This is a genomic window from Sphingobacterium paramultivorum (assembly GCF_014109745.1).
In the GTDB taxonomy this organism is placed as follows: Bacteria; Bacteroidota; Bacteroidia; order Sphingobacteriales; family Sphingobacteriaceae; genus Sphingobacterium; species Sphingobacterium paramultivorum.
Genome location: NZ_CP058555.1, coordinates 2,421,061 through 2,536,403 on the forward strand (window position 1 = coordinate 2,421,061; position 115,343 = coordinate 2,536,403).

Consider the following 115,343-nt stretch of genomic DNA (forward strand, 5'->3'; position numbering starts at 1 on the left):
TCTTCCGATGATCCCCAGGGATACCGTTTACAGCAAGCTTCTTTTGCTACAAAAGCATTATTGGTGCCTATGAACAATTCAGCTGATCCCAAAGAGATAAGAAATCTATTAAGTCAGATTACCGGTTCAGCTATAGATGAAAGTACAACTGTATTTACACCATTATATATCAACTATGGCAAGAATACAACGATAGGAAAAAATGTCTTCATCAACTTCGACTGTATTTTTTTGGATTTAGGTGGTATAATTATAGAAGATGATGTATTAATAGCTCCCAAAGTGAGTTTATTAACAGAAGGCCATCCAATTGAGGCTGAAAACAGACAATCGTTAAATGTGGCTCCGATCCATATCAAAAAGAATGCTTGGATTGGGGCAAATGCAACAATCCTGCCCGGCGTTACGATTGGAGAAAATGCGGTGGTAGCAGCTGGTTCCGTAGTCAGCAAGGACGTACCGGATAATACAGTTGTTGGTGGAATTCCGGCAAAAATTATTAAAAACATATAATAAAGAATTCGGATCATCTTTATAAAGACCAAATTGCAAACTATATGAACGGGTTATTCGTTATCCCAATTATGGCGATAAGTTTATTCGCCTGCAACACTAAAACAGATCATACAATGAACACAGCAGAAATATTTCCCAAAGGGGAACCATTGCCTAAGGAATGGTTTACTGGAGATGCATTTTTAACCCCTTTGGTAGCAAAGGATAAAAACAATGATTTCTCGGCAGGTAGCGTAACTTTTGCACCTGGTGCGAGAACAAACTGGCATACACATCCTAAAGGTCAGGTTTTACTGGTAATCGAAGGAAATGGACTCTATCAGGAAAAAGGAAAACCGGCACAAGCAATCAAAAAAGGTGATGTTGTCAATATTCCTGAGAATATAGAACACTGGCACGGCGCAACTGCTACTACGAAAATGGTACATGTTGCCATCACTAATTTTAAAGAAAATGTTCAGGTTACTTGGCTAAATCCCGTAACAGAAGAAGAATTCAGTTTGGCCAATAAATAATAAAGCCTGTACTTGTTTTGAACAGCGCTTTATTGTCAGAACTCCGCCATAGCTCGATATCGGTAGGCTCATGGTTACCTACAGTCGACTTCTAATCCTTGAAAACTAATTGGGTGACTTTAGCTTAGCGAAATTCTTGATCCATGTCAATCTTTTTTTCCGAAAAATAAAAGAACTTTAGTTTATATATAAAAAGAAATAATATAAACAGATTTAAAAGGAATAGGATGAAAAAGATAGCAATTAATGGATTTGGTCGCATCGGACGTGCTGCCTTAAAAATAATATCAGAAACTGCCGATCTTGAGGTCGTTGGAATTAATGATCTAATGAGTATTGAAAACGCCGCATATCTGCTTAAATACGATAGTAACTATGGGAAATATGAAAAAGATGTGCGTATCGAGGGAGATACAATTGTGGTCGATGGAAAGGTGGTTAAATATACAAGTATCAGGGAGATTGAAAAGTTACCTTGGAAAGATATCCAAGCGGATATCGTTATAGAGAGTACGGGTATTTTCACGAACAAAGCGGACGCTGAAAAACATTTAACCTCCGGAGCAAAATTTGTCGTCATCTCGGGTCCTACCAAAGATACGCCGACAGTGGTCCATGGGGTAAATACCGAAGATGGAAGGGTTTCTGTCTTTTCGTGCGCAAGCTGTACGACAAACAATATAAGTCCAGTAATCGAAATATTGGGCAGGAGACTGGGAATAAAAAAAGCAATACTAAATACCACACACGGTTATACAGCTTCGCAGGCATTGGTCGATGCTCCATCAAAAAAAGAGCCGCGTATGGGAAGGGCTGCAGGTATTAACCTTGCCCCCGCGGCCACGGGTGCTGCAATAGCGACGACAAAAGCACTTCCACAATACGCCGGAAAGTTTGACGGTATAGCTGTGAGAGTTCCTGTTCCAGTAGGATCCATCTCCGATATTACGTTTATTGCAGAAAGGTCCACCACAATCGAAGAGATCAACCAAATCTTGATCGAAGAATCAAAAACTGATAGCTATAAAAAGGTGCTAACGGTAACCGACGAGCCCTTGGTATCTACCGATATTATCAAAAGTCCATTTGCAGCAACAGTAGATCTAGAAATGACTCGAGTTGTCGATGGCGACTTGGTGAAAGTGATGGCTTGGTATGACAATGAATGGGGATTTACCAACCAAATGGTCAGACAAATTCAATCGATTTAGCGCGATAGCAAACGAAAAGCTGAATATACAAGGGGCTATCTAAATTTGGACTGCCCCCAAAAGATTGGACAAATTTAGTTAATTAGATTTGTAATAATGAGCTCGATATTCTGTCGAGCTCATTCCATTTAAATTTAGTTTTATCCGTTGATTATTGTAATTGGAGATATAATTACTCGGCCTTATTAAAGTCTTTCAGCTCAAAGTAACAATCTTCACAAACAAGTTTGATCTTCGCAAATTCTTCTGAGTCTTCGTTCCAACCATTATATTTCATTCTGACCCTTTCACATTCATCGCACCAGGCCGCAAAATCATCTTCTTCATCAAGTTCCATCCCTTTATAGGTATCGAAACTTTCTTCAAAACCTTTAGGATTTTTCAGATCAAGATGCTGGCATATAAATGCTGGTCTCGACAAGCCATGGATTTTGCATGTTACTTTTGCCTGGTTGAAATGGACAACTTCCCGAGAATTTTCATCCAGAACAGCAGTGATCAGGAAATAACTTTGGAGCTTTTCTGTGCTTACCCTATAAAGCCCCATGCCGTTCAACATATCCAAAGAAATCGCCGCAAACTCCCAACAATCGAATTCATCTGCCGGGAAAGTTCCTTCTGTCAATTTGGTATAATTGTTTTTGATTCCAAATTCTTTAACAGCAAGTATACTCCCCTTGTTGGGTTCGACACTATGCTCATTGAACCAGCTCCACATCCATGTTTCTGATGTAAACGAAAAAGTACCTATCGGAATATATTTTAGATAAATCTGATCTTCATCGTTATTGTATAACCTCAGAAGCGCAAGTTCAGCGTCATAATACCATTGCTGATAGTTGCCTAGCTCAAACTGCGTTCTAAATCTTTCCTGAATCTGTATAAGTTCCTGACATTTTTTGCCAGCAAACTGTTCGTAATCTGTTTTTTTCAACCTTTTACATTTTAAATTTATAGCAGTTAAGAAAATATTTCTATCACATTATTTAGGAATCGATATAAAAATGATGAAAATAAATAAGCGCAGCAATACTTGTACGATGTATTTAAGATCGTTTTACCTTATTTTAAATGTTGTCACTACAAAACCGTGATCAGAAGGGTATAAAATTTCTTTACCGTTCAGTTTGATTGGCTCATTAAAGAATACCTTATAAGACTCAGATTTTAACGCTTTTAACTTCCGGCTTTTGTAAAATATATAATCTATCCGATGGTCATCATTTTCCCCTTTCGTATGCCATGTAATACCTGGATGTGTGATGGGATTGGGGTTCAAGGTTCTATAAGTATCCACCAGTCCGATATCGGCCAATACTTTTGTTGAATACCAGGGAACCACCAGATTATTATGTATTTTCTTTGTATCCTTGCCCCAATCCAAATGAGACGGCGTATTGAGGTCTCCACCAAGAATCATTGGAATTGAATCCGCTTGTGCAGCATATTTTTTTAGATAGGGCAATACCTTTTGTATCATTTCATATTTAGCTCCCGATCTTTCCCAAATAAGAAGTTCGGCAGCTGTTTTACCCAACTTTTCGGGCTCGTTTTCCCATGGCAAATAATGAAACCAATTCGAGAATAATCTGATTTTCTGCTTGTGGATGATAACTTCTCTTCCACCTAGATAAAATGGAAATTCAGTGTCAATCCGTTCACCAAAAGGGTACCTAGATATGATGGACAAATTAACACTCTTATCATTTAAGGCTGTTCCTTCGGGAGCAATTAAATGAAAATTGTATCCTAAGGAATCGGCTATTTCTTTACCCGAACCGTAAGTTTCCACCATCAATATGACGTCCGGATTTATTTCTCTTATAATCTGTACCGCATGGGCTTTGCCATCCTCACTATCATTTGCTCCGTGCAATATATTCCATGCCATCACCTTAAAGACTTCAGGTTGCTTTTGGGCTTCGCTGTTAAAGCAAAGAAATGTTAATGTTAAAAAGAAAATAGTAAACTTCATGTCGTGTCTTTATTAATTTATAGATTTCAAATTTAGAAGATTCGTCAATGTATTGCAGGGCCAATATTAGAAAATAAATATGTACAAACGGTACCGATATCTTATTGTATCCGGCCGCTTTCGCTTTCGAGAGCCGATTTGCGATTACGTTGATCCTTAGTCGCTCCACTGCTGAACCTATAGTTGAAACTCAGACGTACCTGTCTTGATTCGTAGTAGCCATAACTTGATGAAAGCAGTCCTGGTAAATTTTGCGTGTATTTAACTTGGTTACCTTTATAGATGTCGGTGATAGCCAGTCGTATTGTTGCTTTGTCTTTTAATACAGATTTTTGGAACGCGATGTCCGCTTGACTAACCGGTCTACTGATGGTATTGGCCCCTCCGAGTCGTTTTGAATTGTAGACCACCGAAACTTCTGCCCTCATCTGAAAGGGGAGTTTGAAGGTCTGAAGGAGACTGGCTCGTCCCGCAGTCTGCCTCAAGTTGAGATTTTGGTACTGGTCAAAGGAAACGTCATTATGGATATAATACAACAGGCCATTGAAAGTCATGTCCCACCAGGACCTAGGCGAATAAGTCTGCGTCAGGGACAGGGACCAATGTTGCTGTGTCCCCACATTTTTACTGATCATCATGATTTTATCCTGTTCCAGTGTATCTGTTACTTTTGCATTCAATTGGTCTGTATAGGCATAGTTTATGCCTATTATTGTCGAATTTTTCACGGAATAAAGTAACGAAAATCTTTGGGTCAATGAAGGTACCAGGAAGGGGTTCCCTTTCCAGAATGAAAGCTCGTCAAGCATATATACAAAAGGATTGAGATCCTGATATGCTGGTCTTTCTATACGTTTGGCATAAGACAAAGACAGTGTCTGTTTAGCAGTCAATTGTGTGGCAATAGAAAAAAAGGGGAAAAAGTTAGTAAACTTTCTATTGATATGTTCGTTGAGATCTGCCCCATACTCCTGATAAAGTAGGGTACCTTTGGAGCTAGCATATTCTAGTCGCAGCCCGCCCTGTAGGGACCAGGCACCAATGGACCGTTTGTAGTCAACATACGCACTGCTGATATGCTCATCGAAGTGAAAATCATTTGAACGTCTATTGTCTAGGCTATCTTCCGATTGTTTAACATGATAAAAGTTTGCGTTATTTTTTGAGCCTACTGCGGAGTATTTGGCACCTGTTTCCAACTTCCCACCCCATAACCGCGTCGCATAGTCTATTTTTAATCCTTTTAGATCAATATCGATATCATTAAGAGTACGGTAAAGATTTTCGTCAGTAACGACATACTGATTGTCACGGTAAATATTTGACTGCAAGTTTTTGTTCCATTTACCGAAGAGACCGTAATCGGCATCAATATTTAGACTATGCCCTATTGTATCTTCGTATTTGTAGTTCAGGTTAAAATTGTAGCGTTTCGTATTCTGCCCGTAATAATCGTTAATGGCATCCAGCGTTTCCTCAACCGTGGTGGAAGGCGGTGTCGTAATGGCTGTAGCGGTATTGGTGAGACCTCCTCCAAAGATAAAATTGCCATTTGCCAAAAAACCGACCGTATTCTTTTCGTCAATAAAATAGTCGACCCCGACTTGAGCCGCCATTTTCTGACGTTTGTCCACGTCGATCGTATGGCTGTCATACGACTTTCCATTTTGCTGGCGATCCGTACCATAGAGGTAATTGTAATACCCCAATGTATGATTGTAAGTTCCATAGACATTAATCCTATTAACCCGATAGTTAAATGCAAGGTTTTCCAATTGTTTGGGACTGACACCATAGGCAAAGGCCGTGGAAATGTTACCATTTAATCCTTTTGTCTGATTTTTTTTGGTTTTGATATTGATTATACCTGCAGCTCCAGTGGCATCATATTTGGCACTTGGATTATTGATAATTTCGATGGATTTGAGGTTATTTGATGACATCGATTTCAATAGATCACTAAGTTCTTTTCCTGAAAGAAAAGTTTGTTTTCCGTCCAGGAGGATCTGTACACCACTTTTCCCATTGAGTGTAATGTCTGTATCGTTTTCTATCTGCACACCAGGGGATCTCTTCAAAGCATCGAAAGCTGATATATCCTGTGAGCCTATGCTATTCTCTACATGATAGACGACTGTACCTCCATCTACAGAAAACAACTTCTTTTTACCTTCGACTTCTGCCGCTTCCAGTGTATTCTCCTGTCGGAGAAGATGTAGTGTCCCAACGTTGCCATTGGACGGATTAAACGAACTGCTCCTCAACTCTTTATAACCAAGGTGCTTAATCAACAAATAATAGTTGCCCGTTAGTCTATGCGCAATCCGAAAACAGCCCGTGCTATCTGTCATTGAACTAGCTATCAGTTTGCTATCAATACTATATAAGCTTATTGTAGCCAGGAAAACAGGTACGTGATCAGGATTGACGACCTTACCCTGCACGATATTTTCCGTAGTCTGCCCATAAAGGGCTCCGCTCCATAAGAAGAATATCACAATTAATAAGAATTTTGGTAAAGAAGTCATTCGGTTTATAATAAAATCGGTTTTTTCACTTGGGTTAACGAGATCATATCCTGTGACCTAAAATGGATGTTCATATTCTCAAACTAATATGCTTTAAAAAAGCTATTTTATTTCAAAATGCCAATTGTAATCAATTAATGTCTTTGAGCTATTTCAAATTTCCGGATTACAGTTTGTGGAGGTTTATCCAAAATCTCTGTCTTTAGTCTTCTCTAAGTTTATATTAGATTCAGTCTCTATCAAATTGAAGTATTCCATTCCCCTCGCGAATTGACTTATAAATACTATCCCGTAGTTTTGGATCCATGTTTTGTTGTTTAATATATTTTAAAAGACCTATAACAGTGTCATCCTCATGATATGTTTTTTCAGAATTACTCTTCTTCAAAAATAATCGGTGGGTACCAAGCAGGTCAATTTCAGTTAATTCAACAGTAGAGTGTATAGGTATTGGATCAGATAAAGTCACCTTGAAAGTTGGAACAGTTGATTTTAATAATACCTGATCCACCGTCCCTATTTTTTGATCGCCGAGATAAATATCATTGGGCATAAATGCTATTTTCTGTTCTTCTCTGAATTCCAGAAAATACTGTTTTTCCCTACCGAAATCACACCCGATCAAAAGCACAGCCACAATTAGTATTATTTTTGCAGATGAATATCTCATAATGCGTCTATAAATTAACAATAACAAAATCTATAATACTTAAGATTCATTAAAGTTGCCAATTCTAAAATCTATCCAATCTTCTGCTTTCGTATGTTCAATTACAGTTTGAAACCTCATCCTTTCTCTGGCAACTGGCTTAAGCGTGTCATCGGCACCTTCCTTTTCATCTTATTGGTCCATACGATTGGTCGGTTACTGCGATGTAGCAACAGGACTGGGCTTACGATCAAACATAACCGGTTTTTCACTATCGTCCAATAGAATTCCTATACCTTGAATCTGACCGTCCACATCGCTAAAGAAGTTAAAGAGAAGATTACTTGGTTCAGTATCTGCTACCCCATTTTTATCGACAGAACGTGGGTCAAAAACATCATAATGTCGGTGGATAAGAACAACCCTCTCATAACCGAGTTCACTGTATAACTTGTTATCCTTAAGCCCTACCTCAATAATTCCATATGCAGGGTTTTCAAAAGAACCAGTATACTGTTTTAAGGAATGGGAAGGTTTCGTCGCTGTAACGGGCAACTTTTCTTCTTCTTCTTTTTTAATATGGCGCAGTGAGTCGATTTCAGCCTTTTTTTCACCATTCCAGTCGATTGGATTCAAACCAAGAAGTATATCCGCTATAGAATTTCTGACCACCGTAGGAACTTTAGATACGTTTTGATTGGTTAATACGACAATTCCGAGTGTATCTGTTGGAAAAAATGCCACATTCGCAGAAAATCCGTTAATATTTCCACCATGTTCTACTTGATAATGTCCTCTATAGGAGCCAATCATCCAGCCTAAACCATAATTGGAAAGGAAGACATCTTTATGTTTGTCTGGTAAAGCTGCATCCATCACCATTTGGGAGCTCGCAGCCTCATTTATATAATTTGCAGGAAGTATTTCTTTCCCATTGAAATAACCTCGGTTGAGCCAAACCTTGACCCAATTAGACATGTCATTAGCACTGCTATTTATGCTTCCTGCTGGCCCCATACCACTAATATTATAATAATCAATCAGTTTTATCGTGTTATCTTTGGAAAGTGTATAGGGCAAAGAAGCATCGCTGTCCCGTTGAAATGCTAAAAGATCGGTATTAGAACGGGTCATTTGTAGGGGGGTAAAAAACTTTTCTTGTATATTTTGTTCCCATGTCTTACCACTCATTCGCTCCACAATCATTCCTTGAGCAAGGTACATGAAGTTATTATAGAACCATTTCATTCGCAGGCCTGAGCTGGGTTTCATAAATCTGACCCGTGAAATCAGACTATCTCTATTTTTGCTATTGAACAGAAACCAAGATAAATCATAGCGGGACAAGCCTGTCCTATGCGCCATTAGGTCTTTAACAACGATTTGATTATCCATCTCATCATTGTAAAACCGCAACGTTGGCAGTAAAGATACCGCTCTGTCCTCAAATGTTAGTTTGCCATCTGCTCTCAACAAACCTAACAATGAAGCAGTAAAAGCTTTGGAGCTTGAACCAATTGCAAAAAGCGTATTGGGTGTGACGGGTTTTTTATTCGCGAAATCACGATAACCAAATCCCTTATTATAAATTATTTTATTGCCTTTCACAACAGCAACGGCAAAACCCGCCACATGATGATCTTTTAAAACTTGGCCGAGAACAGAATCAATTACTTCAAATTGATCTTTCTGCCTGCCTACTTTTCCAACCTGAGAAAATAGTGAAAAAGAAAACCAGGAACAAAAAATAAAGGTTAAGAGGAATTTCATATCAAGTTGGAATTTATACGAAAATACTTATTCAACTTGATTCCCGCAAACTCCTGAAGACATTAGCTTTAGCTATTTTATCCCCGGATGCTACTAGTAAAAGAAAGAAGAATACTGGCGCTGCAGAAGATTAAACTTCGTTTATTCTAGCGCTCACTCTTATCCCGCGATCTTACCAGTCAAACAATTCAGAAGTTTTAAAATGATTTTAAACTTCTGCATGACGATTTTTGTTTATTGAAGGAATTATAAATGGTTAAGGTACCAAAGAGTAACTCTTCGGTTGATGATAAGATTGTTTAATAGTCAATTTCATACGGCCTGTTCTTTTTAGCGACTAAGCTTTCTACCTATTCTAAATTATAAAAGCATTGACTTCCAATCGCACCACCACCATATTCCAGCACAAGCCTGTCATTTACCATAATGTAAGTGCAGCCGTCATTGTAACGCGCTTTTAAGCTATCGGCAATTGGTTTATCAAACAAATTAAAGGAATACCTCCCCATCCCGCTTCGTTGAAAGCTTATGTTACAAGGTTGTCCGCTTGTAATACCGATACAATTTGCATTATCTAACTTCTCTTTGAGAGTCTTTAAAGTCCCTCTTGTCCAACCAAGTTTTTGCAATAAAGAGTCTGTTGTATTCGAACTAATTTTCACATCCCAGTTACTGTCAAACCTGCCACCCACTTTCAAATGGAAAATACCTAAAGTATTGTTTTTGCTAAATTCTATTTCAACAGATTTATCTGGTGGAATTATTTTGTTTATATAATTTTTGACTTCATAAATCTCGGCTCTTTTTTCCTCAAAGTTTTCTTTAAGTTCCGTTACGGAATAATCTTTGTCAAAACCACCAAAAGCAGCCTGAATCATAACGATAAAACCCACGAAAATTGCGATCCCAATCCCACATATAACTAAAAGTATTTTTAGAATAACTTTCATTTGTCTGTTGTCCAATATTAAATTAATACCTGGTTTTTCAAACAATTATACGATAATAAATGGTCTATCGGTCTACAAAATCTAATAACCTATTCTTTCGTGTAATTCGATTTTCCGTTTACATCAACCTGCTTACCTAAATACTTTGGTTTTCTATTTCTCATTACATCCAAAACGGCTTTCGCAACCGATAGTTTTTCTCTAAATGCATAATATTTATACCCCGGGTAAGCGCCTCGATCTGCACTATAGCCGAATGATTTTATACCCAATTTATCGCCCAGATAAACACATCTATTTAGATGATATTTCTGAGATACCAAGATTGCCGTATCAACATTAAATATATATTTTGCCCGGTACATGGTCGAGTAGCTATCGAACCCAGCATAGTCAATATAAATTTTTGCGGTATCGATGCCATTTTTCTGACAGTACAACTTCATTACGCTAAGCTCATCGTACTCGTCTCGTCCGTTGTCTCCCGACAACAATATTTTATCCACTTTGTGGTTTTTGTACAACGAAATCCCGGCATCGAGTCTATCTTTCAAATACCTGCTTGGCTGATCACCATTGATACCAGCGCCAAAAATGATGGCGACCTTGGTTCTTGGCACATCTTTAAGTTCCGTGAAAATCACCGAATCTGTTTTAGCCGTTACATTGCTATTGGTTATCACCACAACAACCAGGGCTACTACACATAGAGCGACGACCACTAAAATGAACCTTTTAATCTTTTTCATTAGCTTGATTTGTTCATGATAAACTTATCATTTTAAACACAAATTTAACAGTACAACCTATTAAAAATCGAACCAATTATAATTCGCTGAAGATAAATTATCATTCGTAGGCACTTACGGTCTTTTCGGTATATTTCATATGGCTATTAATGTACTAGAATTTAAACATAACCAACATCGCTTTATGATCGGTTGGCCACACGCCTTCGGGCAGCAGGAAGTTATCTTCACTATCTTTTTCCTGCTTCTGCCCATACTTTACGGTTTCCACAGGACCGACAATGTTAGCTTTTACTGGCTTCAACGGCTTTTTACTGCGGTAATAAACGTAATCGATCCGATCCCGATCATCCGCTGTGGGTGCCCATGCCAATTTCTCAATGGAAACATCCTTGTTAAAAGCAGGGTAAGTAAAACCAGGATGACTGACCGGATTGGGATATAATTGACGGAAGCTATCTATAAATCCGGCTTTTTCTAATAAAACCGAACAGTCCCAGGGAACCACTGCCCCACGATGGTCAAAAAGATCTTTTGTTGCCAATGTCCAATCCAAATGCGAAGGCTCATTAAAATCACCTGCAATAATAAACGATTGTGATTGATCCTCTTTTTCTACATCTCTCAGGATATCCTGGATAGCTTCATCACGTTTGCTTTTCCGATTAGCCTCAATAATGGTACCTACGTCTGAAACAGGACGATCTAACTTCTTCCAGGTCACACCATCATAACCACGTGGCAAATAGCAGGCATAATTCGTGTAGTCCAAGTGTAAAGAATAACATACAAAAGAACGCTTTCCAATCTTGATCTTACTTTTTAAAACACCGCCCATAGTACTGTCTTTTTCATAAAGCGCATGCTGTGATTCAATCGGATATTTGGAAATAAAACCGACATCCAGTTTTGCGTCACTGGACTGGCCAAAATATATAGCCCCCTTAGCTTTGAGTTCCGTTAGTATACGCTGAATAAAATCTGTTCCCTTGTAATTGCGGACTTCACTAAAGAGAACGACATCTGCATGTTTGGCAATAATTTCGTCTGCAATCGCAGGAAACCCATTCGGCACGACAGTCCCCTCCTGCCAGATATTGATTTGCAGTACCTTTACCTCATTTTTTGCCTGAGCGAAGAGCATATGCCCTAAAAGGGTTATCACCAAAAGCAATATAATTTCTCTTAATTTCATTGGAGTTGTCTATTTCTATGAACAAGCATTACCACAACGTTCTTATCGAAATGCGGTTTCTACCATTATCTTATAAGCGAGTTTCTTACTTATTTCTGTAATAACCAAATAATTTTATCCACATTATCAACTCCACCCCATTGTCGTAGACTTGCTTCATCAACTTTTTCGCGATTTGTATCGAATTCAGAAGTAGGATACATCCAACGCAAAGGCATTTCCGTATTTGTAACATTTTGATCAGCTTCAATTGAATAGCATTATATTTAGCAGCATTCCAAAATTTATTAAATAGCGAATTATTTAATATCTTAGCCATACAAAGTTTTAGCATAACGGATAGCGAGCCAAAAGTGGGTGGCATATTCATAAATGGTCGTCCGAATGATGAATGGAACTATTATGCCGGTCCCTGGATAAAGGCACAAAATACCGAAATAAATATTGAGACACCACTGGTCATTAACAATTAAAAAAGCATTAGCTCCGATATCGCCTTTTCACTTAAACGCCTTTAAGCAGTGTGTGAATATGCTGCTAAAATCAGATCAGCCTGAGTCGGGAAGCCTAACAATCAAATACGATGAGTTTGAAACAAACGTTTTATAAAGTACGAAGTTCTAAAATAGTTCAGGGCATTCTAATAGCCAACATTTTTGCATTTCTAATTATTGGTATGCAATCTTCATTGCTGCCCAAGGATGTGGGTGTACTTGTCTTTTCTGAGTTTGTGATTATTCCACTGTTGATGGGTATCATTATGGCTTGGTGTTGGAAAGATACCAGCATGAGAGGAACTCTAATAACGGCATGCTCTATCTTGGGCAGTCTCATGGCTATCTTACTAAGCTTTATATTCTTAGGTGAAGGCATTATTTGCCTCTTAATTGTTTCCCCTCTTATTTTTGGTTTTGTTATCGCAGGCGCCTTTATTGGAAGGTCAATGTTTAAAAAGAGCAATCAAAAATTGAATATAAGCATTGTTAGCCTGTTACTTGGAATTTTTATTGTTGACTCCCTGAGTGATCATCATCACGAAAATATGGTCTCCGATGAGATCTTAATTCATGCGAGTCCAGCACAAGTATGGCAACACGTGGTCGCCTTCGATCCGATATCTCAGAAAGAAAACTATTGGCTCTTTAATATAGGAATGCCGAGCCCAATGGCCACAACGGTAAGTGAGCATAAACTGGGCGCAAACCGAAAATGCATTTTCAGCAACGGATATATTTTCGATGAGAAGATTGTAAAATTTGACGTCAATGAAAACTTAGTTTTTGATATCATTGATCAACCCAAAGACCCTGAAATTATGGGACATATAGATATCAAAAGAGGTCAATTTATATTGAAAGACAATGGAAATGGAACCACTACCCTTATCGGGAACAGTTGGTATAATCTCCATGTCTTCCCTACTTGGTATTATGACCTTTGGGCAGAAAGTATCACTAGGAATGTCCATTTCCGAGTAATGGAGCATATTAAACTATTAAGTGAGCGATAACCTATGTTTTCTTTTGTGGTAAGAAGACTTGGCTTTTTAAAGGATATCCCTTTATTAGCCATTCTATTTGATAGTCTTATGAGACTTTGGATGTTCATTGCGAAGCCCGAACTGCTACATTGGATCGATGACCTGGAAGAAAATGTCGAACGTATGCCCGGGACGACGGTTGGGATCCATAAATATGGCGGGACTGCGTTCAATTATTCGGGAAAGGAATTCGCACATGTACATAGCAATGGTTTAGTGGACATTTTATTAAATAAAGAGCTAAAAAAATCATTAATGATGGACGGAAAAATCAAGGACCATCATCTATTTAAAAATTCAGGATGGATCAGTTTTTACCTTTACAATAAGCAAGATGTTGCCTATGCCTGTTACCTCTTGCAAAAGGCTTACGACCGTGCTAGAGAAAAACAGAATTCTGTATTCTGTTAGACAGGCTTTGATCTTCATGAATTGTTCAGTCGCTGCAATAATTAGCGAACCTAGTTAGACAGCAACTGATTTTTCCATCAACATGGTCATTCCGAAAACGCTTTGACCATATGTAGGACCTTTCCATAATTTAGAAAGTCTTTATCTTTTATAATTAATATCTTTGCCGTATGAATATTGAACAGATCAAACAACCTTTCCTCAAAAAATTCCCTGGAGATTTTTCCAATAATCCTACACAGCGAGGCACGCCAAAAGTGTTATTTGCTACGATCGAACCTGCTGGGTTTGAACAGCCTCAACTGATTGCTTTCAACGAGGCTCTTTCTGAGGAAATAGGGCTGGGTAAATTTGAAGAAAAGGATCTTAACTTTTTGGTAGGATCTCACCTACCTAACAATATTCAGACCTACGCTACAGCTTATGCGGGACATCAATTTGGTAACTGGGCCGGACAACTGGGCGATGGTAGGGCTATTCTTGCAGGCGAAATTACCAATGCCGAAGGTAAGAAGACCGAAATTCAATGGAAAGGAGCCGGAGCAACGCCCTATTCAAGACGTGCAGACGGAAGAGCAGTATTGCGGTCTTCTGTACGTGAATACCTGATGAGTGAAGCCATGTATCACTTGGGCATACCTACTACCAGGGCCTTAAGCCTGGCCTTTTCGGGAGAAGATGTTCTTCGGGATATCATGTACAACGGCAACCCACAATACGAAAAAGGAGCCGTGGTAATCAGAACCGCCGAAAGCTTCCTTCGCTTTGGACATTTTGAACTGATGTTTGCTCAGGGGGAGCACAGCTTATTACAGGATCTGCTTGATTTTACGATTGAAAATTACTTCCCTGAAATTGTTTCATCCGATCAGCAGAAATATAAAGATTTTTTTGAAAATGTATGTAACCGCACGGCAGACTTAATGGTAGAATGGTTTAGAGTAGGTTTTGTGCATGGGGTAATGAATACAGACAATATGTCGATCTTAGGCCTAACGATCGATTATGGTCCCTATTCAATGATGGATGAATATAATTTAAATTTCACGCCCAATACGACGGATCTACCAGGAAGGAGATATGCATTTGGAAAGCAGGCACAGATTGCAAACTGGAATTTATGGAAACTTGCGAATGCCCTCCAACCTATCATCAACGATGAAAAATTCCTTGAAAACACCCTAAATAATTTTGGCGTTTATTTTTGGGAAGCTCATGACAAAATGCTTTGCAAAAAATTCGGATTTGATGGGCTAAAAAAGGAAGATGAGGTGTTTTTTAACAACTGGCAAAGTTTAATGCAAGAACTCGCATTGGATCATACCTTATTCTTCAATCAATTGGAAAAAATAACTCCAGAAACTGATTTACATGAACATTTTAGCCCAGTAGCTTACGCTGTGTTAAATGAAGAAAAGCTTAGCCGGCTTAAAGACTTCATGGAACAGTATCAATCCCGCTTGCATTCAAATTCAATTTCAAAAGCTGAGTCCCTGGATTTAATGAAAAAAACAAACCCCAAATTTATACTGCGGAACTATCTGCTTTACCAATGCATTGAAGAAATTAATGCTGGAAAAACAGCAATGTTAATGAAACTAACGCAAGCATTAGAAAATCCATACCAAGAATTATTTCCGGAATTTTCCGTCAAACGTCCTTCTAGCTATGACAACACCGCAGGATGTTCTACACTCTCATGCAGTTCATAGTACGAGATCCCCCTCTCGTTAAGCATTCAGGGGGGGAATTAAAGTTTAGGATTTGTAGATTTTCTAAAAATAATAATACTTAGTAGCCAGCCAACAAGTAAGCCTACTAAGAGATAAGACTCTAGATGCATATCTTGAAACTGAACGCTGGGTATATCACCATCCGAAGTAAACTCGGCCCTTCTTAACAGGTCTCGTATCTGAGCAACTTTAAATTTTAAATAAACCAAGCGCACCCAACACAATATAAGTCCCGAAGTACTGATAATTAGAAGGGAAAGCCGTTGATTTCTTACCGAAGATACTTTACAATAATTTTTGACTGACAGATACAGAAAAGGGAGAATTCCAAAAGAGAAAATAAAAATCAGTGTTGGTAAAACCTGGCCAGGTAGACGCCAGCTATCCTTAAACAAGGGGCTTTCACCTATAATTTCGGTTGTAAAAAACATTAAAAACCGATCTCTAATAAAAAAGGCAATTAGACACAATACGGTTGACAATCCAATAGCAATTTTGTATTCTTTCATCTTTTTCATTTCAATGAGCTAGGAGTAGGTAAAGCCGGAAACATAGGTTATCGACTTAAACCATTTTGGATATTGCTTTTACATTGTTCGATTTGCTTTTTCATTACTTTAAGTTCCCTTATCTTAGCATCTATCTGTTCCAATTTAAGATCGAGCACTTCCATTTTACTTGTCTGAGTTAGCTCTTTTTGATACCATGCATCAATAACCTGCTTAATTTCAGCTAACGTAAAACCTACAGCTTTTGCCATCTTTATGAACCTCAGTTTTTCGGTTACTTCATCATCGTAATAAACGTAGTTATTGGAAGTTATATCCTTTTTTGTCTTGCCAGAAATGAGTCCACTCTTTTCATAAAAACGTATAGTTCCAATAGGAATGTTCGCTTCCCTCGCTAGTTGACTAATTAATTTCACTTGATAATCAATAGTTTAAAAAAATATCACAAGTATAAAGTATACTTCATACTTGTTGGTTGTAAAAATACAGTTTAAATTTGTCTATAGAAAATCAATGGTCGCTATAAATATCTTTTTATCATGAAAACAGCATATTCCGACAAAGAACTTATTAAACTTGTACCCGGCTTCACAAGCAATTTTATCGTAATAAATGACATTTCAATCCATTATGTTCACGGAGGCAAAGGAGACCCCATAATTCTTATTCCGGGTTATCCAGAAACATGGTGGGCGTATCATCATGTAATGCCTATATTAGCAGAAAGCAACCAAGTATTTGTAGTTGAAATTAGAGGAATGGGTAGCTCGGATAAACCGGAAAATGGTTACGACAAAAAGAACATCGCCAAGGATATCTACAAATTAGTAAAGCATTTAGGCTTGGACAGCGTTTTTATTGCAGGTCACGATATCGGTGCACATGTTGCTTTTAGTTTTGCTTGTAATTATCCTCAAGCAACTAGTAAATTGATACTGCTAGATACACCACATCCAGACCCAAGCATGTATCAGCTTCCTATGCTACCTGTTTTGGGGGGAACTTATCTATATCCATGGTGGCTAGCTTTTAATCAAGTAAAAGAATTACCAGAAAGGTTACTTGAGGGACGCATGTCAATCGTCATCTCTTGGTTATTTGACAACCTGCTGATTAATAAAGATAGCATAAGCCAATTTGATAAATCTGTTTATAGTGAAGCTTATGACAATAAAGATGCTATTCGTTGTTCCAATGCATGGTATCAAGCCTTTCCACAGGATATTAAAGATTACGCGAGCTACAGTAAATTAGAAATGCCAGTCCTGGCGATTGGTGCAAGTGGCTATGACCTACTGCTTCATTCTTTACCGGAAATCACCAGTAATCTAACACTTAAAAAAATTGAAAACTGTGGCCATTTTATTCTTGCGGAAAAACCTATTGAAACCGCCGAATTGATCAAAGCGTTTTTATTGACAATCTAATTTCGGATGAAATCAACTTGTAATAAAAAGCGACGGTTGCAGGCCTATCCTGAAAGAATTTTTCATCTTCGAGGATATGTTCTGTCCTGGTTTCAAGATAAAAACTTAAAAGCTATAATCTACCCCAAAACTGATATAACCCGGCAAAAGTTTATATTCGGTGCTGGTATTATAAAGGTCTGTCAATTCAGCATTTCTGAAAAAGCGAGTATTAAAAATATTTTTTGCTGTCATGGTAAATCTTGTCCTATGTTGCCGCAATTCATAAGATAAGGAGAAATCCGAAAAATAATAGGTCTTGGAATCCTGCCCAAGGAAACTGCCAAAGCGATAGGATTCATTCTTTAGATTACACTGTATATTTTTTCCCATATTCAAAAATACATTCAGAAATCCGCGGCTATTATTGAGTGTAGTTTTGCTATCTGAGCGATAAGTAACCGACTGCAGGGCATAACCTGTGTAAATATTCAACCTGGATTTCCATGCACTTCTAAACGATAGTCCATAATCATATGTCTCTGTATGAATTTGACGATTGCCCACGCCCACCACCAATGTTTCGTAATCTGCCGTGTTTGCACCTAAGTCCAGACGGAAATTTCCACCTACAACTTTCAGGTAATAATTAAGATCTGCCTTGTAATTGCTGCTCTTTTTGTTTTTAAGCAATACTTGTTGCACAAGGCTAAAATTGGGGTCTAAACTGCTTTCTGTACCCACATAATCAAACAAAATCTGATGTCCGGCCGAAAGGTTCGCAAAAAAACGATCTGTCATACTGCCATAGGTGTACATCAGCGTGCCACCAGAACTACTTAAGGTCGCTAGATTATCCGTTCCTCGAATAAAGTTTCGAACCCCTGTCGTATAATAATGGGGAATTAGCTCGGTGGGTGAGGTATTCTGTTGCTGAAAATAGAGATCTGTTTCAAGTCGCCCTTTTGGGTGGATAACCCATTTCCCCGATAGTCCTGGAGAAAGCAACAGGTTATTTTTATGTTTGGGTTTCCCAAAATCTGTCAACCTGTTCTGTACAAGACCTGCCTGCAAGCGGGGTGTCAATTCCCATTTATTTCGTTTAAAGGTATACTTGGAAATAAGGTTCGTCTGAAACACGTTTAAGTCCATCGCATTGGAAAATCCCGAAGGAGAGACTGCTGTCCCACCTGACTCGTCTGGATTTGATAACAACTTCAATTCAGTGTTGAGCTGTTGCTGCTGGTAGGCCATATTGAAGGCCAACTCAAAAAAATCACCATTTTTCTTTCGGCTTACATAGTGTGTAGTAGCCCCCAGATACTGCAGATTATTTTCGATATGTTGTTTTACCGCATGGATATCTTTACCTCCAAACAAATCTTCATAATAGTATTGATTGATACTGTAGTCCAATGGCGACTGTTGCTTTATCCAACGTAGTGAGCTGACCAGTACATCCCGCTCCGAAAATTTGTAGCTATAACTCAGATTATGGTTGGTCAAATATCCTTTACTTTTGGTCAGTTCCTCACTTTGAACACCATTAAACAGTAATGCACCCAAATCATTTTTTCTCAGAGAACCTAGTGTACCTGAATAGCTCAACAGTGTACGTTTATTGGGCTCCAACTGCAGTTCCAGTTTCGTGAAGTAGTTATCGATGTTTCTGGTAAACTGATAATCTTCGGTATTGGTAAATTGAATATCCTGCAAATGATAGTTCTGCACGGTATTTCGATAAAATGATTTTTTAGTAGGATTTGCAAAACCCAGCCATTTGATCTTTAACTGTGGGGTCGGATTTAAAATGGTATTCAAGGACAACAGCTTATCGTTATTGAAATTCGTTCTTTTATAATCAAAACCGGGCAAATTTGGCGTATTATCTATCAAAGTAGGTGTTGTTATTCCGACACCAATCTGACCTGGTTCATCAGGAGAACCAGACTGGATCAGGTGGTTAATACTGCTTACGGCATCGACTCCATTATTGTTAGCAGCACCTAATAGGTAATATTTGTTCTTTTTTCCAAAATTCATCAAGTTCGCATTGGCCTGATAATATTTTGGACCTATGGGAACCACCTGCGCATCCACCGAGCCAAGCCACTGTGCCCTGCTTTCCTCCTTAAGTTGCAGATTTAGTGCAATTTTGTCCGAATTTTCGATACCTTTCAGCTGTTTATTATTAGAATACCGCTGCAATATCTGAATTTTTTCCAAGGGACGAACGGACATACTTTGTGTCAGCAGGCGATAGCCCTTTTCAAAAAAATCGTCCCCTTCCACCATCACTTTTTCTACTTCTTTATTGCCTATTTTTATACTCCCATCGGTCCCCACCTGAATGCCGGGAATCTTTCGAAGAAGATCCTCTACCGTACGCTCATCACCCTGCAAAAAGGATTTCACAGCGAGCTCAATGGTATCTCTGCCCCGGCGGTAGGGGCCTTTGGAATGGACAATCACTTCCTGCAATTGCTCCACCCCTCCAGCTAATAACTGTACATCAATCAGCGTGTCGGCCTGCGTAGGCGTAATCGAAAGGGAAGCTGGCTTAAAGCTCAGCGCCTTGAATAGCAACGTAAATGGTCCACTTTGGGCCGTTTGCACATGATATTTGCCTTGGCCGTCGCTAAACGTATAAGCCAACATTTTGTTATCGCCATCACGCCGTAAATCAATACGTACCCCTCCTAACGCTTTTCCCTCAGTACTAACGCTTCCATGGATAGCAACCTGTCCATGTACGACCATAAACAACAGACAAAAGCTGAATAAGGCCGCTATCCGCTTATTGATGTTCCCATTCATACACTTGCTCTACACTGCCTCTAACTTTTTGTTTATCAACGCTTACACCTTCCATCATTGGCATTTTGCTGTACATAATACGCATTTGTTCTTCATTGATTTGGTCGTCTTTCTTGACAAATTCTTCCAGGCTCAATTTGGGTAAAGACTGGATATATTTATCATTTACGGGAATATTTCCCGCATAGGGATAATTTACCTCTTTCAGATACCAATAGTTCGGATTGGCACTTTCGTTATACAGCATCACAATAAGGCCCGGCAAGCCACCAAATTTCGATGGTCCCACAGGTACGGGAATATCATTGGTATAATAAGCGACCAAAGTAGTTCCACGATAAGAGGCCGTTGCTTTGTGGCATACATGTTTGCCTAACGTATCCACATCGGTGTAATCGGTATTCCAGACCAATGCCGGAAATTTGTCCGTCACCAAATAGTTAACACCTTGAATGGAACGGGTTTCTAGCTGTTGGTCAGCCTTATTTTGATGGATCACGACCCTGTTATACCTCTTGCCAGATCCGATTGTTATCGAAAATGAGGAAGCTACTTCATCATCGCCATCTTTGTTGAGCTCCTGCTTGCGTATTGGCATCGAATCACGAACAGCAATCTTCACTGTTCCATCATAATAGACATCTTCTTTAAAAGTAGCCATGGCTGATGGGATGTATTCATATGTCGCATGAAGCCGCTGTGCAGAAGATAATCTGGAAAGGAATAGAAATAAAAAGAATATATAATATTTACGCATGATAATTTAGTTTAGAAAGACGGGGTCAAAGCCCCGCTTTTGTTTTTGTGTAAGAATGAATAAAAGTTTAGTTGTTTGCAACCCAGTCATGCATTGCTGCAAAGAAATTAGCACAGCCGCCAGCTGAAGAAGCATAATCTGTGTAGACAGCGCTGCCTAATAAAACACCATCACAGCTATAAATACTTACTTTAAAATTACAGCGTACGAATGCCGCATTCGTTTCAGTGGTTGCCTCGGTAACCCTAACCGTATTGTTGGCCAGGCGCTGGGAAGTTGTTTTCACAGATACATTTCCGTTGACTGTTGTTGCGGCTGTCTTGGCCGAAGCAACAGATGATAGCATCACCATTGCTACCAAACTCATCATTAATCTTTTCATTGTCTTTAAATTTACTTGTTAAACCATGGTATGTTTTGACGGCATACCCTTGTATATGGCAGTAAAAATAAAGACACATTTAATTATTTAAATGATGATTAAATATCTGTAAATGGTCACTTAGAATTCGTAGCTTATTAATTACTATTCGCAATGGGCTTATCACTGAATAACTCGAATTATGGAGCAAATCGTTTTGAGGTAACGAAGTAAAAAGCTCTCCTAAATACCTGTTGAGGGAAGCTAAATAAAATTTTCTCGATAATGACCAATGCTTGGAGCATCTGTCGTTATAATATTCTCATTTTGGTCAAAAGCATATAGCGAGGAATTCCTGTCACTAAAATACTTGCCTTAAGGCAAGTATTTTAGGCCTTTTATGCTTTAGTTTTATAAGATATATGCTTTTTAATCATGCAGAATCTATTTATAGCTATTACAATAAGTTGTTTTGTATTATTTTCGTTCGCTGTACGCCACAAACTTTCTACGCGAGTTTATATCATTTGGTCTCTCTTCATATCATTTGCCGCTGTTGCAGGGTTCTTTATACAATTTCCCCCATCTTTCGCCTTAACGCTATTGGGTACAGTTATAACAATCGTCTGTTGTTCGATACTATTGGTTAATACAAAAATAAATATGTATTTGCTTTTGGCGATCCATATCTTGCGTATTCCAGTAGAATTTATTCTCTATGCTTTATTCAAAGCTAAAATGCTGCCGCGAGAAATGACTTTTATTGGCTGCAATTATGATATAGTTTTCGGAATTACTGCCTTAATATTTTTGATAACGGGCATATTCTTTCGTAAAATTTTCAATTTCCAGATTTTCAGATTATGGAACATATTCGGTATTTGCTCAGTTCTCATTGTTGTTCTTCTAGGAATACTGTCATCCCCAATTCCTATACAATTGATCGCTTATGATCAGCCAAATATTGCTATGTTACAGTTTCCATATGCTTTATTGCCCAACCTGGTGGTACCCTTGGTAATCTTATCCCATATCCTGCTTTTGAGGAATTCAGTTACATCAACATTTAGATAATACGTCTATGGAAGAGCTTCTTTGGATTTCTATCCCTAAAGACCGCCATCTTTAGGAAGATCAGGCAATTGCGCACTATTATGTCCATCAATCTTCTGTGCCGCTGCAATTGAAACAACCAAATCATTCAGCATAGAGCTTGCTGCTGTCGGCGAGTTAGGAAGCAAAACCAAATTACTTCTGCTATTGGCGCCGATAGCATTCAGTGTATCATAATGTTGCGTAACCACGATTAACGCAGACGCTTCCTGTGCATTGATATTGGCAGCATTCAGCATTTTTACAGATTCTTCCAGTCCCTTCGCAATCTCTCTTCGCTGATCTGCGATACCCTGTCCCTGTAGTTTTTTAGATTCTGCCTCAGCTTTTGCTACAGCAACAATTCGTATTCTCTGAGCCTCAGACTCATATTCTGCGGCTGTTTTTTCGCGTTCAGCAGCGTTGATTCTGTTCATGGCATGTTTGACCTGTTCATCAGGATCAATATCTGTCACTAATGCTTTAATAATATCGTAACCGTAGCTTTGCATCGCATCCTGCAATTCACTTTTTACGGCAATGGCAATATCATCTTTTCTTACGAAAACGTCATCTAATTTTGTTTTTGGAACTTCAGCACGCACAACATCAAAAACATACGATGTGATCTGATTTTCGGGATTCTCCAAACGATAATAAGCATCTTTTACGTTGTCTCTGATTACCTGATACTGGACAGAAACTTTCATCTTGATGAAAACATTATCCAGTGTTTTGGTATCAATTATGACATCCAATTGCTTTATTCTAAGATTCAGACGTTTAGATATTTGATCCAAAAACGGAATTTTTAAATGCAAACCAGCATGACTCACTTTTAAAAATTTACCCAGCCTTTCTATCACAGCAGCAGATTCTTGTTTTACCGTATAAAATGAAGCAAATAATGTAATAAGTCCAAAAAAGACCAGAATTCCTAAATATAGCATAACCTTAAATTTAATATTGGTGATATACAAACTTACATCTTTACATTGTCATTCTTATATCAATTCCTTCATTTTTCGGTAAATATCAATCGCTAAGTTATCATCTCCAAATATCACAATGGTTCATCTGATCGTAGTAGGCATAATCAACGCTTTACCTCTGCAATCCTGGCATAAAGCTACCTCCGCTGATACTCCCATTTATAAAACGAAAGCAGCTGCTATAACAAATACGTGAGAGTATCAAGACGATATAATTCCACAAAGGATATTTCATCAATTCGGGCTCCCGCATATGCATAACACCTTGATAGATGGACAGCACTCCACCCAAACAAAATATGAAAATAGAAACCACAAAAGACAAAAAACGGAGGAGTTATTATTTGGGGCAATCAAGCTGAACTTGATCTCCTGGGTTATCGTAAGGAAGAATATTTTGATTTCCACTTAACCAGCGTTTCAAGCCAAATAGGATATAAAACTATATAGAAGAAGAACTTATGCATATTATTAATGAAAATCATGCTGATTTTATTTAACTTAGTGTCTAGATAATATGAAACCTAGATTAAACCTAATTGAAATCAATAGCGATTGTATAGTACCATGGATGAAACGTCAGCCAAACTTCCTCTGGATAATGCTGTCTATTTTACTAATAACACTCAACCAATTCGCTCAAGGAGCAATTTCAACAAATAAAAATAAACTGCTTCATACTGTTAAGGTTGTTTATTTTTATCCTGCTGACACAAAACTATCTTCCGATTGGAAAAATCGTCTCGACCGAACACTGAAAGATATCTCCTCCTATTACAAAACTGAGCTTGGAAATTCGGGATTTAAGAGTGATGGTATCTCTTTTGAGACAGACGATTCGGGTTATCGGTACCACTTGGTTCAAGGGGCGAAATCCTCAAATGATTATACAATAAATTCAGGGCGTGAAATAGAAAATGAAATCTTCGAAAAACTGGCACCTGCTATCAATCCAAACACCGAACATATTCTTGTCATTAATGCTTTAAGCCATAAAGATGAAAATGGTACCTACATCTTTCATTCGCCATACTATGGCAGGGGTTCTGCTTCCTCGGGCTTGTGCATGGTTGCAGACTGCGACCTCCTAGATCCGGCACTACTCACGGACGCAAGCACCAAAATAACTTTTACTGAGATGTTTGCCACAAATAAAGCATGTACTGTAGGAGAGTTCAACAGTTGGTACCTAGGTGGGATAGCACATGAAATGGGCCACCTTTTTGGATTACCACACGATCATGGTTTTCCAAATGAGTTCAATTCAAAAACGATTTCCTTAATGGGAGAATATGGCAGCAGGCACTACAAAGACGAAAAATGGGGAGGTTTAAAATCAGCTAAATTTTCCAAAGCTTCAGTATTTCAATTAAGTAGTCATCCCATATTTACACAGCGACCAAAACCTATCCAACAAAAAAACGAATTCCTATTACAATCATTTAAGCTATTTCAAGCTGAAAATACGACAAAATTAAAGCTCCAGTACCGTGCAGGTACAGTACCATATGGCGTTGTAGCGTTGATCCACCCTTATAATACCTCCGAGTATTTGAGCAACAGCTTTACCGCTGTAGTCAACCAGAGCAATTCTGTAGAAATTGATATTGCTCCTTTTGAAGGCAATATACCCTATGAAATTAGAATGCTGTTTTTATTTGACAACGGATCAGTTAAAGAATACCGAAAAATGGTTAGCCATAGTAACGATGGAGATTTCCTTACCATTAACAATTTTGGTCAGGCTACCGTCAATGACCTGATTAGAGTAGTAGAAAATGACAGCCTGGATAATCAAAAACAGGCCAAGTTGAGTATCTTAAATCAATTGTTGCAGGACGACCAACCCATCAACCTTAAAACCATAAAAAAGGATAGTATTTTTCTTTCTGACGCAGCATGGGAAGAAGCTTACGTAGGTTGGGAAAGCCCAGCGAGAAATTATTACACAGCAGAATCTAACGCTTTATTTTTCCTAGAAAACAGCGCTAAGGTATATCGCAAAGGATTATATGCCCATGCACCATCCCTATATAAGTACAAGCTTGCAAAAAAGTGGCGGCAATTAAAAATCATCGCAGCTTTACGTGACGGCGCTCAAAAACCAGAGGGCATTCAATTTATCATCCGTGGTAATGGGAAAATCCTTTCTTCCCATAATGTCAAGCCCAATGAACAACATCTTTTTGATCTAGATATAACAGGTGTCGATGATCTTGAGCTCCTTACGCAAGATCAAAGTGGCAACAACTTTAATGCCTGGTCAATTTGGTGCAACCCATATCTTATAAAATAAAAAAACGACGCCCCCTATTCATCCAGTTCGTAAAGGTATTTCCAGGAGCTTACATATTCCAGAGCTGGCCTGGCAATTTGATCTCACTCCTATTTTCTTTGCGGTTCAGCAGCTCATCAAAATTTTTTGCCATCACAAAAAACCGAACCTTGGCTCGGTCAATCAGGTCAAGGTAATGTGTAAATACCTTTTGTATTTCTGCTTCCGTCGGCTCAGTGCTCAGCGCCACAATGTTGTCCTTATTTGCTGCGTGCCACGTTAAAGCAATATTGGTATGGATACCTGAAAAATCGCCGTCATCATATTTTTTTGGCAGACCATACGTATACATTGCTTACTATTTGCAGCCTATGCCACCTTCCCTATTGCCGCTGTTAGGCTTCACGAAAATTAAGATAAACAGGCTTTTTATCCGCGCTGTAATTTGAGTTTGAAAATCATTTGCTTAACTACTCTTCGTTAGCAATAAAATGATGATTTTCCCTATATTTAATCAACGTTAGACGATGGACATAATCGTTGACAATTTGATTCATAGATGATGATGGGTAAGGTTATTGATGTTGCCAGTTATGGCATGGTATTGCTTTCAGATTTGGATTGGCTAATCTTAGAGAACACATACGATGTAACCTAGGAGAGAAAGAACTGGGAAATAGGGATAAACAAAACTGTGCTTAGAGAAGGATTGAATGCCTCTACTGATACGAGTAACATACGAATGATAAATAAGTCAATTTTTTGTATAAAGGATGAGTAAACTGCCTAAATCTTATTATAACAATAACGATACTTTATTCCTGGCAGAAGATCTGTTAGGAAAGGTACTCTATACGCAAAAAGACGGCCTGCTAACAGGGGGTAGAATTGTCGAAACTGAAGCTTACTTTGGTGTTATGGATAAAGCATCTCATGCATTTAACGGAAAGAGAACCTCCAGGACTGAGCCGATGTATCGTGAAGGTGGTGTGGCCTATGTATACCTATGTTATGGGATTCACCATCTGTTGAATATTGTTACCTCTGGTTCAGCGGATCCTCAATGCGTTTTAATCAGGAGTATTGAACCGCTCGTTGGCATTGACGTGATGGCTTTACGGAGACACGTGCTGCCAGAAAAACCCTCATTTTCCAACGGACCGGGTTCTGCGGCCAAAGCTTTGGGAATTGACGCGTCATTTAATGATGCGCTATTGACCGACGACCGCATTTGGATTGAAGATCAGGGATTAAAATACAATCCAGCACAAATCGGAAAAGCAGCACGAATCGGTATCGCTTATGCTCAGGAACACGCGGCTCTACCCCTACGTTTTTTTGTAAAGGAAAGTAAATATGCCAGAAAGTAACCATTCATTCGTCAGCCCCCGCAATTGGGTTTCAATTCATGTTCGTAACTCAATTTCAATTACGTTCCATATTTTTAACTTTACTATACAGATGAAATACAAAACAATAAAACCAACATGATCAATCAAATAAAAAAATTTAAAGGCAATGCACTTGCGCTGGAATTAATAGGAACATTTACAGAAACTGATGCGCTTTTGATAGAACAGCTTTTCGAAGAAAAATTGAATGAAGGTTATGCGCATGTCAACATATTGATTAAGGTTAAAGACATGTCTGTGATGAAAGACATGAAATTAAAAGCATTTTTTGAAGGGGAATTATGGGGAATTAAACATTTCGGAAAAATCGGACGCTGTGCGGTTGTATCCCATTCTGATTTCATGAAGTCAATAGTCAATATTGAAAACAAGATGCTCCATTTATTTAACTCGGCTTTAGAAGAGCGATATTTTGATGAAAATCAGTTAGAGGAAGCATTAGAATTCATCGAGAACAGCAATAAAAAAATTTGATCTGCGAATTACGCATAAATCAAATGGCTTATCCTGAAAAAATTAATATAATTTAATGATAAAAAATAGTTTTTTATTCTTTGACTTTTCGCATATTAGTCCCTGTTAAATTAACCAATTTTGAACGAGTAACAAATTATCACCATGGAAAGACCTTATGATGGTATTGCAAATATTGACCAAACGTCAAATGGATACCAAATTACCATCCCAGCAAAAAAACATATGCCTGTCATAGCATTCCTTAGTTTGTGGCTGGTCGCTTGGTTTATTGGATTAAATTTTGTTGGAGGCTCGTTCGTAAAGGACTTTTTTAATAACGGAAATAGCGGATTAGAATTTGATCGGTTGTTTCAAGTAATCTGGTTGATTGGCTGGACTCTGGGGGGCTTATTTGTGATTAAAACATTATCGTGGTACTTAATTGGAAAAGAAATCATCGTGATAGATCGTGAGCAGATCAGCATCGCCAGAAAAAATGATATATTCTTCAGAAATAAGATATTTGATCTACGGGAAGTAAAGAATTTTCATATCGAAGAGGAGCCCTTTGAATTCGTTTTTTGGGGCCGCAGGAATGATTTGTCGTTGTTTAAAAATAGAGGGACTATTCGATTTGAATATGGTTTTAAAACAATAAAATTCGCGAATGATATGGATCAAGCTGAAGCGAATTACATCTTAGAAACATTAAGATCATCGGGGTATCTGAACTCAGCCAATTTTGATTAATTTGATTAAACAAATAGTCAGACAGACGACAATGATGCAGTTTTATTGCTTAACTTTCGGAGCAGCCTGCTGTTTTTCGATTATTTTTCTGAACAGGACAAATTCTAAGACGGTGCTGGCTAGATAAACAACAGAAAACAGGAGCAGCATTTTTAACGGGTCGAGAACCATATTATATTTATAAACTCCAACCAAAATATAAATAATCAGTAAGACCAGACAAACAGCAGGTATTCCCGAAAATGTCAGAAACGATAATACTTTATTTCGGCGAATTTTTTCGATGTGATTTAGAAAAAATAGTAAAGAACATAAAATCACTACGAAAAGATAAATTGTTGAAAAACCTAAATTGACAACAATGTCCAGTATAACTATAATCGTTTCCAGAAATCCTGTAGCAGCCGTATTCGTCTCTGCGATAACAAGTCGGTATAGGATAAATAGCGCGACACTTATCAGTACATTAACCAACCAAAATCTGAATATAATTTTTCCCATATTACCCGTATTTTTATAATTACTGTTGTCTATTCATCGATACCACTTTCAAGTACGCTTACAAAGATATCAAGTTATTTTCCGGGAGTGATGTACGAATATAAATTCTGTCTACGCGAATAATAATTGTTCCGCTGTCCAATAAGCCTAACGGAGGATGAAACGATGCCAAATCCAGCTCGCCCAGAATTAATCAAAAAATAACCAACTGCTAAAATTAATCGCTTGAAACTAGCCCGTTTTTGGAGGATGTACTGATCAAGCACTGATCAGGCACAAGGGACTAGTGCTTTGAAAATGCTTTAAACGTACTTAAGAGGCACCTCCGTGTTGGATAAAACGGCTATTTTTTTTCCTTCGGAAAGCACACTTAAAATTTAACTTAAAAGAAATATAATCTTAATGTACCGCTTATATTAGAGGTCAATAGAAGGAACTATACAAGTCTTCTACGGCAAATCGTATTTGCAACCAAAATTGGTATATTGCACTACAATATAGTGTAAATTTTAAATTATCCGGATCTATTGACTGAATACCCTAAAGCAATTAAATTCAAATATTCGTGGCGCAAGTACCAACTACGGGTACTTGAAGAATTACAAGAGCATCTTAAAGATGGTCATTTACATGTGGTGGCACCGCCTGGTTCAGGTAAGACGGTTTTGGGGCTTGAAGTCGCTATACGCATCAATAAACCAACACTAATTCTCGCACCGACACGTGCAATCCGTAACCAATGGATACAACGGTTCAGTGAACTTTTTCTTCAAACGGACACCGTGCCGGACTGGATCTCCAGGGATATCCGGAATCCGAAATTTTTCACCGTAGTAACCTATCAGGGGCTGCATGCTGCCTGCAATGATCAGGATGCACCGGAGCTCGGGTCAAACCTTGAGCTTATCCTAAAGGGATTGAAATCGCAAAAAATTGGCACGATTGTCGTCGACGAAGCACACCATCTTAAAAATGAATGGTGGCATACATTAACCCATATAAAGAAAAAGCTGAAGCCGACGGTTGTTGGTCTAACAGCAACTCCACCTTACGATGTCACTCCAACAGAATGGCAGCGCTACATGGATCTCAATGGCCCCATAGATGCAGAAATTTCGGTTCCCGAACTTGTCATTGAGGGTGATCTATGTCCGCATCAGGATTATATCTATTTCACCAATCCTAGCCAAAAGGAAAGACAGTTTATTGCCGATTATAGGGATAGCATGCTTAAACTGTTTAAGGAAGTAAGCAGCGACAAAATCGTACTTCAGGCGGTCCAAAATCATCCGATATGGTTAAACCCGATGGATGATCTCGATTGGGTCTATAATAACCTGAAATATTACTCAGCATGCTTAATTTTTCTCCATGCCAACCAAATTCCAATTCCCGAGCTCCATATGGAGATCATCGGTGGCAAAGATTTTAAAATACCTCGCCTGGATTATGAATGGCTCGAAATTCTACTTGAATTTTATCTGTACCAGGAAAAGGTACATTTCAATGCGTTTGAAGAACACCGCAACATGCTAGAAAATAGATTACAAAGGCATGGTGCCACGGAAAGAAAACGGGTGAACTTTTCCCAAAATAGCCGTGTCCGACAATATTTGACATCCAGTATCAGTAAAATGGACGCTATTACAGCGATTGTGGATTTTGAATATGAAAAATTGGGTAAAAACCTACGGTTGGTAGTCCTTTCGGATTTTATCCGAAAGGAATTCTATGTAAGCACCGACCACAATACGCTTGAATTGAACAAAATAGGTGTTATACCTATTTTCGAAAAATTGAGACGGGAAAATAAGAATAATAAGAAAATCGCTGTGCTTACAGGATCCTTGATCATTATTCCGGCTAGCACTTACGCTGCATTTCAAACCACTGCTGCTAAGTATGATATTTATGACAACGCTGCGAGCCCTGTTCCTTTTGATACAAATTACCTTTTAATAAACCAAACAGAGGGACTTAAACACGATATCGTTCACATCGTCACACAGCTATTCCAGACTGGAGAAATTGAAGTCCTACTGGGGACCAAGTCATTGTTAGGTGAAGGCTGGGACGCTCCGGCAATCAATGCCCTGATTTTAGCGAGCTTTGTCGGCTCATTTGTACTTTCCAATCAGATGCGGGGTCGGGCTATCAGAGCACAACAGGGCAATAAGGACAAAACGGCAAATATCTGGCATTTGGTATGTGCAGACTCCACTTCCGCAACGGGCGGTGATGACCTTAAATTATTAAAGCGACGGTTCAAAAGTTTTGTCGGCGTCTCGCTGCGACAAGAACCTGAAATTGAAAATGGTATAGGCCGTTTTGATCTACCCGAAAACATAAACAACGTTGGGGAAATTTCACGGAAAAATGCGGAAATGTTGCTATTTGCAGCCGACCGAGAGAACCTCAGACAGCGGTGGAATGACGCGCTTACAAAAGGAGTGAATCTCGTCGAGGAGATCAAGATACCTTTTACGGAAGAACAAGATTACCAACGTGTAAAATCATTGTATCTCAACAAAACAATTAGAAATGTACTCGCGACAGTGGGCGCTGGCTGGCTTAGTTTTGGACTTGACAATGTGCAGGGATTTTTTAGAACATTAAAAAATATGCAAAGCCTAAAAGATTTTTATATTTACATGGCCAGCTTGGGGGCAGTCGGAATGCTGCTTTTCGGGAGAAATACCGTCAGGTCACTCGGACTATATTTGAAATACCGAGATATTTCCAAAGATCTCAACCAAGTGAGTTATGCGCTCTTAAATGGCTTGCTAAAAGCTCATATCATTCGGACTGATCGAAACGAAGTACGCGTAGAAATGCAAGTTGACCGCTCGGGTTCCGTTTACTGCCATTTAGAAGGGGGTACAACATACGACAAATCAATATTCATCAATGCATTACAGGAGATTATAGCGCCGATCAATAATCCGCGTTATGTGATTGTCAGGAAAAACAAATTTGCTTTTTTTGTCAAGCAGGAAGATTATCATGCTGTTCCGGAACCGCTGGCACGCAAAAAAGAGTTCGCCGAATATTTTAGCAATCAGTGGGAAGCACACGTAGGGAATTGTGATTTAATCTTTACCCGAACAATTACTGGCAGAAAATTGATCTTAAAAGCACGGGCGAAATCATTAGCGGCACAACTGGATGAAAACGTACTGCAGGTAAGTAAGTGGCGGTAAAGAAATAAGTCAAAAAAAAATCAACAATAGGCAGGAAATTTTGAATCGTAATATGCGAATTTTTATAAAAACGTTATGCTAAATAATACCTTTGATCTGCAAATAGAAGGTACACCTTCTGAATTTGGGGATCAGTCAATTCTCGAGAATTTTAGATTCCCAAATGGAAAAGCTTTTCCTAAATCATACAAATCCTTTGTAAAAAACTATGGATACGGGTTAGCATTAGGTGAATTTCATATTTATATTCCGATGGGCAACTATGGAGATTCATTAACTGTTAGATCCGATGAAATTAGAAATACCTATATTGATGATGTTAAAAATGATGATATCTGGTTTGAAATAGGTCCTGACTGCTCGCTGCCAATCGTAAAGCGATTGTTTCCCTTCGCTTCCAGCGACAATGGCTACTATCTCTTTTGGGACTATGAAATTGATGCAGCAGGCGAACTGGATATTTATATAACAGATTTTAAGGGGACAGGATTTAGAAAAGCTGGCAAATCAATCGATGAACTCATTAGTAATTTGACTGGCGGTTCTATTAAAGAATTTCTCCCATTCTGCAGCCATCCACTACCGCGGACTTTCAAATGTTTAAAGAAAGTTGAATGAGCGCTATCTAACTACTCGAGCAACGCCACAATTGCAGGATCCTCGGGATCTATTTTTGGAAGAAAATGCTTCATAAGCCTGCCATTTTCATCGATTAGATATTTCTGAAAATTCCACAAGACAGCAGAACTTTCTACGCCGTTCAAGCTTTTGTTGGTCAACCACTGATAAATAGGCGCCTGCCGTTTTCCTTTAACATCAATCTTTGCTGCCATCGGAAAAGTTACGCCGTAATTCCGTTGACAAAAAGCAGCTATTTCGGCATCCTTACCAGGTTCTTGGTCTAAAAAATCATTTGAAGGAAAACCTATAATAACCAACTTATCACTGAATCTTTTATATAAGCGTTCAAGACCCTCGTACTGAGGTGTAAACCCACATTTAGAAGCGGTGTTTACAACGAGTATCTTTTTACCTTTAAATTGCGCGAAATCAATGGACGAGCCGTCCAACCCCTTAACTTTAAATCCATATAGCGTAGCTGATTTCAAAGCCATATCTACATTAACGTTACCATTGGTGAATAAATAATAGGCAACACCTGCGGCGACTACCGCAACAATGAATAAAATTATAAAGAGCATTTTTTTTATTTTTTTTTGAAACATGACAATCGATATAAGCACGAAACCATCCCAGAATCGTCTTTACTTAGGTCGATGAACACCCTTGGACTTGCGACCAAGGACGATACATAACAACCTTGCCGATCAACGTTGTACAAGGCAAAACGTATTCTGCAAAGTCTTATAAACGATGAGTTCAGCGTTTACAATGGATTAAAGTTACTAAAGAAAGTCTGAATTGGAAATGAAAAATGCTTTTCTGATCGGATAATAAACAGTATAAAAACCGAATCTTCATGACAAAGATTCGGCTACACTATTAAACTATATAAACCAATTGTGTACGTTAAAGTTGACTTATTGAGGGGATGTTGGTCTATTTGGGCTTAGCCCTATCTGTCCCTTTAGCATCTTCCCACCATCCATTGTAATCCGGAGATAATAATCTGAAGAACAAACAGTCCCATCTTCATCCATAGATTTAATCCCCAGCCCAACAGGAACATCCTGTTGAGTTGCAGCTGTCTTCGCTATCTGATTGGATTCGTTGTACTCATCAAACATGGACACATACATACTCTTGACACCAAGCGCGGTCAAATTATAGAATTGTCGCCACATAAAATCACCATGTTTTCGTTGCCCCTCCTGCAGTGACCCCGGCAATACACAGGGCTGATAGTCTATGTTATTTAAATTGCAAAACTGTAGATCAGCATTTTGGATATGCTGCGCATAATGATCCACGTCTGCAATGGTTCCGATGCGGCCTACCATCCAAGGTGACAACATATCAAATGATTTGTAGACATCGATATAGCCTTGTCTCGAATCTCCTCCTGTTTGTGCCAACCTCCAGTGTGTTGGCGTACCGCCCATGACATAGCAGCCTTGATCGCGAAACCACTGAATAACCTCCAGACAAACGGCTGCTGACCAGGGATGGTTGTTGTCATTAAAACCGAATCCCCAAATACCGACCACAGGCTTGCCGTTCTGTTTGGCATAGGCAGTAGACTGGGTATATTGTTTCATCAGATTTAGCCAATCATTTTTTATCTCAGCCTGCATATTAACCCAAGCCGACACATCATACATGATATAGAATTTGATACCATGTTGCTCGGCGGCAGTTTTAACTTTAGCCGTAATCGCATTACGAATGGGACCTTCTATCCCTGTCGGATTAAATCGCTGCAATGCCGCCGTGTGGATACCGTAATCCTTCATCCATTTAAATTGGACATTGACTGTCTGATCGTCAAATGAAGAAAACAGAGATGCAGGCGAACCATTGCCCAATGCCGGTAAATTGGTATTGTATTTTTTTTGGTATTCGCTGTTGTCAGGCCAAGAAGGAATATGGAAATTACCTTGGGTCGGGGTCTGTTGCCAAGCCTCAGTCCAGTGCCACCAATGTGTTCCCATGGGTGAATTGTCACCCGCACAGGAAAACCAGCCCTGGTATCCCACGGTAATCTGCCCAACGACATCGCCTGTCACGGAAAGCCCATTGTTGCCATTCGCTTTTTTGGCCTCCTCTTTCGGGATAGATTCTTCAATCTTCTTTTCGCTCTTTGAACAGGACATCATCAAAGCGATCAACAAGAAGATTATACATACTTTTTTTTGCTGTTTAATACTCATAATTAAGTGATTTTTTTATAAATGGTTGAAGACTGGTTTATACATATTGGTTTATTTCAATGCTGGTCCCCATACTGCCTCGCTGTTCCGGAAGGCTAAAGTTTTACTGAGGTTATTCTTGAAATCAAAGTTATTATGTACCATTAATAAACTATTAACAAGAAATTAATAGCTTCCATAAATCTGTATAAAATGAAAAATTATTTATAAATACGTTTAATGTGCGTACAGTAATTTTGCTGTATATTGAAAATAAATGCTGCACCAGTTTATTTATAAAGAAGTAATTGAGCTGAGCGATCCGATGAGGTTTTCTTTCGAAAAAAGAAAACAATACGATCTAAATTCTGTATATTAAATAAACTCAATGGTCGATTTTTTTTCTTGACTACAACTATTTCTTCTTTAGCGGAAGACCAAAGTTCCCTTGGGTAATCGTTATTTAATTCGAATAAATTAAACTAATATAAATCTCAATCCGATTTTCTATGAAAATTACGTTAACATTAACCCTTATCATGTTTGTACAAGTCCTATTTGGACAGAAGTCTTTAACGCCTCAATGGCAATCGGACACCACCCTAAGATCTCCAGAGTCCGTTTGGGTAGATGCCAAGAACAAAGTACTCTATGTTTCAAATACGATCGCCTTCGAACCTAATACTACAGCATTCATCAGTAAACTGGATATGGACGGAAAATTTATCAAAAGAGATTGGGTTACAGGACTCAATGCTGTTTTGGGTATAGGAATCCACAAAAACCGGCTCTACGCGGCTGAAGCATTCTCTAAATCCATTGCCGTCATCGATATAGATAAAGCAAGCATCGTAAAAAGAATTACCATCGATGGTGCTGAGCTGCTCAATGACATTACTGTTGACTCAAAGGGTATCGTTTATGTAAGTGACACGCGACTTGGAAAAATCTATCGCATTGAAAACGACTCTCCTATGCTGTATGCAGAAAACCTAAAAGGTGCAAATGGGTTGCTGGCTGTCGGCAAAGACTTGTATGTGCTATCGGATGGCGCGCTTGTTAAGATAGATCAGGATAAAAAAACTACCGTAATATCGAAAGGTATGGAAGGCGGATTGGACGGTGTCGTACAAATTAAACCCAACGAATTTGTAGTTTCTGGCTGGCAAGGACTGATCTACCATGTCAAACCTGACGGCTCCAATGCTGTATTACTTGACACACGTGACAAAAAGATAAACGCTGCCGATATCGGATACGACAAATCTTCAGGTATGCTGTATGTGCCTACCGTTAGGAGTAACAGCGTTCAGGCTTACAAACTGGACTAGATGATTTAATGGATATACAGGCAGATGAAGCTTTCCACGTTTACCCCTTATACCAAGTCATTTAGAAAGGCTTTTTTGATTATTCCTTTTTTCGTTGTGATCGATGTATTTTGCGAGATTGTACAACCCCGTCTGATGTCTATCATTGTCGACGACGGAATCTTGCATAAAGATATCAACTACATTTTGAAAATTGGATTGGCCATGATCGGATTAGCCATCGTTGCTATCGTTGCCAATTTATGCAACATCTATTACTCTGCACACGCGTCGGTGGGTTTTGCGACGAATCTCCGGACGGCCTTGTTTCGAAAAATACAATCCTTTGCTTTTGCGGATACCGATTATTTCAGTTCGGCCTCGCTTACAACACGGCTCACCAACGACACCAATATGATGCAGCAAGTCATGATGATGTGCTTGCGTATGCTTCTAAGAGCACCCCTTATGATGGTTTTTGCCATTATCTTTGCAGTTTCTATTAATAAGGATCTGTCCATCGTGATGGCCATTGCATTGCCTATATTGGCCTTAAGTATTTTTATTTTATTACGCAAAGGACTCCCCTTTTTTATCAAGATGCAGCAGGCGGTTGACCGTGTCAATAGTGTTGTGCAGGAAAATCTGCTCAATGTGCGGGTGGTAAAAGCTTTTGTACGACAGGATTTTGAGAAAAAGAAATTCGACAAAGTGAATTTCGATCTGATGGATGTTGCCACCAAAGCTTCGAGCATCGTTGTCCTTATCATGCCTGTCATGCAATTGGTGATGGGTTTGTCGCTTGTTGCCGTGACTTGGTTTGGCGGACAGAAAGTAATGACCGGAACGCTTGCGCTGGGTGGATTGATGTCATTTCTAAGTTATATCACGCAAATCCTTATTTCTTTGATGCTGCTTTCATTGACTTTCATGATGATTTCAAGGGCAATCGCTTCTGGCGATAGAATTGAAGAAGTTTTAGAGAAACAACCCTCCTTAACGGATACTGCGGAAGGCCTCCAAAATAGATACGCCATCACAACGGGACGGATCGCATTTAAGCAAGTCACTTTCCGTTACAACATACAAAGTGAAAAACCCAACCTTGACAATATTAGCTTCGAAGTAAAGCCTGCGACTACCCTAGCAATCATAGGTGGCACAGGTTCGGGAAAGAGCACTTTGGTACAATTAATTCCACGACTATATGATGTGTCTGAAGGTGCCGTTTTAGTAGATGGCATCGATGTCAGAAATTACCAACTACAGGAACTGCGCAGCCAGATTGCGATTGTGTTGCAGCAGAACCAACTTTTTTCAGGAACGATTTTAGAAAATCTCAAATGGGGAAATGAGCAGGCAACAGAAGAGGATATTTATGCCGCTGCTAGGATTGCCTGTGCAGACGATTTTATACGCTCCTTTCCCAGCGGCTATCAGACACTACTGGGACAAGGAGGCGTCAATGTTTCAGGAGGACAAAAACAACGCATATGTATTGCCAGGGCTTTATTGAAGAAACCTAAAATCTTGATTATGGACGACAGTACAAGTGCTGTGGACATCGATACCGATCGAAAAATACGTGAAGGTTTAAAAAATTATCTGCAGAACACCACACTATTGATTATCGCGCAGCGTATTTCGAGCGTCATGCATGCCGACCAAATATTGGTCATGGAAGAAGGCCGCATTGTCGGTTCTGGATCACACGATGTACTTCTGCAAACAAATACCAGCTATCAGGAAATTTATCAGTCACAACACCTGCAAAAAGAAGAAGCCTAATGAGTACCTCAAACAAATCCATTCCCGTGAGTTTACCTGGCCCCGGTAGTTCAAGACGCATTAAAAATGAAAAGCCTCAACAGGGATTTAAAGCTTTATGGCGATTGATGCGCTACCTTTCTTCGCAACGGCTGATGCTCCTGCTGATTTTAATTTCACTTTTGCTGGGAACTGCGGGGACACTGGCAGGCAACTACCTTTTAAGGCCTGCGATCAACAATTATGTCCTCAAAAAAGATATTGTTGGTCTAGGCCAAATTGCCCTGGTCATGATCGGAATTTATATCGCTACAGGAATTTTCAACATGTTGCAATACCGACTGACCATAAAAGTGGCTCAGAAAACGATTTCTAACCTCCGAAATGATCTGTTCGACCGCATGCAGTACCTCCCTTTGCAATTTTACGATACCCATCAGCATGGTGATCTGATGAGTCGCTTCACCAATGACATGGATACAGTAAGCGATGCCCTGAATAATAGTATCACACAGCTTTTAATCAGCTCAATTACTTTGTTGGGGACACTCGCCCTCATGCTGTATATCAGCCCTATCCTATCGATTATTGCATTGATCATGATTCCGCTGATGTTATATCTGGCGAAACTGATCATCAACAAGAGCAAGAGTTTTTTTGTCGCCAACCAAGCTGCGCTCGGCAATGCCAATGGCTATGTGGAGGAAATGATCAGCGGACAAAAGGTAGTTAAGGTTTTTGGCCACGAAAACGCCGCCATCGAACAATTTGAGCAGCTTAATCAGGTACTGCGGGAAAAAGCAACAAAGGCCCAGTTTTATTCTGGAATGATGATGCCTTTGATGGCGAATATGAGCACCATTAACTACGCGCTGACTACCATCGCAGGTGGTATTCTAGTGATCACACGTGGATTTGATTTAGGGGGGTTAACTGCATTTTTACAGTATGCACGGCAATTTGGACGGCCTGTAAACGAGATTTCCAGCCAATATAACAGCTTACAGGCAGCTCTTGCGGGCGCAGAACGTATTTTTGCCGTTATTGACACGGCTCCTGAAAGTGAAACGATAGATTCATTGCCAATGCCGGACCCGATTCAGGGCCAAGTGACACTATCGCATGTAAATTTTGGCTATGTACCCGAAAAACAGGTTTTATTTGATATTGACATCGACGTAAAACCAGGACAAAAGATCGCTTTCGTGGGTGAGACTGGCGCCGGCAAGTCGACAATTATCAATTTGCTACCTCGCTTTTACCCTTTGCTATCCGGGGATATTCTTTTAGACAAGACATCGATTTTTAAGTTGGATCGCAATGAACTGCGTAAAAAACTGTCTATTGTATTTCAGGACACACATTTGTTTACCGATACGGTCATGGAAAACATCCGTTATGGCAGGCTCACCGCAACGGATGATGAAGTGATAGCGGCAGCAAAGCTTGCTGCCGCAGATAGCTTTATCATGCAACTGCCACAAGGGTATAAAACCGAATTGACCAATGACGGGGCCAATCTGAGTCAGGGACAGCGGCAGTTAATTAACATCGCCCGGGCAACTGTGGCCAATACGCCAGTCTTAATATTGGATGAGGCGACCAGCTCAATCGATACACGCACTGAAATTGCTATTCAGGAAGGTATTGACCGGTTAATGCAAGACAAAACAAGCTTCGTCATTGCCCATAGACTCTCGACCATAAGGAATGCCGACGTAATCTGTCTGATCGAAAAAGGGAGAATCGCCGAGTTCGGTTCGCATGCAGAACTCTTAAAGCAAAAAGGTAAATATTATCGTTTGTATATGGGACAGTTTGACTGATCATTTCGAGGCTTTAATACGATACTCCTTTCATGAAAGAAGCCTTGTTTTGAAAAATACTGCAGCTTACGAAATACAAGTTCATCGATTTTCTGAAAGATGGCTACAACATTCTGACATTTGGATACATCTGCGGGCAACTTTACACAGAACTTTGTCTCAAGAAAAAAAAGATTATGAAAGTATTTATAACTGGAGCTTCGGGCTTCATAGGTTCAGCAGTCGTTCAAGAAATGATCGATGCGGGACATCAAGTAAATGGTTTAGCACGCTCAGAAAAATCAGCAGAGATAATCGCCAATTTGCGTGCTAAGGTAATCCGTGGCGATCTTCAACACTTGGATATATTAAAACAAGCCGCTTCAAACGCCGACGCCGTCATCCATACGGGGTTTTCCCACGATCTGATGTTTGCAAATGAATATGCAAAAGCTGCCGAAATTGATATCAATGCGATCAATGCCATGGGCGAAGTGCTACTCGGTACACAAAAACCGCTTGTCGTTACAGCTGGAACCTTGGGTCTACCACTTATCAACGGGTTCGTCACAGAGGAAAGTACACTCCTAAATTCACCGAGAGGTTCAGAACCTTCGGCAATGGCCCTGGCAGCAAAAGGTGTCCATGCTTCAGTGGTTCGCTTACCACCCTCTGTTCACGGCAGCAGTGATCTTGGCTTTATGGCAGGCTTCACATCAAGTCTGATCCAATTTGCACGCGATCATGGTGTTTCGACCTATCCCTTAAATGGGGACAATCGTTGGCCAGCAGTTCATCGTTTAGACGCTGCAAAAGTTTTCTGCAAGGCGGCCGAGAAAGCCGAAATTGGGGCATTGTACAACGCTATTGGCGAAACTGGCATTAAAATCAGTGCAATTGCTGAACTGATCGGCACGAAATTACATTTGCCTGTTACTTCATTACGGGGTGAAGATATTGTCAAACATTTCCAATGGCTGAGCCATTTCATCACCTTCGATAGCCCGGCGACAAGTTTTGAGACACAGCAGCAATTAGATTGGTCGCCTACGCATATCGGTTTATTGGAAGATGTTCATCAGAATTATTTATAAATTTGTTATATGCCACAAAGTCGAACACAGCGTATAAAAACGATCAGTGAATTTCATCAATTAAGAGGTTTACCACAGCCTGAGCATCCATTGCTCAGTGTTGTGGACTATTCAAAGATGAAACGTTCTCCTTTGGATGATGCTTCTGCCTTATTGTTTGATTTTTATGTCATTTCCAATAAAAGAGGCATCACAGGCAAAATGCGCTATGGGCAGCAGCTCTTTGATTTTGACAACGGTGTACTCGGCTTTATGTCGCCCAATCAATTGCTGAAACTGGAAGAAAATGACGCTGTTGCCAACGTAAACCGAAGCGGGTGGATGTTGCTTATTCATCCGGACTTTTTATGGAATACCACATTGGCGAAAACCATTAAAGAGCATGAATTCTTCGATTATTCGGCAAATGAAGCTTTATTTCTTTCAGAAAGTGAAGAGAAAACACTAAACGATATTATTGGAAATATCAAACGGGAATATCGAGCAAATATGGACAAATTCAGCAAGAACATTATTGTATCAAACCTCGAAACATTACTGAATTATTCGGAGCGTTTTTACAACCGACAATTCCTGACGCGAGAGAAAGCCAATCATCAGGTTTTAAATCGCCTGGAAGAACTGCTGAATGCTTATTTTTCTACAGATGGTTTGATCTCAAAGGGTCTTCCATCCGTTCAATACATTGCAGATAGCTTAAATATTTCCTCTAAGTATCTCAGCAGTTTGCTTAAAGTACTAACGGGACAAAGCACCCAACAGCATATTCACGAAAAACTGATTGAAAAAGCAAAGGAGAAATTGTCAACAACGGCACTTTCTGTTAGTCAAATCGCTTATGAATTAGGCTTTGAACATTCACAGTCATTCAGCAAATTGTTTAAAACAAAAACCAAACTTTCGCCCCTGGAATTTCGAACCGGATTTCACTAAGATACTGAAAGCTAACGAAAACCATCGGATGACCATTGGATATGGGAGAAATGATCCACCTGGGCATGGACATTATAATTTAAGAGGTGAAGATCAAAAAAGAAACAGCAGACCGCACAATGTCTATTGCCAGTTCTGCTGTTTGAATCAAAAATTATTTTTCTTTTTGATCTTTAACTGCATCCTTAATCGCTTTTGTCTCTTCGGCAGTCTTAGCACTTATTTGATCTTTATACTTATCAAATTCATCAGAGACCTTATCAACCACATGGCCTGCTGTCTCGCTAATTGAGGATGACACATGATCATACTCTTCTTTCACTTTATCGGCTACTTCTTCGTATTTATGTTTTGCCTGCTCTTTGAGATCCCTTGTTTTTTCCTTGATTTTCTTTCGCGTTTTTCTTCCACTATTTGGTGCCACCAATACACCTACCAATGTACCAAGTGCCGCTCCCGCCACCATTGCCAGAAGTAATCCGGTTGAATTATTTTTTCCGCCACACATCTTTAATTTCTTTAAACAATCGTAATTAAGCATATATTTCAAAATGATTATGTTGTTAAACTCTTACAAATTCTAACAATAAAAGCAAAAGATTAGTTTGTCATATTTTAAATAATGTACAACAAACTAGATTACAGCATCACATGAATCGAAAGGCGCTAAAGATGAGCGTTCGGGAACGGCTTGGATAAAATAGATCTACTGGACACGACTTTTTAGTTCTGATCCCAATCCAGTGTTGATTTTCTTTTGTTTGAAGTATTGAAAAACGGCTGCAATAATAAAAAGCACAACAAGGACAAGAAAGGTCTGTCCAATAATTGGATCATTTATATCCTTTGCCAAGGGGTGTCCGATTGGAACTCTGGTAAAGGTCTCATTAACGGTGGGCACCAGCGACAAGAAAAAACTGAATGACCATAGAAAATTCTCAAAATACCGAGCCTTCGTACTACTTTTCTTTGTTGCGTGCAGCCAATAAGCCACCGCTACAAGAACCAAGATAAAGAGTGAAAAAATATGTCCGGCATTGAAGCCGCCCTGTTTCGAAATTCCTAATGCTGTAAGAGAAGTGATGACTGTCGCATAAAAATATAACTTCCCCGATAATACTTTAAGATTGATCTTGCCATAGCTGATAAATCCTAATACAGCACCTAAAAGTGCTGTAAGACCAATAACTGTGTGGAAAACTCCTAAACCTGATAAATTCATTTTTTCTATTTTTAACGTTGATAATTTTCAAAAAAATGTTCCTGTAATGTAAGGTCGTTGTCACGCTTTCACTGCACAATCCATGGAATAACAACCCTTTAATAGAACACTACAAAGTTGCAATAGAATAAGAAAAATGGTTTTTTGATTTCGTTCAAAGATTTGATATTTTAGTTCAAATAACAGGACTACAATCTTATTGGAGAAAACTTGGTCCCCTCGATAAAAATGGAATACCATATACAAATGACCATTGGTTTTTAGTTGCTTTTAAGCTGTCGACGATAATTTGTTGGCGATATTTGGTATTTGTCACTAAAACTCTTTGTAAATGTTGCGAGGTCGTTAAATCCACAGTTAAAGGCAATTTCGGAAACACGCTGATTGGAAACCGAAAGGAGCTCTGCCGCCTTTTCGAGCTTCTTATTTTTGATGTAGCTGGCAGGTGTATCATGATATAATTTGGCAAACTCTCTTTTAAATGAAGAAACACTCAGATTATTCTGTTCCGCAAGCTGCTCAATGGTCAATTGGGAAAAGAGATTGGCTTCGATGATCTGTTTAAACGAATAGGTACTTGAAGAAAAAAGCTGTGATAATATCACCCGTATGACCGACGCGTTTCTCGTTTGGGACAGGAGCAATATAATTTCTTTTAATTTGAGCACCAGTATATCTTCATTGATCAATGAAGGATTTTCAAAATAGAACAGCAAGCCTTCCACATATTTCTGGATCAGGAAATCATTGTCAATTTTTTCTTTTGATTGGTTTGAAATGATATTTTCGGGTTCAAGCAGCAACGAGGGTAACTCTCTATCGTAAACTTTCTTCAAGGTATCTGGATAAAAAGTGACGATTAACAGCTGACAATCTTGCGTTGGATTCACATCGTGGATTCGCTTTCCAGAATTAATACAATTCAGCAATAAGGAATAATGCTTCACAATAGTTAGCTCTTCGTCATTTGCTTGGTATTGCATCTCCCCTTCCAGCACATAGAGGAAGCAAGCCTGTTCCGCTACTGGAAATTCAAATGTAAATGGTGCCTTCAAAGCAATTTTTTGCATCATCGGTCTTCCAAATAGCTCATATTTTTTGTAATCATTTACCATTGTGCCGCTCAATTTCGCAAATTTAACGATTGAGTTCCGTATAATTAAATGACGGTTGTGCAATAGAGTCTTATTTTCTAAATTTCCGTTAAAATAGATTCATCCAATCGATGTATTTTAAATTGGTTAAAAACCTGTTGCTATTAGTCTAAATTTACGTCTATTTTGACACCAAGATTCTTGCAGCTTGCCTTTAAAACATGATCTACCCAAATGCATAACATAGGCTGTTTTCCTGGTTTGTTTTGATCCCAGTCTTCTTTCCAGACAATGTCGATCGTTTTCCCATGATAGTCTAAGTTTCCGAGGTAAAAATAATCCATTTTGCCAGCAGGTATCAGCGGCTGAAGCTGAAAGCTGTTGTGATGGGTCGCCTTAAAGCCAATGAGATCTGCTATGATCATGTCAGGATAGGTTGAATGAAAATAATCATTCTGTCCACCAAATTGCTCGCCATCACTTGGTATATACCATTCACCGATATTTGGGTGGGTATAACCGTGAAGTCGGGTAAGCTTCATAATTTGTTCGTACAGGGTCTCTTTGTCCTGCGCAGTGATTTGATTTTTATAATTCCTTAAATAGTTGCTGTATGCCTTATAGACGACCGAGTTTTGAAAAGGCCATCCTCTACCATTCCAAGCATAAGCCTGCTCATTGTAATAGGGATGTTGTCTTTCGGCCGTGGTCATTCCTTTGTGGTTATTGAAACCTTTTTCGGAAGTAAACATCGCCCAGGCTACCTCATACTTTTTATTATCCTCAGGCGGTATCATATTGAAATACCAGGGGGTATAACCAACGGATTCCCGCACCCGAGCTTCGTAATCCCGAACACCATAGGCGTTGTCACCAGCTGTTAAGGTATTAAAAAATCCATCATCTGAATTCCAAAGCGTCTGGAGAAATTTTCGGCGTATTTCCTGACTTCTGACCTTATAGTAATCTGCTTTCGCCTTATTCGTAATCGAAGGATGTTGTTGCTGTTCCAGTCTATAGAGATTGTACAATGCGTTGTTATTTCCAAAGGAATAACTTCCAACGGATGGGCGCACCAAATAAAAATCAGGGTAACCTTTGGTAAAGGCTAATGGAAAGTCCTTCGCCGCAGTCGTATTTGCCACCTTGTCTGTCGTCCCCCAACCTAAATAAAGATCTCTCCATGTACTATCGGTATAAATAGCATAGGGCCCTTTACTTTCAATTAAGCCAAGTACCGCCGAAAGGCTGAACTCCATACCATCGTACAGATCCAGAATTTTGTACATGCCGTCTGTCTTCGCATTGGTATTTTTCACAGTGAATAGGCTATCCAAAAGGTGCTGGTGGGTCTCCATTGCGGGAAGCATCTTTTGCGTCCAGGCCTGATCGGGATGAATTTTTAAAAATGATTCAATACCATCGACCATCCAGCTGGAAAAATGAACATTTTCGGGCCGGCTCAAATGGGTCAAAAAATTATCGTTTTCCCGTTGATTTAATTTGGAAGCTGATCCAAGCATAAAATATTCGGCATAAGATTGAAGGTATTTTGGATCACGAAGCCAACGTACATCGTAAAACTGATGCGCTGTTGGGCAGGTAATCGCTCCACTCAAGGATCCCCAGGCGGGATACCCGAAAAATTCTGTTATAACCCAATATTTCTTTGAATCATGTGGATCGTAATAATCCCGAAGATGCTTGCTGATCATCCACCAACGATAATTATACACGCGACTTAGGGTATCGTTGGAACTCTCAAAATACGGAATGTTATTGACCAAGAATTCTTTGTTGTTGGATTCGTCAAAAGCACCGTCCGATTTTGGCCGGTGCTCGTAAGCATTGAACTCCTTTATATTGTCTGTTAGGTTATTTTTTGCCACTTCCTTTAAACGATCAAGTTCATGGCGATATATCGACTCCTGCTTACCCGAAAATCCTCGATTACTCGAACAGGAAAAAAGAACACCTAGAACCAAAAAGGCTGTGCTACTTAAAACAATAGATTTTAGAAAAACGGAGCGATGTTGTCTTTTCATGTGGTTATATGGAATAGAACGAGTTCATAATTGATTTGCTATAACTTAAAAAATTAGCATTAATGTCCATCCAAAGGAATCAACAGGAGATTGATCGGCTTTCATCGCCGTAATTTTCTACAGGGCAATTCTTGATGAAGTTAAACACAGGATCTAATCCAAGGCTATAACAAATAAACACCTAATCAACAGAATTTTTATGACAATTCAGCATGGTGGAACAAATCGGCGTAAAATTGATACAATGTATCATATTGTACCAATTTGAGCTCATACTTTATCTTTCAAACTAGGTAGCAATATGCTTTATTGCGAACTGAAGTTCATTGTTTTTGGTCATACTCAGATCTATTAATTTGACAATGTTAAGATTTTTCCTGGATAAATTTTTCGATACTCCGGGCTTGAGCCTAAAATATTATGAAAGAGGATGGTATTTTTTTTCTGCAAAAAACCAAATATTCCCATTTTCACATAAAAAAGTATCTTTTTCATATTCTTTCTACTGCTATTCTAAGTTACATTTGTCTCATAAGTAAACTTGACTCAAGAGAAGTAATTGTTGAAATGAATGGAGATGCCTATCTCATCATTTTAAATTTCTGAATTGATTCGATAAGAATACTGTAAAAAGAATCCTACAATACTACACTGAAAAACATTTTGTGGAACGATGCTGTCGTTCCACATTTTTAATCTATTAAACTGGTCTTCACCTAAGCTTCTACCGCTACCGCTTTAGCTTTATAAAATAGACAACATGCATTTTGACACCTGTAATCGCTTTGGCTTCATGGTCCTGTCAATGATAGCATCTACTTCCGAGCGACACCTCGCGGAATAAATAATCTTTTTTACGTGTTTTAACAAAAAAAAATCCTTGTGGATAAACATGCAAATAGACAATTTAATTATATTTATAGGTGTGTAACCTATTCTAATAACCAAAATAAATTATGAAAAAAATATATTTTTTGTTTACCATTCTCATCGGATTGCTGAGTTGTAACTCAACGGTAGAGTCCAGTATCCCGGATGATGCCAAGAAGGTTGATATCTTCGCTAAAGCATTTATTGAAAAAATTATTAATGGCCAAATTGATAGTGCAATCGCTAATCTAGATCCATCTGTAGCGACTAGCGATGCTTTTTTATGATAAGTATCGTTTAAAACGGGACATTTTCCAAGGGTAAAAGTCTTGAATCCGAGATAGCTGCAATCCGATGCCCTATAATCTTCATATAAGCTGGATTTTGTTCAAATGAAAAAAAATCGGACACACTTTTCTGTTTAATCAGCATACAGATATCCCACTGTTCCTGATCGGGCCCTATCAGAAACCGGTCACCATGCCCAACAAAAAGTAGCTCACCGCCGCTTTCTTCCACAAAAGGTTTGGCTAGCTCTATATAATTCATGAAAGCATCGTATCCAGAAATTTCTTTGATTGGCGCGATCTCCGTAAAATTAGTATAGTCCGCGATTTTCCTCAACTGAATTAAATTGAGATTTACAATAGGACCTTGGATATTTTTCAATGCCAGATTCCTTCCGGCTTCATAACCGGGATACAAATACGTCTTTCTTGTCATATCAATAGATACTTGTTGTTTCACTCACTTTACTTTTCAACTCAGTTGCGGCGTGAAGTACGACTTTTTTATAATCAATGATTTTGTCGTTTTCAAATGGAATAATAACTGCATTTTCAAACAGGAAATTTCCCTCACCCAATCGGTTCCAATCCGCCTGCAAGTTTTTGTTGTCAAATTGCCCCATGTTTAACATAAATCTGATTCTGTTAGAAAGAGCCGTTAAATTCATGCTATCAGCGATATGTATTTTATTTTCGGCCCTATTGTAAATTGTTAAAACTCCCATCAATGGTTTACTTTCCAAGAATTCGGCTTTCAATTGTTTTTTATCTATTTTGTTCATGTGTTTTTTAAATTAAAATTATAAATCTCCGCCCAATGATTTCAATTGCCCAGCAAAAATAAGGAGATCTGTTACGGCCATTCCGTCCAATAGCTTATTGGCGATATGCTCAGCCGTAACAGTCGCTTCTTTAAAAATTCGATCACCAGCCGCGGTAAGCTTCACATAGCTGACCCGGGCATCTCGATCATTGTGTGCTTTTACAACAAGCCCCATCTTTTCCATAGGTGAAATAATCCGTGTAATCCCTGAGGCCGTTAAACCGGTACTTTCAGCCAGATCAATTCGCCGTAACCGGTTCCCGGAAGCCTGACTTAAAATATGTAGGATCATAAAGTCTGTCAGACTTAGTCCATGCAAGCTCAACCCATCAAACTTTTTGGTGATGACAGATTGAACTTTTATAATGTTCAAAATCGTATTAATTGCGGTCATATTATTATTTGCAAAATACTTGACTACTCAAGTATTTTGCAAATATAATAGTTTTATTTAAGTGGTTGAACAAAATAAACAAAAGATTCTGCGAACGGGGTGGTTACGCTAAAGCCCATTAATTCTATTTTCTTCGCGGGAGAAGGAGGTTTGTATAAAACCACACTTAGGTGTAGCATTGATTGACATAATCTATAATATTTTTGGACAAATTCTAATCGATAAGGAGCAAAAGCCAACGATCTACATAACAGGATAAGGATAGAATCCTCGAATATTAACAAATTTATTACCTATAGCATAGTATAAACATGACAAATTGCAAAAACTGTGGGACTGATATAACACTGAATTTCTATCCGAAATGTGGGCAGCCAGCGGTCCTTAAAAGAATTGATGCGCATTATATCGTCCACGAAATTGAACATGTCCTTCATTTCGAGCGTGGAATCTTGTACACGATTCGTGAACTTATTACCACACCAGGAAAAAATGTAAAAAAATATATTGCCGAGAACCGAAGCCGCCTGGTAAAACCCATTATTTTTATCATCATCACCTCACTGATATACTCTATAGTAAGCCATTTTTTTCATGTAAACGACAAATATGTGAGTTATTACGAATCCCAACATTCTACCACGGGTTCGATATACTTCTGGATCCAGGACCACTATGGTTACGCCAATATCATGATAGGATTGTTTATCGCTTTCTGGGCTAAATTATTTTTTAAAAAATACGGTTTTAATCTTTTTGAAATTGTCATCCTGCTGTGTTTTATTTTAGGAATGACGATGTTGATCTATACTATTTTTGCATTAGTAGAAGGTGTAACACATACAAGCGTTATGGTGCAAGCTAGCATCGTCGCTATGTTATATAGCGTCTGGGCTATTGGACAATTTTTCGATCCCTACAAAATACCCAGTTATTTAAAAGCGCTCGCAGTTTATATTTTGGGGTATCTGTCATTCACTGTCGTCGTCGTTATTATTGGCCTATCGATAGACTTAATTTTAATGAAAAGATAGTTATCCACCCTTTTTCCTTGTGAGACCTAATTAAAAACCAGATGGGTAAGTTTACGCTGTACACTTACCCATCATGTTACTAGTTGCCTGTTACAGATTATTTCTCAGATATCCCTGAAAGTTATCTTGAAACTGAAGGCCAGTCCCCAACCTATATTTACTTAATTTATTGTTGAGCGTAAGTCCCCATAATACAAATTCGGTCAGAAAATGGAGATCTTCGGGCTTCGTTTCCGGCTGGTATTGCTGAATTAAAGCATGTATAGGCTTCACTTGATCCAAAACCTGCTGATAGGTTGAATCGTTGAGTTCATCAGATAATTCGATCCCCTCTGATTCTGAAAACCAACGAATAATATCGTCGTAGGGATAACGTTCGTTTTCTCTTTCCAGTTTCTCAATTTTTGGGAATAAAATCGGAAAAAGATTTTTAATCGCGTTTTCTATCAGCTGCAATGCGACGATACCCGCTCCTTCCTGTTCGCCTTCATAAACGAGCTCAACTTTACCGGTTATCGCAGGCACAATACCCATAAAATCACTCAGTCGTACTGCAGTTGCTTGCGCCCCACTTCTGAGCATGCGCAATTCAGCGGTGCTTAATAAGTTTTGAAATGCTGTAATGCTCATACGCGCACTCACGCCGCTCTTTTCATCAACATATTCACTATTTCGTGCTTCAAAGCTTATCTGCTCAATCAGTTCCCTAGCCAGCTCAGGAATGTATATCTGCTCCTTCTGGGCCGCTTCCAAATTCGCCTCCTGCGCTGTAATTGCCTTTGCTATCTCAACCGATGCAGGGTAATGTGTGAGTATCTGCGATCCTATGCGATCTTTCAGTGGCGTCACAATACTTCCTCTATTGGTATAATCCTCCGGATTTGCAGTAAATATAAATTGTACATCTAACGGTAAGCGTAACTTAAAACCACGGATCTGAATATCTCCCTCCTGCAATATATTGAAGAGGGCTACCTGGATTCTAGCTTGAAGATCAGGCAGCTCATTAATGACAAATATAGAACGGTTTGCCCGAGGAATCATACCAAAGTGAATCACGCGATCGTCTGCATAGCTCAGTTTTAAATTTGCGGCTTTGATGGGATCTACATCACCAATCAAATCAGCGACCGTCACATCTGGCGTAGCCAGTTTCTCCGCAAAACGATCACCTCTACCTAGCCAACTTATCGGTGTATCATCGCCTTTCTCCTGCAGAAGTTCTAGCGCATAACGCGATATAGGGTTAAACGGATCATCATTAATCTCTGAACCTTGAACCACAGGCACATATTCATCCAATAAGTTGACCATGAGCCTAGCTAGACGTGTTTTCGCCTGACCGCGAAGGCCCAAGAAATTAATGTTGTGTTTGGAAAGAATTGCTCTTTCAAGTTCTGGAATAACGGTATCTTCATAACCATGTACTCCATTAAATACGGTTTCACCCGCCTTTATTTTTGTAATCAGATTCTGACGCAATTCTTCTTTTATTGTTTTAGGTTTATAACCCGAAGTTTTTAATGCACCAAATGTTGTAATCTTCGTGTAATCCATATATTCTTATCGTATTCTTTTTTTTCGATTTTCTTCGTAATCCTCAAAAATCATTTCACCTAGATCCCCAAGTCCTGTGTAATAAGCCTTCCCTTGATTTGAAGCTGTAAACTCATCGACAAATTGCTGTAGATAAGGATCCGAAGCAATCATAAAGGTTGTAATTGGTATTCCCAGCTTTCGGGCTTGAGCAGCCATACTATAGCACTTGCTAGTGATAAAAGGATCCAAACCCATAGGATTTTTATAATAAGTACCGTCCGGCATATTTAAACAGCTCGGTTTTCCATCGGTTATCATAAATATTTGCTTATTCGCATGCCGTTTTCGCCTTAGCAAGTCCATCGCTAGCTTTAAGCCTGCGACCGTATTGGTATGAAATGGTCCAACTTGCAAATAAGGCAAGTCTTTTATTGCGATAGGCCATGCATCGTTTCCGAAAACAATGACGTCAAGTGAGTCTTTCGGATATCGGGTCAAAATAAGTTCTGATAAAGCCATCGCTACTTTTTTTGCAGGAGTGATCCGATCCTCGCCGTATAAAATCATACTGTGGCTGATATCGATCATCAACACTGTACTCATCTGCGACTTAAACTGTGTATCTTCTATGACGAGATCATTTTCTGATAAGGCAAACTCGCCTATCCCATGATTGATCTGCGCGTTTTTCAAGCTCTCTGTCAAAACTATTTTCTCCAAGCCATCTCCGTACTGATAGTTTCTGAAATCGCCCATATTTTCGTCACTCCGTCCCTGGTGATTGGTTTTATGATTGCCTGATTTCCCTTTCCTCATTTTCCCAAAAATCTGGTCCAAGGCATGCTGACGCAAGGCTTTCTCCAGCTTTGAGGTAATATCTACGCCGCCTTCACCACCAAACTCCACTTTTTCTCTGATATAACCTTTATCTTTCAGATCCGCAATGAAATCATCTATCGTATAGGCTGGAGTCGTCAGTTTGAACTCTTTATCCAATTGCCTAAGCCAGTCAATGGCTTCATCAAAATCACCAGAGGTATGGGTAATCAGTTCTTTGAAAATGTCAAATAATTTATCAAAAGGCGTTTGAAACGGCTCTTCATATTGTTTGAAGAGAAAACCTTTACTTCGTTTCGTGCTTTTCATGCATTCCTTTTATTAGTATGAGGAAGCTATCCAAATAGTGTATCGGATACTTCATAGTATGAATTTACGAAATAATAATTTTTGTGAGCACCGTATGTCCATTTAACTTTAAAAACTGGCTATAGTATGACGCACGAGCGACAACTTTCTATTAGGAATTAGTTTCAGATTTTTACGCTCTCCCAGTCAAAAGCCACAAAGAATTGGTATTCCTTGCGGCTTTTTAATCCAGTTATTCTAAATACAAGATAATTACCCTGAAATAAGTACCGGTTAATAAAGCAGTTCCAACGTTGGCTTATTGGCGGTTGCTTCCCTGCTACTAAAAGACATATCATTTGTAGAAGAAGCCGCAGCTGTATTTAAAAATAGAAAGGATACTTTACGATCAGTACCGGTAAGCAATCTGTTAATGGCCGAGGTGACGTCGATGGTCTGTAAACCTATCCCTGAAACAGAAATCTTACCGACAAGTACAGTATCCATTGGTGCATTGTTCCAATTAATGCTATTTTCCAACCAAGATGTCGTGGAGGTTGTATAAATATTAATAGTCCGTTGTGGTGCTGTATTCACTCCTGCAACATACATTTTTAATTTTGCCGAACTCACTTTAGGTTTAGTAATCATCGCAATATCAAATTTAGCGTATGCTTTACGTGCGTAAGATGTAGCGTCGGATTTGATGACAAGATCAGCTGTAGTTCCATAATTTGTACTCGCATAGGTACCGTTGCGGACATAGGCATCGGCAAGAGAACTTCCGGCATTGGCTACAACAGCATGCTGAAACGCTCCAACGTCTGGATTACCCAATGGCAGCGCATTTCCAGCGAAATCCTCGCCTCCATTGTTACTTATAAATACACCAGCATTAAGGGCAGCCGAACCGGAACCGACATCATAACCTTTTGCAGCGTCAAGGCCGTTTCCACCAATTGGATTGACAAATACCGGATCTTCATAGAAATTGTTGTTCCGCACGGTAGTTCCCCAGTTCAATGACGTAAATGTACTTGACGGAAATAAACAATTATTGTTAAACTTCAGTCCGTTATCGGCCTGAGTAGACAGACTACTAATGGTCGAGGTCGTGTAAAAAATATTATTTGAAAATGTTGCATAAGGCTTTCCTGAACTCACGCCATTCATGACGTTAAACAGGCTGGCGGTTGGATTTTTGATATAGAATACATTATTATAAATCTCACGAGAATCGTATGTTGTTTTTTCGATCAAAAAGAGCTTCTTTAACCTTGTTGTACCGATATCGTTGACAGAAACGTTGTAGCGGACTTTAATATTCTTAGACTGGTTCATAAAAAGCATAAATCCGCCGTTATTATCATGCGAATAATTGTATTCGAAGATATCTCCATCGGTTACTGAATTGGTATCATAACCATCGGCATCGAACGCGACTCCATCGTTGGCCCCTCCGCCTGTCATACCGTAAACCTCATTATAAGCCACCAGCGTATTCAAGCTGCCAATTGTCCAAATACCCGCATAATTTTCAGAGCCTGTGTTCATACATGCCTTATAGACGGTATTGTGTGTAATTTTACTCCCTCCCGTCACGCCAGACATAACGATGCCGTCGCCGTAGATATATTCAATCAAATTATTATCGATAATAATATCTTTTGATCTTGCTGCCATAGCCCTATCGCCAGTGGTCCTTATCCCTTCAACGGAACAGTTGGCGACATGACAATTTTGTACCAAAGCCCCGTATATTTTACCGTCTAAGATAATCCCGCCAGAGCTTTTGTTATAATTGGTCTGTCCATCGATAGCACCATTGACGTCATGGACATAACAATTTCTAATGGAGACATTGCTGATTGCTGTTCCTGCAGAACTGCCTCCAATCACGCGGATCCCCGTGGCAGCACAACTTGTCCCGCTTGGGATTGTATTCGTCAGTTCGAGGTTATTTACTTCAAAATAAGATACTTTATTAAGGTATAGCGCATTTGATCCATTTCTCTTTCCACCGCCGTTGATAATCGGACGAACATCACCGCCATATTTATCTATGATAATGGGCGCTTCAGCCGTTCCCGAATTTTTCATATGCAAAGTGTCATTCCATACGCCACCGCTCTTGAATAAGATACGGTCGCCGGGGCCAAAAACCGAGGCATTAATTTTGGCCAATGTTCTCCATGCTGTAGTTGTGCTCATTCCTGTACTATCATCGTTTCCGCTGGGATCTATGTAGTAAGTAATGCCCACACTTGCCAGATTCGCCTTCGCTTTTGTTTTTAGGGATGTCGGAGAATCTAGTTGAACAGACTTTTGGCAGCTCAGTAGCCCAATGACTCCAATAGAAATCACCATCATAAATTTTCTCATAATGTTGTTTTTAGTTTTATAATTTGTTATAATTTTTACAGACGTATTCTAATTCCGACGAATACGAATTTTATAATTTGATTAATAACATTAAATTATAAATAACTTATCAGCCACAAGGGGTAAAATCACAAATAAAGAGGGGTAAAATTTTAAATTAGAACCTGAAATAGAAATTCGACATATTCTTTATAAAAGAATATGCCGCATAGCAAAAAGCTAAGCAGCATATTCAATAAGTATTGAAACTGGATTGATTTTTAATACTTATTTCCAGTCTGGATTTTGAACCAAATTTGGATTCTTATCTATCTCCGTTTGTGGAATTGGGAACCAATAATTCTTTGCTGTAAATATGCGCTTTTGATAAACTGAGCGTTTGAAAAATGCTTTGGGATTAGATTCATTGTCATCCTTTTCTGTACCAGAAAAATTCATTCCATAGAAATTTCCATTTAACACAGCTTCTCCAATTTTCCAGCGTCGCACATCACGGTACCGGATGCCCTCGTTATTTAGTTCTACCCGACGCTCGTCTCGGATTACTTTGCGCAGCCCCTCCTGCGAAGATGGTGCAGGTAAAGCATCTTTTCCCGCGCCATATTGTGGTACACCTGCGCGTACCCTTATCAAATTGACATACTTTAATATATCAGGATGATTAGCGTCGGACTCATTTAGTGCTTCGGCGTAGTTCAGATACACTTCGCCAAGCCGATAAAGTATTCCCGGTCTATAGGGATTTGTTCCATTGCGGGGGTCGTGATCTGGATGGACTTTCTTACGTACAAGATACCCATTTTGCGGGGCGTCATGTGTAGGTCCCCCATCCCAGTTACCACTATAAAATTCGGTTCTCCGATTTTCTCTTCTATACCAAGCACCATTATACAAGACCGAAATATAAAATCGTGGTTCACGATGGGTATACATATTATAGGTACCTTCCAAAGACACCTTTCCATTTCCCTGAGATTCAGCCCAGCGTGTATTTCGCACTTCTGCGGTCTTTGAGAATCCTTTTTCCTGGTATCCAGATAACGGGTCATCAATCTTCCGGCCATTCTCCATGAAAAAAGCATCCACTAAGGATTGTGTAATTCCCAGTCCTCCGTTTCCTCCAGTACCTCTTGGTTGTGCGTGTCTATCATATTCCCAGATATTGCAATCAGGGCGAGCAAAAAGAATCTCATCATTCCCATCTTGAGGCCGTCTAAACAACATATTTTGATAAGAGAGAAACGGATCTATAGACCCATCAGCATTATACTCAATATATAATTTATGACCAGCTGATTCTGCTTTTTCCAATAGTAATTTTGAGGCCGCTGCTGCAGTTTTCCATTTATCTACACTATAGTTTCCATTGAATATGGTTTCTCCCTTATTATTTACAAAACCGGTGTATGCGGTGTTACCATTGACTAATGGGCTTGCAGCAAATAGTAGAAGACGAGCTCTGACTGCCAAGCACATAATAGACGTCGCGCGACCATATTTCTGAGCGGCACTATATTTAGCGGGTAAAATAGCAGACAAATCCAATAGCTCCTTTTCTGCCCATTGCACGACCTGATCAAATGGTGTCTGTCCAATCATCAATTCTTCGGCCGATGCATTCGGATCGGTCAATCCAAGATGGAACGGTATAGCACCATAGGTTTCTAGCAGAAGTGTGTAATAATAAGCGATCATAAAGCGAGCCTCAGCTTTCATGAGATTTACTTCCTCTTCGGTCACCAACTGCGCAGGATTTGGTTTTACATTGTCTAGAAAAATATAAGCTGAACGAATACGTTTGGGAAGTTCTACCCAATAATTAGGATCCCATGAAGTACTGGGATTCCAATTGCCGGTCTGCATCCCTATAACTGACCAACCAAATTGCTCCCAACCCGTAGACGGTGCCATATCATCCGAAAGTGGATCCCAGCCAAGTGTTCGCGTATTTCCCCAATATGGATCTGGTACATTGCTGTATATTCCTGCCAGCCAGTCCTCTGTTCTGGTTTTATCTTTAAAAATCATATCTAAAGTAAGCTGATCATCCGGGCTCTTGTCCAAATATTTCGAACAAGAGGTCGCTGTAAAACCCAGCGCTACAAATAGTAATATACGGGTAACATTATATTTTATAGTCTTCATTGTATAGGTTATTTCTATTTAAAATTCAATTCCAATCCCATAGAAACAGATTTCATGATCGGATAGCGCATACCATTATTAACCCCAAGCTCTGGATCCCAAAGCTTAAATTCACTCATTGTCAGCAAGTTATTACCACGCAGAAATATTCTAAAATTACGGATAGCGAGATGATCAAGAATTTTTGATGGTAAGCTATAGCCCACTTCAATATTACGTAGTCTTATAAAACTCATGTCCCTAAGCCACCAAGTGGAGGCCAAATTATTATTCGCGCTTTGATAGTCAGAAAGCCGTGGATAGAAAACGTCCTGTCTAGGATTATCCAAGGTCCATCGATCGGAAACATTGTCGAAAATATTTCCCATTGCTCCATTGGCACTTCCGGGAATAAAATTTGAACCACCAATGATCCTGTAGGTACGAGAGACACCCTGGAAAAAGAAACCGAAATCAACAGCTTTGTACCTTAGGTTGGATCCGAAGCCAAATACAATCTGTGGATCTTCCGTTCCACCGATAGCAGTCCTATCGAGGGCATCTACCACACCATCACCATTCAAATCCCGATATCTGATATCACCAGGACGCACCGGGCCAAAAGTATGTCTTGGTATATCTGATCGAAGAGTACCATTAGCAATATCTGAAAAATCTGCATCCGTAAATAGGCCTTCGTCAATAAAGCCAAACAGTTGGCCGATCGGCTTTCCGGTAGAAGATCTTGAGGTACCGATCACTGCGCTGGGTTCGTCCTGTTCTAAAATCTTGTTTAGGGCATAAGTAAATGTGCTACGGACAGAAAGGAATAGGTTTGGATTTAATTGCCGGTTCAATTCAAGCGACATATCGATGCCTTTATTGTTTACGCGTCCAAAATTTGCCCAGGGCGCATTGGTAAAACCACTCGAACCGGGTATAGAACGACGTTGCATAAATATATTTTTCCGCTCCTCATTAAACAGGTCAAGCTGAAATTCCAGCGTTTTCCATAAGCCTAGTTCGAAACCGATATTGGATTTAGCAACTGTTTCCCAAGTAAGTCCACTGTTACCTTGATCACCTTCCATACGACCACTACGTTTAAAATCGTTATTTAAGCCCCATGAATATCCACCGGTCTCATTAATGGTTGTGATATAGGCAAACCGACGACCATCTAACTTATCATTTCCCACCAATCCATAAGATCCGCGCAGTTTGATTTTGGAAAATGTACTTTTTAGATGTTCCATAAAAGGCTCTTCGGAAATATACCAGCCTAATGCAAAGGAAGGAAAGAACCCATAACGTTTTCCTGGAGCAAAGTTTTCGGATCCATTATAACCAAAATTAAATTCCCCAATATATCTGTTGCTATAATTGTATGAAAATCTACCTGCGATTCCTTGATTCCGATAAGGCAAAAGATCTCCATTATCGTAATTTCGCTGATTGTATAAAAACATTCCCTCTACGTTATGGCCACCAAAAGATTGAACATAATTAATAGCTCCTTCAAGATACATGCTTTTATCGCCCCAGTCTGAATTTTTTTCATAGCCTAAGAATTCCTGTCCATAACTATCAATGACTAACTTTAATTTCCCATTTTCGTCCCTTCCGATAGCTGGATTATAGTAATCGGGGCTTTTACTCCTAACGACCGACGTATTAGAGTATCTATCAAAGGAAAAAAGCCCCCGAGCCTTTAATCCCTTCAACCAAAACGATAAGTCCTGTTCTACCGCAAATAAAGATTCGATTTTACTCGCGCTAATACGTTCATATCCGCGTTGAGTCGCCAATGCCCAGGGGTTTGTCCGCTGGGGTGTCCTAGGTATTTCACCAGAGGAATAGATGGTAGGATGTACATAGGGAGGAATAGTGAAAGCCTCCTGAAATAGTTCATCAACACTTTGGGGAGCTCTTGTTCTATCCTGGAGATATCCGCCAATATTCAATCGGAAGAGAGTGGTTGGACTAACATTGATATCTACATTGGAACGCACATTATAACGGTTTAACCGTGAAGATGAATTCCAAGCCTGTTTTTCATCGCGTTCAATCAACCCACCTTCCCGATAATATGAAGTTACTAAGGAATAACGCAAAATATCAGATCCTCCATTGACACTAACATTCGCCCGTGAATTTCCAGCTTGGTCCCGAAGTACTGCATCTAACCAATTGACATCAGGATAAAGGTCTGGATCCGTATGATTACGGATGTTTTCGATCCGCTCTTTCGAATATAAGCCTTGCTCCCCACGTTCCTCCCGAATACTATTCATTACCTCCAAATAATCAGCTGCACCAACAAATTTAGGCAGCTGTACTGGTGATGTGATCCCCTGCTCAAAACGAGCAGAAACATTGGGCTTACCCACTTTTCCTCTCTTTGTATTGATCAAAATCACTCCATTTGCCCCCCTTACACCATAAACTGCACTCGCTGCCGCGTCCTTCAATATCGAAAACGACTCGATTTCTTCGGGATCCATATTATCCAAAGACCGCTCCACACCGTCCACAAGAATCAATGGGCTTCTGCTTCCACCGAAAGTACTGATACCACGTATCCAAAAGTTTGAATTATCGTACCCCGGTTCTCCAGATCGCTGTACGGCAATAATACCTGCAAGCTGTCCTGCAAGATTGTTACTCATAGAACGAGATGTTCCTATTTGCAAGCGTTTGGGTTCTATCGTCGTGATCGCACCTACTACAGAGGCACGCCTTTGGGTACCGAAACCGACAACAACGACCTCGTCCAGTGCGCTGATACTATCAGCTAATATCACCGTATATTCTCCGTTTGTTTTGAGTGGTACACGCTGACTTACATAGCCGACAAGACTAACCATGAAATAACTGTCCTGCGGGTCTAGCTTGAGTGTAAACTGGCCTTGTTCATCTGTCGATGTGCTATTCTTGCCAAGGCCTGTCGTGACAGTAGCATTTGCCAGGGCCGTCTGTCGCTTATTAAGAACCCGGCCTGCAATGACGCGGCCTTCTTGTATTGAAGCTTGTTGAAGGCCACGCTTCACAATAATTGTATTGTCATTTAACGTGTAAGAAATCTTTAAACTTGAAAAGATCTTATCTAGAACAGTCTTTATCGGCTGCTCTCTAAATGCCATGGATATACGCTTCGAGTCGTCAATGTCATTTGGGGAATAAATAAATTTTAAACCGGTTTTACTATTTAACTCTTTAAAGACCTGCTTAACCGGAATATTATTAAAATCGATTGTTATGTTTTTCTGTACATCAAAGATTGGCTTGGCCGAACTAAATAACCAGACAAGGCTGCCAAAAAAAAGGCACAAAAAATTGCGTGCAAACTTATTTTGTTTGCGGGATGTCATAAGTAATTTATACATTTGAAAATTGATTAATAATTGATCATTACCAAAAGCCGTTAAGGCGCGATTAGGAATGTAGCAGCATTCCTAATTTTTTATGGATTTGCTTCTGTTACATATATTGTTCCTTTCCTTTCTATATAGTTTATATTATTGGTCATCTTAATGATCGCCAAAACCTCGCTGATATTTTCATATCTGCTGATCATTCCTGTAATGGGAAGTCCTGCAATTTTTGAATCTATAACAATTGGAATTCCGTACCATTGTTCAAATTCGAGAGCAACTTCAGCGAGCTTCTCATTATCAAAATAAAACAAACCTTTACGCCAGGCATTTGCTTTTTCGATATTTTCAGATTGAATAAGTAAGATTTTAGGTTTATCTTTTTCCAAAAAAGCCTGCTGTCCCGGCTTAATAAGCACCTGTGTTCCATAGCGATTATGCGTAAGACGAATACTCCCTTCTGTAAGCAATACATTTTCTTCGGAATTGCCCGATGTATTTACATTGAATTTTGTTCCCAATACCTCAATGGTCTGCAAGGCAGAGTGGACTGAAAACGGAATCCTTTTACCTGCAGAATATTGTTTATGAACATCAAAATAAACCTCCCCAGTAATATGGACAGAACGGTTATTCTTATTAAAATCAGGTTCAAGTTCAATTGTTGCCAAGTAATTAAGCCACACTTGTGTGCTATCGTTCAGTAAAACAGAAAATACATTTCTCGAAGGATTTTCTATGCGCAGTTTCCCTAAATCTGTCCCATTGGCAACCGTACTTAATGCTAGTACTTTTTCATCGTTGATGGTTGTGTAATGAGCTCCTTGTGGCAAGGTATCTAACAAATCAAACCGTTTTTCTTTCCCGATTATTAACGACGGATTATGATTAGTGACATGAAGAACTTTTTCGCTTGTTTTTGAATTATCGATGAGCCTATAGGATATAAATATCCCAAAAAGGATCATAATGCTTGCTGCAGCATACCCTATTTTGGGTATATGAAAACTTAAAGTACGCTTTTTAATACGATGATGAACCTTTTCTTTAATCTCCTCTCCGATGCGGTCCATATCATTTTGCACCTCCCCCTCCCTGTCCATTGCATCGTACAGGTATTCAACAAATTGTCGTTCTTCAGGATTGGTATCTCCCGAAATATACCGATCGAGAAGATCTTTTAAAACTGTGCGAACATGACGTTTCCTTTCAGACATATAAGATGGTTTATATTGGTTCCTTTCTTATATGTCGTTGTGACTAATGATAATTCCCAAAAAAAAATTAAAAAAACATAAAAAGAATTTTTTGGATTAGAAGTTTAAGTGTATTTGTTGTATTAAGCAATTGATTTTGAACAGTTTTTGTCGACAGGCCCAATAATTTCGCAATTTCCTTAACAGTTTTATCCTCATTGTAGCGAAGCAAGAATATTTCTCTGCGTTTTTGTGGCATACGTGCAATCCAGTTATGCAGCATAGATTCTAATTCAGTTTGAATATAGTTGCCATCGGCGGTTGATCCATCGCTTAGCTCTTCAACCATTGTTTCTAATTCTTCAAAATACCTCTTTTCCTTTCGAAATCTGTCAATCACTTTAAAACGGACGGCTTGGCAAAGGTAATGATCGACATCTTGAATTGTTTTCCGATGCCGCTTCTCCCATAAATCAATGTAAAGATCCTGAATAACTTCTTTTGCTGTGTTTTCATGTTGTAGGCGTCTGAGAGCAATTTCAAACAATTTTTTCCAAGTTCGATGATAAAGTTCGTCAAATGCATCTTCATTCGACTCTTTCACCAAAAGAAAAAGATCCTCAAGACTACTATTGCACATAACTGAAGATTTATATTGTTGAGAAATTAAATGTTGGTTTAAAATTGATAGATGCAATATATAAAATCTAAACGGAACTTCCTATAAGTGTCATAGTACAACAATAAATCCGAATCGACACAAAATATGTTCACAACATGCTATTAGGGTAGCCAACAGAATTATTCCACCGGGAGAAAATCCTGAATAATTTCTTTTAAGCAATCCTTAGCCATAAGCCGTCTAATCTTTTTATGCCGGCCTACATCGATATAAAAGAAAATTTAATATTTTTAGCGAACAACTACAGCCTTTATGGACAATAAAAAATTAATGGAAATAGATCAATATATTGATACACTTTCAGACACTGAGCAACAAATAATTCGTCAATTTCGGAAAGCAATATCAGAAAATGACAACACCGTTTCCGAAAGCTTTGGAAAATTCATGTCAAACCCTAATGCAATCAGCTTTAATGAACAAGGCATATTTAAATACGGGTTAACAGTAGCGAAGAATTATATTTCATTCCATTCCTTGGTCATCTATACTAACCCCGAATTAATGGAAGAACTAAAATTAAAAATACCAAAGGCCAAGTTTCAAAAAGGCTGTATTAATTTCAAAATTTTGGATGAATTTCCCGCCTCAGTATTGGCAGAACATATTCAGGTTTCATCCAAAATAGATTTTAGCCCCATGATAAATCGTTATTTGAAAAAGAAATAAGTACCAGGTCGATTCCCAGAATTTTATTTATTCACTTTTACGCGCAACAATAGCATAGACCATCGGAATCTTATTTCCCAAATGGGCTATTCTGAATTTTTTAGGATCTAGCTCTGTCATGTTTTTAAAAATGGGATAAGGTGAATAGTCAAATTCGTTCAGGTCTTGAATGTTCAGCCCATTATGAAGTAAAGCACCAACGACCTCACTCATACTATGATTCCAGGTGACATAGGACTGCGAAATAGCGGCATCTTTATCGGCATAGGTTCCCTGCTCTGTTTCAACAATTGGAGCATTATTAAAATAATTATAACCAATTTTATCAAAATTGTCATCGAACATCCAAACAACTGGATGAAACTCGACAAAAATAAACTTCCCTTTCGGTTTCAAGAAACGTGAAATTATTTTCGCCCATTTATCTAAATCAGGTAACCAAGTAATCGTTCCGTAACTTGTAAAGACTAGATCAAATTGTTCATCAAGATGATTCTCAAGCTCATATAGATCACAACAGATAAACTGCACATCAGCATGCGTATCTTTCGCAATTTCGCGCGCACTTTCTATAGCCTTGTCAGATAGGTCAACACCAGTAACTTTTGCGCCAAGTCTACTCAAAGAAATTGTATCCTGTCCGAAATGACATTGTAAGTGTAATATTTTTTTCCCGCTGATATCACCCAATAATGCTGACTCAATTGAATTCAGCGAAGTCTCCCCTTTTAAAAATCCTGTTAGATTGTAAAAATCTGATTTTAAATGCGTATCCGTTCTGTTATTCCACGAGTGTTTGTTTATTGCGATGTAATTCTCTTCCGGGTTCAAATCGTTCATTTTGTTTTTTAATTAAACGGTTAATTAGCTACTAAATTACAATAAAAATTAATTTCTATCGGATTCATCGTTTCCTCAATCTAAAAATAAGTGTTTTAAGAAATAAAGCTTGGTGGAAATTATCATAAAGGTTGTCTATATTTAAATCGATTATCAAATACTTCCAAGTTTAAAAGGATGAGGCAAGAACAACGCCTATTTATATGAAGAAAAGAGATGACGATAAAAATATATAGACCAGAGAGCTTACTCCTAAAAAAATATATTGAATGCTTCTATATACTTGAGAAAACTGACGAAGAAAAAGCGACGGCATATTTTACATTTCCGAGTATTTACACCATTGTGACGATAAGTGAGCAGACCGAAACTATGGTAAGCCCAAATAAGGTCATTACAAAGCATTGTCCATCCAATTCGATAGAAACAAACCTTGTATGCAATTTTAATGAACCTGTTTTAGTGAGTTACGAGGGGAAAATAAATGAAATTACCACTTACTTCAAACCTCTTGGGATAAATGCTTTTATACCCAATGATTTAAGCTATTATAACAGCGGAACATTTCCCGATTTTAACCCGCATCTGGATTATAAAAATGCTATGAGATCCATCCTTTCCATAGATGACCAGGACGAGCGAATCAAGGCATTAGAACACTATTGGATATCAAAATTTTGGCCATTTGAAAATGTGTTGCTCGAAAACATAATTACCGAAATGCAGGATAAAAGCAACCTCAATCAATCGATATCAGAATTTTCGCTAAAAACAGGAAGATCGAGAACAACCATAAATAAGCAATTTGATCAACATATCTGTAAAACACCCTCCCAATTCAAAAAAATCATCAGATTTCGAGCTGCAATTCAAAGCCACCTCGAAGATAGAAACAAAATAGGTCTGTCTTATAACCTGGATTATTTCGATCAGTCCCACATGATTAGAGATTTTAAAAAATTAACAGGATTTACACCAAAAATTTTCTTTTCCAAAACAGCTAATCTTGAACGGAGCCAGATAAAATGGATTTTTATTTAGCGGGTTTACAAAAATACAATCACACTATGTTATTAAATAGTAACATTGCTCCATAATTATTTATACAATACATTATGAAGCTTCTAATCCTACTTATGCTTTGTCCAGTTTTTCTTGTGGCCCAAGAAAAAACATCAGCCAAACTTGCAGCCTACATGCAGGCACAAGCTGATGTGAATAATTTTAGTGGAACAGTTCTTGTCATGAAAAATGGCGCAATTTTATTAAAAAAAGCTTACGGTTTAGCAGATTATGAATGGAATATAAAAAACACGTTAGACACTAAATTCCAGTTGGCATCGGTCACAAAACAATTTACCGCAGCCGCTATTTTACAGCTCGTCGACAACGGGCGATTATCCCTAAATGATAAACTCAGTAAATTTTTCCCCGATTATCCAAAAGCCGATAGTATCAGCATCCACATGTTGCTGTCACACAGCTCCGGACTTGCTATGGGTTTTAAAGAAATCGCGTTAAGCAGTATAAATCGCGATTCCGCTTATGCCGCCATCAAGAAAATTCCTTTCGAATTCTCCCCCGGAACAAAGAGCGCCTATAGTAATATCGGTTATTATTTGTTAGCAAAGATTATTGAAAAGGTCTCTGGTGAGCATTACGCTACTTTTTTAAAGAAAAACATATTTGATAAAGCTGGGATGAGCAACACCGGAGTCAGTAACAATGAATCCATCGTGACGAAAAAAGCAAAAGTATATTATCATAATGAAGAAGGTTTTATCCATAACCCCTATATCAACTGGGAGATCAACCTAGGCCACGACGGTATTTATTCAACCGTGGAAGATCTAGCCATTTGGGACAAAACGCTCTATGGAACAACGATCCTATCGGCAGCGATGAAAGAAAAAATGTTTACACCATATAACTCCGAAAATTGGGGCTATGGATTCATCATCAATCCATTTTATAATCACGGACATTATTTGATTGCACATGACGGTGGATTCTTTGGGACAATGACTTCTTTTAATCGATTTACTGACGACAAACTCTTTGTCACTGTTCTTTCTAACAACGGCTCCCCCTCCCATATCATAGGTTACGGACTTTCAGCAATTGCCTTTGGTAAAGAAGTAGAAATGCCCTACAAACATCATCGCGCCAAAATAGATACGACCATATACAGTAACTATGTGGGTGAGTATGGAAAAATACGGATATTGAAAATTGGTGGCAAACTCTATTATAATGATGCGGATATTGAACTCATTCCCGAGTCTAAAACAAAATTTTTCAGAGCAGACGACAACGATAGAACGATCGAGTTTGTTGACGACAAAACAGATGGCTACAATTCCATTATTTTAACAAAAGGTGGAGTTAAGGAAGTTTTCCCAAGATCCAATAGAAATTAATGAAACGCTATGCATGCTGCTAGAATAACGATTTTAATCTATTATTTGAAACCTTAAAGAAAAAGTTTAAATTACACCTATATCGGTCCAGCGTAAGATCGGATATAGCCTATACTAAATTATAAAATATTGCAACAGATAGATCAGGAACCGAAGAAAGCCAAAAAGAAACTGTTATTGAAGTCTTTTATATTATGCCTAATCTTTATGGCGGCATATCTCATCAGTTTTTTCGTTTTTGATCTAAGCAGCAATGAAAAGTTGAGTTATATTATTTTTTCACCTCTTATTTGCGTACTGAGCTGGGTATTTTTCCATTTCTTTTTGCTGTTAAAGGATACACGCAATTTGAAGTACTACTTACTGGGATGTGCCCTGATTGCATGCGCTATTATTTATACAAATGGTATTTTTGATATCGATATTAGGCTTCAAAACTTCTTCCACTCTTCAAAACTGCCGAATGAATACAGCAAATATGCTGACATTAATAAGCTAAAAAACCAGTTTGGGAAACATGAAATCATACTATTCAAGGCAAGTGACCACCCTATAGATCAGTTTTTGACTAAAAACAATGAATTAATCATTCATTGTTTAACCGGTGCAACCAACACCGATAGCCCATCAACAGTTATTCATACATTCTATAAACTGGATAAAGATGGCGAGCAGATTGATGAATACTTCTTTAAACAGGACAAGGATGAGGATTCAGAAATTTTATTTGAGGGCTATTTGATCAACGTTTCCAAACATTACTTTCGCAGCTGGCCATTGAATGGAGATACTACAAAAAAAACAATTGAAGTATTCAATGCAAATCTCACTTGGTCCGCAGATCAACAAGGCCAAAAACTCAATGATATTGAAAGTAAGGCCAGCTATCTGCTGTCAGAGAAAATCTATCATTCCGATCAAAGCAATTCAAAAAGCTATACGGAACGAACTTATTTTATGGACGATAAATGGTATGTGTTAAGTGAAAACATATCGGATGATAATAATTTAGACCCACAAAGCTCATCTAAAGGCCGTACCGTAAATGATCTTTTCGGTCATTGGGATAAGAATGAATGGGTAGCGAATACAACTCCCCCTAATATTAGATCAGTTTATTATCAGAAAATCAAACGTGTTCGCAATAGACATGACGTCAAAACTGGGAAATATGAAAAAGGAGACCTTTGGCAAGGCTGCCTATTCTCACAGCTTATTGTCGAAAATGACACCTTAAGATTTAAAGACAGCTTATATCTGGACGAAAAATGGCATTGGTCTCAAGTCGATATCAACAATAAAAACATCGGCACACTAACCTTTGAGAATACCGACCAATTTAATGCATATGGCTTTTATGCAAATCCAGCTTTAAATTATCAACTTTTCACCAACCAACGCAACAAACTTTATTTAATCACAAAGAAGTGATTTGTAGCTTGGTCCTGCTAAATTTCAGCAAACATGAAGTGTTCAAAATACAAACTACTTTTCGCTGTCCAAAATAATGACTATATTACAACAAATCGCTTTTTTGTGAAAATATATCCAATTTAGTAGCCATTGGATCCTAGTTAAAAATTAAATTCAGGAATAGTAGGAAATAAATCATATGAACAAAAGGTATTTTTTCTATATTATCATCGTTATCAGCTTGCTCACTTCGTGTGGCCTTATCCATAATCTTCCCGATTCGGCTACCCCCAATACCGGTGTAGATCCTAACCTATGGTACTCATTTGTGGATCAAAATGGTAATTTCTACCCCGACAATTGGAAGAAAAACTATGGCATTCCTTCCAATAGAGCGGCTCGAGATCCTTATTCGCTTATGAAAATTGCCACCGACAGAGGTGACCGCGAACAATTACTCGCTTTTGAACGCGGTAACATGCTGCGTTTGTCTAAACGTATTGCCCCCAAAAAACGTGTGTTCATTTTAGTCCATGGCTTCAATGCTGATGAAGAATCAGTTGTAAAACAATATAAATATATTTCCGATCATATCGTTACAAACCCTAAAAACGATGAAATCATTCGATTTTATTGGGATGGTCTACGATCTACCTCCCCTTTTCGTTCCGCCAAAAACTGGTTTTCAGCGGCCTCTTTTAGCCAGATGGCCGGTGAATTTGGATTAAGACGTATACTGAACAATATGGCCGATAAGGATGTCTTCATCATATCACATAGTCGTGGAGCATCTGTGGTTATGAGCGCTATTTCAAATCCTGAATACAATAGCTCATTTTCAGCTCAAGCAAAAGACGTTCACAATGTTGATATCGAGCGGGCAAAGCCATTGTTAGAAAACAAAAATAGAATTACCTGCATTATGCTGGCTCCAGCGATAGGACTTTCCGAGTTTCAATATACGGATACGGCAAGTAACACAAAAAAATTTGTGAATCTCAGCTCACAAGTCAAGAAAATACACATCACTATCAACGGAACGGACAAGATGTTGAAGAAGTTTTTTGGATTCTTATCGAACAAACTTAATCCAACTGATCTTGGATACAAAGAGGAAAGTTATAACGCCCTTAAGAAAAATTATAGCATCTTTTCTATGACCGATTTCACAGGAATGTCAAGCCATGATTTTAGTCGTTATATACGAGATCCCAAATTCAAACAGATGCTTCGGGAAGAATCAATCCAAGTGCAATAAGGTGTTTGCTCGTCTGACTAAGTTGATAAGCTATACTTAGTTCTTGGAATTTTTCGTTCAGATCTACTCCAGCTAGCTATCTTATGAATTGAAAAGTAGCTGCTGTCATCAGGCTCTCCTAGTTATGCAATACAACTAGGGGGCAGAAGGAAAAAACTCAATCGTATAATGCGCATATTCCGGAAGTGAAATCTCTTTAGCATATTCAAGATTATAATCCTGTGTATATTTTTCCAAATAGGCCTGATTAATTTTTTGATGAATAGGATGATTATCCCCAAGCTTCCTTACCGTTACATCAATTATTTCCGCACCAAATTTTATCATTCCAACTTTATTAGCTAAAAATTCATTCATCCAGCCACTTGGGTTTTTATTCCAACTTCTGGCAAAAACCCTTTCATCTACGATAACCATCCAGATTTCTGTAAATTTGGTTCTATTTTCTCCACTTTTGATCTCTACTAAAGTATTTTCTTCTAAATATTTATAGAATCCTACAGGAAACTTTTTTTTACCATTCATACTTCTTTTTTTGATTAGACTTTTAATGCAAACTAAAAAAATGTGTTTGCCAAACTTGCAGTTTTAGCACAATTCAATTTAAGAAAAATCGCCTTTAACACCGCTATTTTAAAAAACATTAAACATATAAATTGGAATAGTACAACTATATACCGACATATAGTTACATATAACATAAAGGTTAACGATACTGACTTTTTCATGTAATCGCAACTATTCTTTCAAAACGGCCATGGTTACTTACAGAAACTGGTAAGTGTGTGCCGCTATCTTTCAGAATGATGCTTGGTATCCCCTGAGCATCTTTAACAATTTCACCTTTTTCGATTTCTACAATATTGCCTAAATGAACTAATTCGTCAACTGCGATGGTATGTATAAAATCAGGGCAAACAATGGTCTTAGTGTAATACCTCTTCCCTTCGCAAATGACTTCTCCCGTTGCGTTGCAAGAAGACCGTTCAATACCTGAACATAGCAATCCTTTAGGCATATATTTCCGAATTCCTGTCTGTCTATTCCATATTTTATAGGCAGCCTCTTTCATGCTCCATAAGAGCCAAACAACAATTTCGGGATCTGGACTGTTCCCAATCAACAGTTGTTCATGCTCATTAAATAGCTTTGAAACAAAGCCTCTACGTCTCCAATTACTATCTTTTCTGGACTGAACCAGGTCGACAATGTCATTACCAATCATTTTTCTTGTAACTTGCTTTCGATTATTTCGACTGCAGCTCCGACATTAAGCATACGCTCCATATCGGAATTTTCAATAACGATCCCAAATTGATCTTCGATATCCAGGACAATATCAACCAAATTGGCTGAATTGATTTGTAGATCACGCATAAAATCAGTCTTTTCAGTAAGCTTTCCAAATGCTTCTTCGTTTGTTGTGTAAGGTGCTATAATTGGTTTTAAAGCACCGATCAATTCTTCTCTGTTCATAGGTTTAGTTATCAAATTTTTTAAAGATTAAACAGGCATTTACATCCCCAAATCCGAAACTCGCTTTGGCTATAATATGAGGTTTGACATCAACTTGATGTAATGGTACTCTTGATGGATCTATCATTGCTGCAATCTCAGGATGTAAATCAGTACAATTACTGTTTCCAAATACAAATCCATGATATAACTGCAAAACTGTAGCCACGCATTCTATGCTACCTGCCGCGCTGAGACAATGCCCAGTCATTCCTTTTAGCGAGTTTATCAATGGAAAATCGTTCCCTTTACGCCCAAGAGCCTCAGTCCAGTTTTCTATTTCAAAAGCATCTTTGGCCGTCGCCGTTAAATGACCGTTTATAGCATCCACATCCCATCCGGAGACGCCCGAATTTTTTAGGGCTTCCGCAATGCATCGGCGTACAGCTTCAGCATTTGGAGCTGTCATACTGCCCGTTCCCCGTTGCCCTCCAGAATTTACTTGACCGCCCAATAACTCGCCATATATCATGGCCTTGCGTTCTAAGGCACTTTCCAAATCCTCCAATAGCAAGGCCCCAGCTCCACTACCCGGGACGAATCCTGAGGCTGTTGCACTCATTGGGCGAGAACCTTCCGCAGGGCGGTCATTATATTGCGAACTACAGACACGCAGTGCGTCAAAACCGCCCCAAATATAAGGTCCACTATCTCCAGTACTACCTGCTAGCATGCGCTTTGCTCTTCCGGACCTAATCCGGTCATATGCCATTAGAATTGCTTCTGTCCCAGTAGCACAGGCAGAGGAATTGGTGGTCACCTGATTTCCGAGCCCTAATTTCCCACCTAAATATGCACTGACACCACTGTTCATCGTTTGGGCGACGACTGTACTGCCTAGCCTACGTGTTTGCAGCTCATCAATTTTATAAATACTCTCCCGAAACTTATCGATACCTGAGGTACCTGAACCAAAGACCGTTCCGCTATCCCAATCGGGGACCGAATTTAAGGCAATAGGAAAACCTGCATTTGTCCAAGCCTCCATTCCAGCTATGACACCGTATAATATGCCTGTACTGTTAAAACCCCTGAGCTCAAGTTCCGTGAAATATTGCCTTTTGAGATCATCCGATACTTGTGGCATTCCAGCAATCTGACAGGAAAACTGCAATTTTTCCAACTGCACATCATGTCTAACACCGGAGACACCCTCCTTTAACGCTTGTGTAAAGGCCGGTACTCCCACTCCATTGGGTGCAACGACTCCTAATCCAGTAATAACAACTCTCTTCATAGCTCCTCAGTAATCATACCTGCCAATATTCCTTTACAAACCTCCTGACCAGCTTCATTTTTCATGGTAACCGCACACTTTAACTTTCCAAACCTAAAATATATTTTTTTTGAAATTACAGTAACTTTTTCCTTTGGATACACGGGTTTTAAAAATTGTATTTCAGTAGAAGTCAATGCAATAGAAGAGCAATGTATCAAGTCTTTATTGAGCAGAAAAATTCCCAAACAAGCTAAACCTATTTGGGCCATCGTTTCGATCAGAATAACTCCTGGAGTGATCGCTTTTTCATTAAAATGTCCTCTATAAAAATCCAGATTTTCATCAAAGGTATAGGTACCTGCAACACCTTCCTCATCGACATGGGTCAACGCATCGACAAATAAAAACGGAGCACTGTAAGGCAATTTCGCTAGTATAGAATTCAGATCCATCATTCAAATTTTGTAGATTACCACTGTAGTAAAACGCGCTGCGCTGAAAATCCAGGACCGAAACTCAGCATCAGCCCTAATTCACCGACCTGAGGAGTACGTTTCATAATACGTTCGAGGACATATAACACCGTAGCGCTCGACATATTACCATACTGTGCCAGCACAGCCTTAGTATCCTCAATATCTTTATCAAATTCAGCAAAAATATCTTCGATTGTAGCTACAATCTTTTTTCCACCTGGATGAAAAATCATGTAATCAATATCTTTAAATTTAAGCTGGTTCTTCTTCAAAAATGGATGTATAACGTCGTCAAAATGAGACGCGATCACATTCGGCACTTCAACATCCAGTATCATCTGCATACCGCTGTTTGTCAGCTTAAATCCCATAATATCTTCCGCATCGTAAAAATGGTACATCTCCTGATCGAGAATCACCGGACCATTGTCTGACTCGTCGGAGGAAAGCAGACAGCAAGCTGCACCATCTCCAAATATTGCGGCACTGACCATATTTGACATGGAGAAATCTTCCAGCTGAAAAGTTGCTGTTGGCGCTTCGACGGCAATGACCGCAGCACGTTTGCCTGGATTGGCCTGAAGAAAATTTTTAGCATAAATAATACCTGAAACACCGGCAACACAGCCCATTTCGGTAACTGGTAACCGCACAATATCCTGTCTGAGTTTCATCTTATTGATGAGATACGCGTCTAGGGAGGGGATCATAATTCCAGTACAACTTACTGTAATGATATAATCCAGAGACTGCGGATCCCATCCCGTCTGTTCAAGGGCCTTACGAAGTGCTTGCTCCCCTAGGACCGTTGCCTCCCGGCAGTACACATTATTTTTTTCTTCAAAAGACGTCGCTGTGAAGACCTCTTTCGGATCCATAATAGCATATCGTCTTTCCACGGCGGAGCCTTCGAAAAGTTTCTTGATCTTCTTAATAAAGCGAGGCTCTTGTCCATGGAGCCAGATATCCAATAGCGGAAGGATATCAACGGTAGCACAAGAGTATCTAGGGAGTTGCTTAGCAACAGTTATTATTTTAACATTCATATATTGGAAATTATCCACTGGTAACGAAAGGCCCATTTCCATTGGATGCTATAATTTTCTAATTTCAGTTTATTGGAGAATTGTGTAAGTTCCTCTTTTTTAAACCCACGCAGTATAGAAACAAGCCCGTCCACTTTTGTCATTCTATTTAACCTAAAAAGAACAGCAATGGTTTGAAAAAGCCGGTAAGCCATTTTACTCCTTTGTAAATCGTTAATGACGACCCCCAATTTTGATACGTTGACCAGACTGCCTAGCAAACTAAGAATCTCTTCATCGTCAAAATGATGTATGGTAAGCGTACACAGAACAATGTCATACTTGACATCTTCAAAATTCTCTTCAAAGATATCCGCACACAAATAGGATATATTGGTATAATCTTTAGACAAATCCCCCGCATAATTTATTGTATAGGGGTTGGCATCAATACCGAGCATTGAAAGCTTAATATGATGTCTATTGCCATAATCGCTCAACATGCGAAGCATGTCACCATTGCCACAACCGATATCCACAATCGTTATTGTTTCATTCTTGCAGCTGGTTGAAAGCAATTTTTTCACACCATTTAGCGTAATGTTATTTCCGCCTAAAAAACGATTAATCTTTGCTATCCTGTCCAATGTTGTCCGAAGTTCTTCTCCTTCGAGCAGAAAATCGTCCATGATCTCATGCTCCGATGTTCTCTGTTTTGTGTTTATTCCCATTTTATTGACCTTGCATTTCCATGAGTTTGTTTAATAATCCAGCTGAGCATTTTCGGAAAAAATGAGGCAGTCTTCATTAAAACTGCGGTCCCTATTTTATAGCTTAACAGCCGCGACAGAAGTCGACCGAATAAAAGGCGTCTTTTAAACGTTTGATTCCATTGCTTGACATAAGCCTTTTCCAATTGCTTTCGTGAATGAATATGGCCCCGGTAATATTCCAGGACAAGTTCAGAAGCTATTTTTGCACTGTGTATCGCCATCGCCATCCCATTTCCGCAGAATGGATGAATAAGACCGGCTGTATCACCAATCATAAGAATATGGTTTTCTACTGTTGATTTCTTATCAAATGAAAATTGACTGATCGTGAGCGGTTTTTCAAAAAGTAGCCTATTGTGCTCAAAAAAATACTTAAGATGTCTGTTTTTGGACAAAACATACTTCTGATAATCACCTATGTTTTTGTATCTCTTGAACGTTTTTACATCGGCCAGATAACATAAATTTATCCGGTCATCTTCGACCTTGGAAATCCCACAATAGCCTCCTTCAAAATGATGCAAGGCAATTAGGTCATTCGGAAAATCGCCCGAATAGTGTGCCTTAACAGCCATCCAAGGAGAGGTTTTCGTTATAAAATCACGGGATAAGAGCTGATCGATATTGCTGCGTTTTCCATACGCGCCCAGTACAATTTTTGATCTTAATACCTGATCTTGAAACGAAACAGCAAATGTATCAGCGCTAAAGGATATACCTGTTACAGTCGCAATAACAATTGTACAGCCATTACCTTTTGCTTGCTGATATAACAGATCATCCAACGCGTAACGACTGATACCAATCCCACCCAAGGGTAACCTGACCCTATTCATCTGCCCACCTTCTGTTGTGAACTCAAGTTCCTGAATATGTGTTGGATATAGCGATTCAACATCCACTTGCAGCCAATGCAGGTAGGCCAAAATTTCATTCGAAACATATTCGCCGCAAACCTTATGACGGGGAAAATCATGTTTTTCGATTAACGTCACGTTGAATCCTTGTTTAGACAGATGCAATGCACTAGTCAGTCCAGCCAAACCACCACCTATAATAATCACATCAGGATTTATTGTCATATATCCAAGTTTGCTCTATATGAGTATCATCTACAAAAATCAACGCCATAAATCGTACTTCAGTTTCCTAAATTGGTTGCCCCTCGCTATTCAACAAACGATTCTTGATAAATCTATCCATTGTCTAGCATCTCCCTGTACAGGACAATATCGTCCATCCGCTTTCATAAAAAGTCTATCTGATAACAGCCCTTGGCAATAAATAGTTTTTATTTGACCGTAAAATAAAAAAGTACTTTAATTTACCTGATAGATTAACGACTTAACCACTGCTGTAGGTTGAATAAAGAAGGCGTCTATCTGGATTTATATTCACGGTCGACAAACAATTTATCCAGAAAAAGATATCTATTCCGAAATTCTTCAGCAGATGCTTTTACCTCGATATTCAAATTCAGAATATTCATGCGCTTATCTAGTGCTGTTGTTTTCGGCCAGGTTGACAGCCCTTTTCCATTTGGATCGCCCGTCTTGATAAAATTAACAAAGTACTCCTGACCAAGTTTTGACACCTTGTAATCATCTTCAGTCCAGGCAAAAACATCATTGCTTTGCAGATTTCCCAATAAATATTCAATATCACTTGCATGGAAAGCACCCGGCAGGGGCTCTGGGCTTTTTTCCTTGGCTTCCTGTGCAGATTTCTTGCTAATTCCTCCGGCAAGCCCGGTTTGTGCATCGCGGTATGCCGGTTGCATGGACGGCCGCGGTTTCCCGAATATATAAACGAAGACTGGCTGACCGCTATTCCGTCGTTGCAGATCAAGCCATTTCCAGGTACTATAAACGATAAAATTATCGCTGGCCAGTGCCGTTGCAGATCGAATAACTTCCGCTTCGGTTTTTCCAGGATAAAGCTTGAGCACTTCGTCAGCCTTAAGGTCATATTGTGCTCTTACTAATTTTTCATAATTCTCCGGAGATGGATACAATTTACCCATGTAGGCAGTATATGGAGCTTCCGTAGACGTCCAGCCTGCAAGTAGCGGGACTTTAGACTGTTCCCCTGCCTCAAAAATAGCCAAAGGAGATTTCGGCAGAAAATAGCCGTCAACAATCAAACGGGTCGCAAAGGCCCCTGGCTCGCTGGCTTTATCAAGGAGTTCGGCCGCAGGAATTTCACGTAGCTTATCAAGCCCCTCGGCATTTATGCGCGTTGCAAATGCGGTCCCCTGTTGCTCTTGCTCCGTAATAGAGGCAGTGCCATACCGCAAGTTAAAAACACTTCCGCTCTGACCGATAGCACGTTTAAATAGTCCCTTAGATAGCGGACTAGTCATTTGCGCAGAAACGGACATACTCCCTGCCGACTCACCGCCGATGGTGACGGCATCGGGATCCCCACCAAATGCGGCTATATTTTTTTTGACCCAAACCAAAGCTGCATGCTGATCCAGCAGTCCATAATTTCCGGAAGCATGTTTCGCCGATTCCTCGGTTAATGCTGGATGCGCAAAAAAGCCAAAGATACCAAGGCGATAGTTGACAGTAACGACAATAAGACCTTCTTTGGCAAAACTTTCACCATCATAGCGATTTTCCGATCCATCACCAGCATTGAAACCTCCGCCGTAAAAATAAACTAAAACAGGAAGTTTGCCTGAACCAAGGGTCTTTGGACGCCATACATTCAGATAGAGACAGTCTTCATTGATCCCGGGTGATCGAAATCGCATGTCCCCATAGATCGGTTTCTGCATCGGAGAATAACCAAAATGATCTGCTTTACGGATGCCAGACCAATGTTCAGCAGCTTGCGGTTCTTTCCACCTTAGGTCGCCTACTGGCGGTTTTGCAAAAGGAATCCCTCGAAAGGACTCTACCCCGCTTGACAAAGTAATTCCTTCTAATATCCCCTCTTCAACCTTTACCTGAGGCATTTGTGCGAAAACAAATGATGCAACCAAAAGCTGAACAACAGTAAAAAAAATATTTTTCATCATAACATCCATTTAAAACTCTATGGTTTTTATTCTTACAGTTAAAATACAAAATAAAACTTATACCGTCATGATATTCTGTTATTTCAGCACTTGCTTGCTTGCTTGCTTGCTTGCTTGCTTGCTTGCTTGCAGTAATCAACACATTTAGTTGGTCAGCCACACAAAAAGTAGAATAAGCCATTGCACAAGAATACATAGCCAAAATGGTTTGCTACTTGGTTCTGTTAAGATTTCGAGTACCTTCATAAACTTTGATCTTATAATAGCATAGAAGCTAGTGTTATTGTCCAAATCCAAGGCATCAAACTTCACTTTGTTCAAACCAAAAATGACAATGCGTCGCACCCAAGGATTCTCGATTTTGGTATTTTTTACGTCATTGATCAATTTAAGTTTCGCAAAAGAATAATCAGCAACATTTTGTATTACATCGGGCTGATTCGATTGAAAAATTAATAATACTTTGTCAAATGCCGGAAGAATGAGATCATCCTGCCTTTCCTCCAAAACAAGACTTGCAATCTTTGAAAACACATATTTGTTGCTAAAAATAAAAAGTAGTACAGGTAGCAGGATCAATCCAATCAGCCAAATGAATTTAGCTGCGGCTTGCGCAGGACTGACCGTCGAAAAGAAAGCTTCATGACTAGCCTTAAACTGAAAACTGCCAACCACCAAATACAGTAAAGTTGAAACAATAGCCAGCAAATAATATTTGACTAAGGTTTTCGTCCCCAATACGCTCAATTTTTTTAAATACGATAACTGTGTTTTCATCATGTTATAATTAATTACGCTAATTTAGCATTATTCGCCAAGTATTAATCCGTAAGCTTAATTCCCGATCGCTTCCACTTTAAATTCGCCAGGGAAAAATTTTTATTCGTTGATCCACGTTAGCCCCACCCCATCTATTCCGTTATAAATAATTTATAAAAAATTTGCGTAGTCAAATAACTACACTTATATTAGTAATCAAATAGATCAATATGAACTTAAGACGAGATGTTTTCCAAGCTATAGCAGACCCAACCAGAAGAGCAATTTTACTTCTTCTAGCCTCACAAGCCATGACTGCTGGTGCAATTGCAGCCAATTTCAATACAGCAAGACCGACCGTTTCAAAACATTTGCAAATATTGACGGAATGTGAATTATTAAAGTTTCAACAAAATGGACGCGAGATATATTATCAACTCAACCCATCGAAGATGAAAGAAATTGCGGATTTTATTGAACCTTTCCGTCAAATGTGGGATGACAGATTCAATAAATTGGAAGCTATTATGCAAAACTACAAAGACAAATAATATGGAGCCAAAAACTAACGTCCAGGCGGAGGATAATAAACAGGAGATTGTCATTACAAGGGAATTCGATTTACCTGTTGAACTGCTCTTCAGAGCATACGAGGATCCCGAAATTTTCGAACAGTGGATGGGAACTAAAGTCCTGAAATTGGAAAATAAAAAGCATGGCTCCTATGCATTTGAAACTTCGCACAATGGCCAGGTCATGTTCAAAGCAAATGGAACGATACATGAATTCCTCCCCAATCAACGCATCACACGGACTTTTGAAATGGAAAACAGCGCCTTTCCCGTGCAGTTGGAATATTTAACATTTGAAAAAATAAGTGCAGAACGCAGTAGGCTTCACATCCATATAATATTTCAGTCGGTCGCATTTCGGAACCAGCTGTTACAGATGCCTTTTGCGCAAGGAATCAATATGGCGCACAACAGATTACAGGAAATTCTTGCTAAACTACCTAAAGCACTACATGATGAATCTAAAAATTGAACATTTTTTTGAAAATGCGACAAGATGGAATGAAGAATTCAATCTGTTGAGAGAAATTGTCCGTGGCAATAAAACACTGCGGGAGGATTATAAATGGATGCATCCTTGTTATACATTTGAAGGTAAAAATGTCGTATTGATACACGGGTTTAAAGAATACTGTGCGCTGCTATTTCATAAAGGTGCATTATTAAAAGATCCCAAAAATATACTGATCCAGCAAACAGAAAATGTTCAGTCGGCCAGACAGCTTAGATTCACCACTATTGAGCAGATAGAATCATTGCGGGAAGTGATATCGGCATATATTCAGGAGGCCATCGAAATTGAAAAATCAGGCAAGAAAGTTGACATGCGAAAAGCTGCCGATTACCCTGTACCGGAAGAATTTAAGCGTGCCTTACTTGAAGACCCTTTACTTCAAAAAGCTTTTCAATCACTTACACCAGGTCGACAAAAAGGGTATCTATTTTACTTTAACCAGGCAAAACAAGAGAAAACACGTGCGGCGAGAATCGAAAAATATTACCAGCATATTCTAGATGGAAAAGGTATCGATGACTAACATATTTATTACAGTTTATCCGTTATATATTTGTCTATAAAGAGTAGATTTGTCTACAATCAAATAGACAGAACCAGACCAAGACGAACGATTATAACTATTATTGCAATCCGATATAGTCAATTCGTCGACTAATATATAGCTGAATTCACATGAATAAAAAATTTGTATTGCTCATCTGCGGCCTATTGCCCATTTTTTCACAAGCACAGAAAAAGAACAACGCAACACAACGCCCCAATATCGTCTTTATCCTAACGGACGATTTCACAGCCCAAGCATGGGGCGTATATGGCGGTATTTTAAAAGATTTTGTCAAAAATCCGAATATTGAAAAATTAGCCAGTCAGGGGGCGGTACTCAATAATACATTCTGTACCAATTCAATTTGCACCCCTAGCCGTGCAACCATACTGACAGGACAGTACAGTAATAAAAACCAAGTCTACACACTGGAAGATGCGTTGGATCCCGATAAGGAAAATATCGCCAAGGATCTGCACAATGCGGGCTACCAAACTGCTGTGTTTGGGAAATGGCATCTGAAAAAAAGGCCAAGTGGATTTGACGATTTTAAAGTTCTTCCTGGGCACGGTGTTTATCATAACCCGACTTACCTCTCTAAAGACAACTGGAATGATAAGGAAGAGGCCGGTACACCTTACGAAGGCTATGTAGATGATATCACCACAACGATGAGTCTGGACTGGTTAAAATCACGCAACCCCGATAAACCCTTCTTCTTAATGTGTCATTACAAAGCGACGCATGAACCCTTTGATTTTGCCGAGCGATTCAAAGATTACTACAAAGATGTGGAGTTTCCTTATCCCCCGACATTTTTGGATTCAGGAGCAATCACAACTGGCCGCTCTTTTGAAGGGCAGCCCTTGGAGGAGCTTGGCCGCCGTTATGAGCAAGCTTCGGTAGGCCCCTTTTGGACATCTTATCCCGAGCTTCCGTTTTCAACAAAAGGAATGGGCCCTTTGGAAGCCCGCAAAAAGATCTACCAAAAGTTCCTCAAAGATTATCTGCGTTGCGTCGCTGGAATCGATGACAATCTGGGGAAAATTATGCGCTATCTTACAACGGCAAATTTGGACGAAAATACCGTTGTGATCCTGGCTTCCGACCAGGGATACTTCTTAGGAGAACACAATTTTATGGATAAACGTTTGATGTACGAAGAATCACTGCGCATGCCTTTTGTGATCAGCTACCCCAAAGAAATCAAAGCTGGTAGTCGATTAGATGACATGATTCTAAATATCGATTTCGCTGCACTATTTGCAGATTATGCCGGCATCAAAAAACCTGCCTACATCCAAGGCGAAAGCTTTCGGAATAACCTCAAAGGAAATACATCCAAAGCATGGCGGTCTGCCATGTATTACCGTTACTGGCAACATGCACCAATACGCCCGGCGCATCTTGGAGTCCGTGATGAACGCTACAAACTGATCTACTTCTATGGACAGCCATTAGAAATGACAGGCAGCGACTCTAAAACAACGGCTCCAGCTTGGGAATTCTATGACCTGCAGCAAGATCCCATGGAAACACACAATGCCATTCTAGACAAAAAATATGTCAAAGAAATTGCCAGGTTGAAGAAAAAATTGGCTAAACTTAAAGCTGAAGCGGGCGATGATGATGCAACAAGAGCAGCTTTTCAGCAGGTTCTCAAACAAGAAAACTTAACCGTTAAATAATTAAATGCAAACGATGGATTTGAAGTATATATTTTCTTTTATACCATTCTTATTTACCCTTGGAGCTTCTGCAGCTTCTATTACGGATGAGAATAAACCAGCTCCACCCCCAAACATCATTATTATTTTAATGGATGATATGGGCTATGCCGACCCAGTCTGCTATGGTGGTGGCCCCTACCAAACGCCAAATATCGATAAACTCGCAGCACAAGGTTTGCGTTTTACCGATTTTTATGCCGCGCAGCCAATCTGTACAGCTTCCCGAAGTGCCCTATTAACCGGCTGCTACCCTACGCGAATTGGCATTAGCGGTGCGATTGACCATAATGCCAAATTTGCACTTAACCCCGATGAACAAACTATCGCCGAACTATTGAAAAGCAAAGGATATAAAACCGGCATGGTCGGAAAATGGCATCTTGGACATAAAGAGCCTTACCTTCCCCTTCAAAATGGCTTTGACGAGTTCTATGGACTTCCCTACTCCAATGATATGTGGGCCTACGATTATGAAGGAAAAAAATGGCAAGATTCAACTTTTTGGCGGGCCCAATACCCCCCACTTCCTTTAATCGAAGGCAACAAAACAGTTAAAATTATCGATTCTTTTGATGGTCAGGATCAATTGACCACCGATTATACAAACCGAGCGGTCTCTTTTATCAAACGTAATAAAAACAACCCTTTCTTTCTCTATTTAGCCCATGCCATGGTTCATGTCCCACTTGGCGTTTCCGAAAAATTTAAAGGCAAAAGCGGTGCCGGTATGTTTGGGGATGTCATGGAAGAAGTAGACTGGTCCGTAGGCGAAGTGATGAAGACGTTGGAACAAAATCATCTGCTCGAAAACACTATTGTTATTTTCACGAGTGACAATGGTCCATGGCTCACGTTTGGAAACCACGCCGGTTCGACAGGAGGGCTCAGAGAGGGTAAAGCAACTATATTTGATGGTGGATTAAAAGTACCTTGCATTATAAGCTGGCCAGGTCATGTCAAACCGGCAACTGTAAGTAACCAGCTTTTGACCAATATGGACTTACTACCAACGATTGTCAATATTACCCAGGCAGCCAAGCCAATAAAGAAAATCGATGGGATTGATTTTACAGAGCTTCTATTGGGTAATACCCAAAGTACTCCACGAGATGAACTCGCTTATTATCATAATAAAAACAATTTGAAAGCAATCCGAAAAGGAAAATGGAAGCTTGTTTTTCCTGCTGAAACCGAAACATACGAAGTACCTGCAACCATAGGCGGCGATCGGTATCCAGGAAAATATGCTACAGTAAAAGTCCCGTTGGCATTATATAATCTTGCAATTGATCCCGGTGAAGATAGAGACCTAAAAGATCAATATCCCGAAATTGTCAAACAACTCCAACAGGTAGCAGATAAATATCGTCGCACGTTGGGTGACGGATTAAATAACATGGAAGGGACTGAAATACGTCCAGCAGCACAGTTATAGTGCAAAAAAAGGGATCCAACACGACACACTTGGATCCCTTTTTTTTCTTAAACTGATCTGTTAAACAGCAGTATAACCACCATCAACTAAGTAATACCCACCGGTCATAAAAGACGATTTATCCGAACTTAGAAAAAGAACCAGCTCAGCGACTTCCTCTGCCTTTCCCAAACGTCCAATAGGGTGTTTACTGATTAACGCATCGATATGCTCTTTATCCAACTTAGCCAATAACGGTGTATCAATATAACCAGGTCCAACCGCATTACAACGAATATTTTTTTGACCATATTCTGCGCCGATGTTCTTTGTCAGTCCCACTACAGCATGTTTGGCTGAAGTATAAGCACTTGACATAGGCGCAGCCACGGTACCATGAATGGAAGCCATATTGACAATAACACCGCCTCCATTCCTCTCCATGGCTTCTATTTGATATTTACATCCATAAAATACGCCATTGAAATTAATATCAATTACTTTTTTCCATCCATCGAGACTGTAATCTCCCGTTAGTGCAGCCTCTCCACCAATACCAGCATTATTGCATGCAATATCAAGCCGGCCAAATGTCTTGACAGCATACCCCACCAAGGCTTCATTGTCAGCGGGAGATGAGCTATCTGCTTTGAAAAACACAGCTTCTCCTCCTAGAGATTCAATTTGTTTTACGGTTTCATTCCCCGCTTGCTCGTTGATATCCGAGACAACGACCTTAGCACCTTCTTTACCATAAGCCAATGCAACTGCCAGTCCGATCCCCGAACCAGCACCCGTTACTAAAGCTACTTTATCTGCTAAAATTTTCATATGATATAAATTTTATGATACAGACAATTTACTAAAAGCAATGCGGAATCAAGTCAAAAAGGCCACTTACTTCAATTAAAACGAAACTAAAATGACATTTCTTGAAAAGTTAGCCCTGCAGCTGCGGATATTTTTTGTATAATCTATCCAAAAACAAACGCCCCATCAATTGAAGCCGCGCCTGTGTTTCAAACATACCCGAACCTGGAGAGATAATACCATGCGGCATACGCTGAACAGTGCCGTAATAAATAATATCGAGCCCATTTCCATTGACGTCAAGATGCATTTTCTTAGGCTTCAATCCCATAACAGAGCCCATGCGTGTTACTTTTTCGGAATTGCTAATCTGCGCAGTCTTGGCATCAAGTAAGGTTTCATGATCAAAAACCAAATGGTCTCTCGCCTCCCCCTCATCGAAAAACACGTAATGCAATTCGTTGTTGCTAAGCACCAGATAAGAAGCGTTATCCCGTTCATTATAACGAGCCTTTACACCTACAGCCGCCCAAGCAACAGTCTTGGCTGCTGTAGCTGCAGCGGAAGCAACTTTGTCCCCAACCGTTGCAATATACGCGCATTGCGTAAAGGCGTCGATCGGAGCGCCGTTCAACTGTTTTCTTAATTCACTAAATTCATCACTTAACAATTCATCCTTTACGCCCGGAGCTAGGGCAATCCCGGATTCACCTTCATACTTTTTGGCCGTCTCCTTTTGCTTTTTCATCATCATAAGAGAAATGAATACGCAAGCCACAACGATAACGGCAAAAATACCAATGTACAACATCATAAAATAAAATTTAGAATGGGTTTATAATTCAATAAAAAGTCCAAAAAGTGAACAACCTATTCAGGTTTCCTCTTTCTGGTACGATCGACTACAAAAATTTTGCCAGACTAAAGAATTTTATCCGGGTAGTGAATATTATTTAAAGCTGTCTGGTGCATATCAACCCAAATATCATTGTTTGATTGCTGTATAAGCCAATTTGGAGAGCTTCGCATGTCGGCATCCGCATCATTATTGTAAATGGATGGAAAATCAGACTCTTTGGCCCGAAGCAAAACAACGATCGTACCAGCCATGAGCAAAGGGATATCGCCCAAAACGAGATTATAAAAACCATCCTCAAGCAATCCTGGACTAAAACGCTGTAAACTGTCATAACTACGTTCTAATTTGCCAATCAATTTTTCCAGTTCATGTGGATAATGAACCTCAACATAAGACTCAAACAAAGCCGAGCCTTTATTGTAGAATCCCGCTTTCATGAGGTTTAATGCTTCATTTCTATAAACCTGCAACCATCGATCCGAAGCAAGATCATGATATTGCGTATCCGCCTCTTTACCATCGCGTTTCAAGGCCCAAAGCTTAAGCTGCTCAAGCCGCTCCGTTGTTTCCATTCCATTTTTTTCCATAAGGCTATCGCTCCCGCTCTTTAAGTTCCATTTGTAATAGAATATCCCGCTTCTTACCTTCAATTAAAGACAAATTGCCTGCAACAAAAACACCTTTCTGTCCCGAATTTTTGCTAATACCATACACCGACGATTCATCATCAGGATCCGATGCACCTTCATAGCGAAATAAGTAGTCAATTCTGTACTGATCTGCATGAGCCAACAAATCGTCAAATTCAATATTATAATCTATCGTGTAACCTAAGTTGTTTAACTTTTCCAAGGCAACACTTGCAGAGGAGTATCCATGCATTCTTTCCATAGTTGATTGTTCTAAATCCGATCTAAATTCTAATTTTTATTATAAAACGATTGACAAAAGAGTTTTGTTTTCCGCAATTTGAAATAGTTTATTCGAAATCATATTTCTACTTTTGTGCTACCAAACACGATGAAATATGGCAAATCTAGCAGCACCAGCGTATCAGCATACACCTCAACTAGCTTTTCAACGATTACTCGATGTCTTATATACCTTACGGATTGAATGTCCCTGGGATAAAAAACAGACCATGGAATCCCTTCGACATTTGACTATGGAGGAAATGTATGAATTAACCGACGCCATTTTGGAAAAAGATTATCCAGAAATCAAAAAAGAACTTGGTGACGTCTTGATGCATCTTGTATTCTATGCCCGCATTGCCGAAGAACACGGACATTTCAACATCGTAGACGTACTCAATGCAATCTGTGATAAATTGATTACGCGCCATCCCCATATCTACGGCGACACCAGTGCTGATACAGAAGATCAAGTCAAATCCAATTGGGAAACAATCAAGCTCAAAGAAGGCAATACATCTGTTCTTTCCGGCGTCCCGAAAGGCCTACCCGCTTTGGTAAAGGCCTATCGTATCCAAGATAAAGTTCGCGGTGTCGGCTTTGACTGGGAAGATAAGAAACAAGTATGGGAAAAAGTAGAGGAAGAGCTTGCCGAATTTAAAGCAGAATTTAATCTGGAGATAGCACTTCCAATGGATCAGGAAAAAGCAGAAGGGGAATTTGGCGACCTCTTATTCTCCTTGATAAATTATGCACGGCATATTGGTATCAACCCTGAAAATGCTCTTGAACGCACCAATAAAAAATTCATTGAACGGTTTACCTATTTAGAACAAAAAGCCGCTGAAAATAAGCAACAGCTGCAGGAAATGAGTTTAGAAGAAATGGACGTTTATTGGAATGAAGCTAAAAAATTAAAAAAATAAAGCAATTCCTAAAAAGGAGTCACCGACCGAATTTAATTCGACTTTGTCAAATTTATGCGTAAATTCGCAGGAATATGGAAACAGTTGTTAGCGGTATCAGAAGTACCGGAAAATTACATTTAGGAAATTACTACGGCGCATTGAGCAATTTTGTGAAAATGCAAAACGAATATAATTGCTTTTTTTTCATTGCGGATTTACATTCACTAACGACCCACCCCACTCCTCATGGACTTCAGGGAACGGTTCGCCAAGTTATTGTTGAATATTTAGCTGCAGGAATAGACCCCGAAAAATCGACTATTTACGTTCAATCAGATGTTCCAGAAGTTGCGGAACTCTATCTATACATGAATATGAACGCCTATCTCGGCGAGCTTGAACGCGCTACAGCATTTAAAGATAAAGTTAGAAGCAATCCCGACAATGTTAACGCAGGTTTATTGACCTATCCGGTCTTGATGGCCTGTGATATATTGATTCACCATGGCACAAAGGTTCCAGTAGGAAAAGATCAGGAACAACATTTGGAGATGACGCGGACTTTTGGCAATCGCTTCAATCGCTTATACAACGTAGATTATTTTAAAGAAGCATTTGCATTCTCCTATTCCGACAAATTGGTGAAAGTTCCCGGACTTGCAGGCCAGGGAAAAATGGGTAAATCCAATGGTGAGACAGATTGTATTTATCTATCGGATAGTGAAACCGTAATTCGTAAAAAGGTGATGCGTGCTGTATCCGATTCTGGCCCAACGGAGATGAACCAGCCAAAGCCTGAAGCTATCCAAAATCTTTTTGATTTAATGAAGGTCGTATCTACTGCAGATACGTTACAGCATTTTGATGAACTCTATAACAAATGTGAAATTCGTTATGGTGATTTCAAAAAACAATTGGCAGAAGATATGGTACTTGCAACCAACGATGTGCGCTCCCGTATTGATGAAATATCAAATGATGATGCATACATTGCTAAAGTTGCAAAAATGGGCGCTGAAAAAGCAAGCGAATCCGCGCACAAGACACTGAAAGAAGTTCGTGAGATTATTGGTATTAAAAGATTTTATTAAGCTAGAAATAATATGCACATAGCTATCGTTGGAAATATAGGTGCCGGCAAAACAACATTGACCGAAATGTTAGCCAGTCACTTTAAATTTGAACCTCAGTTTGAAGCTGTAGACAACAATCCTTATCTGGAAGATTTTTATTCGGACATGAAACGCTGGGCATTCAATCTTCAGATTTTTTTCCTCAACAGTCGCTTTAGACATATTGTAAAATTGCAGGAAACTGGCATTGATATGATTCAGGATCGTACCATTTATGAAGATGCTTATATCTTTGCCGAAAACTTGTATGATATGGGTTTAATGAGCGCACGTGATTTTGAAAACTATAGTAATATTTTTCAAAGCATTATCCACTATATCAAACCGCCAGATTTATTGATTTACCTCAAAGCCTCTGTCCCTACCCTGGTGAATAATATCCAAAAAAGGGGCCGTGACTATGAATCCGCAATTCGCTTGGATTATCTGTCGAAGCTGAACGATAAATACGATAAATGGATCAATAATTACAAAGAAGGTAAGGTCATGATTCTGGACAAGGACAATCTGGATTTCACCAAAAATCCAGAAGATCTCGGCGGTATCATCCAAAAGATTGAAGCCGAATTATTCGGATTATTTGAATAATCAGCACATTAAAAAGCCTGTAAAATCACGTTATTTTACAGGCTTTTTGATAAATTCCAGTTGCCCATCCATTGATAAAAAATAAAAGATGAAATTTTTAGGTATTATCCCTGCCCGATATGCGTCGAGCAGATTCCCTGGAAAACCCCTGATCGACATCGAAGGAAAAACGATGATCCAACGTGTCTACGAACAGGTCAAGAAATCAACAAAATTAAACGAAGTTGTTGTTGCTACTGACGACCAACGCATAGCACAAACTGTACTTTCCTTTGGTGGCAAGGTGGTAATGACAGCAGAGCACCACCAATCAGGAACAGATCGTTGCGCCGAAGTCATAACGAATATAGAAGGTTATGATGTTGCCATCAATATACAGGGAGACGAACCCTTTATCGACCCAGCGCAAATTGATCTTTTAGCAAACTGTTTTGAAGATACCACTACGCAGATAGCGACCCTAGTCAAGGAAATTACAGCGGAGGAAGAACTATTCAATGTAAACATCCCTAAAGTTGTCCGAAACAGCAAAGGAGAAGCAATCTACTTTAGTAGGCAGACCATTCCTTTTTTAAGAGGTGTGGAAAAAGACCAATGGTTACAAAAGCAAAAATTCTATAAACATATCGGAATATATGCTTACCAGGTAGATACATTAAAAGCCCTGACACAACTTCCCATTTCTATGCTAGAAGAAGCAGAGGCATTGGAACAGCTACGCTGGTTAGAAAACGGTTACGCCATTCAAACGGCAATTACAACGCATGAAACGGTCGCCGTGGATACAAAAGAAGACCTCACTAAAATATTAAGACTATTTTTCAATAAATAGTAAAGCTTACCGGTGTTCGGTATAGTATAACGACCGGACACCTTCCAATAGAACCTGCTTATCCGAATTACTTAATTTGATAATCTGCGCTTTTGCTCTGATCAATTCATCTAATTGCAATTTGGTACTCACACCAACGAGTGCTGTAGCAACAGCTGGGTTAGAAAGCACATAAGAAAGTGCAACAATCATATTGTCTTTTCCGATACGTTTGGAAAGATTTGCCAAGTTTCTCACGATATGGGCCACCTCTCCCGAACTATACTGAAGAAAAGGTTCTATAGGTTTGTTGATGAGAACACCTTTGGCTAATACACCGCGTACGACGATACTTACGCCCCGTTCTTCCAACAAGCCACTGATTTCTTCCTCTGGTCTTCTATCCAATAGACTATATTGCATCATTACTGAGGCAATGTCAGATTTGGACAAAAATGCCTTGATAACGTTTGGGCGAATTGATGAAAGGCCGTAAGCACGGATTTTCCCTTGTTTCTTCAACAACTCAAACGCTTCAACAATTTCCTCTATCGGATCTTCTATAGTACCACCATGTAACTGATAGAGGTCGATGTAATCCGTTTTTAAACGTGACAACGAACCTTCCACAGCCTTGATAATATAGTCCTTCGAAGCCTTCCAATCCCAGCCGGATCCATCTGCACGCCAAAGGTTACCAACTTTCGACGCCAGCACAATATGCTTACGAAAGCTTTGCACACTCTCCCCGACGATCATCTCGTTTAGGCCTTTATCGTAGAGATCAGCGGTATCAAAGAAAGTGATCCCGTTCTCGTAAGCTTTTTGGATAATATCTTTGGATTGTTTGGACTGATTGCCTTTTAACGACATACAGCCCAAACCTATTTCCGAAACGATTAAGCTTGTATTACCTAATTTACGTTGTTCCATCTGCACCAATATCAAGCAATTCTACCTCAAACACCAATGTGCTGTTTGCAGGAATTTCACCTGTTGCCCGTTCGCCATAGGCTAATCTGCTTGGTATAAAAAATTTATACTTTGCACCTTTCGACATTAACGGGATTCCAATCTGCCAACCTTTGATCACCTGACCCAAGGATAGTTTCAATGGCTCCTTACGGTCATATGAGCTATCAAATTGCTTTCCATTAAGTAAGGTACCTCTATAATGCACTGTTACCTCATCGTCACTTTTTGGCTTTGGACCTTCCGTCTGATTTAGAACAAGATATTGAATTCCTTCAGCTGTAGATTTCATTCCAGCGACCTTTGCATTTTCGGTAAAAAATTTATCTTCCTCAGCACGACTAGCAGCCTCTTTTTTAGCACGAACATCCATGATCGCCTGCTGGATAACAGCTCTTCCTTGGCCTTCTTCCAATAGCGATTTATCCCCTTTCAAGACATCCGAAATTGCTTTTGCAATAACATCTGACTTCAAGTAATCGATCTCAATAGATTTTAGTGAATTTCCGATATCGGCACCAAACGCATAAGACACAGAATCGGCCTTCGTTTTCAGTTGATTTGTTGTACTTGATTTAGTTGCGACGACCTTCTTCTTCGCCGTCGTGTTCGTTTTTTTTTGTTGGGCAAATCCTGTGACTGTTGTCAAGGATAATAGGGCTAATGCAATATACTTCATGTTTGTTTAACGGTGCTTCTGCACGATTTCATTTATAATTTCCTGCGTGATATTAGGGTAATCAACTTCAACCCTAGATTTACTGTTGAGCCAGGCTTCTATCGCCAGCATGTTTTTCTGTTTTAAGCTCGAAATTACAGGCACCCCCATCTCTTCCAATGACGCTGCATTCAAATGCTGCTCATATTGGTTCTTCATCGGGATAACTAACAGTTTCTTTTTCAAATATAACGCTTCTGCCGGTGTTTCAAAACCTGCCCCACATAAAACTCCAGAAGAAGATGCCATACTATCAATAAAAGATTGGTTATTGATCGGTCTTATCGTTACATTTTTCATGTCAAATGCCTTCGAATTATGTTTGCTAAAAACATCCCACTTCACATCCGGAAACTTCATCAAATGCTTTAAAAGATGCGCATCGTCATATGCCGGGAGGTAAACCGTGTAATGTCCCTGATCTGTGACATTCAATTCACGAACAGCATTACGGATAACCGGTTGGTAAATATTCTTGGCGTACCGCTTGAAATGGAAACCATAGGAATGGGTAGACGGAGCATAATTTTTCATAATAAATTTGCCCAGCATATCACTATCTTCTGGCTTAGGACTCGATGGATCTAAGGCAGCGATCTGATGGCTCAACCCAATGCATTCCAAATCTTTTGAATGACAAGCCCAAGCAGAAATCGGTTCAAAATCATTGATCACCAAATCATAGTTTTCTATGGGCAAGCTCTTAATTTCATTCGTAAATTTACGGATCGTCGAACTCATAAAAGTTTTCCAAAGATCTACTCCGCCGGATTTACCAAAGATAAAACTCAACCCGTGAAAACGGTATTTCACTTCGAAAGGTAATGATAGATCTGCTTGAATTCCACTAACCAAAACATCGACTTCCCCTAACTCCCTCAAACAAGGAACAATATCCATTGCCCGGCTCAGATGTCCATTTCCTGTCCCTTGTACGGCATACAATATCTTCATAACGACTGCATTTTGTGTCGGCAAATTAATCAATTTTAACGAGTATCAATATTATTTTATTGTTTAGTTATGTTAAGAAAATATAAATTAACATCAACAAAAAAATTCGTTAATCCATTTTTAATTTTCCTTTATGTATATTTAATATCAACAATTAATTAATAGCCAGTTTGATACCTTATGAAGTCTCTTTTTTATCGGATGCTTTGCATAGTCGCCATGCTAATTCTAACATCATGGGGATTTTTTGCTCATAAAAAAATTAATCATTATGCCGTCTTTGCGCTCCCCGCTCAGTTGGCTAAGTTCTATAAATCCAATATTGACCTTATTACCGAAAAAGCTGTTGATCCAGATAAACGCTGCTTCACAGACAGCGCTGAAGGCCCAAGACATTTTATAGATTTAGAGGACTATCGTAAGGAAGGTACAGTTGACTCTATACCGATACATTGGTCACAGGCCAAAGAGAAATTTCAAGAAAAGCAATTGTTAAAAAATGGCATTGTGCCCTGGCAAATCAATCTTACCTACCAAAAGCTTGTTAAGGCCTTTCAAACAAAAGATTATAAACGGATTATCAAACACTCTGCAGAACTCGGCCATTATATTGCTGATGCCCATGTTCCATTGCACACGACTAAAAATTATAATGGACAGCTAACGCATCAACAAGGTATACATGCATTCTGGGAGAGCCGCTTACCGGAAATGTTTTCAGAAAAATACAACCTTCGCGTTGGAAAAGCCAACTATATCAAAGATCCCTTAGCGGAAGCCTGGACTATCGTCCGTGAAAGCAATCGCCTTGTGGATTCTGTATTGAGCATTGAAGCCCGGCTCAATCGTCAATTTAAGGCGTCTCAAAAAAAATCTTTTATTGAGCGAAACAATCAATTGGTATGGACCTATTCCGACAGGTATGCTATAGCTTATCATGAAGCCATGAACGGTATGGTTGAAAGGAGAATGCAAAAAACCATCTTACGCGTTGCTTCCTATTGGTATTCAGCCTGGCTCGAATCCGGCCAACCCGACTTGACCAACATCGAAAAAATAAAAAGCACCGACAAGCAAGATCACATCGATATAACGGGAAAAAAGCGTATCGGTCGAGAAGAATGGATGTAAAAAGGCTACAAAACATCACCCGGACTACCAGTATTATTCACACCGGACTATTTATTTTTTAGTCAGCTAAGCTACTTTTGCAGCGTAAAATCTAGGAAAGCATGTTGAATAAGAATATTACGTTAACAAACCTTGCATTAGTGCTGAGTATTGGAGCTGCGACTGCTCAGATTAAAGACACAACCGCTTTGGGCGAAGTCATCATTAATCAAAATCGCTTACAGATCCCTTTTTCAAAACAAAGCAAGAATATCCAAATATTGACGCAGGAAGATATACAGAGACTCCCAAATCGATCAATCAACGAATTGCTTAGCAATATCCCAGGCGTTGATATTCGCCAACGTGGACCATTCGGTTCGCAGGCAGATATAAGTATCGACGGGGGGTCTTTTGAACAGACGGCGATCCTACTCAATGGTGTTAAAATCACCGATCCACAGAGTGCCCATCACAATATGAACCTTCCGGTTCCTCTGGAGGCCATCGAGCGTATTGAAATCATTCGGGGGCCAGCTTCACGGATTTTCGGTATTAATGCACTAACCGGTGCCATTAACATCGTAACAAAGAAAATTGAATCAAATCAAATAAGTGCCCAGGTATATAGTGGTTCTTCATTCAAAGATAATGAGCAGACAAGTGCAGGCAAGTATTATGGTAAAGGTGTTCAGCTTGGCTCACAGTTCTTAACCAAGCAAACAAGCCACGGTTTATATTTTGGCCACGAAGATTCGAATGGACAACGTTACAATACGGCCTCCAACAATAATAAACTTTATTATGACGGGACATATCAACCGAATACAGCCAATATGATAAAAGCCAATGTTGGCTATATCAACAATCAATTTGGAGCCAATGGCTACTATGCTGCACCGAGTGACAAGGAAGCTTATGAACAGGTTAAGACAGCTTTCGCTTCCCTGCAGTCCAAGCATCAATTAACACAGGCATTTTCCATCAGTCCACGCCTCAGTAATCGCTACAACGAAGATGAATATTGGTATTTAGGCCGAGAAACAACCAAAGGTAGATCCAAACATTACAGCAACGTCTTCGGAGCAGAAATCAATGCTACATTGGAGCAAAGTTATGGTACATTTGGCCTAGGACTGGAAAGTCGATTTGAACGCATCAATAGCACCAGTATTGGCGACCATAACCGGGAGAATTACGGCGGCTACCTTGAATTCAAAACAGAGGCGATCAAAAAACTGATGATCAACTCTGGTGCCTACATCAATTACAACTCAAAATTTGGCTGGCAGGTATTCCCGGGTCTAGATTTGGGATATGATATTACCGAACATTGGAAGATTGTAGTCAACGCAGGTTCTAGCCAGCGGATCCCTTCCTTTACGGATCTTTACACCAATCAGACAGCCAACGTCGGAAACCCCACACTGAGCTCTGAAAATGCCTATCAGATCGAAGGTGGTATAAAATACTTATCCAATCGGATTATTGCTCAAGCGGGCTATTTCCATCGAAGGATAAGCGATTTCATAGACTGGCAAAAAGAGGATGCCACTACAGGAAGCGGAACGGTCATTCCGTGGAAACCAATAAATATTGGAAAAAACAAAATTGATGGATTCAATGCTTCATTCCGATATAATATCAATGATCCCAGCGCCACGACACGATACTTTACAACGTTAAGTTATAATTATCTCAATCCAAGCATAACATTAGCAGACGGGATACTATCCAAATATGCTATTGAAAGCTTAAGGCATCAAGTTATTGCCAACTTTACCATAAACCACAAGAACTGGATGTTAACTTCTGCAAACCGCTTTAATGAGCGTATCAGTTACAAATCTTATTTCATCGCTGACGTAAGAGGATCGTACCAACTCCACGACTTAAACATCTTTGTCGATGTTCAGAATATATTTGACAAGAGCTATATAGAAGCTGCCGCCGTTCCAATGCCCGGTCGTTGGTTTAGTATCGGCGCAAAATATAAACTGAACTATTAAACCCGATCAAATGTCAAAATCGGTTCTCTTCCCTTTTCCCATCAATTATAAAAAAGTCCCAAATGGTCATTCCATTTGGGACTTTTCATTGTGTTATTGCACATAGAAGCATGTACCATGCCCTAGTTAAGAAAACGCCAACTATAAAATAAGTTACTTTTTCTTGGGAAGAACAGATAAAATTCCTCCAATTAAATGTTTTTGGAACTCAGGTTCGTCATAGGACTCATCGGTATGTCCAAGCCCGGTATAGAAGACTTTCCCTCCATCGTAGCTCTGGGTCCAGGAGATTGGATGTTGATCCCCCATTTTTCCACCTTGGTAGCTTTTTTCATCCAAATTCATCAACACATGCAATCCGTCCTTCACGTCTTTGAAATTATACCATTCATCCTTGTGCCACCAGATCGGATCGAGGTGCTTGGTGGCCGGATGTTTTCTGTCCAATACATCAATTTTGGCTTTTTGTACGGCAGGATGAGACGCAAAATATGCCCCTACAAGGCCGTTATACCATGGCCAATCAAACTCAGTATCCGTCGCGGCATGGATACCTACAAACCCTTTTCCTGATTGGATATACCGCACAAAAGCTTCCTGTTGCGCATTATCGAGAATATCGCCAGTTGTGCTCAGAAAGATAACAGCGTCATATTTTTTCAATCCCTGATCTGTAAACAGAGCAGCATCCTCCGAATGATCAGATTTTATCTTTTCTTTATCTAGCAATTGTTTAAGTACCTGTGCACCCTTTTCGATGCTTCCGTGTCTAAACCCTTTGGTCTTGCTAAAGATCAATACTTGCCTTTGTGCCTGAACAGCAGCTGACATCCCCAACAGGAGAAACAGAAAAATGAAGATTCTATTCATGATATAAATGGTTATTATGATGATTTAAGTTTAGGTTTACTATTTTCCGCAACGAAATTGCGATAAAAATAGCTGTAAAGAAAAGCCGTGCATTCTCCCGATACACGGCTTTTCTGTTTTATTATTGTGTGATTAGCTCACGGTAAAAATCAAGACTTTCAATAATATCTTCCTCAGAAACGTAGATATCATATTGACAACTGCCAATTTGGTCAAGCAATGCGAAACCGATCTGATTGGACAGGTTTTTCTTATCATTTCGCATCAGATCCAACAAGGCTGTATCAATGGAAGAATCAAATGTGTAGTCGTTGAAATATTTTCTAAAAGTTTGGATCAAATCGTTTAATTCATCCAAAGGCAAACCATTCAATTTATGCGATAGGTACCCCTCACAAATCATTCCTACTGCAATAGCTTCTCCATGTAATAAAGGTGAAGCATCGTTCAACAACGAGTAGCCCTCAATAGCATGACCAATTGTATGGCCAAAGTTTAAAATTTTACGCAGCCCCTTTTCTTTCGGATCCTCAAGGATAACACGGTTTTTGATCGAAACAGAATGTTTGACTAAAGAATTGTCGATTTGATCGATCTCCAACGTTTTCACTCGCTCATAATATGCCCGATCGAAGATCAGTCCATGTTTAATTACTTCAGCAAAACCTGAGATTAACTGACGTTGATCTAAGGTTTTCAAAAACTGGCTTGAAATAAATACAGCTTGGGGTTGTGCAAAAGTTCCAATAATATTTTTCACACTTCCCATATCAATACCGGTTTTACCTCCTACTGATGCATCTACCTGGGAAAGTAAAGTCGTCGGAATTTGAATAAAATCCATCCCTCTTTTGAAAGTCGACGCGGCAAATCCTCCCATATCAGTCACCACACCACCGCCAAGATTGATCATCAATGAATGTCTATCAGCTCCGAAATCGAGCATATTATGCCATACACCAATACAGAAATCAATATTTTTATTTTCCTCGCCCGGATCTACTTCTATCACATCATAATTCGCTAAATTGGGTAAAGCTTGCTGAAATAGCGGCAAACAATTATCCAAGGTATTGGTATCCACCAATACGATGATCTTTGAGTAATTGCGCTCGGCTAAAAACGCCTCTAAAGAGGCCAACGTATCATCAAAATATACCTGATAGCCCAAACTTTCTATGACTTCCATTCTAAGATTCTTTAAGGTTTATGTTTTCTATTTACCAATATTGTTTAATATTACACCAATTTTATTTGCATCCCATCAAATTCAACAACATCTCCTGGTCTTAATTTGAGTCTTTTACGGTAATCAACCTGTCCATTATACTTCACATACCCTTCCGCCACAACCCATTGAGCCATAGCACCATGCTCTACCCAATTTAAAGCTTTAAGTAACTGTATAAGCTGGATATATTCGCCCTCGATTTTAAATTCTTGCATTTCACAAAAATAGTGGTTTAACTGAGTAATACAAGAATTATCATCGTTTTAATGCTTACTAAATTGCTACATTTGCCTTATTGCAAATAAAGATTATGATTGAGAATTCTGAGCCCAAGACATTATCCTTTGATAATACAGAGATTGCTTTTAAAAGTAAAAGCGATAAGGATTTGGAAAGAGCGTATTGGTTATTCAAAATAATAGCGAATAACTTCTTGACAAAAGTAGGTCCGTCAATGACCAACTTTGCCCTGAACATAGGACTGCCTATCCAAGGCATCATCCGTAAAACAATCTTCAAACATTTTTGTGGTGGAGAAACCATCGCGGGTTGCGAAGCAGCAATCAACGAATTGGGAGAGAATGGTGTAGGGACAATATTGGATTATTCCGTTGAAGGAGAGGAAACAGAAAGTGCATTTGACGCCTGTTGCGAAGAGGTATTACGTACCGTAGTTGCGGCCAGTAAAAACAAGTACATTCCATTTTCAGTATTTAAACCAACTGGATTAGGACGTTTTGAGTTATTTGAAAAGGTCAACGCCAAAGAAACTTTAACAGCGGCAGAACAAGGAGAATACCAACGCATGTTGGATCGTACTGACCGTATCTGTAAAGCATGTCATGCCGCAGGTGTAAAAGTTTTGGTGGATGCTGAGCATTCATGGATTCAAGATGCGATCGATGATATTGCACGTGAAATGATGGAAAAATACAATATGGAGAAACCAATTGTATATAATACTTATCAATTGTACCGTAGTGATAAGTTGGCATCTTTGAAAGCCGACTTTGAATATGCAAAAGTTAGAGGCTTTCATATGGGTGCTAAAATCGTTCGTGGTGCCTACATGGAGATCGAACGTGCCCGTGCTGCACAGAAAGGTTATTCCGATCCCATCCAGCCAAATAAAGAAGCTTCCGATAGAGATTATAATGAAGCTATTGAATTTATCTTGGACCACCTGGACAACTTTGGGCTAATGGCGGGTACACACAATGAGGACAGTAGCATGTTATTGGCGAAGGAAATTGACAGACGTGGTATCGATAGATCCACCGATCGCATCTTCTTTGCGCAATTATTGGGTATGTCTGACAACCTGAGCTTTAACTTAGCGGCACATGGCTATAATGTTGCTAAATACATGCCTTATGGACCGGTTAAAGCGGTGATGCCATACCTTTTCCGTAGAGCACAAGAAAATACTTCCGTCGCAGGAGCGACAGGTCGGGAGCTCGGACTTTTGATCAAAGAAAAACAAAGAAGAAAAGCTAGTCGATAACGACTAGCTTTTTTTATAATTGGCGGGCATCAAGTCCATCTACTCAAGGAACTATGCTCAAATGGTTTCCAAGATACACCCTACTTTTGAAAAGCACAAAAGCACTTTACCTATCACTCGCCTCCCCTTCGTCCTTTTGAAACAAGCTAATTACAAAATCATTCCATATTCTTGAAACTATTATTTATGTTTGCAAACTTTTCCCTTAAAACAAAGTTCATACTGGAAGGGTGCTCCCCCGGAGCTTAAAAGAATACGATTTGAAATGGAAGAAAAACTTAGATTATTTGATCTTGCACGTCAACAGATGGGCAAATACCCCGATCTTGATATGTTTGCACACAAAGTGGACGGCAAGTGGAATTATATCAAAACAGCAGATTTTCTTGAACAAGTAGACAGCCTCTCCAAAGGGCTGATTGAACTTGGCGTGAAACCCAACGAAAAAGTTGGTCTCATTGCCGGCAGCAGTATGGAATGGCATTTGATTGACTTTGCAATCCAGCAAATTGGTGCAGTGGTGGTGGCCATCTATCCAAATATTACGGATACAGACTATCAATATATCTTTAATGATGCCGAAATCAGGGTTTGTATCGTCAGCAACAAAAGCCTGTACGATCGCCTAATGAATCTAACCGACTCAATCTATACGTTGAAGTATATTTTTTGTATCGCAGATCAGGAAGGAACACGTAGCTGGGAAGAACTTAATGATATAGGCTCCAATTGCTCCCTAGAAAAACTAGCAGCCCTACGTGACCAGGTTAAACCTGAAGATCTCGCTACCCTGATTTACACATCCGGTACAACGGGCAAACCAAAAGGCGTAATGCTTTCACACAATAATATTTTTTCCAATGTATTGGGCGCAGCAGAAATTACCCCTTGTAAAGCTTATGACCGAGGACTGACCTTCCTCCCTCCTTGTCACGCCTACGAGCGTATGGTTTTATATACCTATATGTATCTTGGCTTTACGATCTATATCGCAGAATCTTTTGACAAGATTGGTGATAATCTGAAGGAAGTAAAACCTCATATCATGACCGTTGTCCCACGTATTCTTGAAAAAGTCTATGAGAAAATTATGAAAACAGGTCATGATCTCAGTGGTTTCAAACGAAAAGTATTTGATTGGGCTGTTTCAGTTGCAGAAGAATATGATCCAAATCCTGAGAAAAGAAGTCTATCCTATAATCTCAAACTAAAGCTTGCCAAGAAACTTGTCCTTAACAAATGGTATGAAGCATTGGGTGGCGAATTACTTACTGTTGCCTCTGGATCAGCTTCTCTTCATGGTAAACTAACACGCGCTTTCTTAGCTGCAGGAATTCCATTATATGAGGGATACGGCATGACCGAAGCCTCCCCACTCATTTCGGTCAATCATTATATCAAAGGAATACGCATAGGCACTGTTGGCCTTCCTGTCCGTTTTGTTGAAATAAAACTTGCTGAAGACGGAGAAATATTAGTAAAAGGCCCTAATGTCATGATGGGATACTATAAGAACAAGGCCGAAACGGATAAAACCATCATTGATGGATGGCTGCATACCGGAGATATTGGAAAGTGGGAAGATGAAAAATTCTTGAAAATCATTGACCGAAAAAAAGAGATGTTCAAAATTTCGGGCGGGAAGTACGTCATACCACAACCTATCGAAACCAAGCTCGTTGAATCTAAATTTATTGAACAGGCAATGGTTATCGGTGACGGGATGAAGTTTGCTTCTGCCTTTATTGTACCAAACTATGCCCATTTGTTGGATTGGGCCAGAACAGATGCTCCTGAACTTGCAACCATGACAAAGGATGATTTTCTGACTGACCCTGCCATTGTAAAAAAAGTCAATCAGGAGGTTCGTCGGGCGAACCAACACTTTGGTAACTGGGAGCAGATTAAGAAACCAATTATTTTAACAGATGAATTTACTATTGAAAATGGAGAGTTAACCCCAACCTTGAAAATGAAACGAAAGGTAATTCTCGAACATCATCAAGAAGAGTTCAATAACCTCTATCAGATGGAGATGGATTAAGGATTAACAAATCAGAATTTTGACATAGCGCGCTATATTTATACGAGTAAAACATGAAATTATTAAAGGATAGAATCCTTCATGACGGTAAAAGTCTTGCAGGAGGCATACTTAAAGTAGACAACTTCATCAATCACCAGATGGACCCCGTATTGATGAAATCTATTGCGGTAGAATTTGTCCGTCGTTTTGCAGACCTCCCGATCAATAAAATCATTACAATTGAAGCAAGCGGAATAGCCCCAGCGATCATGCTTGGCTACCTTTTGGAATTACCGGTTGTATTTGTAAAAAAAGCAAAACCGACCACCATGGCTGATATGTATGTAAGCCAGGTGCATTCATTTACCAAGAACCGAACCTATGACATCTGTGTCAGCAAAGAGTTTCTTACGCCGAGCGACAATGTTCTTTTTATAGACGATTTTTTGGCCAATGGGAATGCCGCTTTTGGCATGCTCGATCTCGTTAAACAATCGGGGGCTTCAGTATTGGGCATGGGATTTATTATCGAAAAATCCTTCCAGGAAGGTGGCAAAAGATTAAGAGAATTGCCCGATTTAAGAATTGAATCGTTAGCGCGGATAAAGTCGCTTGAAGTGAATAAAGTCAGTTTCGAAGAAGACTAGCAAAAAGAAAAGCCTCATCTTCCTAAAGATTGAGGCTTTTTTATTCAAACAACAAGATAAATTCTTTCTAATCCCAACGGTAGTCGTTGTAAAAATCCTCAGGATGTCTGCTAATTGCAACATCTTTTACAATCCGGATATTGGCTGCTCCCAAGTTGACATTTAACATAAATGAAGGTACATTTGCTGAAAAATTCCAACGACCATTGCGCATATACACGTAACCTCCTCTGTAAGGATCGTAGAATGTTTTGTAATCTCTAAAGTATACATGGTGTCTACTATCGTAACGATGTGCACTTGCCCAGGCTGGTGCTCCATGACGGTATCCTTTTCGGTATGACTTAGCTACTTCTTTATGATACTTACGGTCTTCTTTTTCGCGTTTTTCTAAATATTTTCGATATTCCTTATCCCTTTTCTCTTCATATTTTCTACGCTCTTTGTCCTGTTTCCATTCACGTTCATGTCCACGATGTTGAGCCGAAGATTGTTGAGGAGCGATTAAAACCAGTCCTCCAATTGCCAACGCGAAGTATATCATCTTTCTCATAACAGTATAATTTAAATTTAAAAATCAATTCCACTCCGCCTGTGTTCCATTCTTTTTTACAAGCGTTTCTATGGGTATGACTTCAATGTTTGAACAAAGGTTTAATCGATCGCGACGAATTTAATTTGTGCCGCAATATATAGAATCCATTACTTCAATTTAACGTATCTTTGTACCATGTCAAATACAGGATATATCACTGAAGATACCATTGTTGCATTAGCGACATCTTCCGGAACAAACGGCGCTATTGCTGTCATACGCGTTTCGGGCCAAAATGCCATAAAAATTACGAACGAAATATTTAAAGGAAAGAACCTACTTCAACAAGCATCACATACCATCCATTTCGGAACCATACGCGATGGCGAAGAGATCATTGACGAAGTATTGGTCTCCTTATTTGTAGCCCCGAACTCCTATACGAGAGAAAATTCGGTGGAAATATCAACGCATAACTCCAAATATATTATTGAGCGCGTTGTAAATTTACTCATCAAAAAAGGAGCACGTGCTGCCCGTCCGGGAGAATTTACCTTACGTGCATTTCTCAATGGCGGAATGGATTTATCCCAAGCAGAAGCAGTTGCCGATTTAATTGCATCCAATTCTGCCGCCTCACATCAAGTGGCGATGCAGCAGATGCGTGGTGGCTTTTCCAATCAGCTTAAATCCCTTCGTGAAGATCTCATTCACTTTGCTTCACTGATTGAATTAGAGCTTGATTTTTCGGAAGAAGATGTGGAATTTGCCAACAGGGATCAGCTAAAAAATCTAATCAACAAAATACAGGTTATTGTTCAAAAATTAGTGCAATCTTTTGAACAGGGTAACGTCCTAAAAAATGGTGTTCCTGTTGTCATTGCCGGGAAACCTAATGTAGGAAAATCAACCCTATTGAACGCTTTCTTAAACGAAGAACGTGCCATTGTTTCTGATATTGCAGGAACAACGCGCGATACCATTGAAGATGAAATTAATATTCATGGCGTCACATTCCGATTTATTGACACAGCAGGTATACGTGAGACGGCAGATGTTATTGAAGCAAAAGGTGTTGAGCGTACCCGTGAAAAGATGAAACAGGCGCGATTGATCATTTACCTATTTGACCCTACACAGGACAAAGTCGAGGAAGTACAAGCGCAATTACCTGAAATCGAGCGCCTACAAATTCCATTTGTCACCATTATCAATAAATCAGATTTGCTTTCTGAGGCGCAAAAAGAGGTTTACAATGTCCTTAATCCGCTTTACATTTCAGCGAAAGAACAAATCGGTGTCGAGGAACTGAAAGACGAATTGATCAACCGTGTACAATTAGGAAATTTAAATACCGACGATGTCATGGTCACCAACATCCGTCACGTAGAAGCGCTACAAAAAACAGCAGATTCACTGGACCGCGTAATCTATGGTATTGACAATCCTGTCACTTCTGATTTTCTAGCGATGGATATACGCCAAGCCTTATATCATCTTGGTGAAATCACCGGAAGTGTTTCTACAGACGATTTATTGGATAATATCTTTTCCAAGTTTTGTATCGGAAAGTAAATAGATAAAATAAAACAAAGAAAAACAAACCAACAATCTAAAATTCAATCATTTACATTATTTTTAATTTTGTATGAATTTTAAGGTATTTGGTTTGTTTTGTTATAATTTACCCCTTATTTACCCCTCCAACTATTAATATTTTATTTTTTGTAATCCGGGAGAGATTATGTCACTTAAGGTACTTAAATGTATCTAATTGTACTTTAATGTACCTTATTGTACCTTAAATGATGTTTGACCTTTCACAAATAAAATATTATGAGTTCAAACATCAAACTTAAAGGAATCTGCCATCACTGTGGGCAGGAATTCATTGCAAGAACTACAGTAACAAAGTATTGTTGCCATAAATGTGCACAAAGAGCTTACAAAGCTAAAGTAAGGGAATTACGATTGCGAGGGAGTACAGCAGATCCAGATACCGCAATTAAACAACCAAAAGCTAAAGAAAATCCTGACTCCTATTTTGATATCAAGACCCTGGATTATTTAACAGTAAAAGAAGCAGCCACCTTACTAAAATGCGACCGTCGCACCGTTTACAGATTAATCAAATCAGGAAGACTGGCAGCAGGGAATTTATCTGTAAGAAGAATAAGGATTTTAAAAAAGGATATTGATGCTCTTTTCGTTATACAAAGAGAGCCAATCAAAAACAATGATATCTCAAATTCTGACCTTTCAAATATTCCATTGAAAGACTGCTTTAATATTGGGCAGATTCTTGAAGAATATAAGCTTTCTGAGACTTCCTTACGAAGCCTGATTCAGAGGCATAAAATTCCAAAATTTCAAAAAGGAAAATTCGTGTACATCCCTAAAAAATTAATAGAGCCAATCTTAATTAAGATCCTGCGAAACGAATATTGCGGGTAGGTTATCCATCTTGATTGGCGTCACTAAGCCAAATAATGCCTCTCAGGACTCGTAGTACTTGATGCTATTTCTCATTGTTTAATTTTCCAATAAAAACAACATTATGTCAAAGGTTACATTAAGAAAGAAGGCCATTTCCCAAGGTAGGCAATCATTGTATCTAGAGATTTATCCCCCTATTTATAACCCAAATACTGGAATTATGCAGCGAAGCTTGGCTTATCATAAATGGTCCCGGTTTTAATCCAATTGAAGTTGGAGAAAGACTTCAGCGCTTAAAAGAATTTTCAGATGAGAAGGCTTACCATTTATGGGCTGACTTCTGGTGTAATAGATATGGAGATATGGACAGTTTTATATTCATATAAAGATATGTGTACTCCATTAAAGATATGTGTACTCCATCTAGATAAAATCTACAAATGATATATATTTAAACTATCGTAAATATATTTATCGCTTCCATTCCTTTTGTATAATAAATTTCGTAATTTAAGAGGTAATTTTAAAATAGCCATTTTTTATTAACTAATAACCCTAAATTATGAAATTCAAAATTTTGCAAATTTTTCTTTGTCTTATTCTATTAATTGGATGTAATCGCAATGATAGTGATCTGGCAGTACAAGAAAACGGAATCGTCGAGTCTTTTAAAGTCCAGAGTTCATCCAGAGTTGATAAGGAGATAAATTATACTCCTGATTGGTCAGCTAAACAGGAATATAATGGCGAAATTTATGTTCCATTAAAAGCTGATAAAGAAATATTTCCGATTATAGACGGCAACAAGCAATTGTCGATCAACAACGATATCTGGTTAAAGGCAACTTACAAAGAAGATAATTGGAAGTTTACCATTCTTAAAGTTTTACCAAACGATGACTCTGACAAATTTAAGTCGGGTATTGTCGTATATGAAGATTATAAAAATGGTACACTTTCATAAGGAGAATATAAAGATCGGCAGTTCGTCATAAAGCAAGGAAGAAAAGACGCTCCGCTAACAAAAAAGGCTGATGGCTCAATAGATGAGCAGCCTCCATGTAAGACAGTGTATGTACAAATATGTGCTGGTGATGCTCCATATACATATTGTGAAACTAGGTTAATGGTTATCTGTCAAAACGATGACGATGGGCCAAATCCAAATAACCCTAATCCAAATAATCCCCCTTCAACACCACCACCATTTGGCGGAATTGGCGACCCAGCACCGGCAGTTAATCCGGAAGAGGTAGATAATTATTTATCAGATGAACAACAACAACAGTTATTGGCAAATAGGATTTGCTCAAAATCCTTTACTTTTACAGAAGTTGTTTCAGAAGGAGATAACCTTCCCGGCTGGAAAGAAGCTTCAATAAAAGGACTGACAGTCAGTACTATTTCGGATAGTTATTTTGAAAATATCTGGACTGTTGTAACCGGCCAATCAGCCATTGTTACATCAAACTTTAATCTTGAAATTGGTGTAAGTGGCAGTAGGCCATCAGCTCAAGCTGCAAATGTGGCCGCTGCTGCGGCAAATGATGCAATGCAGAACATACTGAAAAAATACTCCTATAGGGCAACAAAAAGGCAAATGCAGCTGGGAACATTCCCCGCGAAATTTTTGGCTGAATTTTTAAGCCAATTAAAAAAAACATATCCCGAAGCACGAGCTTCCTTAAATTTAAGTGGTAGAACAACACCGAAATTTCCTGTAACTGGCGTTTGTAATTAATTTTTAATAATGAATAGATTTGAAAAAATAATTGATGAGTATTTCGACTGGGATTTTTTTTGGATGCCCCAGTCATCGAAAACGGATAAGGTTGAGCAGAAAGGCAGGGATTTTCTGGCAAATTATCCTGATCTTTCCAAAAAAATTATCGTTGATTTGAAATCGAATTTTCCGGATATAAAATTTTCGATATTCAGCCCTTTTCCGGTGGAAGATAGATGCATATGTTTTGAGGTGAATTCCAGTGACCAGGGAATTTTTGTGATTTGCATCAGTGTTTTTGAGTACTTTTTAGTCTGGAAACTCTATGATGGCGATCCATATACAGCTGAAACCTATATTGAAAGCGGTGCATCAAAACTCATTGATAATATTTATCAGATCGCTATAAAACCAAATATAAATGCTGAATGGTTATCAAAAGATGAAGCATTTCTGGAAGTCAGGAAGCTCAATTATGCTGAAGGTCCATATAAGGAAGAGGAGGAAGACTTTGATACACCAATCTACTTAGCGAATCTCTTAACAAGGTTCCGGTAATCAAAATTATCGCCTGGATATTCTGGAAATATCCAGGCAATTTTTTATGATCATTCTTTTTTAACTTGAGATTTTGAGACTTGTATGATATTCATAACGTTTATATTTACTAAACGAGACATTGCCCCTATTCACTTCTCGGATCTGGTTTTAACGGCATTTTCCCACAACGGATCACTTCGATACTTGGGCAGCCATATTCAAGGATGACCTTGCCCTCGATCAGATAAAGACCAGCTCCACGTAAAGGGAACTTCGCCAATGGTAGACCTACCTGTTTTTCAGACAAATTAAAAATGTTAAATTAGTTTGTTATATATTATGAAAAAGAGCAAATTTTCAGAACATCAAATCTTCAATATTCTCAAGGAATATGAGTCAGGAAAGGCCACAAAGGATATCTGCAGAGAGCATGGGACCTCCGCTGCTACGTTCTACCAATGGAAGCAAAAATACGGAGGTATGGATGCTCAACACCTTAAAGAACTAAAAGTACTCCAAGAAGAAAATGCTCGTTTAAAACGGATAATACGCAATTAGGTTTTGAAACAGTTATTGCTTGCCATAACGCCTATCGACAAACTAAACATTTAAAATATTATTATCAAATTGGTGGAAATTTTGAAAAAGCTGAGGACACCAAAAATGAAACAATTGTTCAAGTTCGCGTTACTGAAATCGAAGGAGTTTATTCATTCTTTAGTTTCTATAATACATTCTATAGTTAGACAGTGTAATACTAAATATGGTTATATTTTTTACTAATACGAGCAAGATCTTACCATAGTAAGATCTTGCTCGTATTAGTAAAAAAACATACAAATCCGGCGCTGACCAGAGCCAAGAACTAATTGGCTTCAAGTTGAATATCACCCGAAATTAGTCCTTCACTTTTTGCCCTTACCCGTATTTTACCTTTGTTTTTGCTCCTGACAATCGCCAAGACTTTACCATGAAAAGCATTGCGTGAAGCTGATTGGAAGCTTGTCAGATCCGTTGTATTGCCATTGTCTGTCGCCACAATTTTTGCACCGTCTCCCTCCACCTCAAATTCGATTTTATCGTCTGCATCAGGAACAATCGTACCAAACTCGTCCACGATATAGGCATGCACAAAGGCAAGTTCTTTGTTTGCCGAATTGAAAGTCACGTTTTCTGAAGACAATTGTATACGATGCGCTTTCGCTGCCGTACGGATCGTTTTACTTAGCAGTTTCTTGCCACCTTGAAACGATATTACTTCAATCTCCCCTGGTTCAAATTCAACGGCCTTAAATACAAGGTCGTACCGGTCTGGGTCTTTGGACTGCTCCCCTATCTTTTTACGGTTCAGATAAAGCTCCACCCGGTCAGCCTGATTAAAATACACGACGATATCTACCCAATCACCTTGCTTCCAATTCCAATGAGGCAATACATATAAGACCGGCTTTTCTGTCCATACGCTTTGATACAGATAGTAGACATCTTTCGGAAATCCAGCTAGATCCACAATACCAAAGTACGAACTTCGTGCCGGCCAGGTGTACGGAGTGGGTTCGCCGAGATAATCAAATCCCGTCCATACATACATCCCAGCAATATGGTCATACCTTTCCATCAACCTCAAGCTTGTCTGATGATCTGATCCCCATGGTGTAAATACATTGTCGTAAGCCGATATGTTCCTGTCTTCATTCCCGCCAGAAAAAGGAATATCCCATCGTTCAGGCCACATGCGACTAGAATCATAAGGAACCAAATCATACGTTCCGCGGCTTTCCAACGCCGAGGTGCTTTCCGTTACGATAAACTTCTTTCCGGGATGGTCCTGTGGGAAGCTTGCCCATTTCTTATGGTTATAGTTGTAGCCAATCAGATCTACCGCCGAACTCATCAGCACCGGATTTGCTTTGGAAAGCTCATTATTGGCAATGGTGGTCGGACGTGTGCCATCCAGACTATCGACGATTGCTGCCAGCGCGATCGGAATGGCTGTACCATCAGCTTTGGAATGCCATTGCTCCTGCGCTTCATTGCCCAGGCACCAAATAAACAGCGACGGATGATTCCGGTCCCTTTTGACATGGTCAACAAAGTCCCGCTTGTACCATTCGTCCCAGTATAAATGATAGTCATAGGGATTTTTATGCCCTTTCCAGACATCGAAAGTTTCGCTCATCACGACAAAACCCAAGCTATCGCAAAGGTCCAAAAACGCTGGAGCCGCAGGGTTGTGTGATGTGCGTATCCCATTGACCCCCATTGCTTTCATGATGCGGAGCTGACGTAATGCTGCCGACGTATTGAATGCCATGCCCAAAGCGCCGAGATCACTATGTAAACAGACACCCCGGATTTTAAGCTGCCTCCCATTCAGTATAAAGCCCCGTTGCTGATCGAAACTAAAATTACGTAAGCCAAATTTCGTACGCTGTTCATCTACAACCCGACCATCAACAATAAGTTTAATTTTTGCAGTATATTGATAGGGATTTTCAATACCCCATAAGACGGGATTTTCGAGGACTATCTGCTGAGCGATGGAGTGCAGACCTGCTTTGACAGCGCTCAACGTGGTACGTTTGCTTGCGACAACAGCACCTTGAGCCGAAAGAACCTCTGTCAGTAGCGTAATCTTTTTTGATTCCTCAGGGCTATGCTCAATTTCCAGGGAGAGATCCACGACAGCACGTTTCTCACTGAGCTGCCCAGCTCTTATGAAGGTGCTGTTCGTTCCTATGCTGACTGAATTCCGGCTGATTAATTTGACATCCCGATAGATCCCCGACCCCGAATAGAAACGCGAGTTGGGCTGATTCTTATTGTTTACTTTTACTGAAAGCAGGTTGTCTCTACCATCCCAGTATAAATAAGGGGAAAGCTCATATTCAAATCCGATATAACCATTGGGTCTTTTTCCTAAGAAATGCCCATTGATCCAGACCTCACTGTTTTCGTATACACCTTCGAATGCAATAAATATCCGTTGCCCTTGCTCAGCCGGAGCCAGTTTAAACGTTTTTTGATACCATCCTACGCCACCATCGAGGTAAGCAGCCCCGCTACCTGCGGGGCTGTTTTCTCTAAATGGCATTTCGATACTCCAGTCATGTGGTAGATCGAGCTTACGCCAGCCCTCTCCTTTTCGTCCATTGCTATATTGCTGGCTGCTATCCAGTTTAAACCACCAGCCCCCATTAAAATCAATAACCTTTCTGGACTGTCCACTTAAGGAGCCCGCAGTCGCCAATAACAGGAAGAGCAGGATCATCATTCGGCTATATCCTGTGTGAAATAGTCGCTTCAACATAGGCTTATTTAGTCTTATTGGTATCCGAGGCATTTTCGGTCAAACTCTCCTTGTAGGCCTTGCTGATAAAATTAAAGGTCAGCATAGCTGCTCCGTCGTTCGAAAGTACGGGATCCCGCAATACAGCCAGTTGCATCGTATTCTCGGTCAGCGACATAATACGGACATCGCCCCAGTCGACAACGATCCCATCTTGTGGCTTTCCATGTAAAGGCGAAGCCCCGGTCATACGGATGGTTTTCTTTTCGGTATCGATATTAAAAGTCCCCTTCTGGACTTTGCCCAGCATAGCATGATTCACGTTGATGTTTGCACCGCCTTTCAGATCAAAAGTCATACTTCCATAATCGCCGGCAGGCATAAGCCAGCTATTGCCTTTCCAATCGGGTTCCCAACTCCAGCTATCGCTGTTTAAAGGCGCGGCTGTTTTATTGATGCTTCCCCACCAGTCACCGGTGCCGTAAAAATACATTGGACCTTTAAAGTAGCGGGAAATGCCCTCAGCATCCAGATCGAGGTACCAGGTTTTCTCTTCCCCTGCCCCGCCCGTCAATAAGGTCCAGGTCTCGTCACTGATAAACTCGGCATACATCTGATCGATTTTAAATGTCACTGGCTCGCCGTAGACGATGCCACCACGCGTCTCGACACCAAATTTAACGGTGTACTCACCGGGAAAAGGCATTTTCAGGGTTACCTTTTTCTCCTGACTCCGTCCTTGTGGATGTTCCCACAATGGGGTGTATTTTGAATCCATCAAGCTGGTTAAATACACAATATTGGGATTACTGGCATCATGTTCAACGGTAAAGGCCTTTCCCTTCTCCAACTGCGCCGAAGTGACATCGATGTCTCCCAGTGTATAATTCTCGGGAGAACAAGCTCCAAAGAATACCATCGCCGCAAAAAAGCAGATGGCATATGTGAATATCTTTTTCATGTTTGTCTAGTTATAATTCAACCAATAGTAAGTCCTAGTATACCTGTGTTTAGTTCCATCCAGCATTTTGTTTCAGTACACCATTGGATAAGGTAATCTGCTTGTTGGGTATTTGCATAAATCCTTTCGTTGTCAAAAAACGCTCTTTAGTCACAGTGACCTTCTCCGGTACAGATCCACTGAGCACATCTTCGGTTGTTTCCAGTGTAGCGGCGGCGTTATTCAGCCCCTGCCGCAATACATCCCAATAGCGGATACCTTCAAATGCAAATTCAAATTTTCTTTCCTTCAGAATATTGTTTTTTGAAACTGCTAGCGGCACAAAATTGGTCTTGTACGCTCTTTTCCTTACCTCGTCAAAGTATTTCTGTGCGTTTGCGGAACCGAGTTCTGCTGCCATAAGCAAGACATCAGCATAGCGGATGACAAAGTAATCCTGGTCTTGGGACAGTTGCATATCCTTATCCCCTCCAGTATTGGTGGTGCCGTCCGGCAATGCCGTGGGCGCGTATTTTTTGATGGTGTAACCTGTATACTCACGCTGGTCTTTCAGGTCAAATCCCGTAATATTCTCGCCATCGATATCAATAATTGAGGCAGTTTTGCGCGTATCCATGTTGTCAAACTCATTGAAGAACTTTTTGCTTACCGTACATGCCCCCCATCCTTGGCCATAAGGCGACCAATTTTTACCGCGCAAGCCCAGAAAGACGACCCAGCGGTTGCCATCAACATAACCGTTGTAGTTCGATGTATTATTGAATTTCTGTGCAAATACAACCTCAGCATTTCCCTTACCGGCATATTTGGATATATCTAGCGTATTATTGCTTGCATTGGGGATATAACTCGCTGCCGGCCACAGATTTTTAAAATCAGCCACCAGCGCAAACTGGCCACTGTTGATAACCTCTTCCAGTCCCGCCAGGGCTTCGGCTTTGGAGACACCGATATCTTCGCCGCCATAATAGCCTGCATAAAATAGATAAACACGGGCCAGTAGCGCTTTAGCAGCAAATGGAGTTGCCCGACCATCATTGGTTGCCGCAGCTGACTTGGGGTAAGCTGTTGCTGGGATATTGGCAGCCGCAAATTTAAGGTCTGAAACAATCAGTTGATAAATCGCTTTGGGGTCCGACTGTGGAATATTCTCATTGGCCGGGCTCGTTAGCAAAGGGATGTTTTCGAATAGACGGACGAGATCAAAGTACATGGTGGCCCGCAGGAATTTCGTTTCCCCTTCGATACGTGCCCGCGCTGTTGTGTTGCCTGAAAAATCAGTACCGTCCAATTTTCCCAAAAGTGTATTGCAGCGAAAAATTCCCGCGTAGTAATCAGACCAGGTACCATCAAAGATATTATTGTCCGATTGGGACTGCGCAATATCAAAACGGTCTATTGCCTGAAATGAGCGACCGTCTGTTGTACCTGTTCCGCCAAAACAATTGTCGGCGGCCACCTCTGCTGTCAGATAGAAAGACTGGCTCCCATTGGAGGTCGTCCGTTGATAACCATCATAACAACCGACCAGAGCCATGTCAGCATCGGCTACGGTTTTATAAAAATTGCTTTCCAAAACGCTTGTCATCGGTTCGACATCCAAAAAACTGGATGAACATGATCCTAAGATTAAGGAACCAAATAACATGGAATGATAGATATAGCTCGTTTTTTTCATGATTTCTTGTGTTTAGAATTTAACATTTAGGCCAAATAATACAGTCCTTGGTCTTGGATAGTAACCGAGGTCGATACCCGATACCCAACCATCTGTTCCATAACCGATCTCGGGATCCATCCCATCATATTTGGTGAACGTAAACAGGTTTTGACCCTGTACGTAGAAGCGGATCTGATTAGCATACTTCCATTTTATCAGCTTCGACAGATCATAACCTAAGGTCACATTGCTGATCCGAAGAAAGTCTCCATCCTGAATATAAAGGTCTGAAAACTGCCAATTGACATTAGTTTCCGTAACACGGGGGATCGTACTGGAAGTACCTTCTCCGGTCCATCGGTCTAATATTCGTGTGGTATAGTTTGCTTGTTTATTGGCATGATTGCGGTAAGACTGTACAATCTTGTTTCCAAGGGAACCATAGGCACTCACCGAGAAATCAAATCCTTTATAATCCAGTCCAATATTAAATCCATAGGTAAAATTAGGCATGCCAACACCTAGATTTGTCTTATCCGAGGCATTGATAATACCATCGTTATTCTGATCTACATATCTTACATCGCCCGGTTTTACATCCGCTTGAAGGATACCTTTCCCGGCTGTTTTCCAGGCGTCGATCTCGGCTTGGTTCTGGAATAGCCCGTCTGTTTTATACCCCCAGAAGTAGCCAATGGGTAGGCCGTTTGCGGCACGGTAAAATTCTTCCGAGTTATCGTATAACATGGCTGTCTGTCCGTGGATAATACCATCTTCAGTTGGTATCTGTCCAACCTTATTTTTGTTATAGGCACCATTTACCCCAAGACGATACTTGACTTCATTGATCTTATCCGCCCAATTTAGTCCCAGTTCCACCCCTGTATTCTTCACGTCGCCGCCATTGATAAAAGGGGGCAACGTTCCGGTTGTCGCCAAAACAGGCGCTGTAACCAGCCAGTTTTTCGTCTTTTTGACATAAAAGTCGGCAACAACATCCAGACGGCTGTTCGCAAATTTGGCATCAAATCCGATATTGGTCTGTTCGGAAGTTTCCCAGGTCAGATTCGGATTGGATAAGCGGCTCGGATAAGCCCCGGCAATATTATTGTTGCTCGTTCCAAAAACATAATGTGCGCCGGGGTTGGACGATGTAATGCCTGTTGAGGTACTGATGGGTGCCGCATATTGAAAATCAGCGATATCCTGATTACCCACTTGCCCCCATGAAGCACGGAGTTTAAAGAAGTTTACAGCCGCTAAATGTTCTTTAAAAAACTCTTCCGAAGAAATTACCCAGCCTGCCGATACCGAAGGGAAATATCCCCAGCGGTTGCTGCGCGAAAATTTAGAGGATCCATCTGCACGCAATGTAGCATTCAACAGGTACTTTTCCTTATAATTGTAGCCCAGCCGTCCAAAGTACGAGACCCTACGGGTGATGTTCTCAGGTTTTCCAGACACCGTACGCGTTTCGACGACGTTTCCTTTTTCATCCAGGTGCGCCTGGCCTGTGGTATTGTCTAGGTAAGCATGTGCAAAATCATTGAACTGCGAAAGCAGATTCCAATTGGACCCCGAAAGGTAAGTTCCCTGGTAACGTAGCGATTCCATACCGACCATGGCCGAAAAGCGATGATCCGTATTGATATCAAAGTCATAAGAAGCTGTATTTGTCCAGGTCAGCGTATGACCTTTGCTCATGTTCTGCGAGGTTGTTGTATGATCTTGGTTGTAGGTGTAGATGGAGAAGCGGTATAAGGGCGTAAAACTTCTGTATTCTGAAGCATAATAGTTAAATCCCAGCAATGACCGGACCTTTAGGCCTTTGATTGGTTCGATTTCCGCAAAGATATCGGCCAATAATTTTTGGCCATCATTGGCGTTGTTCGAATTGGTCATCATCACCCCATATGGATTGCTGTCCCCATTGTACCAAGGTGAATTGGAGGTATCATTGAAAGGACTTCCGTACAAGCCATTGTCCGAATACACCGGTGACAAAGGCGAAGTGGCAAAAGCACCGCGCAGCGTATTGCTGTACTGATTGCCCACACTGATGCCTCGATTTTTGATGTAGTTAAAGTTGAGGTGCTGACCTATTTTCACAAAGTTATCAAAGAGTTTATGTTCCGAATTCGTCCGGAAACCATAACGCTGATAGTTGGAAACGTCTTTACCACCGACAATCCCCTCCTGACCAATATAATTCATCGATAAGGCGTAGGTGGATTTTTCATTGCCCCCGGTCAGGGCAACATTGTAATTGTCCATTTTTGCATTATCCTTAAACATGTAATCCATCCAATTGGTATTGGCTAGACCGTCCATGCCGTTAAAATCAATCACCGCGGCCCCCGAATTCAGCGATTGCTCATTCATGATCAGCTTGTACTGATCTGCATCCAGCAATTTTGCTTTACGCGAAACGTTCTGAATGCCCGTATAGCCATCAAACGACAGCACATTTTTGCCCGCAGCCCCCATTTTGGTGGTGACCAGGATAACCCCATTGGCAGCCTGCGAACCATAGATGGCGGCCGAGGCTGCGTCTTTCAGTACGTCGATAGATTGGATATCGGCCGCATTCAAGACCGAAATATCCCCTCCCGGAACGCCGTCGATGACGTACAAGGGGCCCGAATTACCGATTGTTCCCAGCCCCCGGACGACGACCTTCATATCTGCTCCCGGCTGACCCGAAGTTGATGTAATGGATACACCAGGTGCTTGCCCCTGAAGCGACTGCAGCGGGTTCAATTGATTGCGTTTCTGCAGTTCTTCACCCTCCACCTTCAAATTGGCTCCTGTATTCAGTTTTTTCTTTTGTACACCGTAGCCAATGACCACCACCTCTTCGAGATCGGAAGCTTGCGGCTGTAGGCGGATCACCATATTGGGACCGGTAATTTTAACTTCCTCCGTTTTGTACCCTACGTAAGTAATGGTCAATACAGTCCCTGTGCTGGCTGCAATAGAAAACTTGCCCGATTCATCGCTGCTCGTTGAAATCTTCTGATTCTTTACGCTGATACTCGCGCCCCCGATCGGCAATCCTGAATCAACCGAAACAACCGATCCGGTGAAGGATTGTGCCCAGACCAAAGAGGTCACGCTGGTCATGACAACGACGGCCATGCCCCTGCTCAACAATTGTTTGCTTATCATATGTCTTGATTTATAAATTGGTTTTTTATTATTTTAATTTGACCTGCAAGGCTTTGCCTGTATAGGTTACCACTGTAGATTTTGCTGATGAAACATCCAGTCCGACGGCATTCCTGTCGCTGACAAAAATGATATTGAACTTTCTTTTGGTCAGCATGCCGTCGAAATCTCCCTGACGGCTGGCCAAAGACAGCGTCTGTGCAGAATTATCGTAGCTGAAATCAATGCGGCTATATTTCCCTTTTTCATAATTATAATTGCTCCCTTCGTCTTCATAGAGTGAAAACTGACCGTCTGCTCCGGCATAGATATAAAGATCCAGCACATCCGGCTTTTTCTCGTCCGTATACTGCATGACAGGTCCAATGGGCAATATTGCTCCGGCTCTGACATAAACAGGGATACGTTCGTATGGTGCTGCAATAAGCAGATCCTGCCCGCCTGCTACCATCTTGCCACTGTATAAATCATACCAGCTGGCTCCTTTTGGAAAGTGTATCTTGCGTGAGGTCGCTCCTTTTTCAGTGACTGGACTGATGAGCAAGGATGGTCCCCAAAGGTATTGGTCGTTGCTTTCGAATCCATCTTTGTCCTGCGGGAAATCCATGGCAAGTCCAC

106 protein-coding genes (2 of these 106 only partly in view) are annotated in these 115,343 nt (G+C 39.7%); 45 read left to right on the top strand and 61 right to left on the bottom strand.

The features are described 5' to 3' along the window. From HS960_RS10545 to HS960_RS10555, 3 genes are all read left to right on the top strand, one after another. A protein-coding gene (locus HS960_RS10545; protein WP_159728457.1) for a sugar O-acetyltransferase crosses the window boundary here: on the top strand, nt 1-513 show its 3' portion. The gene continues 66 nt to the left of window position 1, outside the view; 513 of the gene's 579 nt are visible here — the last part of the coding sequence; its start codon lies off the left edge, out of view; it ends in the stop codon at nt 511-513. Nucleotides 514-629: 116 nt separating this feature from the next. Next, nucleotides 630-1,031: a (R)-mandelonitrile lyase gene (locus tag HS960_RS10550; protein ID WP_159728459.1), complete on the top strand. Its 402-nt coding sequence runs from the start codon at nt 630-632 to the stop codon at nt 1,029-1,031. A 227-nt stretch (nt 1,032-1,258) separates the two neighbouring features. Beyond that, on the top strand, nt 1,259-2,242 hold the full coding sequence (locus HS960_RS10555; protein WP_159728461.1) for a type I glyceraldehyde-3-phosphate dehydrogenase: 984 nt from the start codon (nt 1,259-1,261) through the stop codon (nt 2,240-2,242). Nucleotides 2,243-2,320: 78 nt separating this feature from the next. Here HS960_RS10555 and HS960_RS27155 read toward each other — a convergent pair whose 3' ends face one another. The 9 genes from HS960_RS27155 to HS960_RS10600 form a co-directional block, all read right to left on the bottom strand. Beyond that, entirely contained in the window at nt 2,321-2,428 is a 108-nt protein-coding gene (locus HS960_RS27155; protein WP_159729091.1) for an IS3 family transposase, read from the bottom strand. Next, nucleotides 2,415-3,176, bottom strand: a complete 762-nt coding sequence (locus tag HS960_RS10565) for a DUF6882 domain-containing protein (RefSeq protein ID WP_153845504.1) — start codon at nt 3,174-3,176, stop codon at nt 2,415-2,417. Before HS960_RS10565 ends, HS960_RS27155 begins: the two co-directional genes overlap by 14 nt. Nucleotides 3,177-3,299: 123 nt before the next feature. Continuing rightward, nucleotides 3,300-4,217 carry an endonuclease/exonuclease/phosphatase family protein gene (locus tag HS960_RS10570; protein ID WP_153845503.1) on the bottom strand — a complete coding sequence of 306 codons (918 nt, stop codon included), beginning with the start codon at nt 4,215-4,217 and terminating at the stop codon, nt 3,300-3,302. A gap of 101 nt (nt 4,218-4,318) precedes the next feature. Beyond that, entirely contained in the window at nt 4,319-6,745 is a 2,427-nt protein-coding gene (locus HS960_RS10575) for a TonB-dependent receptor (RefSeq protein ID WP_159728463.1), read from the bottom strand. A gap of 229 nt (nt 6,746-6,974) precedes the next feature. Then, nucleotides 6,975-7,415 carry a hypothetical protein gene (locus tag HS960_RS10580; protein WP_159728465.1) on the bottom strand — a complete coding sequence of 147 codons (441 nt, stop codon included), beginning with the start codon at nt 7,413-7,415 and terminating at the stop codon, nt 6,975-6,977. A gap of 195 nt (nt 7,416-7,610) precedes the next feature. Next, nucleotides 7,611-9,164 (bottom strand): serine hydrolase, encoded by a 1,554-nt coding sequence (locus HS960_RS10585; RefSeq protein ID WP_182332563.1) that lies wholly within the window; start codon nt 9,162-9,164, stop codon nt 7,611-7,613. Nucleotides 9,165-9,514: 350 nt separating this feature from the next. Next, nucleotides 9,515-10,114: a hypothetical protein gene (locus HS960_RS10590; RefSeq protein WP_159728469.1), complete on the bottom strand. Its 600-nt coding sequence runs from the start codon at nt 10,112-10,114 to the stop codon at nt 9,515-9,517. 89 nt (nt 10,115-10,203) lie between these two features. Then, entirely contained in the window at nt 10,204-10,863 is a 660-nt protein-coding gene (locus HS960_RS10595) for a SanA/YdcF family protein (protein ID WP_200845587.1), read from the bottom strand. Between the two features lie 154 nt (nt 10,864-11,017). Continuing rightward, entirely contained in the window at nt 11,018-12,058 is a 1,041-nt protein-coding gene (locus HS960_RS10600) for an endonuclease/exonuclease/phosphatase family protein (protein WP_182332565.1), read from the bottom strand. Between the two features lie 676 nt (nt 12,059-12,734). Here HS960_RS10600 and HS960_RS10605 point away from each other — a divergent pair. The 3 genes from HS960_RS10605 to HS960_RS10615 all read left to right on the top strand — a co-directional run bounded on the left by HS960_RS10605 (nt 12,735) and on the right by HS960_RS10615 (nt 15,721). Then, nucleotides 12,735-13,568 (top strand): SRPBCC family protein, encoded by an 834-nt coding sequence (locus HS960_RS10605; protein ID WP_228280275.1) that lies wholly within the window; start codon nt 12,735-12,737, stop codon nt 13,566-13,568. A gap of 15 nt (nt 13,569-13,583) precedes the next feature. Beyond that, a complete protein-coding gene (locus HS960_RS10610) occupies nt 13,584-14,009 on the top strand; it encodes a luciferase domain-containing protein (RefSeq protein ID WP_228280276.1) in 426 nt (141 codons plus the stop codon). Nucleotides 14,010-14,179: 170 nt separating this feature from the next. After that, a complete protein-coding gene (locus HS960_RS10615) occupies nt 14,180-15,721 on the top strand; it encodes a protein adenylyltransferase SelO (protein ID WP_159728477.1) in 1,542 nt (513 codons plus the stop codon). A 38-nt stretch (nt 15,722-15,759) separates the two neighbouring features. On the opposite strand, the gene HS960_RS10620 is transcribed toward HS960_RS10615, so the two are convergent. Then, nucleotides 15,760-16,251, bottom strand: a complete 492-nt coding sequence (locus tag HS960_RS10620; protein WP_159728479.1) for a hypothetical protein — start codon at nt 16,249-16,251, stop codon at nt 15,760-15,762. 47 nt (nt 16,252-16,298) lie between these two features. Next, nucleotides 16,299-16,667, bottom strand: coding sequence for a MerR family DNA-binding protein (locus HS960_RS10625; protein WP_075992126.1), 369 nt, complete (start codon nt 16,665-16,667; stop codon nt 16,299-16,301). 123 nt (nt 16,668-16,790) lie between these two features. Between HS960_RS10625 and HS960_RS10630 the strand changes: the two genes are divergently transcribed. Continuing rightward, nucleotides 16,791-17,678, top strand: a complete 888-nt coding sequence (locus HS960_RS10630; RefSeq protein ID WP_159728481.1) for an alpha/beta fold hydrolase — start codon at nt 16,791-16,793, stop codon at nt 17,676-17,678. A gap of 105 nt (nt 17,679-17,783) precedes the next feature. Here HS960_RS10630 and HS960_RS10635 read toward each other — a convergent pair whose 3' ends face one another. The 4 genes from HS960_RS10635 to HS960_RS10650 form a co-directional block, all read right to left on the bottom strand. Beyond that, complete coding sequence (locus HS960_RS10635) at nt 17,784-20,474, bottom strand: peptidase associated/transthyretin-like domain-containing protein (RefSeq protein WP_182332567.1); 2,691 nt, start codon at nt 20,472-20,474, stop codon at nt 17,784-17,786. Next, nucleotides 20,455-21,231, bottom strand: a complete 777-nt coding sequence (locus HS960_RS10640) for a GLPGLI family protein (protein ID WP_159728484.1) — start codon at nt 21,229-21,231, stop codon at nt 20,455-20,457. The genes HS960_RS10635 and HS960_RS10640 overlap by 20 nt, the downstream gene beginning before the upstream one ends. 67 nt (nt 21,232-21,298) lie before the next feature. Continuing rightward, entirely contained in the window at nt 21,299-21,613 is a 315-nt protein-coding gene (locus HS960_RS10645; RefSeq protein WP_159728486.1) for a hypothetical protein, read from the bottom strand. 1,088 nt (nt 21,614-22,701) lie between these two features. Then, a complete protein-coding gene (locus HS960_RS10650; protein ID WP_075992121.1) occupies nt 22,702-23,634 on the bottom strand; it encodes an SPFH domain-containing protein in 933 nt (310 codons plus the stop codon). A gap of 559 nt (nt 23,635-24,193) precedes the next feature. On the opposite strand from HS960_RS10650, the gene HS960_RS10655 reads away from it, so the two are divergent. After that, entirely contained in the window at nt 24,194-25,972 is a 1,779-nt protein-coding gene (locus HS960_RS10655) for an NPCBM/NEW2 domain-containing protein (RefSeq protein WP_182332569.1), read from the top strand. Between the two features lie 49 nt (nt 25,973-26,021). On the opposite strand, the gene HS960_RS10660 is transcribed toward HS960_RS10655, so the two are convergent. After that, on the bottom strand, nt 26,022-26,303 hold the full coding sequence (locus tag HS960_RS10660; protein ID WP_182332571.1) for a hypothetical protein: 282 nt from the start codon (nt 26,301-26,303) through the stop codon (nt 26,022-26,024). A 421-nt stretch (nt 26,304-26,724) separates the two neighbouring features. Between HS960_RS10660 and HS960_RS10665 the strand changes: the two genes are divergently transcribed. From HS960_RS10665 to HS960_RS10675, 3 genes are all read left to right on the top strand, one after another. Next, nucleotides 26,725-27,321 (top strand): DNA-3-methyladenine glycosylase, encoded by a 597-nt coding sequence (locus tag HS960_RS10665; protein ID WP_182332573.1) that lies wholly within the window; start codon nt 26,725-26,727, stop codon nt 27,319-27,321. Nucleotides 27,322-27,438: 117 nt separating this feature from the next. Beyond that, entirely contained in the window at nt 27,439-27,837 is a 399-nt protein-coding gene (locus HS960_RS10670; protein ID WP_088161164.1) for a SpoIIAA family protein, read from the top strand. A gap of 144 nt (nt 27,838-27,981) precedes the next feature. Beyond that, nucleotides 27,982-28,569, top strand: coding sequence for a hypothetical protein (locus tag HS960_RS10675; protein ID WP_153845487.1), 588 nt, complete (start codon nt 27,982-27,984; stop codon nt 28,567-28,569). Nucleotides 28,570-28,611: 42 nt separating this feature from the next. Here the strand turns inward: HS960_RS10675 and HS960_RS10680 are convergent, their stop codons facing one another. Then, complete coding sequence (locus tag HS960_RS10680) at nt 28,612-29,070, bottom strand: hypothetical protein (protein WP_153845486.1); 459 nt, start codon at nt 29,068-29,070, stop codon at nt 28,612-28,614. A 527-nt stretch (nt 29,071-29,597) separates the two neighbouring features. Here HS960_RS10680 and HS960_RS10685 point away from each other — a divergent pair. Further along, complete coding sequence (locus HS960_RS10685; RefSeq protein ID WP_182332575.1) at nt 29,598-32,270, top strand: DEAD/DEAH box helicase family protein; 2,673 nt, start codon at nt 29,598-29,600, stop codon at nt 32,268-32,270. A 75-nt stretch (nt 32,271-32,345) separates the two neighbouring features. Next, on the top strand, nt 32,346-32,888 hold the full coding sequence (locus tag HS960_RS10690) for an SMI1/KNR4 family protein (protein ID WP_182332577.1): 543 nt from the start codon (nt 32,346-32,348) through the stop codon (nt 32,886-32,888). A gap of 11 nt (nt 32,889-32,899) precedes the next feature. On the opposite strand, the gene HS960_RS10695 is transcribed toward HS960_RS10690, so the two are convergent. Together HS960_RS10695 and HS960_RS10700 are read right to left on the bottom strand one after the other, a co-directional pair. Further along, nucleotides 32,900-33,472, bottom strand: coding sequence for a glutathione peroxidase (locus HS960_RS10695; protein ID WP_182332579.1), 573 nt, complete (start codon nt 33,470-33,472; stop codon nt 32,900-32,902). A 339-nt stretch (nt 33,473-33,811) separates the two neighbouring features. Beyond that, nucleotides 33,812-35,101: a glycoside hydrolase family 71/99-like protein gene (locus HS960_RS10700; protein ID WP_182332581.1), complete on the bottom strand. Its 1,290-nt coding sequence runs from the start codon at nt 35,099-35,101 to the stop codon at nt 33,812-33,814. A 488-nt stretch (nt 35,102-35,589) separates the two neighbouring features. Between HS960_RS10700 and HS960_RS10705 the strand changes: the two genes are divergently transcribed. The 5 genes from HS960_RS10705 (at nt 35,590) to HS960_RS10725 (ending at nt 41,989) form a co-directional block, all read left to right on the top strand. Then, nucleotides 35,590-36,411 carry an SMP-30/gluconolactonase/LRE family protein gene (locus HS960_RS10705; RefSeq protein WP_159728506.1) on the top strand — a complete coding sequence of 274 codons (822 nt, stop codon included), beginning with the start codon at nt 35,590-35,592 and terminating at the stop codon, nt 36,409-36,411. 24 nt (nt 36,412-36,435) lie between these two features. After that, the gene (locus tag HS960_RS10710; protein ID WP_182332583.1) at nt 36,436-38,178 is read left to right on the top strand and encodes an ABC transporter ATP-binding protein; all 1,743 of its coding nucleotides are present in this window, start codon (nt 36,436-36,438) and stop codon (nt 38,176-38,178) included. Next, nucleotides 38,178-39,983, top strand: a complete 1,806-nt coding sequence (locus HS960_RS10715) for an ABC transporter ATP-binding protein (RefSeq protein WP_182332585.1) — start codon at nt 38,178-38,180, stop codon at nt 39,981-39,983. The genes HS960_RS10710 and HS960_RS10715 overlap by 1 nt, the downstream gene beginning before the upstream one ends. A 176-nt stretch (nt 39,984-40,159) precedes the next feature. Continuing rightward, on the top strand, nt 40,160-41,056 hold the full coding sequence (locus tag HS960_RS10720) for an SDR family oxidoreductase (RefSeq protein ID WP_182332587.1): 897 nt from the start codon (nt 40,160-40,162) through the stop codon (nt 41,054-41,056). Nucleotides 41,057-41,065: 9 nt separating this feature from the next. Further along, nucleotides 41,066-41,989 carry a helix-turn-helix domain-containing protein gene (locus HS960_RS10725; protein ID WP_182332589.1) on the top strand — a complete coding sequence of 308 codons (924 nt, stop codon included), beginning with the start codon at nt 41,066-41,068 and terminating at the stop codon, nt 41,987-41,989. A gap of 154 nt (nt 41,990-42,143) precedes the next feature. Here HS960_RS10725 and HS960_RS10730 read toward each other — a convergent pair whose 3' ends face one another. From HS960_RS10730 to HS960_RS10745, 4 genes are all read right to left on the bottom strand, one after another. Next, the gene (locus HS960_RS10730) at nt 42,144-42,530 is read right to left on the bottom strand and encodes a YtxH domain-containing protein (protein WP_202883785.1); all 387 of its coding nucleotides are present in this window, start codon (nt 42,528-42,530) and stop codon (nt 42,144-42,146) included. A 165-nt stretch (nt 42,531-42,695) separates the two neighbouring features. Further along, nucleotides 42,696-43,211, bottom strand: coding sequence for a hypothetical protein (locus HS960_RS10735; protein ID WP_182332590.1), 516 nt, complete (start codon nt 43,209-43,211; stop codon nt 42,696-42,698). A gap of 260 nt (nt 43,212-43,471) precedes the next feature. Continuing rightward, a complete protein-coding gene (locus HS960_RS10740; RefSeq protein WP_228280277.1) occupies nt 43,472-44,284 on the bottom strand; it encodes a helix-turn-helix domain-containing protein in 813 nt (270 codons plus the stop codon). Nucleotides 44,285-44,469: 185 nt separating this feature from the next. After that, nucleotides 44,470-46,350: an MGH1-like glycoside hydrolase domain-containing protein gene (locus HS960_RS10745; RefSeq protein WP_182332594.1), complete on the bottom strand. Its 1,881-nt coding sequence runs from the start codon at nt 46,348-46,350 to the stop codon at nt 44,470-44,472. A gap of 956 nt (nt 46,351-47,306) precedes the next feature. Between HS960_RS10745 and HS960_RS10750 the strand changes: the two genes are divergently transcribed. Beyond that, nucleotides 47,307-47,507 (top strand): hypothetical protein, encoded by a 201-nt coding sequence (locus tag HS960_RS10750; protein WP_159728522.1) that lies wholly within the window; start codon nt 47,307-47,309, stop codon nt 47,505-47,507. A gap of 10 nt (nt 47,508-47,517) precedes the next feature. Here the strand turns inward: HS960_RS10750 and HS960_RS10755 are convergent, their stop codons facing one another. From HS960_RS10755 to HS960_RS10765, 3 genes are read right to left on the bottom strand one after another with little or no spacing between them, the layout of a single operon-like run. Then, the gene (locus HS960_RS10755; RefSeq protein WP_202883786.1) at nt 47,518-47,967 is read right to left on the bottom strand and encodes a hypothetical protein; all 450 of its coding nucleotides are present in this window, start codon (nt 47,965-47,967) and stop codon (nt 47,518-47,520) included. Beyond that, entirely contained in the window at nt 47,945-48,289 is a 345-nt protein-coding gene (locus tag HS960_RS10760; protein ID WP_153845472.1) for a GIY-YIG nuclease family protein, read from the bottom strand. The genes HS960_RS10755 and HS960_RS10760 overlap by 23 nt, the downstream gene beginning before the upstream one ends. A gap of 18 nt (nt 48,290-48,307) precedes the next feature. Beyond that, nucleotides 48,308-48,724, bottom strand: coding sequence for a MarR family winged helix-turn-helix transcriptional regulator (locus HS960_RS10765; RefSeq protein WP_182332596.1), 417 nt, complete (start codon nt 48,722-48,724; stop codon nt 48,308-48,310). A 311-nt stretch (nt 48,725-49,035) separates the two neighbouring features. Between HS960_RS10765 and HS960_RS10770 the strand changes: the two genes are divergently transcribed. Then, on the top strand, nt 49,036-49,758 hold the full coding sequence (locus HS960_RS10770; RefSeq protein WP_182332598.1) for a DUF3667 domain-containing protein: 723 nt from the start codon (nt 49,036-49,038) through the stop codon (nt 49,756-49,758). A gap of 90 nt (nt 49,759-49,848) precedes the next feature. Here HS960_RS10770 and HS960_RS10775 read toward each other — a convergent pair whose 3' ends face one another. The 7 genes from HS960_RS10775 to HS960_RS10805 all read right to left on the bottom strand — a co-directional run bounded on the left by HS960_RS10775 (nt 49,849) and on the right by HS960_RS10805 (nt 62,138). Next, nucleotides 49,849-51,315 carry a sigma 54-interacting transcriptional regulator gene (locus HS960_RS10775; protein WP_182332601.1) on the bottom strand — a complete coding sequence of 489 codons (1,467 nt, stop codon included), beginning with the start codon at nt 51,313-51,315 and terminating at the stop codon, nt 49,849-49,851. A 6-nt stretch (nt 51,316-51,321) separates the two neighbouring features. Beyond that, nucleotides 51,322-52,443, bottom strand: coding sequence for a vWA domain-containing protein (locus HS960_RS10780; protein WP_182332602.1), 1,122 nt, complete (start codon nt 52,441-52,443; stop codon nt 51,322-51,324). A 273-nt stretch (nt 52,444-52,716) separates the two neighbouring features. Then, nucleotides 52,717-54,804, bottom strand: a complete 2,088-nt coding sequence (locus tag HS960_RS10785; protein ID WP_182332604.1) for a CBM96 family carbohydrate-binding protein — start codon at nt 54,802-54,804, stop codon at nt 52,717-52,719. Between the two features lie 267 nt (nt 54,805-55,071). After that, complete coding sequence (locus HS960_RS10790; RefSeq protein WP_182332606.1) at nt 55,072-56,949, bottom strand: RagB/SusD family nutrient uptake outer membrane protein; 1,878 nt, start codon at nt 56,947-56,949, stop codon at nt 55,072-55,074. A gap of 14 nt (nt 56,950-56,963) precedes the next feature. Continuing rightward, a complete protein-coding gene (locus HS960_RS10795; protein ID WP_202883787.1) occupies nt 56,964-60,314 on the bottom strand; it encodes a SusC/RagA family TonB-linked outer membrane protein in 3,351 nt (1,116 codons plus the stop codon). Nucleotides 60,315-60,391: 77 nt separating this feature from the next. Beyond that, a complete protein-coding gene (locus HS960_RS10800; protein ID WP_153845465.1) occupies nt 60,392-61,519 on the bottom strand; it encodes a FecR family protein in 1,128 nt (375 codons plus the stop codon). 67 nt (nt 61,520-61,586) lie between these two features. Beyond that, nucleotides 61,587-62,138 carry an RNA polymerase sigma factor gene (locus HS960_RS10805; RefSeq protein WP_182332608.1) on the bottom strand — a complete coding sequence of 184 codons (552 nt, stop codon included), beginning with the start codon at nt 62,136-62,138 and terminating at the stop codon, nt 61,587-61,589. A gap of 294 nt (nt 62,139-62,432) precedes the next feature. On the opposite strand from HS960_RS10805, the gene HS960_RS10810 reads away from it, so the two are divergent. Continuing rightward, nucleotides 62,433-62,849 (top strand): DUF1801 domain-containing protein, encoded by a 417-nt coding sequence (locus tag HS960_RS10810; RefSeq protein WP_182332610.1) that lies wholly within the window; start codon nt 62,433-62,435, stop codon nt 62,847-62,849. Between the two features lie 27 nt (nt 62,850-62,876). Here the strand turns inward: HS960_RS10810 and HS960_RS10815 are convergent, their stop codons facing one another. Continuing rightward, the gene (locus HS960_RS10815) at nt 62,877-63,689 is read right to left on the bottom strand and encodes a class I SAM-dependent methyltransferase (protein WP_228280278.1); all 813 of its coding nucleotides are present in this window, start codon (nt 63,687-63,689) and stop codon (nt 62,877-62,879) included. A 216-nt stretch (nt 63,690-63,905) separates the two neighbouring features. Between HS960_RS10815 and HS960_RS10820 the strand changes: the two genes are divergently transcribed. The 4 genes from HS960_RS10820 (at nt 63,906) to HS960_RS10835 (ending at nt 68,780) form a co-directional block, all read left to right on the top strand. Continuing rightward, nucleotides 63,906-64,730, top strand: coding sequence for a helix-turn-helix domain-containing protein (locus HS960_RS10820; RefSeq protein ID WP_182332613.1), 825 nt, complete (start codon nt 63,906-63,908; stop codon nt 64,728-64,730). 74 nt (nt 64,731-64,804) lie between these two features. Next, entirely contained in the window at nt 64,805-66,109 is a 1,305-nt protein-coding gene (locus HS960_RS10825; protein ID WP_182332615.1) for a serine hydrolase domain-containing protein, read from the top strand. A gap of 207 nt (nt 66,110-66,316) precedes the next feature. Next, on the top strand, nt 66,317-67,540 hold the full coding sequence (locus HS960_RS10830) for a hypothetical protein (RefSeq protein WP_182332616.1): 1,224 nt from the start codon (nt 66,317-66,319) through the stop codon (nt 67,538-67,540). Between the two features lie 181 nt (nt 67,541-67,721). After that, entirely contained in the window at nt 67,722-68,780 is a 1,059-nt protein-coding gene (locus tag HS960_RS10835; RefSeq protein WP_182332619.1) for an alpha/beta hydrolase, read from the top strand. Nucleotides 68,781-68,915: 135 nt separating this feature from the next. Here the strand turns inward: HS960_RS10835 and HS960_RS10840 are convergent, their stop codons facing one another. From HS960_RS10840 to HS960_RS10885, 10 genes are all read right to left on the bottom strand, one after another. After that, a complete protein-coding gene (locus HS960_RS10840) occupies nt 68,916-69,305 on the bottom strand; it encodes a DUF2255 family protein (protein WP_182332621.1) in 390 nt (129 codons plus the stop codon). Between the two features lie 199 nt (nt 69,306-69,504). Beyond that, entirely contained in the window at nt 69,505-70,005 is a 501-nt protein-coding gene (locus HS960_RS10845; RefSeq protein ID WP_182332623.1) for a 4'-phosphopantetheinyl transferase family protein, read from the bottom strand. Further along, nucleotides 70,002-70,256, bottom strand: a complete 255-nt coding sequence (locus HS960_RS10850; protein WP_075992081.1) for an acyl carrier protein — start codon at nt 70,254-70,256, stop codon at nt 70,002-70,004. Before HS960_RS10850 ends, HS960_RS10845 begins: the two co-directional genes overlap by 4 nt. Before the next feature lie 4 nt (nt 70,257-70,260). Continuing rightward, nucleotides 70,261-71,532 (bottom strand): beta-ketoacyl-[acyl-carrier-protein] synthase family protein, encoded by a 1,272-nt coding sequence (locus HS960_RS10855; RefSeq protein ID WP_182332624.1) that lies wholly within the window; start codon nt 71,530-71,532, stop codon nt 70,261-70,263. Continuing rightward, nucleotides 71,529-71,969: a 3-hydroxyacyl-ACP dehydratase FabZ family protein gene (locus HS960_RS10860; RefSeq protein ID WP_227550130.1), complete on the bottom strand. Its 441-nt coding sequence runs from the start codon at nt 71,967-71,969 to the stop codon at nt 71,529-71,531. Before HS960_RS10860 ends, HS960_RS10855 begins: the two co-directional genes overlap by 4 nt. Nucleotides 71,970-71,983: 14 nt before the next feature. Beyond that, entirely contained in the window at nt 71,984-73,036 is a 1,053-nt protein-coding gene (locus tag HS960_RS10865; protein ID WP_182332626.1) for a type III polyketide synthase, read from the bottom strand. Beyond that, nucleotides 73,033-73,746 carry a methyltransferase domain-containing protein gene (locus HS960_RS10870; RefSeq protein WP_153845456.1) on the bottom strand — a complete coding sequence of 238 codons (714 nt, stop codon included), beginning with the start codon at nt 73,744-73,746 and terminating at the stop codon, nt 73,033-73,035. Before HS960_RS10870 ends, HS960_RS10865 begins: the two co-directional genes overlap by 4 nt. Continuing rightward, the gene (locus HS960_RS10875) at nt 73,737-74,870 is read right to left on the bottom strand and encodes an NAD(P)/FAD-dependent oxidoreductase (protein ID WP_182332628.1); all 1,134 of its coding nucleotides are present in this window, start codon (nt 74,868-74,870) and stop codon (nt 73,737-73,739) included. The genes HS960_RS10870 and HS960_RS10875 overlap by 10 nt, the downstream gene beginning before the upstream one ends. A 296-nt stretch (nt 74,871-75,166) precedes the next feature. Then, nucleotides 75,167-76,813, bottom strand: a complete 1,647-nt coding sequence (locus tag HS960_RS10880) for a carboxylesterase/lipase family protein (protein ID WP_228280279.1) — start codon at nt 76,811-76,813, stop codon at nt 75,167-75,169. 144 nt (nt 76,814-76,957) lie between these two features. After that, entirely contained in the window at nt 76,958-77,593 is a 636-nt protein-coding gene (locus HS960_RS10885) for a hypothetical protein (protein WP_182332630.1), read from the bottom strand. 209 nt (nt 77,594-77,802) lie between these two features. Here HS960_RS10885 and HS960_RS10890 point away from each other — a divergent pair, with 209 nt between their 5' ends. The 5 genes from HS960_RS10890 (at nt 77,803) to HS960_RS10910 (ending at nt 82,370) form a co-directional block, all read left to right on the top strand. Then, on the top strand, nt 77,803-78,123 hold the full coding sequence (locus tag HS960_RS10890) for an ArsR/SmtB family transcription factor (protein WP_088161133.1): 321 nt from the start codon (nt 77,803-77,805) through the stop codon (nt 78,121-78,123). 1 nt (nt 78,124) lies between these two features. Continuing rightward, nucleotides 78,125-78,616: an SRPBCC domain-containing protein gene (locus HS960_RS10895; RefSeq protein ID WP_182332632.1), complete on the top strand. Its 492-nt coding sequence runs from the start codon at nt 78,125-78,127 to the stop codon at nt 78,614-78,616. After that, nucleotides 78,597-79,181 carry a YdeI/OmpD-associated family protein gene (locus HS960_RS10900; protein ID WP_228280281.1) on the top strand — a complete coding sequence of 195 codons (585 nt, stop codon included), beginning with the start codon at nt 78,597-78,599 and terminating at the stop codon, nt 79,179-79,181. The genes HS960_RS10895 and HS960_RS10900 overlap by 20 nt, the downstream gene beginning before the upstream one ends. A 152-nt stretch (nt 79,182-79,333) precedes the next feature. Continuing rightward, complete coding sequence (locus HS960_RS10905; protein ID WP_182332634.1) at nt 79,334-80,893, top strand: sulfatase family protein; 1,560 nt, start codon at nt 79,334-79,336, stop codon at nt 80,891-80,893. A 13-nt stretch (nt 80,894-80,906) separates the two neighbouring features. After that, nucleotides 80,907-82,370, top strand: a complete 1,464-nt coding sequence (locus HS960_RS10910; protein ID WP_182332636.1) for a sulfatase family protein — start codon at nt 80,907-80,909, stop codon at nt 82,368-82,370. 60 nt (nt 82,371-82,430) lie between these two features. Here the strand turns inward: HS960_RS10910 and HS960_RS10915 are convergent, their stop codons facing one another. From HS960_RS10915 to HS960_RS10930, 4 genes are all read right to left on the bottom strand, one after another. After that, nucleotides 82,431-83,180, bottom strand: a complete 750-nt coding sequence (locus HS960_RS10915; protein ID WP_159728574.1) for an SDR family NAD(P)-dependent oxidoreductase — start codon at nt 83,178-83,180, stop codon at nt 82,431-82,433. 109 nt (nt 83,181-83,289) lie between these two features. Beyond that, on the bottom strand, nt 83,290-83,973 hold the full coding sequence (locus HS960_RS10920) for a hypothetical protein (protein ID WP_182332638.1): 684 nt from the start codon (nt 83,971-83,973) through the stop codon (nt 83,290-83,292). Nucleotides 83,974-84,080: 107 nt separating this feature from the next. Continuing rightward, on the bottom strand, nt 84,081-84,605 hold the full coding sequence (locus HS960_RS10925; protein ID WP_182332640.1) for a hypothetical protein: 525 nt from the start codon (nt 84,603-84,605) through the stop codon (nt 84,081-84,083). A gap of 4 nt (nt 84,606-84,609) precedes the next feature. Continuing rightward, nucleotides 84,610-84,909 carry a hypothetical protein gene (locus HS960_RS10930; RefSeq protein WP_153848806.1) on the bottom strand — a complete coding sequence of 100 codons (300 nt, stop codon included), beginning with the start codon at nt 84,907-84,909 and terminating at the stop codon, nt 84,610-84,612. Between the two features lie 136 nt (nt 84,910-85,045). On the opposite strand from HS960_RS10930, the gene mazG reads away from it, so the two are divergent. The 4 genes from mazG (at nt 85,046) to kdsB (ending at nt 88,393) form a co-directional block, all read left to right on the top strand. Beyond that, the gene (mazG, locus tag HS960_RS10935) at nt 85,046-85,858 is read left to right on the top strand and encodes a nucleoside triphosphate pyrophosphohydrolase (protein ID WP_182332642.1); all 813 of its coding nucleotides are present in this window, start codon (nt 85,046-85,048) and stop codon (nt 85,856-85,858) included. A gap of 74 nt (nt 85,859-85,932) precedes the next feature. Beyond that, nucleotides 85,933-86,931: a tryptophan--tRNA ligase gene (gene trpS, locus HS960_RS10940; protein ID WP_182332644.1), complete on the top strand. Its 999-nt coding sequence runs from the start codon at nt 85,933-85,935 to the stop codon at nt 86,929-86,931. Nucleotides 86,932-86,943: 12 nt separating this feature from the next. After that, complete coding sequence (locus HS960_RS10945; protein ID WP_153848803.1) at nt 86,944-87,561, top strand: deoxynucleoside kinase; 618 nt, start codon at nt 86,944-86,946, stop codon at nt 87,559-87,561. Between the two features lie 88 nt (nt 87,562-87,649). Beyond that, entirely contained in the window at nt 87,650-88,393 is a 744-nt protein-coding gene (gene kdsB / locus HS960_RS10950; protein WP_182332646.1) for a 3-deoxy-manno-octulosonate cytidylyltransferase, read from the top strand. A gap of 6 nt (nt 88,394-88,399) precedes the next feature. On the opposite strand, the gene HS960_RS10955 is transcribed toward kdsB, so the two are convergent. Genes HS960_RS10955 through HS960_RS10965 form a run of 3 tightly spaced genes read right to left on the bottom strand, consistent with a single transcriptional unit; the run spans nt 88,400 to nt 91,016 of the window. Next, entirely contained in the window at nt 88,400-89,305 is a 906-nt protein-coding gene (locus tag HS960_RS10955; protein ID WP_153848801.1) for an aldo/keto reductase, read from the bottom strand. Next, a complete protein-coding gene (locus tag HS960_RS10960) occupies nt 89,292-90,023 on the bottom strand; it encodes an FKBP-type peptidyl-prolyl cis-trans isomerase (protein WP_153848800.1) in 732 nt (243 codons plus the stop codon). The genes HS960_RS10955 and HS960_RS10960 overlap by 14 nt, the downstream gene beginning before the upstream one ends. 6 nt (nt 90,024-90,029) lie before the next feature. Further along, entirely contained in the window at nt 90,030-91,016 is a 987-nt protein-coding gene (locus HS960_RS10965) for a glycosyltransferase family protein (protein WP_120334628.1), read from the bottom strand. 219 nt (nt 91,017-91,235) lie between these two features. Between HS960_RS10965 and HS960_RS10970 the strand changes: the two genes are divergently transcribed. Together HS960_RS10970 and HS960_RS10975 are read left to right on the top strand one after the other, a co-directional pair. Continuing rightward, nucleotides 91,236-92,147, top strand: coding sequence for a zinc dependent phospholipase C family protein (locus tag HS960_RS10970; RefSeq protein ID WP_228280283.1), 912 nt, complete (start codon nt 91,236-91,238; stop codon nt 92,145-92,147). 101 nt (nt 92,148-92,248) lie between these two features. Further along, on the top strand, nt 92,249-94,135 hold the full coding sequence (locus tag HS960_RS10975; protein ID WP_159728584.1) for a TonB-dependent receptor plug domain-containing protein: 1,887 nt from the start codon (nt 92,249-92,251) through the stop codon (nt 94,133-94,135). A 153-nt stretch (nt 94,136-94,288) separates the two neighbouring features. Here HS960_RS10975 and HS960_RS10980 read toward each other — a convergent pair whose 3' ends face one another. The 3 genes from HS960_RS10980 to HS960_RS10990 all read right to left on the bottom strand — a co-directional run bounded on the left by HS960_RS10980 (nt 94,289) and on the right by HS960_RS10990 (nt 96,451). Next, the gene (locus HS960_RS10980; protein ID WP_182332648.1) at nt 94,289-95,005 is read right to left on the bottom strand and encodes a ThuA domain-containing protein; all 717 of its coding nucleotides are present in this window, start codon (nt 95,003-95,005) and stop codon (nt 94,289-94,291) included. Nucleotides 95,006-95,126: 121 nt separating this feature from the next. Then, nucleotides 95,127-96,194, bottom strand: coding sequence for a 3-dehydroquinate synthase (aroB, locus tag HS960_RS10985; RefSeq protein ID WP_075992056.1), 1,068 nt, complete (start codon nt 96,192-96,194; stop codon nt 95,127-95,129). Between the two features lie 50 nt (nt 96,195-96,244). Further along, nucleotides 96,245-96,451, bottom strand: coding sequence for an RNA-binding S4 domain-containing protein (locus HS960_RS10990; RefSeq protein ID WP_070568728.1), 207 nt, complete (start codon nt 96,449-96,451; stop codon nt 96,245-96,247). A 95-nt stretch (nt 96,452-96,546) separates the two neighbouring features. On the opposite strand from HS960_RS10990, the gene HS960_RS10995 reads away from it, so the two are divergent. The 3 genes from HS960_RS10995 to xpt all read left to right on the top strand — a co-directional run bounded on the left by HS960_RS10995 (nt 96,547) and on the right by xpt (nt 100,413). Beyond that, complete coding sequence (locus tag HS960_RS10995) at nt 96,547-97,740, top strand: proline dehydrogenase family protein (RefSeq protein WP_182332650.1); 1,194 nt, start codon at nt 96,547-96,549, stop codon at nt 97,738-97,740. Between the two features lie 265 nt (nt 97,741-98,005). Next, nucleotides 98,006-99,784, top strand: a complete 1,779-nt coding sequence (locus HS960_RS11000) for an AMP-dependent synthetase/ligase (RefSeq protein WP_182332652.1) — start codon at nt 98,006-98,008, stop codon at nt 99,782-99,784. Between the two features lie 53 nt (nt 99,785-99,837). Then, nucleotides 99,838-100,413, top strand: coding sequence for a xanthine phosphoribosyltransferase (xpt, locus tag HS960_RS11005; RefSeq protein ID WP_075992052.1), 576 nt, complete (start codon nt 99,838-99,840; stop codon nt 100,411-100,413). 67 nt (nt 100,414-100,480) lie between these two features. Here xpt and HS960_RS11010 read toward each other — a convergent pair whose 3' ends face one another. Further along, nucleotides 100,481-100,966 carry a hypothetical protein gene (locus tag HS960_RS11010; RefSeq protein WP_120334634.1) on the bottom strand — a complete coding sequence of 162 codons (486 nt, stop codon included), beginning with the start codon at nt 100,964-100,966 and terminating at the stop codon, nt 100,481-100,483. Nucleotides 100,967-101,143: 177 nt separating this feature from the next. Here HS960_RS11010 and mnmE point away from each other — a divergent pair, with 177 nt between their 5' ends. From mnmE to HS960_RS11035, 5 genes are all read left to right on the top strand, one after another. After that, nucleotides 101,144-102,523, top strand: coding sequence for a tRNA uridine-5-carboxymethylaminomethyl(34) synthesis GTPase MnmE (gene mnmE / locus HS960_RS11015; RefSeq protein WP_153846942.1), 1,380 nt, complete (start codon nt 101,144-101,146; stop codon nt 102,521-102,523). 261 nt (nt 102,524-102,784) lie between these two features. Continuing rightward, nucleotides 102,785-103,402, top strand: coding sequence for a helix-turn-helix domain-containing protein (locus HS960_RS11020; protein ID WP_159728595.1), 618 nt, complete (start codon nt 102,785-102,787; stop codon nt 103,400-103,402). Between the two features lie 544 nt (nt 103,403-103,946). Further along, complete coding sequence (locus HS960_RS11025; protein ID WP_153846940.1) at nt 103,947-104,348, top strand: hypothetical protein; 402 nt, start codon at nt 103,947-103,949, stop codon at nt 104,346-104,348. A 105-nt stretch (nt 104,349-104,453) separates the two neighbouring features. Further along, on the top strand, nt 104,454-105,125 hold the full coding sequence (locus tag HS960_RS11030) for a hypothetical protein (RefSeq protein WP_182332653.1): 672 nt from the start codon (nt 104,454-104,456) through the stop codon (nt 105,123-105,125). 9 nt (nt 105,126-105,134) lie between these two features. Beyond that, nucleotides 105,135-105,665 (top strand): hypothetical protein, encoded by a 531-nt coding sequence (locus tag HS960_RS11035; protein WP_153846938.1) that lies wholly within the window; start codon nt 105,135-105,137, stop codon nt 105,663-105,665. Between the two features lie 127 nt (nt 105,666-105,792). Here the strand turns inward: HS960_RS11035 and HS960_RS11040 are convergent, their stop codons facing one another. Beyond that, on the bottom strand, nt 105,793-105,954 hold the full coding sequence (locus HS960_RS11040; RefSeq protein WP_153846937.1) for a hypothetical protein: 162 nt from the start codon (nt 105,952-105,954) through the stop codon (nt 105,793-105,795). Nucleotides 105,955-105,986: 32 nt separating this feature from the next. Between HS960_RS11040 and HS960_RS11045 the strand changes: the two genes are divergently transcribed. After that, nucleotides 105,987-106,205, top strand: coding sequence for a transposase (locus tag HS960_RS11045; protein WP_153846936.1), 219 nt, complete (start codon nt 105,987-105,989; stop codon nt 106,203-106,205). Nucleotides 106,206-106,512: 307 nt separating this feature from the next. Here HS960_RS11045 and HS960_RS11050 read toward each other — a convergent pair whose 3' ends face one another. The 5 genes in view from HS960_RS11050 to HS960_RS11070 are tightly spaced (at most 49 nt apart) and all read right to left on the bottom strand, a layout consistent with a single transcriptional unit that may run on beyond the window. Further along, nucleotides 106,513-108,957 (bottom strand): glycoside hydrolase family 2 TIM barrel-domain containing protein, encoded by a 2,445-nt coding sequence (locus tag HS960_RS11050; RefSeq protein WP_182332655.1) that lies wholly within the window; start codon nt 108,955-108,957, stop codon nt 106,513-106,515. A 4-nt stretch (nt 108,958-108,961) separates the two neighbouring features. Continuing rightward, nucleotides 108,962-109,897, bottom strand: a complete 936-nt coding sequence (locus HS960_RS11055; RefSeq protein ID WP_159728601.1) for a hypothetical protein — start codon at nt 109,895-109,897, stop codon at nt 108,962-108,964. Between the two features lie 49 nt (nt 109,898-109,946). Then, nucleotides 109,947-111,575, bottom strand: coding sequence for a RagB/SusD family nutrient uptake outer membrane protein (locus HS960_RS11060; RefSeq protein WP_153846933.1), 1,629 nt, complete (start codon nt 111,573-111,575; stop codon nt 109,947-109,949). Nucleotides 111,576-111,587: 12 nt separating this feature from the next. Then, nucleotides 111,588-114,725, bottom strand: coding sequence for a SusC/RagA family TonB-linked outer membrane protein (locus HS960_RS11065; protein WP_200845590.1), 3,138 nt, complete (start codon nt 114,723-114,725; stop codon nt 111,588-111,590). A 28-nt stretch (nt 114,726-114,753) separates the two neighbouring features. Then, nucleotides 114,754-115,343, bottom strand: the end of a protein-coding gene (locus HS960_RS11070) for a glycoside hydrolase family 31 protein (RefSeq protein ID WP_228280285.1). 2,275 nt of this gene lie beyond the right edge of the window; 590 of the gene's 2,865 nt are visible here — the last part of the coding sequence; its start codon lies off the right edge, out of view — the gene reads right to left on this strand; its stop codon occupies nt 114,754-114,756.

Excerpts from the sequence above, each read along its gene's own strand:
- HS960_RS10550 (WP_159728459.1), top strand. The coding sequence starts at position 630 with ATGAACACAGCAGAAATATTTCCCAAAGGGGAACCATTGCCTAAGGAA.
- HS960_RS10555 (WP_159728461.1), top strand. The coding sequence starts at position 1,259 with ATGAAAAAGATAGCAATTAATGGATTTGGTCGCATCGGACGTGCTGCC.
- HS960_RS10570 (WP_153845503.1), bottom strand. The coding sequence starts at position 4,217 with ATGAAGTTTACTATTTTCTTTTTAACATTAACATTTCTTTGCTTTAAC.
- HS960_RS10575 (WP_159728463.1), bottom strand. The coding sequence starts at position 6,745 with ATGACTTCTTTACCAAAATTCTTATTAATTGTGATATTCTTCTTATGG.
- HS960_RS10580 (WP_159728465.1), bottom strand. The coding sequence starts at position 7,415 with ATGAGATATTCATCTGCAAAAATAATACTAATTGTGGCTGTGCTTTTG.
- HS960_RS10585 (WP_182332563.1), bottom strand. The coding sequence starts at position 9,164 with ATGAAATTCCTCTTAACCTTTATTTTTTGTTCCTGGTTTTCTTTTTCA.
- HS960_RS10590 (WP_159728469.1), bottom strand. The coding sequence starts at position 10,114 with ATGAAAGTTATTCTAAAAATACTTTTAGTTATATGTGGGATTGGGATC.
- HS960_RS10595 (WP_200845587.1), bottom strand. The coding sequence starts at position 10,863 with ATGAAAAAGATTAAAAGGTTCATTTTAGTGGTCGTCGCTCTATGTGTA.
- HS960_RS10600 (WP_182332565.1), bottom strand. The coding sequence starts at position 12,058 with ATGAAATTAAGAGAAATTATATTGCTTTTGGTGATAACCCTTTTAGGG.
- HS960_RS10605 (WP_228280275.1), top strand. The coding sequence starts at position 12,735 with ATGCAATCTTCATTGCTGCCCAAGGATGTGGGTGTACTTGTCTTTTCT.
- HS960_RS10615 (WP_159728477.1), top strand. The coding sequence starts at position 14,180 with ATGAATATTGAACAGATCAAACAACCTTTCCTCAAAAAATTCCCTGGA.
- HS960_RS10620 (WP_159728479.1), bottom strand. The coding sequence starts at position 16,251 with ATGAAAGAATACAAAATTGCTATTGGATTGTCAACCGTATTGTGTCTA.
- HS960_RS10630 (WP_159728481.1), top strand. The coding sequence starts at position 16,791 with ATGAAAACAGCATATTCCGACAAAGAACTTATTAAACTTGTACCCGGC.
- HS960_RS10635 (WP_182332567.1), bottom strand. The coding sequence starts at position 20,474 with ATGAATGGGAACATCAATAAGCGGATAGCGGCCTTATTCAGCTTTTGT.
- HS960_RS10640 (WP_159728484.1), bottom strand. The coding sequence starts at position 21,231 with ATGCGTAAATATTATATATTCTTTTTATTTCTATTCCTTTCCAGATTA.
- HS960_RS10645 (WP_159728486.1), bottom strand. The coding sequence starts at position 21,613 with ATGAAAAGATTAATGATGAGTTTGGTAGCAATGGTGATGCTATCATCT.
- HS960_RS10650 (WP_075992121.1), bottom strand. The coding sequence starts at position 23,634 with ATGCTATATTTAGGAATTCTGGTCTTTTTTGGACTTATTACATTATTT.
- HS960_RS10655 (WP_182332569.1), top strand. The coding sequence starts at position 24,194 with ATGAAACCTAGATTAAACCTAATTGAAATCAATAGCGATTGTATAGTA.
- HS960_RS10660 (WP_182332571.1), bottom strand. The coding sequence starts at position 26,303 with ATGTATACGTATGGTCTGCCAAAAAAATATGATGACGGCGATTTTTCA.
- HS960_RS10665 (WP_182332573.1), top strand. The coding sequence starts at position 26,725 with ATGAGTAAACTGCCTAAATCTTATTATAACAATAACGATACTTTATTC.
- HS960_RS10670 (WP_088161164.1), top strand. The coding sequence starts at position 27,439 with ATGATCAATCAAATAAAAAAATTTAAAGGCAATGCACTTGCGCTGGAA.
- HS960_RS10675 (WP_153845487.1), top strand. The coding sequence starts at position 27,982 with ATGGAAAGACCTTATGATGGTATTGCAAATATTGACCAAACGTCAAAT.
- HS960_RS10680 (WP_153845486.1), bottom strand. The coding sequence starts at position 29,070 with ATGGGAAAAATTATATTCAGATTTTGGTTGGTTAATGTACTGATAAGT.
- HS960_RS10690 (WP_182332577.1), top strand. The coding sequence starts at position 32,346 with ATGCTAAATAATACCTTTGATCTGCAAATAGAAGGTACACCTTCTGAA.
- HS960_RS10695 (WP_182332579.1), bottom strand. The coding sequence starts at position 33,472 with ATGCTCTTTATAATTTTATTCATTGTTGCGGTAGTCGCCGCAGGTGTT.
- HS960_RS10700 (WP_182332581.1), bottom strand. The coding sequence starts at position 35,101 with ATGAGTATTAAACAGCAAAAAAAAGTATGTATAATCTTCTTGTTGATC.
- HS960_RS10705 (WP_159728506.1), top strand. The coding sequence starts at position 35,590 with ATGAAAATTACGTTAACATTAACCCTTATCATGTTTGTACAAGTCCTA.
- HS960_RS10710 (WP_182332583.1), top strand. The coding sequence starts at position 36,436 with ATGAAGCTTTCCACGTTTACCCCTTATACCAAGTCATTTAGAAAGGCT.
- HS960_RS10715 (WP_182332585.1), top strand. The coding sequence starts at position 38,178 with ATGAGTACCTCAAACAAATCCATTCCCGTGAGTTTACCTGGCCCCGGT.
- HS960_RS10720 (WP_182332587.1), top strand. The coding sequence starts at position 40,160 with ATGAAAGTATTTATAACTGGAGCTTCGGGCTTCATAGGTTCAGCAGTC.
- HS960_RS10725 (WP_182332589.1), top strand. The coding sequence starts at position 41,066 with ATGCCACAAAGTCGAACACAGCGTATAAAAACGATCAGTGAATTTCAT.
- HS960_RS10730 (WP_202883785.1), bottom strand. The coding sequence starts at position 42,530 with ATGCTTAATTACGATTGTTTAAAGAAATTAAAGATGTGTGGCGGAAAA.
- HS960_RS10735 (WP_182332590.1), bottom strand. The coding sequence starts at position 43,211 with ATGAATTTATCAGGTTTAGGAGTTTTCCACACAGTTATTGGTCTTACA.
- HS960_RS10740 (WP_228280277.1), bottom strand. The coding sequence starts at position 44,284 with ATGATGCAAAAAATTGCTTTGAAGGCACCATTTACATTTGAATTTCCA.
- HS960_RS10745 (WP_182332594.1), bottom strand. The coding sequence starts at position 46,350 with ATGAAAAGACAACATCGCTCCGTTTTTCTAAAATCTATTGTTTTAAGT.
- HS960_RS10750 (WP_159728522.1), top strand. The coding sequence starts at position 47,307 with ATGAAAAAAATATATTTTTTGTTTACCATTCTCATCGGATTGCTGAGT.
- HS960_RS10760 (WP_153845472.1), bottom strand. The coding sequence starts at position 48,289 with ATGAACAAAATAGATAAAAAACAATTGAAAGCCGAATTCTTGGAAAGT.
- HS960_RS10765 (WP_182332596.1), bottom strand. The coding sequence starts at position 48,724 with ATGACCGCAATTAATACGATTTTGAACATTATAAAAGTTCAATCTGTC.
- HS960_RS10770 (WP_182332598.1), top strand. The coding sequence starts at position 49,036 with ATGACAAATTGCAAAAACTGTGGGACTGATATAACACTGAATTTCTAT.
- HS960_RS10775 (WP_182332601.1), bottom strand. The coding sequence starts at position 51,315 with ATGGATTACACGAAGATTACAACATTTGGTGCATTAAAAACTTCGGGT.
- HS960_RS10780 (WP_182332602.1), bottom strand. The coding sequence starts at position 52,443 with ATGAAAAGCACGAAACGAAGTAAAGGTTTTCTCTTCAAACAATATGAA.
- HS960_RS10785 (WP_182332604.1), bottom strand. The coding sequence starts at position 54,804 with ATGAGAAAATTTATGATGGTGATTTCTATTGGAGTCATTGGGCTACTG.
- HS960_RS10790 (WP_182332606.1), bottom strand. The coding sequence starts at position 56,949 with ATGAAGACTATAAAATATAATGTTACCCGTATATTACTATTTGTAGCG.
- HS960_RS10795 (WP_202883787.1), bottom strand. The coding sequence starts at position 60,314 with ATGTATAAATTACTTATGACATCCCGCAAACAAAATAAGTTTGCACGC.
- HS960_RS10800 (WP_153845465.1), bottom strand. The coding sequence starts at position 61,519 with ATGTCTGAAAGGAAACGTCATGTTCGCACAGTTTTAAAAGATCTTCTC.
- HS960_RS10805 (WP_182332608.1), bottom strand. The coding sequence starts at position 62,138 with ATGTGCAATAGTAGTCTTGAGGATCTTTTTCTTTTGGTGAAAGAGTCG.
- HS960_RS10810 (WP_182332610.1), top strand. The coding sequence starts at position 62,433 with ATGGACAATAAAAAATTAATGGAAATAGATCAATATATTGATACACTT.
- HS960_RS10815 (WP_228280278.1), bottom strand. The coding sequence starts at position 63,689 with ATGAACGATTTGAACCCGGAAGAGAATTACATCGCAATAAACAAACAC.
- HS960_RS10820 (WP_182332613.1), top strand. The coding sequence starts at position 63,906 with ATGACGATAAAAATATATAGACCAGAGAGCTTACTCCTAAAAAAATAT.
- HS960_RS10825 (WP_182332615.1), top strand. The coding sequence starts at position 64,805 with ATGAAGCTTCTAATCCTACTTATGCTTTGTCCAGTTTTTCTTGTGGCC.
- HS960_RS10830 (WP_182332616.1), top strand. The coding sequence starts at position 66,317 with ATGGCGGCATATCTCATCAGTTTTTTCGTTTTTGATCTAAGCAGCAAT.
- HS960_RS10835 (WP_182332619.1), top strand. The coding sequence starts at position 67,722 with ATGAACAAAAGGTATTTTTTCTATATTATCATCGTTATCAGCTTGCTC.
- HS960_RS10840 (WP_182332621.1), bottom strand. The coding sequence starts at position 69,305 with ATGAATGGTAAAAAAAAGTTTCCTGTAGGATTCTATAAATATTTAGAA.
- HS960_RS10845 (WP_182332623.1), bottom strand. The coding sequence starts at position 70,005 with ATGATTGGTAATGACATTGTCGACCTGGTTCAGTCCAGAAAAGATAGT.
- HS960_RS10850 (WP_075992081.1), bottom strand. The coding sequence starts at position 70,256 with ATGAACAGAGAAGAATTGATCGGTGCTTTAAAACCAATTATAGCACCT.
- HS960_RS10855 (WP_182332624.1), bottom strand. The coding sequence starts at position 71,532 with ATGAAGAGAGTTGTTATTACTGGATTAGGAGTCGTTGCACCCAATGGA.
- HS960_RS10860 (WP_227550130.1), bottom strand. The coding sequence starts at position 71,969 with ATGATGGATCTGAATTCTATACTAGCGAAATTGCCTTACAGTGCTCCG.
- HS960_RS10865 (WP_182332626.1), bottom strand. The coding sequence starts at position 73,036 with ATGAATGTTAAAATAATAACTGTTGCTAAGCAACTCCCTAGATACTCT.
- HS960_RS10870 (WP_153845456.1), bottom strand. The coding sequence starts at position 73,746 with ATGGGAATAAACACAAAACAGAGAACATCGGAGCATGAGATCATGGAC.
- HS960_RS10875 (WP_182332628.1), bottom strand. The coding sequence starts at position 74,870 with ATGACAATAAATCCTGATGTGATTATTATAGGTGGTGGTTTGGCTGGA.
- HS960_RS10880 (WP_228280279.1), bottom strand. The coding sequence starts at position 76,813 with ATGATGAAAAATATTTTTTTTACTGTTGTTCAGCTTTTGGTTGCATCA.
- HS960_RS10885 (WP_182332630.1), bottom strand. The coding sequence starts at position 77,593 with ATGATGAAAACACAGTTATCGTATTTAAAAAAATTGAGCGTATTGGGG.
- HS960_RS10890 (WP_088161133.1), top strand. The coding sequence starts at position 77,803 with ATGAACTTAAGACGAGATGTTTTCCAAGCTATAGCAGACCCAACCAGA.
- HS960_RS10895 (WP_182332632.1), top strand. The coding sequence starts at position 78,125 with ATGGAGCCAAAAACTAACGTCCAGGCGGAGGATAATAAACAGGAGATT.
- HS960_RS10900 (WP_228280281.1), top strand. The coding sequence starts at position 78,597 with ATGATGAATCTAAAAATTGAACATTTTTTTGAAAATGCGACAAGATGG.
- HS960_RS10905 (WP_182332634.1), top strand. The coding sequence starts at position 79,334 with ATGAATAAAAAATTTGTATTGCTCATCTGCGGCCTATTGCCCATTTTT.
- HS960_RS10910 (WP_182332636.1), top strand. The coding sequence starts at position 80,907 with ATGGATTTGAAGTATATATTTTCTTTTATACCATTCTTATTTACCCTT.
- HS960_RS10915 (WP_159728574.1), bottom strand. The coding sequence starts at position 83,180 with ATGAAAATTTTAGCAGATAAAGTAGCTTTAGTAACGGGTGCTGGTTCG.
- HS960_RS10920 (WP_182332638.1), bottom strand. The coding sequence starts at position 83,973 with ATGATGTTGTACATTGGTATTTTTGCCGTTATCGTTGTGGCTTGCGTA.
- HS960_RS10925 (WP_182332640.1), bottom strand. The coding sequence starts at position 84,605 with ATGGAAAAAAATGGAATGGAAACAACGGAGCGGCTTGAGCAGCTTAAG.
- HS960_RS10930 (WP_153848806.1), bottom strand. The coding sequence starts at position 84,909 with ATGGAAAGAATGCATGGATACTCCTCTGCAAGTGTTGCCTTGGAAAAG.
- mazG (WP_182332642.1), top strand. The coding sequence starts at position 85,046 with ATGGCAAATCTAGCAGCACCAGCGTATCAGCATACACCTCAACTAGCT.
- trpS (WP_182332644.1), top strand. The coding sequence starts at position 85,933 with ATGGAAACAGTTGTTAGCGGTATCAGAAGTACCGGAAAATTACATTTA.
- HS960_RS10945 (WP_153848803.1), top strand. The coding sequence starts at position 86,944 with ATGCACATAGCTATCGTTGGAAATATAGGTGCCGGCAAAACAACATTG.
- kdsB (WP_182332646.1), top strand. The coding sequence starts at position 87,650 with ATGAAATTTTTAGGTATTATCCCTGCCCGATATGCGTCGAGCAGATTC.
- HS960_RS10955 (WP_153848801.1), bottom strand. The coding sequence starts at position 89,305 with ATGGAACAACGTAAATTAGGTAATACAAGCTTAATCGTTTCGGAAATA.
- HS960_RS10960 (WP_153848800.1), bottom strand. The coding sequence starts at position 90,023 with ATGAAGTATATTGCATTAGCCCTATTATCCTTGACAACAGTCACAGGA.
- HS960_RS10965 (WP_120334628.1), bottom strand. The coding sequence starts at position 91,016 with ATGAAGATATTGTATGCCGTACAAGGGACAGGAAATGGACATCTGAGC.
- HS960_RS10970 (WP_228280283.1), top strand. The coding sequence starts at position 91,236 with ATGCTAATTCTAACATCATGGGGATTTTTTGCTCATAAAAAAATTAAT.
- HS960_RS10975 (WP_159728584.1), top strand. The coding sequence starts at position 92,249 with ATGTTGAATAAGAATATTACGTTAACAAACCTTGCATTAGTGCTGAGT.
- HS960_RS10980 (WP_182332648.1), bottom strand. The coding sequence starts at position 95,005 with ATGAATAGAATCTTCATTTTTCTGTTTCTCCTGTTGGGGATGTCAGCT.
- aroB (WP_075992056.1), bottom strand. The coding sequence starts at position 96,194 with ATGGAAGTCATAGAAAGTTTGGGCTATCAGGTATATTTTGATGATACG.
- HS960_RS10990 (WP_070568728.1), bottom strand. The coding sequence starts at position 96,451 with ATGCAAGAATTTAAAATCGAGGGCGAATATATCCAGCTTATACAGTTA.
- HS960_RS10995 (WP_182332650.1), top strand. The coding sequence starts at position 96,547 with ATGATTGAGAATTCTGAGCCCAAGACATTATCCTTTGATAATACAGAG.
- HS960_RS11000 (WP_182332652.1), top strand. The coding sequence starts at position 98,006 with ATGGAAGAAAAACTTAGATTATTTGATCTTGCACGTCAACAGATGGGC.
- xpt (WP_075992052.1), top strand. The coding sequence starts at position 99,838 with ATGAAATTATTAAAGGATAGAATCCTTCATGACGGTAAAAGTCTTGCA.
- HS960_RS11010 (WP_120334634.1), bottom strand. The coding sequence starts at position 100,966 with ATGAGAAAGATGATATACTTCGCGTTGGCAATTGGAGGACTGGTTTTA.
- mnmE (WP_153846942.1), top strand. The coding sequence starts at position 101,144 with ATGTCAAATACAGGATATATCACTGAAGATACCATTGTTGCATTAGCG.
- HS960_RS11020 (WP_159728595.1), top strand. The coding sequence starts at position 102,785 with ATGAGTTCAAACATCAAACTTAAAGGAATCTGCCATCACTGTGGGCAG.
- HS960_RS11025 (WP_153846940.1), top strand. The coding sequence starts at position 103,947 with ATGAAATTCAAAATTTTGCAAATTTTTCTTTGTCTTATTCTATTAATT.
- HS960_RS11035 (WP_153846938.1), top strand. The coding sequence starts at position 105,135 with ATGAATAGATTTGAAAAAATAATTGATGAGTATTTCGACTGGGATTTT.
- HS960_RS11045 (WP_153846936.1), top strand. The coding sequence starts at position 105,987 with ATGAAAAAGAGCAAATTTTCAGAACATCAAATCTTCAATATTCTCAAG.
- HS960_RS11050 (WP_182332655.1), bottom strand. The coding sequence starts at position 108,957 with ATGTTGAAGCGACTATTTCACACAGGATATAGCCGAATGATGATCCTG.
- HS960_RS11055 (WP_159728601.1), bottom strand. The coding sequence starts at position 109,897 with ATGAAAAAGATATTCACATATGCCATCTGCTTTTTTGCGGCGATGGTA.
- HS960_RS11060 (WP_153846933.1), bottom strand. The coding sequence starts at position 111,575 with ATGAAAAAAACGAGCTATATCTATCATTCCATGTTATTTGGTTCCTTA.
- HS960_RS11065 (WP_200845590.1), bottom strand. The coding sequence starts at position 114,725 with ATGATAAGCAAACAATTGTTGAGCAGGGGCATGGCCGTCGTTGTCATG.